99 protein-coding genes, 1 tRNA gene and 2 pseudogenes are annotated in these 115,343 nt (G+C 26.8%); 6 read left to right on the top strand and 96 right to left on the bottom strand.

What is annotated here, in order from left to right; all coding sequences use genetic code 11:
- Positions 1-270: 270 nt before the first annotated feature.
- The 12 genes and pseudogenes from ACYUCG_RS10160 to ACYUCG_RS10105 form a co-directional block, all read right to left on the bottom strand.
- Positions 271-1,542: a PTS ascorbate transporter subunit IIC gene (locus ACYUCG_RS10160; protein WP_460268554.1), complete on the bottom strand. Its 1,272-nt coding sequence runs from the start codon at positions 1,540-1,542 to the stop codon at positions 271-273.
- Between the two features lie 170 nt (positions 1,543-1,712).
- A complete protein-coding gene (locus ACYUCG_RS10155; RefSeq protein ID WP_110003176.1) occupies positions 1,713-1,985 on the bottom strand; it encodes a PTS sugar transporter subunit IIB in 273 nt (90 codons plus the stop codon).
- Positions 1,986-2,158: 173 nt separating this feature from the next.
- A complete protein-coding gene (locus ACYUCG_RS10150; protein WP_110003175.1) occupies positions 2,159-2,602 on the bottom strand; it encodes a PTS sugar transporter subunit IIA in 444 nt (147 codons plus the stop codon).
- 376 nt (positions 2,603-2,978) lie between these two features.
- On the bottom strand, positions 2,979-3,785 hold the full coding sequence (locus tag ACYUCG_RS10145; protein WP_240297664.1) for an SGNH/GDSL hydrolase family protein: 807 nt from the start codon (positions 3,783-3,785) through the stop codon (positions 2,979-2,981).
- A gap of 152 nt (positions 3,786-3,937) precedes the next feature.
- A complete protein-coding gene (locus tag ACYUCG_RS10140) occupies positions 3,938-5,092 on the bottom strand; it encodes a sensor histidine kinase (RefSeq protein WP_110071923.1) in 1,155 nt (384 codons plus the stop codon).
- Between the two features lie 148 nt (positions 5,093-5,240).
- Positions 5,241-5,957, bottom strand: a complete 717-nt coding sequence (locus ACYUCG_RS10135; RefSeq protein ID WP_057230744.1) for a LytR/AlgR family response regulator transcription factor — start codon at positions 5,955-5,957, stop codon at positions 5,241-5,243.
- 398 nt (positions 5,958-6,355) lie between these two features.
- Positions 6,356-6,573 (bottom strand): annotated as a pseudogene (locus ACYUCG_RS10130) (IS3 family transposase); the annotation flags it as partial.
- Positions 6,574-6,767: 194 nt separating this feature from the next.
- Complete coding sequence (locus ACYUCG_RS10125) at positions 6,768-7,427, bottom strand: Spy0128 family protein (protein ID WP_460268553.1); 660 nt, start codon at positions 7,425-7,427, stop codon at positions 6,768-6,770.
- 22 nt (positions 7,428-7,449) lie between these two features.
- Entirely contained in the window at positions 7,450-8,199 is a 750-nt protein-coding gene (gene srtB, locus ACYUCG_RS10120) for a class B sortase (protein WP_283680577.1), read from the bottom strand.
- Complete coding sequence (locus ACYUCG_RS10115; RefSeq protein WP_164809582.1) at positions 8,200-9,249, bottom strand: DUF7601 domain-containing protein; 1,050 nt, start codon at positions 9,247-9,249, stop codon at positions 8,200-8,202.
- A 26-nt stretch (positions 9,250-9,275) separates the two neighbouring features.
- On the bottom strand, positions 9,276-9,794 hold the full coding sequence (gene lepB, locus ACYUCG_RS10110) for a signal peptidase I (RefSeq protein WP_057230736.1): 519 nt from the start codon (positions 9,792-9,794) through the stop codon (positions 9,276-9,278).
- On the bottom strand, positions 9,791-11,881 hold the full coding sequence (locus ACYUCG_RS10105; protein ID WP_057230734.1) for a Cna B-type domain-containing protein: 2,091 nt from the start codon (positions 11,879-11,881) through the stop codon (positions 9,791-9,793). Before ACYUCG_RS10105 ends, lepB (ACYUCG_RS10110) begins: the two co-directional genes overlap by 4 nt.
- 682 nt (positions 11,882-12,563) lie before the next feature.
- Here ACYUCG_RS10105 and srtB (ACYUCG_RS10100) point away from each other — a divergent pair.
- Complete coding sequence (gene srtB, locus ACYUCG_RS10100) at positions 12,564-13,313, top strand: class B sortase (protein ID WP_057230731.1); 750 nt, start codon at positions 12,564-12,566, stop codon at positions 13,311-13,313.
- A 186-nt stretch (positions 13,314-13,499) separates the two neighbouring features.
- Here srtB (ACYUCG_RS10100) and ACYUCG_RS10095 read toward each other — a convergent pair whose 3' ends face one another.
- The 30 genes from ACYUCG_RS10095 to ACYUCG_RS09950 all read right to left on the bottom strand — a co-directional run bounded on the left by ACYUCG_RS10095 (position 13,500) and on the right by ACYUCG_RS09950 (position 53,879).
- Positions 13,500-15,302, bottom strand: coding sequence for a glycerophosphoryl diester phosphodiesterase membrane domain-containing protein (locus ACYUCG_RS10095; protein ID WP_460268552.1), 1,803 nt, complete (start codon positions 15,300-15,302; stop codon positions 13,500-13,502).
- Between the two features lie 365 nt (positions 15,303-15,667).
- The gene (locus ACYUCG_RS10090) at positions 15,668-17,869 is read right to left on the bottom strand and encodes an alpha-galactosidase (RefSeq protein ID WP_460268551.1); all 2,202 of its coding nucleotides are present in this window, start codon (positions 17,867-17,869) and stop codon (positions 15,668-15,670) included.
- Positions 17,870-18,297: 428 nt separating this feature from the next.
- A complete protein-coding gene (locus ACYUCG_RS10085; protein ID WP_460268550.1) occupies positions 18,298-23,070 on the bottom strand; it encodes a cell wall-binding protein in 4,773 nt (1,590 codons plus the stop codon).
- Between the two features lie 362 nt (positions 23,071-23,432).
- Positions 23,433-23,508, bottom strand: a tRNA-Met gene (locus ACYUCG_RS10080).
- Between the two features lie 396 nt (positions 23,509-23,904).
- Positions 23,905-24,597, bottom strand: coding sequence for a VanZ family protein (locus tag ACYUCG_RS10075; protein WP_460268549.1), 693 nt, complete (start codon positions 24,595-24,597; stop codon positions 23,905-23,907).
- A gap of 328 nt (positions 24,598-24,925) precedes the next feature.
- A complete protein-coding gene (galU, locus tag ACYUCG_RS10070; protein WP_460268548.1) occupies positions 24,926-25,870 on the bottom strand; it encodes a UTP--glucose-1-phosphate uridylyltransferase GalU in 945 nt (314 codons plus the stop codon).
- A 281-nt stretch (positions 25,871-26,151) separates the two neighbouring features.
- A complete protein-coding gene (gene galE / locus ACYUCG_RS10065) occupies positions 26,152-27,168 on the bottom strand; it encodes a UDP-glucose 4-epimerase GalE (protein WP_460268546.1) in 1,017 nt (338 codons plus the stop codon).
- Between the two features lie 77 nt (positions 27,169-27,245).
- Positions 27,246-29,474 (bottom strand): hypothetical protein, encoded by a 2,229-nt coding sequence (locus ACYUCG_RS10060; RefSeq protein WP_460268545.1) that lies wholly within the window; start codon positions 29,472-29,474, stop codon positions 27,246-27,248.
- Positions 29,475-29,898: 424 nt separating this feature from the next.
- Positions 29,899-30,546: a sigma-70 family RNA polymerase sigma factor gene (locus tag ACYUCG_RS10055; RefSeq protein ID WP_460268544.1), complete on the bottom strand. Its 648-nt coding sequence runs from the start codon at positions 30,544-30,546 to the stop codon at positions 29,899-29,901.
- Between the two features lie 366 nt (positions 30,547-30,912).
- Positions 30,913-31,833, bottom strand: a complete 921-nt coding sequence (galU, locus tag ACYUCG_RS10050) for a UTP--glucose-1-phosphate uridylyltransferase GalU (RefSeq protein WP_208343171.1) — start codon at positions 31,831-31,833, stop codon at positions 30,913-30,915.
- Between the two features lie 271 nt (positions 31,834-32,104).
- Positions 32,105-32,632: an acyltransferase gene (locus ACYUCG_RS10045; protein ID WP_207667498.1), complete on the bottom strand. Its 528-nt coding sequence runs from the start codon at positions 32,630-32,632 to the stop codon at positions 32,105-32,107.
- Between the two features lie 9 nt (positions 32,633-32,641).
- Positions 32,642-34,051 carry a lipopolysaccharide biosynthesis protein gene (locus ACYUCG_RS10040; protein WP_460268543.1) on the bottom strand — a complete coding sequence of 470 codons (1,410 nt, stop codon included), beginning with the start codon at positions 34,049-34,051 and terminating at the stop codon, positions 32,642-32,644.
- Complete coding sequence (locus ACYUCG_RS10035; protein WP_460268542.1) at positions 34,032-35,231, bottom strand: glycosyltransferase; 1,200 nt, start codon at positions 35,229-35,231, stop codon at positions 34,032-34,034. Before ACYUCG_RS10035 ends, ACYUCG_RS10040 begins: the two co-directional genes overlap by 20 nt.
- Positions 35,206-36,438, bottom strand: a complete 1,233-nt coding sequence (locus ACYUCG_RS10030; RefSeq protein WP_460268541.1) for a hypothetical protein — start codon at positions 36,436-36,438, stop codon at positions 35,206-35,208. Before ACYUCG_RS10030 ends, ACYUCG_RS10035 begins: the two co-directional genes overlap by 26 nt.
- 6 nt (positions 36,439-36,444) lie before the next feature.
- Positions 36,445-37,554, bottom strand: a complete 1,110-nt coding sequence (locus ACYUCG_RS10025) for a glycosyltransferase (protein WP_460268540.1) — start codon at positions 37,552-37,554, stop codon at positions 36,445-36,447.
- A 21-nt stretch (positions 37,555-37,575) separates the two neighbouring features.
- Positions 37,576-38,028, bottom strand: a complete 453-nt coding sequence (locus ACYUCG_RS10020; protein ID WP_124229315.1) for a serine O-acetyltransferase — start codon at positions 38,026-38,028, stop codon at positions 37,576-37,578.
- Positions 38,029-39,105, bottom strand: coding sequence for a glycosyltransferase (locus ACYUCG_RS10015; RefSeq protein WP_460268537.1), 1,077 nt, complete (start codon positions 39,103-39,105; stop codon positions 38,029-38,031). It lies immediately after the preceding gene.
- 14 nt (positions 39,106-39,119) lie between these two features.
- A complete protein-coding gene (locus ACYUCG_RS10010) occupies positions 39,120-39,959 on the bottom strand; it encodes an ATP-grasp fold amidoligase family protein (RefSeq protein ID WP_460268585.1) in 840 nt (279 codons plus the stop codon).
- A gap of 31 nt (positions 39,960-39,990) precedes the next feature.
- A complete protein-coding gene (gene pssE / locus ACYUCG_RS10005) occupies positions 39,991-40,470 on the bottom strand; it encodes a PssE/Cps14G family polysaccharide biosynthesis glycosyltransferase (protein WP_124229318.1) in 480 nt (159 codons plus the stop codon).
- Positions 40,467-40,925 (bottom strand): PssD/Cps14F family polysaccharide biosynthesis glycosyltransferase, encoded by a 459-nt coding sequence (gene pssD / locus ACYUCG_RS10000; protein WP_460268536.1) that lies wholly within the window; start codon positions 40,923-40,925, stop codon positions 40,467-40,469. Before pssD ends, pssE begins: the two co-directional genes overlap by 4 nt.
- A gap of 17 nt (positions 40,926-40,942) precedes the next feature.
- A complete protein-coding gene (locus tag ACYUCG_RS09995; RefSeq protein WP_460268535.1) occupies positions 40,943-42,289 on the bottom strand; it encodes a UDP-glucose dehydrogenase family protein in 1,347 nt (448 codons plus the stop codon).
- Positions 42,290-42,309: 20 nt separating this feature from the next.
- Entirely contained in the window at positions 42,310-42,978 is a 669-nt protein-coding gene (locus ACYUCG_RS09990; RefSeq protein ID WP_460268534.1) for a sugar transferase, read from the bottom strand.
- A gap of 198 nt (positions 42,979-43,176) precedes the next feature.
- A complete protein-coding gene (locus ACYUCG_RS09985; protein WP_460268533.1) occupies positions 43,177-43,830 on the bottom strand; it encodes a CpsD/CapB family tyrosine-protein kinase in 654 nt (217 codons plus the stop codon).
- Between the two features lie 13 nt (positions 43,831-43,843).
- On the bottom strand, positions 43,844-44,542 hold the full coding sequence (locus tag ACYUCG_RS09980) for a YveK family protein (RefSeq protein WP_460268532.1): 699 nt from the start codon (positions 44,540-44,542) through the stop codon (positions 43,844-43,846).
- A gap of 881 nt (positions 44,543-45,423) precedes the next feature.
- Entirely contained in the window at positions 45,424-46,461 is a 1,038-nt protein-coding gene (locus ACYUCG_RS09975) for an FUSC family protein (protein ID WP_460268531.1), read from the bottom strand.
- 938 nt (positions 46,462-47,399) lie between these two features.
- On the bottom strand, positions 47,400-49,631 hold the full coding sequence (locus ACYUCG_RS09970) for a sensor histidine kinase (protein WP_460268530.1): 2,232 nt from the start codon (positions 49,629-49,631) through the stop codon (positions 47,400-47,402).
- Entirely contained in the window at positions 49,606-50,310 is a 705-nt protein-coding gene (locus tag ACYUCG_RS09965) for a response regulator transcription factor (protein ID WP_460268529.1), read from the bottom strand. Before ACYUCG_RS09965 ends, ACYUCG_RS09970 begins: the two co-directional genes overlap by 26 nt.
- 229 nt (positions 50,311-50,539) lie before the next feature.
- Positions 50,540-51,172: a hypothetical protein gene (locus ACYUCG_RS09960; RefSeq protein WP_460268528.1), complete on the bottom strand. Its 633-nt coding sequence runs from the start codon at positions 51,170-51,172 to the stop codon at positions 50,540-50,542.
- Between the two features lie 72 nt (positions 51,173-51,244).
- Complete coding sequence (locus ACYUCG_RS09955) at positions 51,245-51,754, bottom strand: DedA family protein (protein ID WP_460268527.1); 510 nt, start codon at positions 51,752-51,754, stop codon at positions 51,245-51,247.
- Between the two features lie 304 nt (positions 51,755-52,058).
- Positions 52,059-53,879 (bottom strand): FUSC family protein, encoded by a 1,821-nt coding sequence (locus tag ACYUCG_RS09950; protein ID WP_460268526.1) that lies wholly within the window; start codon positions 53,877-53,879, stop codon positions 52,059-52,061.
- 112 nt (positions 53,880-53,991) lie between these two features.
- Here ACYUCG_RS09950 and ACYUCG_RS09945 point away from each other — a divergent pair, with 112 nt between their 5' ends.
- Positions 53,992-54,777, top strand: coding sequence for a MerR family transcriptional regulator (locus ACYUCG_RS09945; RefSeq protein WP_240297608.1), 786 nt, complete (start codon positions 53,992-53,994; stop codon positions 54,775-54,777).
- Between the two features lie 295 nt (positions 54,778-55,072).
- Here ACYUCG_RS09945 and ACYUCG_RS09940 read toward each other — a convergent pair whose 3' ends face one another.
- The 4 genes from ACYUCG_RS09940 to yiaY form a co-directional block, all read right to left on the bottom strand.
- Positions 55,073-57,130 carry an SH3 domain-containing protein gene (locus tag ACYUCG_RS09940; RefSeq protein WP_460268525.1) on the bottom strand — a complete coding sequence of 686 codons (2,058 nt, stop codon included), beginning with the start codon at positions 57,128-57,130 and terminating at the stop codon, positions 55,073-55,075.
- A 328-nt stretch (positions 57,131-57,458) separates the two neighbouring features.
- Positions 57,459-57,851, bottom strand: a complete 393-nt coding sequence (gene gloA2 / locus ACYUCG_RS09935) for an SMU1112c/YaeR family gloxylase I-like metalloprotein (protein WP_060794335.1) — start codon at positions 57,849-57,851, stop codon at positions 57,459-57,461.
- A 110-nt stretch (positions 57,852-57,961) separates the two neighbouring features.
- Positions 57,962-58,285 carry a CGGC domain-containing protein gene (locus ACYUCG_RS09930; RefSeq protein ID WP_460268524.1) on the bottom strand — a complete coding sequence of 108 codons (324 nt, stop codon included), beginning with the start codon at positions 58,283-58,285 and terminating at the stop codon, positions 57,962-57,964.
- 187 nt (positions 58,286-58,472) lie between these two features.
- Complete coding sequence (gene yiaY, locus ACYUCG_RS09925) at positions 58,473-59,621, bottom strand: L-threonine dehydrogenase (protein ID WP_460268523.1); 1,149 nt, start codon at positions 59,619-59,621, stop codon at positions 58,473-58,475.
- 188 nt (positions 59,622-59,809) lie between these two features.
- Here yiaY and ACYUCG_RS09920 point away from each other — a divergent pair, with 188 nt between their 5' ends.
- The gene (locus tag ACYUCG_RS09920) at positions 59,810-60,667 is read left to right on the top strand and encodes an AraC family transcriptional regulator (RefSeq protein ID WP_096071681.1); all 858 of its coding nucleotides are present in this window, start codon (positions 59,810-59,812) and stop codon (positions 60,665-60,667) included.
- 139 nt (positions 60,668-60,806) lie between these two features.
- On the opposite strand, the gene gloA is transcribed toward ACYUCG_RS09920, so the two are convergent.
- The 11 genes from gloA to ACYUCG_RS09865 form a co-directional block, all read right to left on the bottom strand.
- The gene (gene gloA / locus ACYUCG_RS09915; protein ID WP_124231123.1) at positions 60,807-61,187 is read right to left on the bottom strand and encodes a lactoylglutathione lyase; all 381 of its coding nucleotides are present in this window, start codon (positions 61,185-61,187) and stop codon (positions 60,807-60,809) included.
- Between the two features lie 115 nt (positions 61,188-61,302).
- Positions 61,303-61,971 carry an ABC-2 transporter permease gene (locus ACYUCG_RS09910; protein WP_060794339.1) on the bottom strand — a complete coding sequence of 223 codons (669 nt, stop codon included), beginning with the start codon at positions 61,969-61,971 and terminating at the stop codon, positions 61,303-61,305.
- 1 nt (position 61,972) lies between these two features.
- Entirely contained in the window at positions 61,973-62,599 is a 627-nt protein-coding gene (locus ACYUCG_RS09905; protein ID WP_060794340.1) for an ABC-2 transporter permease, read from the bottom strand.
- 1 nt (position 62,600) lies between these two features.
- Complete coding sequence (locus ACYUCG_RS09900) at positions 62,601-63,464, bottom strand: ABC transporter ATP-binding protein (protein ID WP_096071683.1); 864 nt, start codon at positions 63,462-63,464, stop codon at positions 62,601-62,603.
- 33 nt (positions 63,465-63,497) lie between these two features.
- The gene (locus ACYUCG_RS09895) at positions 63,498-63,869 is read right to left on the bottom strand and encodes a GntR family transcriptional regulator (protein WP_460268522.1); all 372 of its coding nucleotides are present in this window, start codon (positions 63,867-63,869) and stop codon (positions 63,498-63,500) included.
- Positions 63,870-64,140: 271 nt separating this feature from the next.
- On the bottom strand, positions 64,141-64,314 hold the full coding sequence (locus ACYUCG_RS09890) for a (2Fe-2S)-binding protein (RefSeq protein WP_003449944.1): 174 nt from the start codon (positions 64,312-64,314) through the stop codon (positions 64,141-64,143).
- A gap of 188 nt (positions 64,315-64,502) precedes the next feature.
- Entirely contained in the window at positions 64,503-65,192 is a 690-nt protein-coding gene (locus ACYUCG_RS09885) for an NAD(P)/FAD-dependent oxidoreductase (protein WP_460268521.1), read from the bottom strand.
- Between the two features lie 289 nt (positions 65,193-65,481).
- Positions 65,482-66,162 carry an ABC transporter ATP-binding protein gene (locus ACYUCG_RS09880; RefSeq protein ID WP_150541601.1) on the bottom strand — a complete coding sequence of 227 codons (681 nt, stop codon included), beginning with the start codon at positions 66,160-66,162 and terminating at the stop codon, positions 65,482-65,484.
- A 2-nt stretch (positions 66,163-66,164) separates the two neighbouring features.
- Complete coding sequence (locus ACYUCG_RS09875; RefSeq protein ID WP_460268520.1) at positions 66,165-67,757, bottom strand: ABC transporter permease; 1,593 nt, start codon at positions 67,755-67,757, stop codon at positions 66,165-66,167.
- Complete coding sequence (locus ACYUCG_RS09870) at positions 67,757-68,809, bottom strand: Fe(3+) ABC transporter substrate-binding protein (RefSeq protein ID WP_460268519.1); 1,053 nt, start codon at positions 68,807-68,809, stop codon at positions 67,757-67,759. The genes ACYUCG_RS09875 and ACYUCG_RS09870 overlap by 1 nt, the downstream gene beginning before the upstream one ends.
- Positions 68,810-69,103: 294 nt before the next feature.
- The gene (locus tag ACYUCG_RS09865) at positions 69,104-70,441 is read right to left on the bottom strand and encodes a hemolysin family protein (protein ID WP_003455347.1); all 1,338 of its coding nucleotides are present in this window, start codon (positions 70,439-70,441) and stop codon (positions 69,104-69,106) included.
- A gap of 545 nt (positions 70,442-70,986) precedes the next feature.
- Here ACYUCG_RS09865 and ACYUCG_RS09860 point away from each other — a divergent pair.
- Positions 70,987-71,403 (top strand): YtxH domain-containing protein, encoded by a 417-nt coding sequence (locus ACYUCG_RS09860; protein WP_003449994.1) that lies wholly within the window; start codon positions 70,987-70,989, stop codon positions 71,401-71,403.
- A 71-nt stretch (positions 71,404-71,474) separates the two neighbouring features.
- Entirely contained in the window at positions 71,475-71,744 is a 270-nt protein-coding gene (locus ACYUCG_RS09855; protein ID WP_003455310.1) for a hypothetical protein, read from the top strand.
- A 57-nt stretch (positions 71,745-71,801) separates the two neighbouring features.
- Here ACYUCG_RS09855 and ACYUCG_RS09850 read toward each other — a convergent pair whose 3' ends face one another.
- From ACYUCG_RS09850 to ACYUCG_RS09835, 4 genes are all read right to left on the bottom strand, one after another.
- Positions 71,802-72,290 (bottom strand): GNAT family N-acetyltransferase, encoded by a 489-nt coding sequence (locus tag ACYUCG_RS09850; protein WP_110070964.1) that lies wholly within the window; start codon positions 72,288-72,290, stop codon positions 71,802-71,804.
- A gap of 357 nt (positions 72,291-72,647) precedes the next feature.
- Positions 72,648-73,943 (bottom strand): WG repeat-containing protein, encoded by a 1,296-nt coding sequence (locus ACYUCG_RS09845; protein WP_460268518.1) that lies wholly within the window; start codon positions 73,941-73,943, stop codon positions 72,648-72,650.
- An 84-nt stretch (positions 73,944-74,027) separates the two neighbouring features.
- On the bottom strand, positions 74,028-74,867 hold the full coding sequence (locus ACYUCG_RS09840) for an alpha/beta fold hydrolase (protein ID WP_110070962.1): 840 nt from the start codon (positions 74,865-74,867) through the stop codon (positions 74,028-74,030).
- Positions 74,868-75,148: 281 nt separating this feature from the next.
- Positions 75,149-75,991 (bottom strand): metallophosphoesterase, encoded by an 843-nt coding sequence (locus ACYUCG_RS09835; RefSeq protein WP_283684120.1) that lies wholly within the window; start codon positions 75,989-75,991, stop codon positions 75,149-75,151.
- Between the two features lie 205 nt (positions 75,992-76,196).
- Here ACYUCG_RS09835 and lepB (ACYUCG_RS09830) point away from each other — a divergent pair, with 205 nt between their 5' ends.
- Entirely contained in the window at positions 76,197-76,739 is a 543-nt protein-coding gene (gene lepB, locus ACYUCG_RS09830; protein WP_240297597.1) for a signal peptidase I, read from the top strand.
- Between the two features lie 87 nt (positions 76,740-76,826).
- Here the strand turns inward: lepB (ACYUCG_RS09830) and ACYUCG_RS09825 are convergent, their stop codons facing one another.
- From ACYUCG_RS09825 to ACYUCG_RS09655, 35 genes and pseudogenes are all read right to left on the bottom strand, one after another.
- On the bottom strand, positions 76,827-77,354 hold the full coding sequence (locus tag ACYUCG_RS09825; RefSeq protein WP_460268516.1) for a hypothetical protein: 528 nt from the start codon (positions 77,352-77,354) through the stop codon (positions 76,827-76,829).
- 269 nt (positions 77,355-77,623) lie between these two features.
- The gene (locus ACYUCG_RS09820) at positions 77,624-77,779 is read right to left on the bottom strand and encodes a hypothetical protein (RefSeq protein WP_164472972.1); all 156 of its coding nucleotides are present in this window, start codon (positions 77,777-77,779) and stop codon (positions 77,624-77,626) included.
- 226 nt (positions 77,780-78,005) lie between these two features.
- Complete coding sequence (locus ACYUCG_RS09815; RefSeq protein WP_283680542.1) at positions 78,006-78,584, bottom strand: hypothetical protein; 579 nt, start codon at positions 78,582-78,584, stop codon at positions 78,006-78,008.
- Positions 78,585-79,057: 473 nt separating this feature from the next.
- The gene (locus tag ACYUCG_RS09810; RefSeq protein WP_060794353.1) at positions 79,058-80,341 is read right to left on the bottom strand and encodes a glycoside hydrolase family 125 protein; all 1,284 of its coding nucleotides are present in this window, start codon (positions 80,339-80,341) and stop codon (positions 79,058-79,060) included.
- Positions 80,342-81,333: 992 nt separating this feature from the next.
- Positions 81,334-81,993: a tRNA (guanosine(46)-N7)-methyltransferase TrmB gene (gene trmB / locus ACYUCG_RS09805; RefSeq protein WP_003450220.1), complete on the bottom strand. Its 660-nt coding sequence runs from the start codon at positions 81,991-81,993 to the stop codon at positions 81,334-81,336.
- Between the two features lie 114 nt (positions 81,994-82,107).
- Positions 82,108-84,720: a 3'-5' exonuclease gene (locus tag ACYUCG_RS09800; protein ID WP_460268515.1), complete on the bottom strand. Its 2,613-nt coding sequence runs from the start codon at positions 84,718-84,720 to the stop codon at positions 82,108-82,110.
- A 499-nt stretch (positions 84,721-85,219) separates the two neighbouring features.
- Entirely contained in the window at positions 85,220-86,506 is a 1,287-nt protein-coding gene (locus tag ACYUCG_RS09795; protein WP_003455244.1) for an MFS transporter, read from the bottom strand.
- Positions 86,507-86,602: 96 nt separating this feature from the next.
- A complete protein-coding gene (locus ACYUCG_RS09790; protein ID WP_003455508.1) occupies positions 86,603-87,340 on the bottom strand; it encodes a glycerophosphodiester phosphodiesterase in 738 nt (245 codons plus the stop codon).
- 655 nt (positions 87,341-87,995) lie between these two features.
- On the bottom strand, positions 87,996-88,787 hold the full coding sequence (locus tag ACYUCG_RS09785) for an endonuclease/exonuclease/phosphatase family protein (protein WP_265878202.1): 792 nt from the start codon (positions 88,785-88,787) through the stop codon (positions 87,996-87,998).
- A gap of 10 nt (positions 88,788-88,797) precedes the next feature.
- Positions 88,798-90,453: a PTS transporter subunit IIBC gene (locus ACYUCG_RS09780; RefSeq protein WP_003480115.1), complete on the bottom strand. Its 1,656-nt coding sequence runs from the start codon at positions 90,451-90,453 to the stop codon at positions 88,798-88,800.
- Between the two features lie 259 nt (positions 90,454-90,712).
- Entirely contained in the window at positions 90,713-92,377 is a 1,665-nt protein-coding gene (locus ACYUCG_RS09775) for a glycoside hydrolase family 13 protein (protein ID WP_265878201.1), read from the bottom strand.
- Positions 92,378-92,812: 435 nt separating this feature from the next.
- Positions 92,813-93,805 carry a LacI family DNA-binding transcriptional regulator gene (locus ACYUCG_RS09770; protein WP_003450264.1) on the bottom strand — a complete coding sequence of 331 codons (993 nt, stop codon included), beginning with the start codon at positions 93,803-93,805 and terminating at the stop codon, positions 92,813-92,815.
- A gap of 163 nt (positions 93,806-93,968) precedes the next feature.
- On the bottom strand, positions 93,969-95,840 hold the full coding sequence (gene htpG, locus ACYUCG_RS09765) for a molecular chaperone HtpG (RefSeq protein WP_164787452.1): 1,872 nt from the start codon (positions 95,838-95,840) through the stop codon (positions 93,969-93,971).
- Between the two features lie 330 nt (positions 95,841-96,170).
- Positions 96,171-96,560: a zinc ribbon domain-containing protein gene (locus tag ACYUCG_RS09760; protein WP_003480112.1), complete on the bottom strand. Its 390-nt coding sequence runs from the start codon at positions 96,558-96,560 to the stop codon at positions 96,171-96,173.
- 24 nt (positions 96,561-96,584) lie between these two features.
- On the bottom strand, positions 96,585-97,223 hold the full coding sequence (locus ACYUCG_RS09755) for a putative ABC transporter permease (RefSeq protein WP_198605773.1): 639 nt from the start codon (positions 97,221-97,223) through the stop codon (positions 96,585-96,587).
- A 143-nt stretch (positions 97,224-97,366) separates the two neighbouring features.
- Positions 97,367-97,939 carry a beta-class carbonic anhydrase gene (locus tag ACYUCG_RS09750; protein WP_011009793.1) on the bottom strand — a complete coding sequence of 191 codons (573 nt, stop codon included), beginning with the start codon at positions 97,937-97,939 and terminating at the stop codon, positions 97,367-97,369.
- Between the two features lie 215 nt (positions 97,940-98,154).
- Entirely contained in the window at positions 98,155-98,532 is a 378-nt protein-coding gene (locus tag ACYUCG_RS09745) for a gamma-glutamylcyclotransferase family protein (protein WP_011590182.1), read from the bottom strand.
- Positions 98,533-98,772: 240 nt separating this feature from the next.
- The gene (locus ACYUCG_RS09740; protein ID WP_460268514.1) at positions 98,773-99,663 is read right to left on the bottom strand and encodes an NAD(P)/FAD-dependent oxidoreductase; all 891 of its coding nucleotides are present in this window, start codon (positions 99,661-99,663) and stop codon (positions 98,773-98,775) included.
- 4 nt (positions 99,664-99,667) lie between these two features.
- On the bottom strand, positions 99,668-101,089 hold the full coding sequence (locus tag ACYUCG_RS09735; protein WP_460268513.1) for an FAD-dependent oxidoreductase: 1,422 nt from the start codon (positions 101,087-101,089) through the stop codon (positions 99,668-99,670).
- 147 nt (positions 101,090-101,236) lie between these two features.
- Positions 101,237-102,061: a Cof-type HAD-IIB family hydrolase gene (locus tag ACYUCG_RS09730; RefSeq protein ID WP_060669565.1), complete on the bottom strand. Its 825-nt coding sequence runs from the start codon at positions 102,059-102,061 to the stop codon at positions 101,237-101,239.
- A gap of 179 nt (positions 102,062-102,240) precedes the next feature.
- A complete protein-coding gene (locus ACYUCG_RS09725; protein WP_057258102.1) occupies positions 102,241-102,594 on the bottom strand; it encodes a YjgN family protein in 354 nt (117 codons plus the stop codon).
- 311 nt (positions 102,595-102,905) lie between these two features.
- Positions 102,906-104,252, bottom strand: a complete 1,347-nt coding sequence (locus tag ACYUCG_RS09720; RefSeq protein ID WP_164787369.1) for an FAD-dependent oxidoreductase — start codon at positions 104,250-104,252, stop codon at positions 102,906-102,908.
- A 294-nt stretch (positions 104,253-104,546) separates the two neighbouring features.
- Positions 104,547-105,560, bottom strand: a complete 1,014-nt coding sequence (locus tag ACYUCG_RS09715; RefSeq protein WP_003455628.1) for a LacI family DNA-binding transcriptional regulator — start codon at positions 105,558-105,560, stop codon at positions 104,547-104,549.
- 33 nt (positions 105,561-105,593) lie between these two features.
- Positions 105,594-107,612 (bottom strand): heparinase II/III family protein, encoded by a 2,019-nt coding sequence (locus ACYUCG_RS09710; protein WP_460268511.1) that lies wholly within the window; start codon positions 107,610-107,612, stop codon positions 105,594-105,596.
- A 139-nt stretch (positions 107,613-107,751) separates the two neighbouring features.
- The gene (yajC, locus tag ACYUCG_RS09705; protein ID WP_003455254.1) at positions 107,752-108,030 is read right to left on the bottom strand and encodes a preprotein translocase subunit YajC; all 279 of its coding nucleotides are present in this window, start codon (positions 108,028-108,030) and stop codon (positions 107,752-107,754) included.
- A 2-nt stretch (positions 108,031-108,032) separates the two neighbouring features.
- Positions 108,033-108,446, bottom strand: coding sequence for a PTS sugar transporter subunit IIA (locus tag ACYUCG_RS09700; RefSeq protein WP_003455482.1), 414 nt, complete (start codon positions 108,444-108,446; stop codon positions 108,033-108,035).
- 69 nt (positions 108,447-108,515) lie between these two features.
- The gene (locus tag ACYUCG_RS09695; RefSeq protein ID WP_011590178.1) at positions 108,516-109,325 is read right to left on the bottom strand and encodes a PTS system mannose/fructose/sorbose family transporter subunit IID; all 810 of its coding nucleotides are present in this window, start codon (positions 109,323-109,325) and stop codon (positions 108,516-108,518) included.
- Complete coding sequence (locus ACYUCG_RS09690) at positions 109,315-110,106, bottom strand: PTS mannose/fructose/sorbose/N-acetylgalactosamine transporter subunit IIC (protein WP_003455334.1); 792 nt, start codon at positions 110,104-110,106, stop codon at positions 109,315-109,317. The genes ACYUCG_RS09695 and ACYUCG_RS09690 overlap by 11 nt, the downstream gene beginning before the upstream one ends.
- 47 nt (positions 110,107-110,153) lie before the next feature.
- Entirely contained in the window at positions 110,154-110,642 is a 489-nt protein-coding gene (locus ACYUCG_RS09685; protein ID WP_003455664.1) for a PTS sugar transporter subunit IIB, read from the bottom strand.
- 16 nt (positions 110,643-110,658) lie between these two features.
- Positions 110,659-111,747 (bottom strand): annotated as a pseudogene (locus tag ACYUCG_RS09680) (glycoside hydrolase family 88 protein); the annotation flags it as partial.
- Complete coding sequence (kduI, locus tag ACYUCG_RS09675; RefSeq protein WP_460268510.1) at positions 111,744-112,550, bottom strand: 5-dehydro-4-deoxy-D-glucuronate isomerase; 807 nt, start codon at positions 112,548-112,550, stop codon at positions 111,744-111,746. The pseudogene ACYUCG_RS09680 and the gene kduI, both read right to left, overlap by 4 nt.
- Positions 112,551-112,714: 164 nt before the next feature.
- A complete protein-coding gene (locus ACYUCG_RS09670; RefSeq protein WP_003455275.1) occupies positions 112,715-113,734 on the bottom strand; it encodes a sugar kinase in 1,020 nt (339 codons plus the stop codon).
- A 3-nt stretch (positions 113,735-113,737) separates the two neighbouring features.
- Entirely contained in the window at positions 113,738-114,379 is a 642-nt protein-coding gene (locus ACYUCG_RS09665) for a bifunctional 2-keto-4-hydroxyglutarate aldolase/2-keto-3-deoxy-6-phosphogluconate aldolase (RefSeq protein WP_011590177.1), read from the bottom strand.
- The gene (gene kduD, locus ACYUCG_RS09660; RefSeq protein WP_003455308.1) at positions 114,376-115,152 is read right to left on the bottom strand and encodes a 2-dehydro-3-deoxy-D-gluconate 5-dehydrogenase KduD; all 777 of its coding nucleotides are present in this window, start codon (positions 115,150-115,152) and stop codon (positions 114,376-114,378) included. The genes ACYUCG_RS09665 and kduD overlap by 4 nt, the downstream gene beginning before the upstream one ends.
- Before the next feature lie 15 nt (positions 115,153-115,167).
- The coding region (locus ACYUCG_RS09655; RefSeq protein ID WP_460268584.1) for a 5-deoxy-glucuronate isomerase at positions 115,168-115,343 on the bottom strand (176 nt) is incomplete at its 5' end.

Here is a 115,343-nt window from a genome sequence, read left to right as displayed (position 1 = left end):
TAAAGCTTCGAAACTTAAGTGAAAGACCAAATTTTTAATTTGGAATCTTGAACTTATGCAATTGAACTTTGTGAGATTGTATTCCTAAGAAATTAACAGTTTCAGCTTCTTAACGTAATATCTTCTCCGTAATAATTTAAATTCTAAAGCTCATCTAGATATTCTCTTCATACTGTTTGTAAGTTTTATCAAAAATTATTTTTATAAAGACCTCTTTATTTGTTACCTATAATAAATATTATATATTAATCTCTAAATTAAACTCTTTTATTATATGCTAAAAAGCTTTCCTACTAAGTCACTTATTATTACCCATATTGAGAATTCATTTCCTCCATATGTCTGAATGAAGTTTCCTACAGTTCCACTTACTAAATTTAAGGAAATAGCCGCTAATACCATTAGGATTATTCCTCCTAAAGCACTTGTAATTATAGCTGCTGGCCATCCACCTCTTGCATTAGCAAAGATAGCTCCTGGGGCAACATCAAAATAACATGCAACTACTAGTGGTATAAGAGCAAAGGTTAATACCCCTGATGCTCCTAATAAGAATAAAGTACCTATACTTGTTATAAGTGCTATTATGAATCCAATTAATAAAGCATTTGGTCCATATGGGAATATCATAGGAATATCTAAAGCTGGAATTGAACCCTTAGCTAATTTATCTGCTATACCTTTAAATGATGGTATTATTTCTCCTAAGATCATTCTTACCCCTGTTAAAAGTATTATCATACCTGCTGCAAAAGTTATTCCTTGAATTAAAGAATAAGTAATAAGTGGCTCACTTCCATATATAGCTAATCTACTTTCTTTTCCTATAAATAAACCAACTATTATATAAACTATAAACATAACTATTGCTGCTGTTATATTTGTATCTCTAAAGAAGCTTAAAGACTTTGGAAGATTTAAACTCTCTATATTTTTATCTTTTTGTCCAACAAGCTTTCCTATATAAGAACCTAATAAACAATATATTGAAGCAGTGTGTCCAATAGTAAAACTATCATTTCCAGTTACATACTTAACATGTTTTCTTAGTATATATGGGAATATTGTTATAACTAAAATATACATAATTAATGTGAATATGAATAACTTTAATCCACTTATATTATTTTCAATACCAACTGCTAAGAAAAGCATTGGATACCAAAATAATATATTTCCTGTTAAATATATAGTTTTAAATCTTGTATATCTAGCAATGATTATATTGATTACAAATCCACAAAGAAGTATTAATCCAACATAGCTTCCATACTGTCCTAAAAATACATTAAAATCTCCTAAAGTACTGTTGCTTTGAGTGTTAAATAATCCTGAAAAGGCATTAGCTAAAGGAGTAATTGAAGAAACTACTATATCTACTCCCTTAAGTAGAATTACCATTCCTATTATTCCTTTAAATATGCCTTTTAAAATAGCATCTATTGGTTTTCTTTGAAGTATTAAACCAATTGCTACTACAAGCCCCATAAATAAAGCTGGATTTCTAAAAAAACTTACACAAAAATCTAATATTTCTTTCATTTTTAATAATTCCTTTTTTATTTTATCTAATTTAATTTTTCCTTGATTCTACATAAATTTAAAGTTATCATAGCATACATAAATTTATTATAGACTTAATGCTTAGTAATTTCCCTGTAAAATGATAAATCAAAAATAAAATTGATTTAAAATATATTATTATATTTTGCTTAATCTCCTATAGCTTTTAAAATTTTTTCCTTTACTTCTTCTTTATCCATAAAGTTTGATATATAAACAAGTTTTCCACTTACTTGCCCTTCTATCTCTTTTCCAATTTCTTTTGATGTTAAAATTAAGTCCGCAGAATTTCCACATGCTGAAGTCATATCAATAGCTTCAACATCACCATTTATTCCTTCCTCTTCAAGAATTGAATCAACTGTCATTTTTAAAAGCAAACTTGTTCCAACTCCAAATCCACATACAGTCATAATCTTCATTTATCTCCCCTCCTCTCCATAATATATAAATAGATTCAATCTCAAGAATTTTTTTAATAGTTATCCCTTTAGAAGTCAATTCATCCCTTAAAATTTATCTACAAATAAATATTACTTATAAAATATCCTAATTTAAAATATCTTATAAGTTACTTTTTGAAAAGTTTAATAAATTACATAAAAAGCTCCATTATCTCTTCTTTATTTTGAGCATTTTTAATTTTATTAACAGAATCCTCATTTATTAAGACCCTTGCTAAATCTTGTAGAGCATCTAAATGACCTGTGTTTTCCTTTGCTCCAATAACAAAAATTATTTCTATTGGATCATTATCCTCATGACCAAATTCAACTGGATTTTCTAAAGTAAGCATGCTAATACAATCCTTAAACACATAATCACCTGGTCTAGAATGAGCAATAACTACCCCTGGCATAATTGCCATATATGGTCCTAAGTCATTGATTTTCTCTAAAATATCTTTTACATATTCCTCTGTTATACTTTCATCTTTTAAAAGAGGTTCAGCAGCCAATCTAACTGCTTCTTCTTTGTTAAAAGCCGTAGCCTTGAGAATTATATTATTCTCATTTAATAAATCCCTAATAAAATTCACCAACTTTCCTTACGTTAATTTAACATCATACAAACAAAAGCCCCTAATTACTTTATAAATATGTTAAATTTACCTAAGTATATTATCATTCCAAAGCATTTAAAGTCAATTTTAAAGGATATTTAAGTAAAATAATCCTTTTAAATACAAAATAAAAAGGTAAATATTTAACCACCTTAAATTTAATATCTCTATAAAAATTAAATTTTACTTAAATAAAAAAATATCACATTTATATAGTAACTATTCTTTATTAACTAGAATAATTAGTATACTATAAATGTGATATTTACCACTTACTTATTTAAAAAATATTTTACTTTCTTAAGTTGTCATATAAACTTAATCTTTTATAAAATATAAAAGATTAATTATATTAATTTAAAGCTGCTATATTAGCTTCTATTAAAGATTTTGTATTAGAAAAATATAAGCTATATCCTAAGTTATTTGGATATATTCCACCCTTAGTTGTTAATTTAGCATAAGGGGCTGGATCCTTTGTAAATACTGTAGCCATATCTAGAACCTTTAGATCATTAGCTTTTCCAATGTCTTCAATTATAGTTGTATATTCATTTTTCTTTCTAAGAGAATTCTCTATTATAGGAACTATAGAAATATCCTTATTTCTTTCCTTTAAATTCTTAACTATTTTTTCATAGTCTTCTTTGAATTCATTAGGTTTAAGTGCTTTTTGATCATTTTCACCAAATATTATGTAAGCTAAATCAAAGCTATCTTTATTTTTCTCTAATTCCTCTAAACCTACTTTAACTGTAGCTTTATCTTGGGATAAATTAGTTATATTAGCCTTTGATTTATATGTTTCTTCTAGCCACTTAGAAAGACTACTTGTCCAATTACCACTTTCATCTGTTTTTCCTTCACTAAGTCCTACTCCATTACCTAAAACTAATATATTAACTTCTTTACCATCTTTTATTTTTTCATAAGGACTTGATGTTGAAGCTTGCTTTTCATTATTTTCAGACTTATTACTTGAATCTGCACTGTAAATTTCCATATTTTTAGCTAAAGTTTTCTTATCTCTTATAGTTCCTACTCCTATAACTACTGCTAAAGCTATTATTAAAATTATTATTGAAATATCTAGAACCTTAGATTTACTTCTGTTAGAAGAATTTCTTTTAGGATTTTTAACTCTTTTTCCATTCTTCATATTTTTCCTCCATATTTTTATTTGTGAGATAAATTGTTATATACTATATATTTTATCTAAAAATTGGACATTTTTACAGTACATTTTGTAAATTAATTAAGTAAACATATAATTTTTATAAATATATTCTTATTAAACATATATTCAGTTTATTATTCCCTACATTTCATATATAGATTTACCTCAAATAAATTACTGAAATCTCTAAACTTAATATCTCCCTGATTTTTATATACTGCTTGTTTAACATTTTCTAATCCTATTCCATGATTCTTAATATCAATCTTACTACTTAAAAACTTTCCATTCCGTTTCTTAATCTTATTTTCCTTAGAGTTAATTATTTTAATATGTAATTGATTTAAACAAATTCTAGCACTTACCTGAATAAATTTCTTTACTGACCTCATATTGTCACATGCTTCAATGGCATTATCTATTAAATTTCCAAATACTGTACAAATATCTATAGGATCTATATTTAGTTCGTAGTTCACTACTAAATCAAAACTTATATTTATATTTTTTTCTTTACATATTCTAGATTTTTCCAAGCATATAGCATTTATTATTTTATCAGAACAAATATTACTATTTTTACCATCAGGAATTCTATCACTTAATTTATTTATGTAGTCACCCATGCTTTTATAATCTTCATTTTCCAAAAAGTATTTTATTACATTCATATGATTGTTTATATCATGTAATACTTTTTTACTATCATCATAGTTACCAATTACTTTTTCATAATAATACTTTTGATAATCTAATTGATTTTCTAGTAACTTTAACTTCGATTCCAATTTTTTGTCCTTATATTTTCTATATACACATGAATATACTACTCCCAAATATATTGTGATATTTATTGAAATTATACAGGCCTTATATATATAAATACCACTTAATTTTATACTATCAAATACTTTAATCGATAATATAACTGCTATTGCTAAAATAACAGTAAATATAGTGTAATTTTTTATAGTAATCACCTTATTAGAGAATGCAATTCTAAGTAAATACTTTATGTACAAAATTGATCCTATTAGCATAACACAAATTAATGCCATAAATAGGTTAAATAATTTACAGTCTAAAATTCTTAGTATATTTAAGTCAAAAAGCATTATTGAATATACTAAAAAAATTATGTATCTAGCTAAATATACAGCCAATAAATATACTGATGTTATTGTCAAACTTACAAACATTTCATTGATTACAGCAATATGTATAATAGAAAATATTATTATTGCCTCAGCCATGCAATAAAAAATACTAATCTTAAAATTTAAATTCATAAATAAAACTAGTATGCTTATGAAACCTATACTTAGAATTCTCTTTTTTAAGGTTAACTTTTTCCTTAACTTAAAAAAAAACATAATTCCTAATGAAACTATATATATATTATATAAAAAGCTAGTAAAATAGTTGAATTGCATATTGCTAAATACCATTAACCATTTCTAGTAAATATTTTTTCAAATACTTTTTATAACATCTTCCAATAGGAATACTAATTCCATGTTTAAGAATAATTTTATTTTTTAATATAGCTTCAACTTGAGACATATTTACCAAATAACTTCTATGGCACCTTAAAAAATTTTTATCTTCTAACTCTTCTTCTAAAACTTTTATTTTCATACTAAAATCTATATTTTTATTTTCTAGATTAGCTGTGATAGTCTTATTGTTAACTTCAAAGAATAAAACTGAAGATAAATCTATAAAACTTATTTTTCCATTTATATTAATTGTATATGTTGATGGACTAGCATAATTTAAACTCTTAATCGCTCTCAAAAATTCTTTTTCTAATTTATTAGAATCAACTGGTTTAATAAGATAATTTAAAGCTCCAACATCATAGCCATCAAATACATATTCATTACTTCCAGTTATAATTATTGCTTGAAATGATGAATCTATTTTTCTCATTCTCCTAATCAACTCAATTCCATTCATTTCATCCATAATTATGTCACATAAAATTATACTATATTTTTTAATATTTCTATTGTAGATATTAATTAATTCACTTGCAGAATTAAATTCATCAATACTTATTTCCATATTATTTTTAGCACATATTTTTGAAATCATCTTTTTTACTATAGCACATTGAAATTTCTCATCGTCACATATAGCTATATTCAACATATTTTCCCTCCTAATAATGTTAACAAGCCACGTAAATTATAATAATTAACTCAATCTTTCAATAATTCATATTAAACATATCATGTCAAATATATATCCATCAATATTTTTTCTATTTTTGTAATTATTTGAAAACTTTCTGTTAAATATAATAAACTTCTAAACTAATTTTTTCTACTTTCCAAGCGTAAACTACACATTTTCAAGCGTAAACTGCAACAAAAAAAACTTTCTACTTAAAATAATAAAATATTTTTAATAGAAAGTTTTTAAACTTAACTTATTTTAACTTTTCTAAAGTAGTTATCCTTTTCATCAATATAATGAAAATATTTTTCTTTTTTTAATAACACTATCTATTACGTTTTAAGGTTTATTAGTCTAAAAGTGAATTATCCTCTTTTACTAATTAAATGAATAAATTGCATAAATAAAATTTTTATATCAAAACCATATTCTTAAAATATTTGTCTTAATAACTTACCATTTTCATCTTCTACTATAAATAATATTTTAAATTCATCATTATATGTAATTTCTTTATTACTTACTTTTTTACATATTCATTTTAAGATAATATTGCTATTTCTTCATTTGCAAATAAATTTTTACTCATTTTAACATCTATTAATAATCTCTTATTTAATTGTATATAAAAGTACCCTACAAAATAGACTTTTTTAAATTATCTATTCTATAGAGTACATTTTATAATTTGTATGAACTTTATTATATAATAATTAATTCAAAGATATTTTAATGTGATATTATCGTTAACACAATAATTCAAATTTCTTAGCTATTAACATATTATTCTTTTTTTCTCTTTTTATATTCTTTCCATTTCAATACCACAAGTAATCCAAGTGAAATTATAAGTATTACAATATAAAATCCAATGTTTGTGGTATCGCCTGTTTTAGGAACATTTATTCCATTTGGCTTATATGGTGTTTTAGAAATCTCATTAATTTTATTTTTTTGTTTGTAAATGTTATAAAAACATATTTCTTCACATTTTTCATTATTTTCATTTTTCACAATAATTTGTGGTATTAAATGATTATTTTCTGCATTTTTTACATATACAGTTATCTTATACCTATTTTTATCATATATGTAATTATCTTTAGATTGCGTTATCTGTTGAATTTGATAGATATACACACCACCATGTGTATAAGCTAATGGAATAGTAAACTGCTTATCATTTCCATCTATATTAAAGATAAAACTTCCATTTTTACTTTCTTCTGGCATAGGGGCATTTTCACTTATTGCCTTTAGCTCGTATTTTCCAATCATGTCTATTGCTTTTGAATCTTTCGTATATACATTAAATTCCTGTCTAACTATCAAAGGAATATTTGCTGTATTTTCAGTAGCATATACTCTAGTGTTTGGAAGCAATATAAAGCTCAATGCTACGATAGCCATAAGGATTTTGTTTCTTATTTTCTTTGTTTCCATATGATTATCATTCCCCTCCTCATTAACTCATGTTTTCCGTCTTATCAGTAATTCTACCTATTAATATATGCCTTCCGTTCGTTGAATTTGATGAACATGTTGAAAGTGCAACAAAATGATCTTCAGGTTGAAATGGTAGATTTCTGAAATGTTCTGCTTTTCTTTTAACATATTCCAGATACATCTTATAATCATCAATCCCATAAAGTCCTGTGTTATACAAGACAGAATCATAAGCATCCGCATATAAGAAGGCAAAGAATTCTATTTTATGCCATTTATCCTCATAGTATAACTCTCCATATTTATGTTTTTCAAAGAATTCTTTATTTTCAAAGTCTTTCAGTTCTCCAAACATGGCTTTCTTTTCCATATTATGACCATAAATGATGTTGTTAATATCAGAAAAGTTTTTTTGATTACGGGAGTCTAAGAAAAGACTTCCAGATAAAGAAAATTCACCTTTTGCATCAGTATTGACATATTTAGAGTTATTAGATGCTTGTACTAAAGGATAATTCACATGTGTTCCGTTTACAATAAGCCATCCGAATACTTCTGGATTGATTTTTTGTAACGCCTCAAAAGACATCTTATCTTCTGAGGCTGGTCTATAACTCTCATATAAGGAAGCATCTGCATGATGATATATCTGTTTAGAATCCCACACAGCATATACCCCATAGAACAGAACTGGAAGAAAACATAATATAATCAATATGTTCACAATATTATCTGCAATACAAATGACTTTCTTCCAAATATTTATCATTTATCTTATAGTTTTACGTCTTTTTATAATAGCTAAAGCACCAAATCCAAGGACAGCAAAACTAATCATTAGAATAAATGGACTATTGTTGATAATAATACCTGTGATAGGTGTATCATTATGTGTATTTACAAAAGTAACCTTATTCGTTTTTTCCCCAACTAAATTAGTTCCATTTGTTGAAGATGATAAATCATCTGTTTCGTTTCCTTTTATTCCATTAACAGTTGTTACATCATTTTCAATTACTGTAACGCTTGGAGTATATCCATCACTAGGTATACCTTTTTCTTTTACAACATATCTTGTTCCTGCTGGAAGATTATTAAATACCAACTGTTCTTTATCGTGTAACTTAAATGTTTGTTCTACTCCTGCTTCACAGGTTACTGTTTCATTTCCAATCTTGCCAGTAAATATTTTATCATCTGAAGTTGCAGATTTCGTAAATATAATTGTAAAATCGAAATCTTTTGTTTTATCCGCTAATTCTCCTGTTGTATTCTTTTCTATAATAAGAGAAGCATCTTTTTTATATGTATTTGTAAATATGATTGGTTTCTTTTCGTTATTGTTTTCTGATGTAATAGTTTTTACATATGGTTTATCTTTACCATTTGCAACATATACACGGACTTTATATTCATTTGTATCATATGTTATTCCTGTACCATGTTCGTTTGTTTCCTTAACTGTATATTCATATAATCCAGCATGAGGAAATTCCCCGAAAGAAATTGCAGTATTTTTTGAAATAGTATATTTTCCATCCGTTACATTCCCTGCATTTTCACCATCAGTATAAGAGATATCTGTTATTGTTGCAGTTGGTGCATCTGGAGTTGATGAAGTTGCAGTAAACTTAAAAGTAACCTGCGGAGTAGCAATCCCTTCTGAAAATTCAAAATTCTTTTTAATTGTTGCCGTTGCAGGATGTCCTTCTGTACCCTCCCCAATTGTTGGTACTCCTTGTGCAAATACAGATGTGCTCATGCTCATCAACATTGCTCCACTTAATAATAATGCACTTAATTTTTTCTTGTTTATCATATTTTCGTCTCCTTTTTTATAGTATTTTATAAACCTCTCCTACGGATTAAGGTTATTATAAGTCCCTTGATTTCTTTTTCTTTCACTATTCCATAGATTCGGCTATCCTTTGCATTGGTTCTGTTATCAGCTAATACGAAATATTCTCCTTCTCCAAGAGTTATAGGAAACTGTATGCCTTCCTTATATGGCAGCGTTTCTGTGTATATATTATTCTCCTGTTGGAGATACCCATTAATTTTCAATCCTTTATCAGTTATATCAACAGTATCTCCAGCTTTAGCAATGATTCTTCTTATTTGCTTTTCTCCATCTTTTTCAACTACCACCGTATCTGATGGCTTGTAATCCTTTTGCAAACGATAGTAGATAGCTAAGTCTCCGTCCTTATATGCAGGCGACATCATATTGTTATTACATCTAAAAATCCCAAATATAAACAAAAATGTAATTGCTAATAGTGTTAAGAAAATAAGAATTTTCAGACCAAGGAACAGCAAATCATCTTTTATTGAAATTTTTTTAGTTATTTCACTTTTTCTCATCTTTTCAGTCCTTTATTCAATTGTAAAAGAACTACAATCATGACCATAAGTATTCCTATAGAAAAAATCACCATTCCAACCATTGTACCTTGCTCTGTTGTGGTTGATATACCAGTTGTTGGAACAAACTCTTTGTTGTTAACTACCTGTACTTTTGTATCCTGTTTCAATTCACCTGTTGTGACTTCGTTATTTCCATTATAGGTAGTTAAATAGCCATTTTCATTAGCTTCTTTTTCCATAACTTTATATGTAACCCCATATGGTAAATCCTTGATTGTAATCTCTTGTCCATGTGATAAAGTTATAGTTGCTTTTCCTTCTATAAAAGTAATCTCACCATCAGAAGGCTTTATGCTTTCTTTTTTGTACCTGTCATCTACACTACCAATGTAATTAAATTTACCATTGATAGGCTTTCCATCTGCTTGCTTTAATGTAAGCTCAAAGTTAAATACCTTCGTCTTGTCACCCAATTCTCCTATAACTTCTTTACCAATAGTCAAATCAGGAAGTTCTGTATTGGTTACAATAAAACCATTCTTAGCATCGCCTGTGATATTGCTTTCATATCCAGAAATAGTTGTCTCTGACACAGAATAATTGATTTTCTGTTTTGTTTCTGAATTATATTCAGGTTTATTTTCAAATGTGTGTTTCCAATTGTTATCTGCATTTAAAATCACTTTGTCTACTTCAATACCATCTGCAAAAAGCTTGATTTCTGCTCGTTCACTAGTTTGTCCTACCCAGACCTTTTCAACCGGAATTGAAATTGTCTTTAATTCATTTTCAACAGCCCACAATTTGCCTTCTGTGTCCTGATCTGATATTGTGAATTCCAATTTTGGTGCAATAAGAGGATTAAAAGCAATCCATTCTGGAGCTGAAATCTCTTTTACTTCATATTTTCCTACAGGAAGACCTTTTACATTTGCAATACCTTTATCATCAGTTGTTAGTAATAATTCTTTTTTACCATCTTTGATAACTGTATTATCAACTCTTCTCATCTTAAACTGAACATCTTTAATTGGAATACTTTTATCTTTTAATGTTTTTATGATTTTTAATTCGCCTTTTACAGTTCCATTAACTCCAGCATCTGCATTAATATTTTGTACGCTATGGTTAAAGGATTCTCCATTTACAGCTGGCTTATTATACTCTTTAAACCATGCTTTTGTATTATTAACGAATTCTTTTTGTTTCGGATTTGTAATCTTAGTTTTATAAAAAATATTAATAAACTTTTGTGTGGAATCCTCTTGTGAAATGTTTACTGTTATTTTATTTTCTGATACCGATATATTTGAATTTGGATATTTATTATGGAATTCCCTTATCGCTTCTTTTCCTTTAAACTTTTCTACATAACCATCATACCAAGTTACTACTATTTCAAAAGAATCAGGTTCTAATGTTTGTCCGCCTTGGATTTCATCTTGAATATAAACGTTTTTTTCAGAATATACCTTGCTTGGATTCACCAGTAACCACCAATTGACATGATTTGTATCATTGGTATACATACTACCTGTTTTATAATAGAATACACTAGTTGTACCTGATTCTGGTTTGGTTATATTTACATCTGCCCGCTTTGAACCAGATATAATATATGCTATTCCTGTGTGTTCATGATTACCTGAGGTAATGTTTCTTCCTTGCAAAGTAAATGTTGCCCATCCACCAACATCATCTAATTTATCTATTTTATCATTAAATGTAAGTGTTGCACCTGTTTTCTCTATTACTGCTTGACCAACATTTTGGTCTTTTATATAAAGTGGAATTGTTTTTTCATATCCTTCAAAAAATACTTCCCCTGAATTTGTCCATTTGACAGTTATAGTATCTCCACTTTGTATATTTCTTTGATGATTTTCTTTAAATTCCAAACGAACCTGAACGTTTCCACCATCATTTATACTATTTGGAGTAGCCACTAGGCTTGTAACTACCTCATTACTGATATCTCTTCCTCTTTGAATAGAAGAAGCAGAAACAGAAAAATTTGATGATATGCATGTAAAAAGTACAATAACCATAAATAGCATGCTAAAAATTTTTTTATTTATTTTCATAACTCCTCCTTTATATATATTTTCTTCTTTATTTTGACAAACACACCTCCTTTTTAATAAATATAGCTATAAAACAAACTTTCCTTTTAGTACTTTGACATAAAAGTTATAATTATGATTTTAATGTTTTTTTCTATAAACTTTTCATCCCATGGAATATTTGAAAGAAATCTAATTATACTAGTTCGATGACTTGCCTTAGTAAGTTATGCTACGTTTGAAACTTTACCTTTAAACCCTTTTGATATCATAGCATTCATTATATCTTCTAAATGCTTTATTTGTGGCTAGTTAAATAAAAATCGAATTTTTAATTTATGTATTGATGATTCATTTGCTATAATTGTATTCTGAAACATTTATGTTTAACCTTTTGCTTTCATTGTTATGTAAGAACTCAATTACAACAAGGATTTATCATAAATGTTTGTTATCTTATTCAGTTATAAAATTATTCAAGTATTTTTACACTATTATAGTTTTAACTTCTTATTCTCAAAGTATTTATATCATCATAGATTCACTGGCTCAATAAATCTGGCGTGAATTACACCTTTCTTTACGTAAACGTAAATAACAAGATGTAAAAATCTATTATTGTATTAACTAATAAATTGGTGTAATATTGAAATTATCGTAGTTTTATTGGAAAAATTTAATTCGTTATTTAGAGGTGAGTATTATGAAAAGTTCAATAAGAATTAAAAAAATACTAAGTTTAATTCTGTTAATTATAATTTTCTTTTGTGTAATGAAAATATATCAAAAACGTTTAGGATATTATACTGATTCAAAAGATTATGATAGCTTAAGAATTCTTTCTCCTCTATCTGATTCTTCTATTAACAAAGATCCAGAGGAAAACAAGAAAGATATAGAAAATGAAAAAAATTTAAAAAATATAAATCCAGACTATAAATTTTGGATAAATGTTGAAGGAACTAATATAGATTTTCCAGTGGTTCAAGGAAAAGATAATGACTTCTACTTACATCATAACTTTAACAAAGAAAAAAGCTTCTCAGGTTCAATCTTTGTTGACTCAGAAAACAATTTAAATGAGGATTCTAATATAGTTGTTTATGGTCATAACATGAGAAATGATACTATGTTTGCTCAAATTAAACATTTTAAAAATGAAAATTTCTTCAATGCAAATAAATATATAACTCTTTATAGAGATGGAAAAAAATCAACATTCGAAATTTTTTCAGTTTACCAAGAAAATGCTAAGGACTTAGAATCTCAAATAAAAATCAAATTTTCAAATAAAGAAGAGTATGAAAAATATTTAAAAGAACAAGAATCAAAATCACTATTTAAAAGAGAAGGTATAGATTTACAGGATAACGATAGAATCTTAACTCTAATAACCTGTGGATATGATTTTGTTAACGCCAGAATAGTAGTGGTGGCAAAAGAAATTGATTAAAAAACTTAAAAAATATAAAAAAAACAAGCAAAAAGCATCCAATTAAAGTTTGGATGCTTTTTACTTATTGAATAAAATTATGTTAATAATACTTTCATAACAATTTGAAATTTCAAGTTTATTTTATAAATATTTATTACACAATAATTTATTCATATATCTTATCTATTTTCTTATTTAAACTAATCAGAAAAGCTCATCTGCAATTAATTTTATAAAGTTATTTTCTTTCCAATGTATAGTATCTAATACTAAGTATGGATTATCTGTAATTATACTGTCTACATTTAAATCTATTAATCGTTCCATTTCACTCTCATTATTTACACTCCATACGAAAATTTGTTTCCCCATATCATGTACATTATCAACTGTAGTTTCATTTACAAATGTTGATTCTATAGAGTATATATCAACAAAATCCCAATCATAAAAATCACCATAAGCAAAAGCTGTTATATAACAAGTAATCATATTTGAATCTATCTTTTTTGCTTCTTTTAATATATTTTTGTCCATGGAACCTATTATACATTGATTACTCATTTTATTTTCTTTTATTAAATCCACTACTTTTTTAACTACATCATCTTTTTCATGACCATGTAACTTTATCTCTATTAGTAATTTTATTTTTCCTTTAGAAAACTTTAAAACTTCCTCAAGAGTAGGCATTTTCTCGCCTTTATAATTTTCGTCAAAATGACTACCTGCATCATATTTTTTAATTTCATCATAATTAGCATCCCATACATTTTTATTAACTCCTGTAACTCTTTTTAAATTAGAATCATGAGTTATTACTAGTTGACCATCCTTAGTTTCCTGCACATCAAGCTCAGCATATTCTGCTTTACTATCAGCTGCAATTTTAAAAGCTGCTAAGGTATTTTCTGGTGCTAACAAAGATGCTCCCCTATGAGCTGTAGCTGTAGTATTATAAAACATTTCTAGATTAAAAATACTTTGACTATTATTAGAAAAAGCAAATGCTTCTATATCAATAACTAATACTATAATTACTAATTTTAAAAACTTTTTTAATACTTCCCCCTTTTTAACTTTTCTCTTATTCTGAACTTTATTTTTGCATATATCAATACCTTTATATTCATAATAAAGAGTTAAAAAGAAGCCTATACTTATTAAAAATAAAAATATTCCTCCAATAAAAGCAGAATAATAGTCAAACATAATACTTCTACTTATAAATAATTCTTTCAAGCCATTCATATCAGTAACATATTTGGTCCATACTGCAATTAAAAAAATTCCAATAATATTAATTAAAAATCCAACTAAATACATAATAGTAAATAAACTTATGGAATAAAGAATTATTTTAATTAATTTTCCCTTTGTAAACTTCAAACTCTCTTTTACTGCCCTATTAAAACTTTTAGTATTTAATGTTATTTCATAAATACTAAAAATCCATCTACTAACCAATATATATAATAGTAAGAATATAATTGTATAAATTATATTTAAAATAGTATTTGAGTATATGTAGTCTAAAATATATTCTGGTACTTTTATACTTCCTACTAACCCAGAAGTTAAATTAAAATTAGTAAGTGGTATTATTAGCAATACAAATATAAATAACAATATATTTTTAGGATTTAATATTACTAAACTTCTTTTGAAAGCAGCAAAAATCAACTTAGACACCTTAATTTTATGGCCTTTCCTAGCCTCATCAATACATATGATTACAGCAGTTATTTCAAAGAACATATAAAATCCTAAAATTATAATTGATATTAACATTAATATTATTGATGATGGATTAGTTAATATCTTAATTAGATTTTCCGTAACAAGATACACATATCCTGATCTTTTTATTGATAAATTTATGAATAATTGAATAATTGGCCAAATTAATATCAAAGCCAATCCCTTATGGAATAATTCAAAAACAAATAAAGTGCTTAAATTATACTTCATTAACCATATAAAGTTTCTAAATATTTTTTTATTCATAGTCATCCTCATTTGCAACTTATTTAATATACTTCTCCCTTAATAATTTATTTCAAAAAATTTTTATAAAACAAACTATCCTAATAAAATATATTGTTAATTATAACTTAAAAAAGTTCATAATTAAACTCCTATATATTATAAAAACATATAAAAAAAGTTAATTATGAACTATTATTCTATACTGTATTTTAAGTGGTTTTCCATATACTTCAAGTTATATATAACCATATCTATACTCTAATTAAAGATAGAAAAAATTTTTTATTTAAATATATAAATTAAAAGCTAAACTTAAAGTAATAATTCTAACTTTAAGTTAATTATAGATATATAACTGAGCTCATTTCCACTAAAACCCATCATTATAAAACTTTTTTCTTTAGCCTCCAAAGTTTTGAAACATAATCTCCCTGAAGTTCTGGAATATTTAAACCTATATACATAAGCTCATCTCCACTAAGTATTATGTCCTCTCCTATTATTTCATATTCTGAATCCTTATCTAAGGCTGTAAGTTTTAAATTGCTAAAGCTTTCATTTACTAAGGCTAACTGTCTAACATAGCTTACAACAACCTCATTCTTATCTTCTGAAATCATCATCCATGCTACTTCATTACTATTAAATGGACTCTTTAATCTATATAAGGCTCCAAATTGCACAGTTTCTCTAATTTCCTTATATAAATTTATTTGTTCCTTTAATTCTTCCTTTTCTTTCTCACTTAACTTAGTTATATCAAGCTCATATCCAAAGTTTCCAGCCATGGCAGAAACTCCCCTAGTTTCAAGTGGAGTTATTCTATTAGCTTGATGATTAGGAACTGCTGAGACATGGCATCCCATAGAAATAGAAGGATACACCATAGAGGTTCCAAACTGTATTTTTAATCTTTCTATGGCATCTGTATCATCACTTGTCCAAGTTTGAGGCATATAATAAAGGATTCCTGGATCAAATCTTCCACCACCACCTGAGCAGCTTTCAAATAATACATTAGGGAATCTACTTGTTATTTCCTCCATAACCCTATATAACCCTAAAATATATCTATGCGCAGTTTCTCTTTGTCTCTCTGAAGTCAATCCTAAAGAACCCACCTCTGTCATATTTCTATTCATATCCCACTTAACATAAGATATATTTGCACTTTCAAGAATTTTGCTAACAGATTCTATTATATAGTCACATACTTCTTTCCTTGATAAGTCTAATATTAACTGACTTCTTGCTTGTGATCTAGTTCTTCCTGGAATATGAATACACCAATTTGGATGCTTTTCATAAAGCTTACTAATAGGTGAAATCATCTCAGGCTCAAACCATAATCCAAACTCTAAACCCATATTGTTTATGTCCTTAGCTAGTTTACTAAGTCCACCCTTTAATTTATCCTCATTAACAAACCAATCTCCTAAGGAACTTTTATCATCATTTCTATTTCCAAACCATCCATCATCAAGAACAAAAAGTTCCATTCCTAGCTTTGAAGCTTCCTTCGCTATTTCCTTTATTTTAACCTCATTAAAGTCAAAATATGTGGCTTCCCAGTTATTTATAAGTATAGGCCTTACCTTATCTCTATAATTTCCTCTACACAATCTCTTTCTATAAAGATTATGATAAATTTGAGACATTCCATTTAGTCCCCTTGAGGAATAAACTAAAACAACCTCAGGTGCTTGAAACTCTTCCTTTGACTCAAGTAACCATTTAAAATCAAAAGGATTTATTCCTATTTGAGCTCTTGCATTTCTATACATATCAACTTCCACATTAGCCAAGAAGTTTCCACTATAAATTAAGCTAAAGCCATAAACTTCTCCATATTCCTCATTTGTATCCTTACTACATAGAGCCATAAATGGATTTTGAGCATGGCTACTTGCCCCTCTTCTACTTTCAATAGCTTGACTTCCACTTCTTAAAGGATTTCTAAGAATATGTCTCTCTCTTCCCCAAGATCCTGAAAGCTGAATAAAATCAAATTCATCAGTTGTAAAGTCTACATTGGCACTTAAAACTTTCTCTATATTTATCCTTTCATCACTATTATTCACTATCTTTAAACTTCTTGTAATAGCATCAAAGTTTTCAAAAACATTATATGTTAAGATAACCTCTAAGCCTTTTAAAGAATCAACTAAAGTTATTTCTAGGGAAGTAGCCTCTTCCTCATTTTCAACATACACAGATGGTAAACCTGAAAGTCTTTGCTTTCCTTCATAAATTCTATGTGACTTATATCTTAAATCAGTAACTGATGTACCATCTTCATATTGAAACTCTAAATTTGGACTTCTTAAATCAGTAGCTCCAAAGGTTGGACACTCCTGAGGTATTAATTCTAACTGAAATCCACTTATATTATCAGTATTAGCAGCAAAACTTCCAAAACATCTTCTCCTAAAAAAATACTCTAAATTATCAGCTTTTAACTTTCTTCCCCAATACAAATGACTTAAATGTCCTGTCTCCATAACCTTCAAAACATAACTTGTATTCTTTGTCCTTAGATGAAAAGTTTTAAAATTCTCATTATAATTTATACTCATAATTCTCATAAAGTTATTTATTAACTCTTTCCCCCTATATTAATACTAATATTTTGTGCAGACTTTTCTAAATTGATTTTAACTTCTAAAGAAAATTTAACCTTTAAAGAAAACCTTAACAAAAACTACTAAAGGCTATAAATAAAAGCATCAATTAACCTTAAACTAAATTCATTATAAAAAATTAAATCAAAAATCTAAATAGTCTACATACAAATTATCCTTTAATAGCATTATATAGGTAATTTTATCAAATTTAAATATATAACTTTTAATATTTTAGATAACATTTAAAATATTAAAAAGGAGTTATATTTAAAGTTAATAAACTTACTTTAAATATAACTCCTCATTCTACTAAGTAAATACTTAGTAGTATAAAACCCATGTTTTACAGAATTTCTTTTATTTAAATATTATTTAAAACAGCCCTATAATTAATTTTTTAAAGTACCATTAGAATTAAATTCATAAAGCTTACCATCAATATATCTCTTTTCTGTAACCATGAAGCCTGTACCTTCATCAAAGTAATACCATTGTCCACCTAATTTCTTCCATCCAGAAGCTAATATTCCATTTGATTCAACATAAGCCCATTGTAAATCTGGTGAGTATTCTAAATTCTTAAATGACTTCCATCCTTCTGAATCATCCCAAGATCCATCTTCATTAAAGAAATGTTGAATATATGGTTTATTAGTCTTATAATCCCATTCCTTAACAGCACCCGTAGCCATAACTTTGCTTTCTTTGTAAAAATAATACCATTTATTATTTATCTCTTTCCATCCTTCAGCCAAGCTTCCATCATTATTTATATAAGCCCAACATGTTTTATTACCTTCACCTTGCCATGAATGCCATCCTGGATTAGTAACCCATGCTCCACTATTATCAAAACAATAATATCTTTTATCACCATTTGAATAAGCAACTGCAATTGAGCCTTTTGCCATTTTTCCATTTTCATAGAAATAATACCATGTTCCATTTATCTTTTGCCAATCAGTTGATAATTCATTATTTGAGTTTATATAATACCAGTCATTATTATATTTTCCAATATGATTAACCCAACCTTTTTTATATTGTAAAGCTCCACTATTATCAAAATAATATAATTTTGTGTCATAAGTGCTTTCATCAAACATATATTTAGGACCAGTTGACATTACTCCACCTTCATCAAAATAATACCAAATTCCATTGATTTTTTGCCATCCTTTTTGAATAATACCATTATTATCTGTATAGTAATATTCTCCATCTTTATTCTGACTCCAACCTTTTGCTATCAATCCAGATTCATTAAAGTAATATTGGGTTCCCTCTATTTGAGTATTTCCTGTGCTCATAACTCCATTCTTAAAATAATATTTGTTTCCATCTATTTCTTTAAATCCCTCTGCCAATTCACCATTATCACCAATATAACACCAAATATAATGAGAATTATATCTATCTTTGCACTTATGCCATCCTTTTGAAGTATTTAATTCTCCACTATCATCAAATAAATAATTTGCTTCCTTATTTCCATTAAACCCCAATATAGAAATTACCCCTGTTTCCATTAACGCCTCATGAGGTTCAAAATAATAATATTTATTATTTATTTTTGCTAATCCTTTTTTACATACTCCAGTATTATCTATATAACACCATTTATCTCCATCATATAAAGTAACCTTATGCCACCCTTCGCTAGTTACTAAAGCTCCACTTTCATTAAATAAATATGTTGGTAAATCTACTTTATAACAACCATCTTCAACTTCATTTTCAAAAATAGTACTAATTCCTTTACACATTATTCCATTAGGTGCAAACCAATATTTATTTCCATTTATTGTTTGCCAACCTGTTTTAGCTAAACCATCTTCCCCAAAATAATACCAACATGGCTCTCCATCTACAGGTTTAAGTTCATACCATCCTGAATATCTTCTATATGCACCATTTTTGTCAAAGAAGTAAATCTTATCTTTTGCACTATCTTTATCAAATATTCTAGTTGGAGCTGTAACCATTTTTGCATCACTATCAAAATAGTACCAAGTTCCATTGATTTTATTCCATCCTAATGCTGCCTTTCCACCGTTCTCAACATAGTACCAATCACTAAATTCTCCATTTATATGGTTAATCCACCCAGTTCTATTAGTTAATCTTCCATCTTCTTCAAAATAATATACATTAATACCTAAACACATATCATCTTGGACTTTTGTAGGACCAATAGCCATTCCATAATTAGGATTTAAATAATACCAATCACTTCCTGATTTTTTCCATTCATTAGCTAAAGATCCATCTTCATTTAAATAATACCATTTTTCATTTATTTTTTTCCATCCTTCTTTTTTAAATAACTCTCCATTATTATCAAAATAATAGAACTTAGGGTTTCCTGTAACACCTTCAACATTAACTATTCCAGTAGCCATTTTTCCATCACAATAAAAATAATAATCTTTACCATTAATTGTTTGGCAACCTGTTTTTAAAACTCCATTTTCATCTATATAACACCAAACTTTTTTATAATTATTATATTCATCATATTTACTAAACCAGCCTTTTCCTTTTAACAATACTCCATCAGAAGTAAAACAGTATATTTTTTCCTCGTGATTAAAGTAATCATAAATAGTTTTTTTGCCAGTTGCCATAGCCCCTGTTGTTTCATTAAAATAGTATGTCTTTCCACCTAGTGTTTGCCATTTAGTTTTTAAGGAACTATCATCATTAAAATAGAACCAATTATCATTTAATTTTGTCCATCCTTTTCTATTTATTAATTCTCCATCTTCTCCAAAATAATATAAATCTACTTTTTCTGGTCTATTACCTTGTATTAAAGTTGGTCCTATACTCATGTTAGAACTAAAATAATATGTCTTTCCATTAATAGTCTTCCAACCATTTACTAAACTATTATTATTATTGAAATAATACCACTTACCATCTATCTGTTTCCAACCACTTCCTGTTACTAAACTTCCATCTTCATTAAATAAGTAAACTTCATAATTATCATTAATATTTACGCAACTTAATCCTTTTGCCATACCATTATACTTATCAAGGTAATATTTTTTCCCATTTATTGTTTGCCAGCCATATAATAAACTATTATCGCTATTCAGATAATACCATCTTTCATTTGCCTCTTTCCAGCCAGCACCTTTTACTAAAACCCCATCTTTATCAAATAAATATATCTTATTTTCGCTACCATTATTTATTTCTTTTACCATAGTAGCCATTCCACTGTTTGAATCAAAATAATATGTTTTACCATCTATTGTTTTCCATCCACATTCTAAGCTACCATCATTATTAAGATAATACCATCTTCCATCTACTTCTTTCCATCCAGCACTTTTTACTAAAACTCCATTATTATCAAATAAATATCTCTCGTTTTTGTTACCATCATTTATTTCTCTTATCCCGATTACCATTCCATTATCTTCATCGAAATAATATGTCTTACCATCTATTGTTTGCCATCCGCTTTGAACTTCACCTTTATTGTTTACGTATATCTTTCTTTCTCCACCCCAAGTTAAATTATAAGTGTGAATACCTGGTTCAGTTATAAGGACTCCATCTTCATTAAAAAAGTACACTTTATATTTTTCATGATTAGAATCATATATTCTTGTGCTTCCTTTTGCTCTACCACTATACCTATCAAAATAATATGTTTTACCATCTATTACTTTCCAGCCGATTTCTAAACTATTATCACTATTAAAGTAATACCAAATTTTATCTATCTCTTTTAATCCATTTCCTTTTCTTAAAACTCCATATTCATCAAATACATATGTTTTCTTTTCATCACCATTATTTATTTCTCTTATCCCGATTACCATTCCATTATCTTCATCGAAATAATATGTCTTACCATCTATTGTTTGCCAACCACTTTGGACTTCACCTCTATTATTTACGTATATTTTTCTTTCTCCACCCCAATCTTCATGATAAGTGTGAATACCTGGTTCAGTTATAAGAGCTCCGTCTTCATTAAAAAGGTACACTTTGTATTTTTCATGATTAGAATCATATATTCTTGTGCTTCCTTTTGCTCTACCACTATACGTATCAAAATAATATGTTTTACCATCTATTACTTTCCAGCCAGTTTCTAAGCTATTATCCTTATTAAAGTAATACCATTTTCCATCTATTTCTTTTAATCCATTTCCTTTTGTTAAAACACCATCTTCATCAAACAAATATGTTTCTTTTTTATCACCATTAAATATATCGCAAATATTAATTGCCATACCATTATATTGATGAAAATAATATGTCTTACCATCTATTGTTTTCCAACCGCTTTCAACTTCACCCTTATTATTTACATATACCTTTCTTTTTTCACCCCAATATTCAGTATAAGTGTGAATTCCTGGCTTATTTACAAGAGTTCCATCCTCATTGAAAAAATATGTTTTATACTTTCCATTCTTAGTATCATATACTTCTTTCTTTCCAGTTGATACCTTTCCATTTTCAAAATAATATGTTTTACCACCTATTGTTTGCCATCCATCCTTTTTATTTTCATCAGTTACACTATTATTTTGACTTTCTGTACCTGTTGTTACTGCTTGTCCATCTTCATTAATATTTATGTAATCACTTTTTAAAGCTTCATTTTTATCTAACTTTTCTTCAGCTTTCTTATTTCCTACTTCTATTTTTTCTTCGATTTTCTTGCTTTCTTTATCTTTTTGGGAAGTTTCATTGTCTTTAGTTTTTATTTCATCACTTTTTACTTCTACGTTCTTATCTTTATTTATTTTATCTTCATTATTTTGATCAGCTTTATTTTCTACTTCTTTTACAGTATCCTTTTTATTATTATGAACTTTTTCTGCATTTTCGTCTTTGACTTCTTTGGAATCTTTATCTTTAATATCTTTGTCATTTTTAATTTCTTTTACATCTTTTTCGCCATCAGTTTTTACTTCTTTATTCTTAACATTTTTATCTTCTTGCGCATTTACATTAGGACTTTCATCTTTTAATTGTTTTCCATTACCTTTAATATTATCTACATTAGCAGTAGCTGTAACCCTTACTTCTTCAGCATAAACTTTCTTTCCATTGCTTATTACAAAGCTAGATATAGTAGTTATACTTGCTATAGCTACGGCAATAGCCACTTTTTCTCTTACTTTTTTCATAAAACACCTCTATTAATCCACTTAATTTAACTAATATATTAAAAATTCCCAAATGTTATTTTAACATTTTATTTAAATATTGTAAATAAAGTTAATTATATAGATATTTTCCGTTAATATTATTAAAAGTAATATTATTACATATAAATTTAATAAGAAATATATTATGATATTCATTTAAAGTAGAGATATAAAAAATTCTCTATAAAAAATCTTCTAATTTATAATCAAACAAAGTCATAATTACCTGTAAAACTGGTGGCTTGCAATAATTTTATAAGAATTTATTGACCACCCCCATAGCAGGTAGTTTTATTTATTCTAAATAAAAAAAGTTCTACTTAAAAAAGTAGAACTTTTTGTGGTTGCGGGAGCAGGACTTGAACCTACGACCTTCGGGTTATGAGCCCGACGAGCTACCAGCTGCTCCATCCCGCGTCATTAAATTGTCTCTCTGACTTGTATTAAGTATATTCCTAATTACCTAATAAGTCAAATGTTATTTTAAGAAAATATTTTTTAATTCTATATTAAATACTCTTAGGCTACTTATATACTCAATAAAAAATTTACTTTTTATTTCTATATATATCTTAATATCTTTCTAACTTCAGTTACATTACAAGAAATGCAGTTATTTCTTATTTCTATATATTTCTCAATATCCTTTAAAAACAAACAGTATTTAACTATATAACATTTAAAATCTTATGAAAGTTATAAACTTATTTTTCTTCATTATTATCTAAATTCAGTTATATACGTTTTTAAACTTATAACACCATTTTAGAATAACCACCTATGTTTAAATTATTACTAAATCTGCATTTATTTTTATAACTTAAATATCTTTCTTGGTATTATATTTAATTTAGCAATTTTAATATAAATATAATATCCCCAAACTCCACTTAAAGTATTACATATAAGATCATTTACTTCAAAAAACCTTTTTGTATTAGGAAAAACTAAAGATAATATAACCTGGGAACTCTCTATGAATAAAGACATAAAAAAACAGAATTTTAATACTGTACTTAATGAAGGTATATATGAATCTTCTTTTAACTTATTTTTATTCTGCAATTCAAAGCTTTCTAAAATTTTATTGATTTTATCTATAATTCCTTTTCCTAAAGTTAATTTTTCTTCATCTATACTGTAAAAATAGCAAAGAAAAAATGCCATTGGACTTAACATAATTGAATTTCCTATTAGCTGATAAATAACATCTCGCAATCCTCCTTCATGGTATATTTGCTTTATACTCCACAGAGGACTAAGCCAAATTTCTGGCGGATTATAAATAAGATTATTTCCCCAAGCTATGGTAAGTGGAAAATACACCTTAGAAGCAACTCCAATTAAGTAAATACAAAATAAATCAAAAATAAACTCTTCATTAGAATATATTTTTTTATATGTGTATTCTTCTTTAATTATTCCTTTAATTTTAATTGTTCCTCTAAATAAACAAAAGAGTAGAATTCCTAATGTTAAAAATTTATTTTGAGAAATAATAATCATGAATTCTCCTTTTAATTCTAAATTTTAATTAATATATTATTTAAGTGAATATTTATCTCTAACTGTAATATTCATACTGGAAATATTTCTATTGTTTATTAAGATAATCCTATATATTTATAGATCAAAACCCCATAAAAATAGAATAAATAACTTTACATTACTTCATTAATTATAACCTCTTTCATCTTATTTTAATCAGATTAATTACAAAAATAAGCTGTATCAAAACCCTTTAAAACTCTTACAAACCTAATTATAAAATCAAAGAAATTAATTAGTTGTTTATAAGTTTTTTCATGAGTTATTTTGATACAGCTTTCTAAAATTAAGCTTCTGTTACAAGCTCTTCTTCTTTATCCTTTTTTTCTTTACCATTTGCTTCAGTAAAGATATTTTCTGTAGCAGATAATTCTTTTAAGTAATCAATAAATCCATCTCTAAGATCTGCTCTTCTTAAAGCATACTCAACAGTAGCTTCTAAGAATCCTAATTTATCTCCCACATCGTATCTTCTTCCTTCAAAGTCATAAGCATACATTGCTTCTTCGCTCATAAGCTCTAAAAGGGCATCTGTTAATTGGATTTCTCCACCTTTACCAGGTTTTGTGTTTTCTAATATATCAAATATTCTTGGGGTTACTATATATCTTCCTAATATAGCAACATTTGAAGGCGCTTCTTCTGGTGATGGTTTCTCAACTAAACCTTTTACTTTATAAACTCTACCTTCAATGTGTTTTCCATTAACTATTCCGTATTTAGAAACATTTTCTTCTGGAACAGTTTGAACACCTAATACACTAGTTCTATATTCATTATAACAATCAATTAATTGCTTTAAGCATGGCTTCTCATCATTGTAAACTACATCATCACCAAGTAATATTGCAAAAGGCTCATCCCCTACAAAAGTCTTAGCACAGTAGATAGCATGTCCAAGTCCTCTTGGTTCTTTTTGTCTTATATAATGGATATCAACCATATCTGATATATCTCTAACTAAATCTAAAAGTTCAGTTTTTCCTGACTTTTCAAGTTCCATTTCAAGTTCCACATTACGGTCAAAGTGATCCTCAATTGATTTTTTACTTCTTCCTGTAATAACAAGTATTTCCTCTATACCTGAAGCTATAGCTTCCTCAATTATGTATTGAATAGTTGGTTTATCAACTATTGGAAGCATCTCCTTAGGCTGTGCTTTTGTTGCAGGTAAAAATCTAGTACCAAGACCTGCTGCTGGTATTATAGCTTTTCTTATTTTATTGTTCATCCTCTTATCCCCTTGTAAATCAAAATTTTAATATTAAGTTCTAAGTTAAAGTGCCCTTGATTTTGAAATAGACCTATAAGACCATCTTAATAAGCAATTAGTGTTACATTATATACGTAAGAATAATAGCGTTAAGAAGCTTTTATTGTTTGAACATAGCGAGTTTAAAAGCTTTAGCTATTATTCTAAAGTAGATAATAGAAACTCTTTGCGAAATTAAGTTAGGTCTGAAAGGCTATTTCAAAATCAAAACTAACTAAAAATAAAGCTTAATATGAAGTTTATTTAAAGTTTTTCATTCCAACGCATTGCCATTTCCAGAAGTCTTTGCACATGTCCTCTAAGTTTTTCTCAGCCTTCCATCCAAGTTCTTTTTCTGCCTTTGATGGATCTGCAAAACTTATGGCAATATCTCCTGCTCTTCTGTCTACTATTTTATAAGGTATTTCCTTGCCTGATGCCTTTGAAAAAGCTTTTATTATATCTAATACAGAATATCCTTGTCCAGTTCCTAAATTGTATGTGCTAATCCCAGAACCATCCTTTAACTTTTTCATAGCTGCTACATGTCCTCTTGCTAAGTCTACAACATGTATATAATCTCTTACACCAGTTCCATCTGGAGTGTTATAATCATCTCCAAATACTCTTACATAGTCTAATTCACCATCAGCCACCTTTGAAACATAAGGCATAAGATTATTTGGTATTCCATTAGGTAATTCTCCAATTAATCCACTTTCATGAGCTCCAACTGGATTAAAGTATCTAAGAAGTACAATATCCCATGAATTATCTGATATATATAAATCTCTTAAAATATCCTCTATCATAGCCTTACATCTACCATATGGATTTGTTGCAAACCCTGCTTGAAGACCTTCATGTACAGGTACTATTTCACTTTCTCCATATACAGTAGCTGAAGAACTAAATATAAATTTCTTAACATTATGATTTCTCATACTTGTTAAAAGATTTAAAGTTCCAATAATATTGTTATTATAATATTCTAAAGGTTTTTCTACTGATTCTCCTACTGCCTTAAGAGAAGCAAAGTGTATAACAGCATCTATTTTTTCATTTTTAAAAACCTTATCTATATCTTCAAAATTTACTAAATCGCCTTCATAAAACTTTATACTTTTTCCTGTTATTCTTTCAACTATATCTTTAACTTCTTTTCTACTATTTATTAAGTTATCAATAACAACCACAGAATTATTATCATCCCTTAATAATTCTACTATTGTATGGCTTCCTATATAGCCAATTCCACCAGTTAATAATATATTCATTAACACTTCTCCCTCACCAAAAAATTACAGCTTAAATTATAGCATAAATTTATTTAAAAATTCAAATTATATACTATTTATATAGAAAACTCTCCCTTTATTGCTTTAAATATACTATTATTTTTTAATACCTCTTTTATTATTTTTAATACTCTATCTTCTCTAAAGATATCATCACTTACTACAAATGTCTCTTCTATTATCTCTTCTATTAAATTTCTTCCCTCTATAATATCATCTTTTAAAAGCTCTGCTGCTTCCTTCCATTTCAATAAGTTATCTTCTCTTATTAAAATCTTAACTTCTTCTATTATTTCCTCACTTATACCTTCCATAATATATTCTATGGATTTTTCAAATTCTAAAATATTTATATCCTTTCTTATTTTATATGGGCTTAATAAAAAGGTCTTTATACTATTTTTTATTGAAGCTTCTAATAATTTCTCTGGACATAGGCTTTTATACTCTCTCCCTCCAAAGTTATAAGCCATTCTTAAAGAAAATTCTTTAAGATTTTTATCATAGCTTCCTCTTACTCTTCTTATAAATTCTCTCTTAACTTTCCTGTTAATTCCTAAAGATAAGATTGCTAATCTTCCATATTTATAAGATGGCTTATATTCATTTATTAGAAAACTTTTTTCTTTTATTTTATTTATTAAAACTTCTTCACTTTGATTTATTATTTTTTCTATTATATCCTTATTACTTACTATCTTTTCCTCTTCATCATAGGGAAATATTACTCTCTCCATTATTAAATTCAAATAATATTCTTCCCTTCCCCCAATTATTATTGAAGCCTCTTCCTCTCCTAATTCCTCCAATAAATTTTGAAAGTTATCTTTCAAAAAAGAGTTAAAAATATTAGGCATATTATATGCCTCTTTTCCATTTAATACATTCATAAAATTACTTTCATTATTATCAAATTCAGAAGAAAAATAATCCTTATAAATAGATTTTTCATAAATATATATATTAGTTTTATTTAAATATCCATTTATAATTAAGTATTTTAAAACCTCTAAATTTCTTTCAAAAGCCTCTTCTTCAATATTAAAAAGCCATATTATCTCATCACTACTGGCTAAGTTTTTCCTAGTCTCATAACTTAATAATTGATTTCTAAACTCATTAATACTTCCACTATAATCGGCTAAAATAAAATCATTCTCTTTATTATGTAAAATTTCTTCTCCCCTAAAAATTCCTTCCAATCTTATATCACTAAATATTAAATTGCTGCTATTAGGATTATCCTTCTCATTAAAAAGACTCTCTAATATATAAAAAAACTTTGATTTTAATTCCTCTTGAGATTTTTCTTTATAATTCTCCTTATAACCTATATGAAAATAAATATAAGCCAGCTCTCCAATATTATCTAAGTCCTTATTATTAATCAAATTCCCCTTAACTAAAAACTCATTATTATTAAAAACATAACTTTTTCCGCTTTTTCTTTCCCTAAACTCAAGCTTATATTGAAAAATATTATCTAAACTATTTATCCTAAATAAAAACTCTTCCAAAATCCCCTTAAGCTCTATTTTTTTATTAATAATACATTGTGAATATGGAGTTCCAACAAATTTAAACTTATTAGAATCCTCTTTAAAAAACACTTCAAAATTTGGAGTTCCTATATTATTAAAAAACTTATTTACCAATTTATCTTCTCTTGCTTCATTAGTATTTTTATATCCTTCACTAAACTTTCCACTTGATCCAATAAGATTAGAAATTAATTTCTTTCTATATTCATAATCCCCACCTAATAACTGAATTTTCTTTTTAAATTCAAAGTTAAATCTAGACCTAATCTCCTCTCTTATAAAAATTTCAAAGGATTTATTACTATTCTCCCTCAATTCAAATTCTTCTAGTTTAAGAAGTTTAGAAAACTCTTTTAATTCCTCTTCTAATTTCTTATTAATATTATTATGAGAAATTTCAATAAATTTTTCTAAAATACTTTTTCTAAAATCATAATAAAACTCTTCCATAAAATGAGTATTATCAAAAACAATTTTCATAGATTTCTCACTATACTTTTCTAAGCTTTTTAAAAAGCCGTAATAATTTTCATAACAATCACTATTATTTATAATGCTCTTAATTTCATTAAGAAACTTGTTAGCTGCTTCATAATCCTTTCCTACATCAGAGCCTAAACTTTTAGTTATAATTCTTCCATTTCCCTTATAATCCTTTAAAATAGGGTGCTTAAAGTTTACTGTAAGAACCCCCTTATTCTTTGGCTCTAGTAATGAAACTCCCTTTTCTCTTAACTTATTCATAAATTCACCTTCCCTAATCCAAATAAAAATAGCTAATATCTTAATCCTTAACTAGAATATAAACAAAAATTAATACTAAAATATAAACTAATTTATATTTAAATTATAATGAATTTATATGCGCATATTATGCTCACAGCTTAATATTAATAATAAATTTAAAGCTTATAGCTTTAATCTCAACTAGTTTAAAGCAACATAAATTGTAGATTAAACTATAAAAAACTATTAATATAAATTATTTCTTTACTCTATTTATAAAAATACTACTTAAAAATCACTGCTTATTTAAAAGAAAAAAATAAAAATAGACAATTCTCTTCTAAAAAAGATATTGCCTATTTTAATAATTCATAAAAATCTTATCCATATTAAGTTTCTCCTATAATTTTTTCCTTTGATCTTTATATATAGTTAAATCATATTATTCAAAGTTTTTCATTTCTTCCCTAAGTTTTTTTAGTATTCTTTCCTTTCTCCATCTTGCTTTTGAATAAGTGGTAATATGCTTATGCTCTTGGCAATATTTCTGAAAGTTTCCTCTATCTCTGTATACATAAAGTATAAATTCCCTATCGCTTTTTGAAATATTAGCTAAAGCTTTTACGAAAGCTCTCATTTTTTCCCTCTCAACATATTCATCCTCTATGGAGATCTCATCCTTAATTGTCTCACCAATAGTAATACCTTCCCCTATAGGACTATCTAAACTTGAAAAATCCAGTCTATTCTCCTTCTTCTTACACATAGTTCCAAGTTTATTCTTAACATTTGTACTAATAAAAAATATAAACTCAGAACCATGATCTCCATCAAATTTACTTATGGATTCAATAATAACACTTCTAGCTATTTGCTTTAAATCATCAACATCATAACCATTAATAAAAAACCTAGTAGAGTATTTATGAATTAATCCTTCATAAATAGAAACAATCTCAGCCATAGCACACTTATCACCCTTTTTACCCCTAATAATTAACTCATTTAAAGCTTCCTTATTTCCCTTTTCCCCCAAAAGTCTAAGTTCCCTAGCAGTCTTATTAATAAATCTTTGCTTCTTTTCTGCCATACCTAATTATCCCCCTTAAAATGCAGAATTTTTAAATAGCTATTAATATACCTAGTTATGTTTTTAATTTTAAATTAAATAGTTTTTATTTTTCATAATATATAAAGTTATGTTATTTATTGTAAATTCATCTTATCATTTAAACATTTACATTTCAACAGAATAACAAATGATTTTCTATTTTTTAACAATAAATACATATTAAAACCTCTTCACTATTTAAATATGCTTTAGTAGGAGAAAAAGCTGTAATATTATGTTAAGTTTCTTTAAATATATCTATAATATTCCAAATTCTACTCTTATTAAATAAAAAATCCAATAGAGAATTAATTTAAATTCTCTACTGGATTCTATTAGTGGAAATTATACAGTAATAATCTCTTTTTCAACTTCTTTTCTAAATAAAGATTCTTTTTCTGATAAATTATTTAGATATTCAATAAATCCATCTCTAAGCTCTGGTCTTCTTAAAGCATATTCAACAGTAGCTTCTAAGAATCCAAGTTTATCTCCAACATCATATCTTCTTCCCTCAAAATCATAAGCATACATTGCTTCTTGTCCCATAAGTTCTAGAAGAGCATCTGTTAATTGAATTTCTCCACCTTTTCCAGGCTTAGTATTTTCTAATATATCAAATATTCTTGGAGTTACTATGTATCTTCCTAATATAGCAACATTTGAAGGTGCTTCTTCAACAGATGGTTTTTCAACCAATCCTTTAACCTTATAAACCTTTCCTTCAATATATTTTCCATCTACTATTCCATACTTAGAAACATGACTTTCTGGAACAGTTTGAACTCCTAATACACTAGTTTTATACTCATTATAACAATCAATTAACTGTTTTAAACATGGTTTTTCCTCATTATAAACTACATCATCCCCAAGTAGTATAGCAAAAGGTTCATCCCCTACAAAAGTCTTTGCACAATGTATAGCATGTCCAAGTCCTCTTGGTTCCTTTTGTCTTATATAATGAATGTCTACCATATCTGATATATCCCTAACCAAATCTAAAAGTTCATTCTTACCTGATTTCTCAAGTTCCATTTCAAGCTCAACAGACTTATCAAAGTGATCCTCAATACACTTTTTACTTCTTCCTGTAATAATAAGAATCTCTTCAATGCCTGAAGCTATAGCTTCCTCAATTATGTATTGAATAGTTGGCTTATCAACTATTGGAAGCATCTCCTTAGGTTGTGCCTTTGTTGCAGGTAAAAATCTAGTACCAAGACCTGCTGCTGGTATTATAGCTTTTCTTATTTTCTTATTCACTTTTTATATCCCCTTTTAGTTAACGATTTTTATCTATACTATTATATGTAAACTTTTATTAGTTTATATATAATAAATTCTTAGTAAATATCATATGCAGTTCAACAGTAATTATAAATTTTTATGTACTCATTTTATATAATCTTTTTGAATTTAGATATAAACTTAAATTATTTATACTATCTCTTTATTTGTACTAATTATAAAGAAAAATCCTAAATTATATTGTAATATATATTTTTAAAAAGTAGATTTTATATAATCTATCTATTTATCTTGAATAGAAGTTTTTCTTATTTTTTAATATATATTTTCTTTTATCATTAAAACTCATTCCTAATGTATTCATTGCTATTTCTTCTATCTTTTGAGAATATTTTTCCACACTACAAATTACTTTAGCTGGATTTCCAGCTATTACTACATTGCCTTCTGAAAAACTTTTTGTTACTACACTTCCTGCTCCAACTACAGTGTTATTACCTAACTTTACTCCTGGCAAAAGTATTGAGCTAGCTCCTATGAAACAATTATCTCCAATTATAATTTGTCCAAATATATCAGTTTTATCTTTAATTATCTTAGATATAGAATTATCATGAGTAATAAATTTAACATCAGTTGATATAGTAACTGAATTTCCAACTTCCAATAAGTAAGGCTCTGCACTCATTATGGGAGAAAATGCTCTTACATTTTCTCCTATTTTAGCTCCTTTTTTTCTAAAATTTTCTATATCCAAATTCATAGTATCTTTTTTTAAAAGTTTATATAAAAATTTTCTTAATTTATATCTCAAAAAATCACCTCACTCTTTTATTCTTTCATATAAGTATATGTTAATTACATTTTTTATTAATTTTAAATTAATAAATATAACTAAAATAATAGCACATATATTTACTACTAAAATATATTTGCTTCTAATAATTATATTTAATAAAGAAACTAGAAATAATAAAATAGTATATATATAAAACTTTGTTAATTTAAAATTATACCATAATTTCCTAGAAATTAATGTTCTAGTCCAAAAAAATACTATATATGATAAAGCAGTAGCTATTGCAGCACCTATAGCTCCATATTTAGGAATAAGTAATATATTCAATATCAAATTTATTATCAAAGCTATTGTTGATATTACCGTATTATAATAAGTTTTTTTCGAAAAAGGAATCCCTAAAGTTGTAGTTTCACTCATAGTATACATTATTGGGAAAAATAACAAAAAAGGGGCAATATATTTAGCTTCCAAATAATTTTTAGATAATACTAGTACTATAATATTTTTAAATAACAAAATAATTAGAAATATTATAGTCATGATAAATGCTATACTTTCACTTACAATAGAAAAATAGGCGTTAGATTTTTTTTCATTATACCATCTATAGGCTATAGGAACCCAAAAAGTAGTAAAACTAGTTTGTATTATATTTAAAATAGATACAAATTTATTTGCTGCAGAATATAATCCCAATTGACTAAAATCACAAAAATGTCTTAAAAATATAGTATCTAATGAATTAAGTAATAATCCTATTATAGCTGCTGGAACTAATGGTACACCAAACTTAGCTAATTCCTTTATTTTTTCTTTTTCAATAAAATTCTTTTTTATTTTTATTTTTTTTATATACATACTAATTAAAACTAAATCACCAATCATTTGTCCAAATATAATTGAATACACTACACTTAAAAAATCTCTTCTTACGAAAATTAACAAAATAAAGGTTAAGATAAATACAGCAATCTTAATAAATATGTTAAAAATAGAATATTGTATAGCTTTCTCTTCCATTCTCATTTGTAGCAATAGAAATCTCTCTATTACCATTAACGGAATTGTTAACATCATAAAATATACAGGTATCTTATATATATCACATCCAAATAGAAATTCAGAAATATCCGAAGAGAAAAATGGAATAAATGATATTAATAGTACAACTAATACCATTGGTAATATTATGCTATTGAATAATAGTTTAATTTTATTTTTTTCTGAGTTATAGTATCTTACAAATGCTTGATCCATTCCTAAAAATACAGTCATAGTTAATATTGATTGTATAGTATTAAACATACTAACTTTTCCATATTCAGCAGGTGATATTAAATTAGTTGTTAATGGAATTGTTATAAATCCAATAAAGGCACCAACTACCGGTCCAACCGAAAATTGAATTAATTTATTTATAAACTTCTTCATTCTCTTTAACCTCATTAAAATTTATTATTTCTTCCCATTCTTTAATAATTTTATCCACCTCAAATTCCCTAGCTCTTATAACTGCATTTTCCGAGTATTTCTTCCTTTTATTATTATCATCCATCAAGTTTCGTAAAGCATCAGAATATTTGTCTATGTCAAAGCACTCAACAAGTTCTCCACATTTTTGTGTTCCTATAATTTCACTTGGTCCTGTTGTCTTAAAAGAAACTACTGGTAATCCTGCTTCAAGAGCTTCTGTAACAACTAACCCAAAACCTTCACCTCTTGAAGACATTGCATATATTGATGAATTTATCATGTATTCTTTTATATTACTATTAAATGGAATAAAATTAATTAAATCATTTATATGTAATTTTAATGCTAACTCTCTTAATTCTTTTTCCATTTCTCCATTTCCTATAATATTTATTTTCCAACCATCTTTATTTTCTATTTTAGCGAATGCCTTTAAAAGTAAATCCATTCCTTTTCTATATTCAATTCTTCCTGCACATAATATAACTTTTTTATTTTGAGTTGATTTCTTTTCACATTTAAAACTTAAAGGATTATATATAGTTATAGATTTTACCCCCAAATTTTCTTCAAATAATCTTTTGTCATGCTTCGTTAAAACTATATTTCGTTCTACATTTTTTAATAACTTTGTAAATAAAATATCTTCATTCCAATAATACTTATTTTTACTTTCCAAATAAACTTCATAAGAATTATGTTGCCATGAAAATACTCTTGCAGAGGTATCCTTTTTTATTACTCCCATTAGTAGTGCATAATATCCTTCACAGCCTATTACTAAATCATATCCTTTATCATCAATTAAATTTATTATATTTTTACGTTGATATTTAGGATAATATATTCTAGTTAAAAACTTAAATAAATATTTATTATTAAATATACCTGTTTTTCTGTTTAATAGTCTAAAAGCTCTTAATATTATCTCTTTTGAATATGAACATTTATTTATATTATTAAATACTATATTTATTTCATTAGATAATCCATATTTGCTTCTATTTTCCATTGTTTTTGTATTAGTGCAAATAATGTCAACAGAATAATTTTTACACAAATTATTTGCAATAGTTGTAACAACTCTTTGTACCCCCCCATCACTAAATACACTATGAGTTAGAAAAGCTATCTTCATCCTTACTTGTATCCTTTCTATATAATAAAACCTTAGACATATTTATAATTATAAATATAAACAAACAAAAAATTAACATATAATCACCATTTAAAGCTAATCCGTTATATGTATTTACGTCAATAAATAATATTAGGTAAGAAATTAAAAGAAAAACATGTCTCCTTTTTATTAGTGTAATAATTGGATATAATAATATAGGAATATATTCCATTAATGTAATAAAAATACCATGCTCTAAAGCTAATTTTCTAAACGGATATTCAAATGCTGCTGATGCCCAGCTCATATAGTTATTATATATAAACGTAAAATTATTTCCGTATCCTGTAAAAATTTTAATTGGAAACCAATCATACTCTTGTAATCTTATCCACATACTTTCTCTTCCAGTAGTTAAGCCACCTTCTAGAAATCTATTTATTGTATTATTGAATATTCCGCTTTTAATTATAATAAAAAATAATAATATACACAAAATTATTCTTTTTAAACCAAATTTTTTATAATTCAAAAATAGTAATGATAAAATAATTAAAATTAATCCTGTCTTACTTGCAGTTAAAGATATACCGACTAATGAAATTAATGCAACTAAATTATTATTTAAAATAGTTTTATAATATCTAGAATATATATTATTTAAAACATAGAACATTAATATTATTTCAGTATTAAAAAGAGGATGTCCCATAAAAGAATACATTCTATAAACTTCATTACTATTTCTCATACTTAAAAGTTCGTGTATTCTTGGACTCATAATTTTTGATAAATATATCATTATATTTATATTAAATAAATATTCAATAATCCCTATTAATACTATAGATATAGTGATTATATTTAAAATAATTAATAAATTATAAAATATTCTTTTAAACTCATTCTCATTTACATTAATAAAAACTATTATCAATGGTATTATAAAACTTATAGATACTAATATTATATCGGTCAAACTTTTTTCATAAAAAAAAGAACTAAATAAATAATATGTTTGTATGAGAAAAATCATGACTATATATTCAATTTTTATTCTTTTAGTGTATCTACTAATTATTATTAAAATTATTATTATAGCCATGTAATTTATTAACCCAACTCTTCCTAAAAATCCTACTCTTAATTCAGAAGGAAAACAAAATATAGATAAAATTAATAAAATCATTAAATTATCTAACTTATAAATTTTTTTTTTATTCATTTCAATTTAATTCTCTCCTTTATTTTGTAATTCTTCAACCACCTTTTTCATCTGAGTTTCCCAAGATAAATTATTTTTAGCATATTCTCTTATTTCTTCTTTATTCATTTTCTCAATATTTTTATATTTTTCAATTAAAATATTCATATTTATATTAGTTTCATTTTCATCAAAAGAAAAAACAAATGGTAATTTCATATCTATTAATCTATCATTATATGCTAATAATACTGGAATTCCTCTTGCTAAAAATTCTTTTGATTTTATTGGATCATGTCCACCTCCAGCTCTGAATAAAGCTAATGATGAAACACCTATATCCATATTCGAAAAAATTTCATCTAATTCTTTTCCATTTTTAGCACCTAAAAATTTCACACAATTCTCAACATTTAAATTTCTAGATAAATTTATTAAATTTTCTTTTTCATTCCCTTCACCAACAATGTAAAAGTTTATTTTATAACCACTTTTATAGTTACGTTTATAATAATCACTTATTCCTTTTATAACTCTATCATATCCATGCCATTTAGCAATATTAGCTATACCAATCAGATTTAAAGTATCCCCATTTTTTTCTACTTTATTAGACATATTAAAATTTTCTATATCTATACCATTATTAATTTTTATAGTTTTTATACCATAAATAAAATTGTATTTATTATTTGTTACAGCTAATCTAAAGACATACTTTTTTAACTTTTTCGTTATTATATTATCTAAAAATCCAAATATATCTTCTTTTAATTCCCCAGTAAATTCATTAGAATATGGATATGTAGGTATCTCTATTATTATTTTTATATCTTTTTTACTTAACATTTTTATTAATCTATAAAGATTTATATTTCCTTTTGAATATCTTATATAAGCAAAATCATAATTTAAATCAATTTTTTTTAAAAATCTATAATAATATTCATAGGAAAAAAATTTTATTACTTTTTTAATTCTATTATTATTAAAATACATTTCTCTATCTTTTAATCTTAGATAATCCATATTTATACCAAGATTTCTTAAAGCTTTTATTTCTCCATTTATTTTTTTACCTACACCAATATCCAAACTATAATTTTCATCTATTTTTGCTATGTAAATTCCTTTCATAAATATCTCCTATTTAAAATATTAATATAATATACTTCCCGCTTTAACTTTAGTTTTAGATTTTATGACAACAGGCCCAAATATACAAGAATTAGTATATATTATAACATCATCTTCAATGATTGGTTGCTTAACTAAATTCCCATTTATATTTTTTTCTTTTCCTGATCCTCCAATAGTAACTCCTTGATATATACTTACATTATCTCCTATTTTTGTTTCACATCCTATTACTACACCAATTCCATGTATCAATCTAAAGTTCTTTCCTATCTGAGCTCTATAATCTATATCTACTGAAAAAATAACTCTATTTATAAACCAAATTATTTTTGCTAAAGGAGTTAATTTTAATTTATAAAATTTATTACTTATTCTATATAATAGTACTGAATAATAACAAGGATTACTTAGTACTGCAAATATTGAATTGCTTTCTGTTTTATTTTTAAAATTTCTGAAATCATCAAACATCTATTTTACCTCATATAAAAATTTATGTTTTTTTATATAATTATCAGAATTAAATTTTTCTTTATAAACACTATATGCTTTTTCACCAAGTTCTGATAATTTTTTTCTATTATTAAATAAAAAAATTATCTTTTCTTTAAATGCATTTATATCCTTTTTCTTTAACAAATATCCATTTAAGTCATCTATAATTTCTTCATTTGTACCACCTATATCTGTTCCTATCACTGGAATTTTTTGAGAAAAAGCTTCGATTGGGGTTAATGGCAATCCCTCAATATAGGAGCAAAGTATAAATAAATCTAATAATCTAAGATGTTTAATAACATTTTTTTTACTACCCAACATAAATACTTTATTTTGTAAATTTTTATCTATTATATACTCTTTCATTTGCTGAAATTCTGGTCCATCTCCAATAAAAACAAATTTAATATTATTATTTTTAGCTGTTGTAAGTTCTGCAATATCAACAAAATCATATATGCCTTTATAATCAATTACCCTACTTACTTGTCCAACTATAAAGTAGCCTTGTTCTTTTAATTCAACGAGCTTTGTATCAACATCTTCATCAACATTGTTTTCGCATTCTATAGTATTATATATAGTTGTTATTTTATTTTCATCTAATTTTGATTTTTTTATTAATATATTTTTTGCTTCATTACTAACTGTAATTATATTTGTATTTTTTAATGCAATATTAGTTAATTTATATTTATCCTTGATACATAAGTGCTGTGTATGTACTATTTTTATATTTAATCCTTTTGAAGCTAATTTTGAAATTAAAGTAGTCATTCTATGGTGACTATGTATTATATCAATTTTATTTTTTCTTAAAATTTGTCTTACCTGAAAAATTATTTTAATTAAATTAATTATTGATTTATCATCTACATCACCAATTTTTATATTTTTTATACCTAATTTTTCAAATTCACTTCTCATTATTCCATCATTACTTGCAACAAATATTCTATTACCTTCTTTTTTAAATTCTTTTGCTAATTTTAGAATACATTTAGTATCTCCACCTAAATGAATAGAATTACTTATATATAAAATATTCATATTTTCTCCTTACTTTAATGATAATTTTTTAAATCAATAAGCTCTCCAAATTTCAAATCTTTTTCTAATGGATAAAACGGATCAGTACCATTAGCTGGTGTAAAAGTTAATTCCCCAAAATATATTTTCCCTTCTACTAAATATAAATCTACTCTTACATATGTAAAGTCTTCAGATAACCTTTCAGCAATATCTATCATATCATTAAGTTGTTTTGGCTTTTCCATTTTAGGTCCTTTTTGAACTTTACAAACCACTCCATAATCATTCCAATTTATATCATAATAATTTTCTTTATGTTGAACATACCTATCTCTATGTATTTCTATCATTTCAGCCTTTCCGCTAAAGCAATGTATTTTATAATCTGTAAGCGAACCTGTTTCATCCTCTAAATATTCTTCACAAATAATTCTTGATTTAACATTTTTGTATTGTTTTTCTTTTGTGTACTTATAAAATTTCTCTTTTTGCCATCTACATAATATTTTTTTAACTGAGTCTATATTAAGCTTTGACTTATCCTTGCAAATAATATTTCCGCCTGTACCATTTGTCATTTTTATAACAAATTTTTCTGGTAACTTTTCAAAACTAATATCTTTTACACTTTCATATACTCCAAATAATTTTGGAAAATAACCTTTACCCAACTTATTTTCTACATAACTTCTAACTTCATACTTATCAACATATTTTCCTTTCTCTTCAAGATTCCCATTTAATTTAATCCATTGAATTTTTTCACCATAATACCTTGGATTTTTTAAATTTAATTTCTTTTTATAACTTCTAGAATAATCTATATTTAATACTAATTTTGTTGGTAATAACATCCCAAACTTTCTTAACATCTTCTTCACAATTAATTCTCCCAATCTAAAATTATATTTTGCTAATAAAATTATCAATATTATCAACTATAACTTGTGTATTAGATTTATATTCTTTAAAATTTATTTTATCTAAAGATTTTATAGCTTCATTTAAATCTTCAATTTCATTTACTCCTAATATAAAATTCATATTTGCGAATTCATTAACTATTTCATATTGGTGATTATCAACATGTTCATTAAATTTCATATTCCTTGGAATAGCTATAACTTTTTTATTTTTTTTTACAGCGCCAATTATCGCTCCTGTACCACCATGAGTTATAACCTTATCACATATTTTCATAATATTTGAAAATTCATCTCTATTTAAAAAGTTCTTATATTTATAATTTTTAGGAATGTAAGTACTGTATCCAATTTGTGCAAAAACTTCTTCCTTAATAATTTCCTTATCAATTAAAATATCTATCTCTTTTAAAAGTCTATTAAATTGAAACTTTTGAGATCCCAAAGTAACAAATATCAATATATCCCCCCCTTATTTATAGCATTAGGATAAAACCCCCTTAAACTTTCCCACTGTATATAAAATTGATCTGCAAATTTATATATTAACTTTCCAGTTAATGTCGGAGATGTTATCTTTGCAAATGATTCTATAAATATTATTTTTTTTCTAAAAACTTTACATATAATACACATAGGAATAACAGATAATGCACCTGTTGATATTACTATATCTGGTTTTTCTCTCAAAAATATTTTTAATGATTTAAAAACATTTAAAATCATTAATGGTATAGATTTCATTTCATGCCTATTCACTTGATTCAAATAATATAATTTTTCATCAATATTTACTGAATAATTTGTTTTCTCCGTAACTATAAAACACTTATGTTTTTTCATAAGTGGCTTTAACATCATGAGTTGCTCAAAATGTCCTCCACTTGATGCTATGAAACATATATTTTTATTCATTATAAACTCCTATACAATTATATTAATGTAGTAGCTGCCTCTACTATTGCTTTTTCAATATTCTTAATAGGCATTCTTCCTACTGAATAATATTCAATATTTTTATTTTCTACATCATCAATCTCATAACAATTTCTACCATCAAATATTATAGGAGTTTTCATTAATGATTCATAACTATTAAGTTCTAATTCCTTTATTTCTTTCCACTCTGTAAATAAAAATGCCATATCAGCGTCTTTTAATGCTTCATATGGGTCATTTACATAATCAATTTCCGTTGGATAAAGTTTTTTAAAGTTTTCCATTCCAACTGGATCATAGGCTACTATTTCTGCTCCTTCATCTAGAAGTCTTCTTATATTAACTATTGATGGAGCTTCTCTTAAATCATCTGTTCCTGGTTTAAATGTTAATCCAAGTACTGCGACTTTCTTTCCTTTGAAGTTACCAAATCTTTTTTTAGCTTCTCTAAACATCTTTAATTTTTGATTTTGATTTACTTCTATAGTTGCTTTTATTGTTTTTATTTCATATCCATTGTCATTAGCTAGCCAATGTAATGCTTTTGTATCCTTAGGGAAACATGATCCACCATATCCTATACCTGCTCTTAAAAATTTATCTCCTATTCTTGAGTCATAACTCATCCCCTTGGCTACATCCTCTATATCTGCTCCAACTATTTCACAAAAATTTGCTATTTCATTCATAAATGAAATCTTTAATGCTAGAAAATCATTTGATGCATATTTTATCATCTCCGCACTTCTTCTATTTGTGGCAACTATTGGTTGATTGAATCTTTCATATACTTCTCTTAAAGTATTTTCCGCTCTTTCTGATTCAACTCCAATTACTATTCTACTAGCTTTTAAAGTATCAACTACTGCTGTTCCTTGAGCTAAAAATTCTGGATTTGAAGCAACTTCTATATGAATTCCATCTTTAACATTTTCTTTTAAATAAGCTTCTACCTTATCGTTTGTTCCTATTGGAACTGTTGATTTAACCACAACTAAACAATCATTTTCTAAATTTTCAGCTATTTGTTTACATACAGTAAAAACATAATCTAAATTCGCTGAACCATCAGCTCTCTCTGGAGTTCCAACCCCAATAAAAACTATATCTGCATTTTTATAAGCATTTTTATAGTCTGTTGTAAAATCTAATCTACCATCTTTATAATTTCTTTCTAAAAGTTCATCTAATCCAGGTTCATATATAGGTGATATTCCTTTTTTCATTATTGCTACCTTTTTCTCATCTACATCAACACAAGTAACATTGTGTCCAACCTCTGAAAGACAAGCACCTGTTACTAATCCAACATATCCTGTTCCTGCTACTACTATCTTCATATCTATTCATCCCCTCTTTATTAACTTGCACTCTCATCTCCAAAAAGCACAAAAAATGTTTTAAAAATTAACTTTATATCTAATAAAAGATTTCTATCTTGAACATACTTCACATCAAGTTTCATCCAATCTTCAAAATCTATATTATTTCTCCCCATAACTTGCCAATAACATGTTAATCCTGGTTTTACTTCTAATCTCTCTAACATCCATGGCTCAAATTTAGCTACTTCTTTAGGAAGACTTGGTCTAGGACCAACTAAGCTCATTTCACCCTTAAGAATATTTATAAGCTGAGGCAACTCGTCTATACTAGTTTTTCTTATAAACTTTCCAACCTTAGTTATTCTAGGATCATGTTTCATTTTAAACATTGGTCCTGACATTTCATTTTGCTCCATAAGCTTAACTTTAAGCTCTTCTGCATTACTAACCATGGATCTAAACTTGTACATATTAAATTCTTTACCATATTGGCCCACTCTTTTTTGTGAAAATAAAATACTTCCTTTACTATCTTCAACTTTTATAGCTATTGCTACAATTAAAAATACTGGACTTAATATGATTAATCCAAAGCTTGATCCAAAGATGTCTATTACTCTCTTAAAAAATAAGTATATTCTATTTCCTTGATCTGCTTTTATATATTCTTCTCCTTTTTGAACCTTCTCCACAGATTCATACATCAAGCTTTCCTCCTAACCAATAATTTTAATCTTAATCTCTATATAACTTACCTACTAAATTCCGTACTTAATATTAGTAAAATAACAATTAACTTAAACACTATAAATATTAAATATTATTACTTTTTTTCAGTTTTTTTACATAACAATTGACAACTTACACTCCTTATTTGGAGTGTTAAGTTGTTTTATTTAGTGTTAATCTTTCTTATAATAATGATAGTATTTTCCCCTTTGAGTTTCCTCACCATTAAATACTGTTCCTATTATATTAGCCTTAACTGCTCTTAATCCCTTTACAGCCTCTACTACAGCATCTTTCTTTGTATATCCATACTTTACAACTAATATTGTTCCATCAACCTTTGTTGAAAGTATTTTTGAATCTGTTACTGCATTAACTGGAGGAGTATCTAATATTATGTAATCATACTTTTCCTCTAATTGAGTTAAAAGATGCTCCATTGCCCTTGAAGCTAACATTTCTGCTGGATTAGGAGGAATTGTTCCTGAAGGTAATACATGAAGTCCTGATTCATGCTTATAAGCCACCTTAGAAAATTCAGCCTTTCCAATTAAAAATTCTGATAGCCCAATAGAATTACTTATTCCAAAGTTTTTGTGTACAACTGGTTTCCTTAAATCACAATCTATAATAATAACCCTTTTTCCATCTTGCGCAAAGGAAAGAGCTAAGTTAGCACTTGTTGTTGACTTTCCTTCTCCCGGCTCAGAACTGGTTATAACAATTGACTTAACAGGATTATCAAAGGAAGAGTATTGTATATTTGTTCTTAAGGTTCTATAGCTTTCAGCTGCCACTGACTGTGAATTACTTTCTAATATTAACATCTACTTTCCTCCTTTACTTTCCCACATTATCGTAGTCTGGAATTGTACCTATTATAGGTAACTCTAAAGTTTTTTCCAGGTCTTCTCTTGATTTAAATGTATTATCTAAGTATTCAAGTAAAAGTACTACGCCTACCCCTACCATAAGTCCTAAAACGAAAGCTATAAGTATATTAAGCTTCTTATTTGGGCTTACTGGATGTTCTGGAAGTTGCGCTTTTTGTATAACTTGAACATTTCCATTTGGAATAAGTTCCTTAGATTCTGAAATAAATTCATTTGTTATAGCTTCTGTTACTTTTAAGACATCCTTAGGATTTCCTCCCTTGAAGCTTAAATCTAATATTTGAGTATCAGCACTTGGAGTAACATTAAGATTATTTAAAATCTCCTTTATTTCCTTTTGATTATAATCTAAATTAGCACTTTTAACTGCCTTAGTAACTAAATCCGAAGTCTTTACAAGTTCTGCATAAGTCTTCATAAGTTTTTGATACATCATAACATCATTATTATTATAAGATGCATTTTCTTGAGTAGTCTCTTGCTTACCAATGAAAAGCTTAGTTTTTGCTTCATATTGTGGTTTTATAACAAAAAAACTTAATATTGCTGAAATTAAAGTAGCTGCTATGGTTATTAACGCTATTAGTTTCCATCTTTTCTTTAAAGCATAAACAATTTCTTGTAAGCTTATAGTATTTTCTTCCATGAATCCTCCTATTACTCTATTTAGTTTTTAATATTTTTAACAAATTAATCTCACTTAACTATAATATACCAAAATACTTCTTTCATAAAGCCCCATATAGTTTCTATATTTTACTTTTTAATATTTTAAATAATTATTTTTCAATTACATTACACTTGTATTTTAATTTAATTAAAATAATTTTCAAATAAATGTTTAAATTTGTATATGAATTATTTGTAAATTAATTATTTTAAAAAATATAGATTATTTTTTTCTATAAATACCAAATTATTAAAAATAAAAAGTTTTCATTTCTAAATAACATCAATTATTTTTTCAAATTGAACTTTTACCAAATAATACATTTGACTTTTTTCAACAAAGTCTTTTAATTGTTAATTTTTTGTTAATTCCAATCCGATAATGAATAAATTTAAATAGTTTATTATCATTTTTAAATTCGATCTCTTAATTTAATTATATGCCTAGATTTTTTTTACACCTATATTTTCACTACTTAAATCCTTGGTTCATTCTTATATTTATTATTAAAAAACCTAATAATAAAAGGCTTGTACAAAATCATCACTATAAAACTTATAAACCTCTTCCTTAAATCAAATAATATAAAACTTTCTATATTATTTTGCAATATAAAAATAATATATTATCTTACTTTAAGAATCTATAAATTTTATTAATGAGTCACTTTGATACAAGCCTCTTAATAATTTAATATATATTTTTCATTGTTATTGATATTTAGCTTAAGCATACTTAATAGGATTTTCTTAAAAGCTAATTTTATATACTTTGCAATAAAATCTACTTTTCTAAAATTAAACTTTATATACTTTAATGAGCTCTATAAAGTCATAATTACAACACAGTAAATTTATCTAAAATCCATCACTTACTTTGTCCATACTTTTTATTGTGTCTTCTAATTCTTCATTACTTTCATCTAATTTTAATCTTCCATAGATAACTTTATTTACTATTAAAGCTATACCTATTCCTACCACTATAAAAGCTATTCTCATAGGTACTGAAACTCCTGGTTGGAATAAAATCATTGCAGCCCCTAAAGAACTCATGGTTATGAATATCATCTTTATCTTATATTCCTTGATAAATGTGTAAATATAACTTAGGATAAGTAAAACTATACTACTAAACTGTTGTGGTACAAGATAAACAAATATTAATACAAATATTGCTGATCCTATTAAAGTACCAAAGAATCTTTCCTTAACCCTAGTCTTAGTGTCATCAAAATGTGGCTGAGTTATTGACATTGCAGTAATGCTTATCCACATTGATTTTTGAAAACCAAGTATACTTCCAAGTAACATAGCTATGGATACAGCAAGTGCCATTCTTAGTGAAAAGTTAAATTGAAGGGTATCTTTATTCATAGTTTTTATCATTTCACTTATATTCATATGATCAGAATCATCTTTTTTTCTATGACTAAAATAATAAACTAAAGCTATTAATCCTCCTCCAACAAATAAAGCTATAAGCCTTGTTGGCAATTGGCTCCATGTAATAGGAGTTCCCTCTATAAATACGTAACAAAGTATAAAAGGTAAATATGCCTTTGTTTCCATAGTATTAGTAACTAAATATGAAACTATAAATATGCTTATAAAATTTATTACAAATCCTAAAAATGGATTTATTGAAGCTATTTGACTTGAAACTCCCATAAGAACAAAGGATAACACTGTAGTTATAATAGCTTCATTTAACTTTAAACTTAAATGAACATCTACAAACATAAGCATTGCAGTTATGGCACATACCCCTATAAGACTATTGGAGCTTCCAAAGACAGCTCCATATAAAGTAACAAACAGAACTATTCCAATTATCAATATTAAATTACTTATAAGAATCTTAGGTTTTAAATTCTTTTTTATACTTTCTATCATTCTCTTTATTCCTCTTTTCCCTCTAGTCATTTCTTCTGTCGAGCATTATACCACATTTATAAATTTTAGTGAAATCAATTTTTCATGTAAAAAAATAGAGTTCAAAGCATTTTTTTATTACTTTGAACCCTTATTCATTACTTTATTAATATCTCTAGTATTTTTAAGAAACTTCTTTAAAACTTACCCCAAACTATTAGCTATATCAAAATAGATTATTCTAGAGTATTAAAAGCAACTCATAACTTAGATAAAAATTCAAATTTTAATTAATGAAAATAATACTAAAAATATTTTTAGTTTTATTTTTTCGCCCATTTATGTTTAAAATTTGACCAGTTTTGTATCTAATATTTAACTTTTTTTATTTAATTTTTATAATTTACTTGTATATATAATGAAATTTGGGAGGGAATAAAAGAAGAACTACGAAAAACATATTTATATTTATTTTATTTATAGCAATAGATTATTTTCTTTCTATTGGATTATTTATATCTTTAAACTTTATATTTTTTAAAATTAATAGTATTAAATTCAATGAAGATTATAAAAAATATAATTTTTACTTTTATTTTTTATCAAAGCTTATTCCTGCTTTTTTAATTTCTATATTTATTATTAAAAGTGATGAATTTAAACTTATTGGATTAATTTATTTAATATTTTCAGTTATTTATAAAATTATAGATTTTATAAAATTTTTGAATTATTTTGATAAAAAAGATTTCAAATAGAATCAATTTGAAGTATAACAAAATGGGTAACAAAATGAAATTAAAAAGTCATTTTGTTACCCCTAAAATTTTATATTTTACAAGGAACTTTACATAAGGCTTTGGAGTAAAGAAAACTGGAGACAATGAAAATTTAAAATTAATCAAAGTCCCCTTTAAAAATCTCATATGAAATTAAGTAAATATGTGTAAATCTTTAAATTACTTTTTCTTAAAGTTTATTATGGCTTTGAATAAATCACCATCTACTTCTATATGGAATTTTCCACCTTGAAGCTCAACAAAGCTCTTAACTATTGCAAGACCTAATCCTGAACCTTCTGTATTACGGGATTTATCCCCTCTTACAAATCTATCTGAAATTTCGTTAATATTAAAGGTTATTTCATCTGCTGAAATGTTTTTTATGATGACATCAACATTTTCTCTTCCATTCTTAATGTCTATATATACTCTTGAATTAGGAAGAGCATATTTAACCACATTAATTATTAAATTTTCAAATACCCTGTAAGTTCTTTGTCCATCTAGTGGTAAGATTACTTTCTCCTCTGGCAATGAAAGTCTCATATCTAAACCTGCTTCATTTATTTTATCATCTAATTCTAAAACTACTTGCTTCATAAGATATGAAATGTCCACATCCATTATATTCAAATTAATATTTCCAGTAGTAGCTTTACTTACTTCAAATAAATCTTCTATTAAATGTTTTAACCTTTGTGATTTTCTCTCTAAAGTTTCTAAGTAAGCTTTCCTTTTTTCTTCGTCTTCTTCTCCTTTTAATAGATCAACATAAGCAATTATTGATGTTAATGGAGTTTTTAAATCATGCGAAACATTTGATATAAGCTCTGTTTTCATTCTTTGACTCTTAACTTCTTCATCAACTGCTGCCTTGAATCCCTTTTGAATATTATTTAATTCATCTCTCATTGGATTAAAGAATCCACAATCCTCATCATCCTTAGAGTCTAAATTTCCATTTGATATTTCCTTGGTCTTTTCTAAAATTTTGTTATAGTCCTTTTTCCACTTATCTATATATTTTCTACCAAAGTAGAATAAAATTGCTGAATATATGACTACTCCAAATATTCCAAAGAACCAAACTGAACAAAGGATTGAAACAATCACAAAGTTTATTCCTAAAATTATTAAAAGAACCTTATCACTCTTTTTATTTAAATCTATTCCTTTAACATAGTTTACTAACTTTCTTAATACAGCAAATATAACCTCTTTAAATTTGTAAACTAAAACATTCTTCTTTATATAATTTTTAATTCCAATATTAAATATATATTTTACATAAATTACTTCATAGAATACAAATCCATATATGACCATCCAATAAAGTACATTAATTATATTAGTAACTATATCTAAATTCGGTAAGCTGGTCATTTTAAGAGCTTCACTTAATCCGCCCTGAAGGGTTGGAATTATTATAAGTCTTCCACTTTCAACTATGAACGCTAACATAATTGAAGCTATTATAAAGTTAATCTCCAAAGGAATTTTTGAAAACTTATTAAATCCTAAAATCTCTTTTGTATATTTAAATGGAATAAGTAAGGCAAGTAAAAAAGTAACTATCATTCCAATCATTATGAAAGGAGCGCTAGCACTCCCAAGTGCCATAACCTTATGATTTATTTCGTTGTAATATAAGTTATCTTGATATTCTAAAGTTTTTGGTACTGCATACACATAGGTCATATTTTCTATAGGTTTTGCTTCATATTCATTATTATAGGAAAAATAATAGGAATTCATATCTAATAATCGCTGACTTACCCTATGGCTATCCTCCCCATAAATTTTTTCTAAAGAAACCTTTCCTCTATTGTTATACTTAAGTACCATGTAAAATCTATAATAATTTTCTAAATCACCATTTTCATTATATGAACCCTTTGCTAGTGATTCAAGTAACCAATTCTGATCTCCTTTGGTTTCATATACTGTATTCCCCTCTTCATCCATAGCATATACTCTTAAGTTTCCTAAAGAATGTACTTTGTTTATAAGTTCTTTAACATGGGAATTTAACTCTCTCTTATCTTCATTTAAGTTATATTCTTTCCCCTCTTCACTATTAGATATATTTTCACTTTTTAAAGTGAATAAATCCCCTATAGGATTTAGTTCTTTGTCATTTTCCTCAGCTTTTTTCTCTAAATAATCATAGTAAATTCCATAGTTTGTATCAATTATTTTTTCTCTAAAATTATAATTATCAAGTAAACTATAACTTGTAATATAGTTTGGAGCATTTTTCTTTATTATAGGATATGATAATAATAAACATACAGATATAATTCCTATTAATATTAAGGTTATTATTGTAAAAACCCACTTTGTTTTATTAGTTCTATTTTCTTTATTAACTTGTAAGTTCTCCTTATTGCTTTTCGATTTTATAGCCAACTCCCCACACCACCTTTAAATATTTTGGATTTTTTGGATCTATCTCTATTTTTTCTCTTATATTTCTTACATGGACCATTACAGTGTCTGTGTTTACTGCATTTTCATTCCATACTCTTTCATATATTTCCTCTGCCGAAAAAACTCTTCCTGGACTTTTAATAAGTAATTGAAGTATCTTAAATTCTATAGGAGTTACTTTTATTATCTCTCCATCTAATATTACTTCTTTCCTATCACTATTAACTTCTAATCCACCTATGGTATAAGAATTTGTTTTCTTCTCATCCTTCTTTACCATGTTTAAGTATTTAGAATATCTTCTTAATTGAGAATTAACCCTTGCAAGAAGCTCTAATGGATTAAATGGCTTTGTCACATAATCATCAGCTCCAATATTAAGTCCTAAAATTTTATCCATATCCTCTGATTTTGCTGATAACATTATTATAGGAAAGTCATAACTTTCTCTAATTTTCATTACCATTGTTGCCCCATCCATTTTAGGCATCATTATGTCAACAACAGCTAGATGAATCTCTTCTTTTTCAACTATTTCTAACCCTTCTAAACCATTACTTCCTTTAAATACATTGTACCCTTGATTTTTTAGATATATTTCAATAGCATCTGCTATTTCCTTTTCGTCTTCAACAACTAAAATATTATATTTTTCCATCTCTTTATTACTCCCTTTTTTATTACTATATTTTTATTAGATGCATATAAATATCTAGCTTAACTTTATCTCTGTGCTTTTTAAATTTTAATCTTAATTTAATTAGTATTGATTTTAACACTTTGATAAGCACTACATAATTTCATAAATTTAAACTAGAATTTTTCTTTAACATTATAATTTATCCAATAATTTCAATATAATAATATCATAGAAAGCTTTTTCACTGTTAGAAACATAGCCTTTCCTTAACTATTTCCTTATATTCTTTAAAGTTTGTTAATACATCATTATCTATATTTCCAAAAACATCTGCTGAAAACTGTATTTTTGTAAAAGGAAGGGGTATGCCATAGTTATCTCCTCTCTTTTTTAAATTTAACTTCTTTGAATGTTCAACCTTTATTCCAACAAAAGGTTTATTTGAATCTTTTGCTAAGGAAAAAGCTATTTTCTTTGGCTCATGTAATGGGCCTATGGGACCATCTAAAGCTAAAACAACTAAGGAATCCTCCTTGCTCTTTTCCCTTAATTTCTTAAGAAACTCTTTCTTCTCAATATCATCTGGCATTTTAAGAGCATTAGCTCCATAAGAATTAAGAATATATTCTATATACTCACCTCTAGAATCATCCGCAATCACTACATTTACATCTAAGTCTTGATTTTTTTTAACTTTATAATATCTATTTAATTTTTTTAGTAGAAGATTCATAGAATAACTATTTTCCTGCCAAAACCCTAAAATACAATTATCCATAATCTCATCATCTATCTCATAAAAATTTTCAAAACTTACTGTACTTGTCTTTAGTACAAAGTTTAAATATCCATTGTAAACGCGCTTAACTACCGCCTTCAATTTAGTACTCCCCCCTAAACTTTATCTTTATATATTTTCAATTTTATTTTTCAAAAAAACACCTCCTTATTTCTATCCTAAAAATTTTAATAATTCCTCTCCTAAGAAATACCCTGATGATATTAAAACTGTATTCCATATAAAAATTCCTAAAGTTGCATAAGCACTATACTTAAAAAAATTTAATTTTAAAACTCCTGCTGGTATTGATATTACTGTCCTAGCCATTGGAATTAGTTTGCTTATTAAAATTCCTGTATAACCCATTTCTCTTAAATAATCAATTTTACTATTTACAAAGCTTTCGTGACTTGGAAATTTATTTAGATATTTTTTAAGAATTAACTCCCCTCCAAATCTTCCTATACAATAAAGTATCCAACTTCCTATTAGTCCTGCTATTACAGATACCAAAAGTGCTGTTATAAGACTCATTTCACTTTTAGAAACTAACACTCCTACTGCTGGCATTATTATTCCTGCAGGAAGCCCTGGTAAATTCATATATTCTAAAAGAATAATCACAAATAAAAATAAAAGCCCATACTCTGCAAAATAGTTTGTTATAGTTCCAAAATCCATACCCCTTACCTTCCAATTTTTAAAATTTATTTAATCTACATTTTTATTAATTTTGATTTTAGCTTTCCCTTTAACTTAACTTAATTTCTAAGGGAACTTCTATTATCTAAATTGTTAATTGCTTTCTTCTCATTTGCTACACTCTTATAATAAACTTTAAAAATAAAGAAACTCCTCAGATAAATCTAAAGATTTTCTAAAGAGTTTCTTAATATTTTTTTGATTTTAATTAGTAATCTTAATAGGACTTAATTTTTAACTTCTAAAATTTGGGGTAATATCATTTTTATATACTTTTTTATTCTTAATAAATTTCCTTTAGTTCTTCCTCTATTTTATGAAAAATTACATTTAATAACTTTTTATCTACATTAATATGTTTTGACGTAATTCCCCAATTTGAGTAATTTATAAATAATATAAGACATCTTATCTTATTCAAAATTATACTCTGTTTATATACTAAATCTTTAAGTTCTAAATTTTCAGCGATTAATTTATTTTCCATTAACTTAGATTCAATAAGGTTACAATCTAATAGAAGTTTAACTGTATTCTCATTATATTCATCTTCATATAATATGCTCTTTAACTCACAAAGAAGTTTATTTGTTAATTCTAAATATCTTTCCTTTAAATCATATATAGAATTTTTTATGCTCTGTGGGAAAATAAGTTTATTAATTCCTAAAGCTATTACTATCCCTATTATTACAAATAAAAATCTATAAAAAGCTAAATATCCAACTGTACTTCTAGATAACCCCAAACTTAATGTCATAAGTGCTGTACATACAACCTTTTTATCATAATCCTTTTGAAAAAAGTAAAAGAACATTAATATTAATAGAAGTAATTCTAAAGGAATTATATGTGGGAAAAATGTAAATATAGAAATATAAATTATCACTCCTATTATTGTACCTTTAAATCTTTTTATTGCTTTTGTTAAGGTTTCTTCTTCATAGGGTTGTATAACCACATAAACGCTGGTAACAATCCATCTTCCCTGAGGTATTTTAAACAAATCTACTATAAACATTATTACAGATACTGCTATGGCTAGTTTTAATGAATAGGCTACCCTTAAATGTTTCACTTTTAAAGAACTATTTCCTATTAGTAGTTCCTTAAGATTAAATTTTACTTTAATTCTCTTCCTTGATTTCTTCCTATTATATTCATATAAATTATTTATATTTTTCTCTAAAAGTCTTATAAGTTCAGTACATTCCTCTAAAAAAGCATATTCTTTCTCAGTCCAATTATTTATGGTAAAGCCCTTACTTAAATCATCCTTTTGCTCATCAATATACTCCACTTTTCTTTCTAAAAATAAAGTTATATTTTCCAAATCATGATTTAATCTGTTTAAATAATCTATTACTGATTTAGATTTATTGTTAACTTTACCAACTTTATTGATTATTGAATTTATTCTTTCTAATATAAGTACAATATTAAAATAAATATCATCTTTATGATTTCCTATAAACTTATTATTGTTTCTTCCTTCAATCAAAACTAATAGTTTTCTTAATTCACTATCTATATAGATATTTTCCTTTTCTTTATAGCTTTCATTTATTATATGGCAGATTTCCATCTGTATATTTTTTATAGATCTTATGATTATATTATTTGAATTCTTTTTAAAATTTCTTCTATTAAATAATATGTGAATTCCAATAATAATGAAAACACCTACCCCCATAGCCACTAACCTTCTTGGCAACTCATCCAAACTAATAGGATATTCCCACATATACACATATAACAATAGGAAGATATAAGAAATAACATTTTTAAACTCTGTTGTATATATAAATGATACTGTAAAAAGTATTAAAAAGTTTATTATTAATCCCACAAATGGATTTATGGCAGATATATATGCACTTATGGCTAAAAATAAGTTTAATATTAGAAATATCATAGACTTATAAATTGGATATGAAGTTAAATCTAATCTTAGAAAAGCATATGATGCCATTGCTATTATTAATCCTATAATAGTGTTTTCCACTCCAAATATTGTTTTGTATAATCCCATTAATACTACAGATAAAACTGCAAATATTAAAGGTAGTTTAAATCTTTTTATATTCATTTGTTTAATTGTCATTGTAATTTTCACTCTTCTTATCTTTAATTAATAAAATTTATAATACTAAGTATTATAAAGTCTAGTATAATACTAGAGTAAAGACTTTTTTAGAAAGTGAGCGATTATTTTAATGGATAAATATTTTTCAATTGGTGAAGTTTCAAAAATTACTGGTTTGTCCATAGATAGACTAAGAAACTATGACAAAATAGGATTATTAAAGCCTTCTTATATTGATCCTAAAAGTGGATATAGATATTATTCAGAAAATAAATTTAGAAAATTAAGGATTATAAAATATCTTCGAAAAATTGGTACTCCCTTAAAAGAAATTGATTTAATACTAAATAAAAATATAGATTCTCAGGAATTTGCGAAGTTTCTTGAACTTAAAATAAGGGATATTGAAAAAGAAATTGAAAGTTTAAATATGATAAAAGAAGATATAAGTGAAATTAAGAATACCTTTGAATGTAACTTTAAACTAAGCAACATAAATTATATTCATAAAAAGTATATTGATGAAAGATATGTAGTAAAAAAAAGACTAAATAAAAATATAAATTTTGTTGTTTCCCATAGAGAGCAAGTATTTTCAAAGTTTAAATCAGAAATAAATAGTTTAGAACCTCCTCGTTCTCTAGAAAAAGGACTCTATTTACATACCTTAGAAGACCTAGAAAATAATAATACAGAGGTTTATATGCTTCTAAAAGATTATGAAAATATACATAATTTCATTATACCTAGTGGTAACTATTTATGTCTTTCATATAAAGAAAATGAACGTGATAAAGCTATTTTCAAATTAAAATCTTATATTGAAGAACATTATATTAAAGTTAAAGGACCAATTTTAAATTTAGTCTTAACAACACTTCCAAAGGAAGAATTTCAATTTCAAATTTTAATTTAAAATAGAATTTAAAATGTAGAAGATATAATAAGCTCTTAAAATGCTTTATTTTCATACAAACTTTTATATAAAAGTTTTAAAAACTTCTATATAAAGATTTGCAAACTTCTCTAAAATTTAATACCTAAAAATAGGGAGTTTTGTTTTTATACAAAACTCCCTTAATTAAACTTATTAAATTATATAAACACTTACTAAATTAATATGTAATTTACATACTACTAGATTAAACCTAAATAAAATTTTACAAAAAGTTTTTAAATACATTAACTAAACCTTCTATATAAATTTAGTCTTAATTATTTCTTTTAACTAAATCTACTATAGCTCTATCTACATCATCTCTTGTATCTTCAACTAATTTTTTAGTTAATTTTTCCGGTTTGCTAACTACTCTGTGAGCTTTTTCTATTGCAATATTTAATCTTTTTATTGAATCTCTTGTGTACACAGTAAATTTATCAGCTAATCTTTCTCCATAAGCTATATCCATTAATAAAAATCTATATTCTTCACTTTTTAAAATTTCTTCTATTTCTTCTTCTCTAGATTTCTTCTCCGGAGCTACCTCTGACTTAACTTCTTCTTTAGTTTTAACTGAATCATCTTCCTTAATCTCTTTATCTTCCTGTGCTTTTACTTCTGGAACTATTACTTCCACATTATCTGTCTGTTCTTTAGCTTCTTTTTTAGACTCTACTTTCTCTTCTGAAGCTGTCTCAGATTTAACTTCTTGTTTTTCTTCAACTTTAACCTCTGGTTTAGCTACTGATTTTTCTTCAACTTTAGATTCTGGTGCAGTTTTTGCTTCTTCAGCCTTAACTTCTTGATTTTTCTCAGGATTAGTCTCGTTCTTTACTTTCACATTAGTTTTTGGCTTAACTGGTTTCTTAACATCACTTAATTTAACTAAATCTATTATAGCTTTATCTAAATCATATCTTGTGTCTTCAACTAACTTCATAGTTAAATTTTGTGAATCTTTAAATACCTTCTTCGCTTTTTCTAATTCAGTTCTTAAAACTTTTAATGATTCTTTTGTGTATATATCATTTCTATCAACTAATCTTTCACCATAAGATATACTCATTCTTAAATATATATATTCTTCACTTTGTAAAACATCTTCTGCTTTAGCTTCTAGTTTAATCTCTGGTTTAGTTTCTGATTTTTCTTCGACTTTATCATCTAGTTTAATTTCTGATTTTTCTTCAGCCTTTAAGTCTTCGCTTTCTTCAGGTTTAAATTCTTTTTTTTCTTCTATTTTAGTTTCTGTAATTATTTCTGAAACTTCTTTATCATTAACTTCTGAATTCATTTCTAAATTTGTTTCAGGTTTTTCTTCTGAAATTTTTTTCTGAATTGTCTCTAAGTTTTCTTTAGACACTATCTCTGTTTCTTCAGACTTTATTCCCGTATTCATTTCCGGTCTTACTTGGAAGTTATCTTCTGACTTTCTTTCAGTATTTACTGGTTGTATTGTTTCAGAACTTATTACAGAGTTTGTCTCAGCCTTTACCTCTTTATTTATTTCAGTTTTAACTTTATTTTTCATCTCTGCATTAGCTTCTGATTTCACTTCAGCATTATTCTCAAGTTTTTCCTCTTTATTTATTACTGGTTTTACTTCCTCATTTATTTTAACTTTAGCTTCTTCACTTGATTTTTGTGCTACTTTAGCCTTAGCCCCTGAAACAGGCTCTTTTTTAGCTTCATTTTTTGTTTCTTTTTTAACTGAAGATTTTTTCTCCTTCTTATCTTCAGATTTAACTTCTGATTTTTTATTTGATACAATATTTGAATTCTTGTCTTTTATAGTTCCCTCATTTAAGAACATGCCATAAACATATCCTTTTTGTCCGTTCACTTCAATCTTATACCAAGAACCTTGTTTTCCAATTATGTTAACCTTAGTATTATTAATTAATCTGTTTATTATTTCAGACCCTATTCTAGGCTCTTTTCTTAAATTTAATACTGTTGAAACATTAGTAACATGACCTTCCATGTTTTTTTCAATTAGCTTATCATTAATAGCAGATTCTACTAAAGTAAATTCGTCTGCATTTAAATATCCTCTTAATCCATTTTGAGTAATTACTTCTACTGTTGATTCATTGGTATTTAGTATTTGTAACATAGTAAACGGATTAGCATAGCCTAAAATTTCTCCATTAACTTTTTTTACTGAAACCTTATTATTGGCCACACCTTTTTGAGTTGATGCATTTATGTTTTGATTATATCCTTTAACTTCCTTAAGCTCATCAGCTTTTGCTGATGTTCCATATGATATTGAACTTGTTACTATAACTGCTGATAGTATAAAAATACTTAATTTCTTTCTTTTCATTTTTAACATTATCTCCTTAAATTTTTTTCATAATTAGTTCATTAAATATTTTTATAATTAGTTCATTTATATTTTTGTGCTTTAAAGAGGTCATAAAATTCATTCTATATAATAGACTTTATAATAGACTTTGTATAAATCTTATAACTATTAAACTTTCCTTGATGCGAAGAAAATTTACGTCTAAAATGAATGAATTGCTCTGGTAGCTTAGATTATCTCATAATCGAAAATGATTTTCAAACATTTTTTTATAAAAAAATAAGAATTTATTAATATAAATCATACTTTTTAAATAAAATTAACAAAAAAATCACATGTAACCATTTTAGTTACATGCGATTTCATATAATTCAATAGGTAAATCATCTGGATCACTAAAAAAAGTAAATTTACGTCCTGTGAATTCATCTATTCTTATTTCTTCCACTTCAATACCTTTTTTATTAAGTTCTTCAACCTGCTTCTCAATATTTTCAACTTCAAAGGCAAGATGTCTAAGTCCACAAGCTTCTGGATAGCTTGGTCTTTTAGGAGAATTTTTAAATGAAAATAATTCTATTTGTGAATCTCCTATTTCTAAATCAAGCTTATAAGAATCTCTTTCTTCTCTATAAACTTCTCTTATAATTTTTAAACCCAATAAGTTTACATAAAAATCCTTTGATTTATTATAATCTGAAGCAATAATTGCTACATGATGTATCTTCTTTAAATTCATTTATTCCCCTCCTAAATTCTATGAATAATTAAGCTATTTTTTCATAATACCCTAACAAATTCTTCTCCAAACTAAAATTTAAAATAAAACTCATTTAACTTAAAATCAAATTAATGAGTTCCATGAACTATCTTAAAGCCCTCTTTTTCTAAAACTCTCTCATGCTTTTTATAATCATCACATTCTACTTTTATGCAATTAGATATATGTATTGTTTCTACACCATTCTTTTTTAATTGTTTTACTTTATGTATCCAATTTTCTCCTTCAACAATTGTATCTTTGCAACCAGCGCAATAAAAGAAACTAGCTAAATCCTCTTTATTTTCTCCATAAATACTAAAAGCCGCTGTTGAATTATTATATGCCTTAAAACATCCTGATGCAGCACATTTCCCAATCATTTTTCTACATGCCATTACTGCTATACTCATCAAATCATTCCTTCCATCTATTTATACAAAAGAAATTATATCATAAATTATACATAAAGACTTAAAAAAGCAACAAAACCTAAGCCTTGTTGCCCATATATTATGAAATTTAAAGTGGTCAATTAATTATATTTATTTAAAATTAAATATATCTAGTTTCTTGAAACTCTTTTTTATTATCTGGTAACTACATTGCTTTCTTGAATATAGCTATTACTTCTTCTAAGTTTCCTTTTCTTGGATTTGTTAATGAACAAGCATCATTTAAAGCATTAGTAGCTAAAGTTTCAAAATCACTTTCTTTTACTCCTAATACTCCAAGCCCCTCTGGAATTCCTACAGTTTGTGATAATGATTTTATCATATCTATGCAAAGATCTGCTCCTTGCTCATCAGTTAATCCTTCTATGTTTCCACCCATTATTTTAGCAATTTTAGCTAATCTTGAAGCACTTGTAGCTTTGTTATATTCTTGAACATGAGGTAATAATATTGCATTACATACTCCATGAGGTAAGTTGTAGAATCCACCTAATTGGTGAGCCATAGCATGAACATATCCTAAGCTAGCATTGTTAAATGCCATTCCTGCTAAATATTCAGCATAAGCCATCATATCTCTAGCTTCCACATTTTCTCCATTTTCAACAGCATTCACTAAATAATTGCTTATAAGTTCTATAGCTTTCTCTGCACAAGCATCTGTTATTGGTGTAGCAGCAGTTGAAACATAAGCCTCTACAGCATGTGTTAAGGCATCCATACCAGTAGCCGCTGTTAATGATTTTGGCATAGCAAGCATTAACATAGGGTCATTAACCGCTATTATTGGTGTTAAATGCTTGTCTACTAAAGCCATTTTTATATGTCTTTCTTCATCAGTTATAATAGCGAATAAAGTCATCTCACTACCAGTACCAGCAGTTGTATTTATACCTACCATTGGTAATTGAGGTTTCTTAGATTTATCTACACCCTCATAGTCTTTTATTTCTCCACCATTAGTAGCTAATAATGCTATTCCTTTAGCACAGTCATGAGCTGAGCCTCCACCTAATGAAATAACAAAATCACATTCTTTTTCTTTTAATAATTCTAAACCATCATTAACATTTTTAACTGTTGGATTTGGTTTAGTTTCATCATATATTGCATATTCTATATCTTTATTATCTAAAACATCTGTTACTTTTTTAACTATTCCTATTTGTCCTAAAACTTTATCTGTTACTATTAAAGCTTTTTTAAATCCTAATTCTGCAACTTGCTCTCCAGCGTCTTTTAAGCAATCTGCTCCCATTAAACTTATAGATGGCATAAAAAATTTATAACTCATATATTTCTCCTCCAAGTCTTTCTCTCAAGTATATTCTCAATATTTGCTTTCACTTTATAATTTAATTTTAATTTATCGTTAAAAATTTAACTAATCCATTTTTTAAAAAAATATCTCATTTTTAAATCGACAGAAATTGACAATACTATAATAAGCTTTTATATTATTTATTATGAGGTGAGAATTTTATGGATAGATTTGATAGACAACTTGAATTGGCAGATGGTATAGAAACTGAATATTTAAGAATTCTATATTACACCTTTGATAAAAATTATAAAGATACATACAAATCTTATGAATATAAAAGATTATGTACTATAGTTGATGGAGAAAAGAATGTAAGAATTAATAATGGTGATAATATCACATATGATTCATCTAAATATATGCTTCTTCCACCAAACTCAAGTGTGGAAATGAAAATTGAGAAGCCTACTAAAGCCTTAGTTTTAGAATTAAATGAAGATTTAATAAGTACAGTTTCAGAAAAACTATCTTATGAATTAGATGTAGATTTAAATAAATCTATATTAGAAAAACCATTTTTTAATGAAAATAATGAATTAATAGAATTGACAACTAAAAGAATTGTAGAGACTGCTACTAAAGATACAAATAATAAAGAATTTTTACTTGATTTATATGCACAGGAAATAACTTATAGCCTATTAAATACTAAAGGGGCTAAAGATATTATTGCTAGTGATTTTAATAATCCAATAAATCGTTCTATTCAGATAATGAAAGGAAATCTTAAAAATAATATAACAGTTTCAGAAATTGCTTATACCCTAAATATGTCTCTTCCAAGCTTTTCTTCAAAATTTAAAAAAGCTATGGGAATGACTCCTAATGACTACCTTACAAACTTAAAACTTAATGAGGCTGCAAGGCTACTTAAGTTTTCATCAGTTACAGAGATTGCTTATGATTTAGGATATGAAAATATTTCTCACTTTATAAAATTATTTAAAAAGAAGTTTGGGTTAACCCCTAAGCAATATTCCTTAAAGTATTCTGGTGAAGTCATACAAATTCAATAAAAAATAAAGGGCTATATAAAAATATATATAAACAAAACTCACAAATCTATTCTTAGAATTACTACATATTCTCTTCATACTACTTGTAAGCTTTGTCAAAATTATTTTTATACAAGCCCTTATTTTGAGATAATTATACCTAAAGTTTAATTACCTCTACCTTGTATCCATCTGGATCTGTTACAAAATAATATGTTGCAGCTCCATCTGAAAGACCTTTCATAGGTGTAACCTCATATCCTAAAGATATATGTCTTTCTCTTTCAGCTTCTATATCTTCTACTCCAACAGCTATATGACTAAACCCATTTCCTAAATCATATGGCTTTTCTTGATCATAGTTATAAGTTAATTCTACTTCATATCCCTCTTCTTTATCTGAAAGATAAACTAAAGAAAATTTATATTCTGGATAATCCCTTCTTCTTGTTTCAACAAGTCCTAGAGCTTCCTTATAAAACTTTAAAGATTTATCTAAATCTTTTACCCTTATGCATGTGTGTAACATTTTGCTTGCCATTTCATAACCTCCATATTTCAAATATTACTTTTTGTCTTTTATTATATATTATCATATGTATATTTACATATCTCTATATAATTTCAAATAACACTATATTCTTATAAAACAAGTATTACAATTCTTTTCTTATAAATTTATTTAAGGAAAACTTGTAAAAAACAATTAATATAAATATTGATATTACTGCTAATATAAGTACCACAAGAGGTAATGAATTTAAAATATTTGAAACATCATAATTTATATTTTTAAGTAATTTTTCTACTAAAGCAATACCTATTATTAATATAAATAATGGTACGCTTTTTAAATAAGATACTACACTGCTCTCTGGGTATATAATTGCCATACTAAATGTTATTGATGCATATATATAGAAAATTATAAATGTTAAAAGTAAATTAAATGGATTTACAATGATTTTTTCTCCTAACATAAAACTTACACCAATACCTGCTAATATATTTGGTAAAGAAAATATTAAAAAAATTAATATAGGTAATATAAAAGAGGTGCCTACTACACTTCTTGCATCAATTGGCAGTGATCTTAATAATTTATTTGTCATTGCTCCTTTATTAGTATTTTTTGCAATTATAAAATTAACACTAATCATTGAAGCTAACAAGGTAAAATAAATGAAAACACTATTTATTAAAAAATCATATCTATCTTTCGGTAAGTCTATAAAAAAAGGAGAATATCCAAAAGTCATTGTAAGTATATAAAATATAAATATTACTCTTATATTTTTTAAGTCTTTAATAATTAAATTTTTCATATTAACTCACCTCACTTTTTTTATAAATATTTAGAGACACTATTAATGATATTATTAGAGCCAGTATTCCAAATGCTAAACCATAAACTCCATTAGTAATATTAAATAATGTTTGTAAATTTTCATTTTCAAGAGAATTAAATAATATTGAACTAATCATCATTATTAAAATAGTAAATATTATATTAACCACTCTATAAAATTTATGACTTATAATCATATATACTGGTAAAGTTAGTGATACATAAAATAGTTGAACTATTATATTTGGAAGAATTACTCTTAATGTTAATGTAAAATCACTTCCTGAAATTACTCCTAAAATAGTACAGAATAAATATAAAAATAAATTAACTACTATAATATAAATTAATGTTGATAGATATTTACTATAAATATAATTTGATTTTTTAGTTGGTAAAGAATTTAAGTAAATATTAAATTTACTTTTTCTTTCAACTTCAATTGGTATTACCATAAGATAAAACACAATAAAAGTTCCCATAGTATATAAATAATTCATTCCTTGAGTTAAAGCAAAAGTAATGCCTAAAAAAAGAAGCACAATAATTGAACTCTTGATATATTTCTTTTGTATAAAAAAATCCAACTTAATTAATTCTTTCATACTACTTCACATCCTTTTTAGAATAATAAACAACTATATCATCTAAAGTAGCTTTTTCAAAAATAATCTTATCACCGAAAAGTTCTTTTAATTTTCTCATATTGTTAGTTAATCCTTCAAAGTTATATCTTGTTTTTCTTAACCCTATTAATTCTTTTTCTAAATCCTTATTTAAAATATCTAAAGGCCCTTTAACTAAAAAGTATTCTTCTAATAACAAGTCTTTTTCCAAGGAAAATTCAACTTTTCCTTTGTTTAAAAAGGTTATATAATCAGCTAATTTTTCAAGATCTGTTGTTATATGAGTTGAATAAAGTATTGATACTTCTTCCTCACCTATTATTTCAAATAAAATGTCTAAAAGTTCACTTCTAAAAACAGGATCTAAGCCTGATGTTGGCTCATCCAATATTAATAGTTCTGCCTTATGAGATAAAGCTAAGGCTAAAGAAAATCTCATTTTTTGTCCCTTTGATAATTGTTTTAGCTTTTTATTTTCATTTAACTCAAATTTTTCAAGATAATATTTAAATTTTTCTTCATCCCATTTTGAATAAAATTTAGATATTATTTTTTTATTTTCTTTTATTGTAAAATCTTCAAAAGCACAACAATCATCATAAACAAATCCAATTCTATCTTTTATTGATATTTCATTTTTCTTTATGTCTTCACCAAAAATATATATTTCTCCACTATCTAAATTTATTAAATTCATTATGGCTTTTATTGTTGTAGTCTTTCCTGCTCCATTTGGCCCTATTACTCCCATTACAAAACCTTTAGGAATATTAAAGCTTACATCCTTCAAAGAAAATCCCTTATAATTTTTACTTATATTTTTTATTTCAAGTACATTTTCCATATAAACCTTCCTCCTTAAATCTATCCCTTATCTTTATAATTCCTTTAAAGTTTTAAGCATTCCAACTAGATCTTCAAAGTTTATTCCTATGCTATTTGCAATATCAATTGCTTCTCCTAATTTTTCTTCTATTTCTCTAAGCTTTTCTTCCATTAAAAGTTCTTTATTTTGCTCTGCTACATAAGATCCCTTACCAGGTAAAGTGTATATAAATCCATCTCTTTCAAGTTCTTCATAAGCTCTTTTAGTTGTGATTACACTTACTCTAAGCTCAGAAGCTAAGCTTCTTATTGACGGCAATGCTGAATTTTCCTTTAAATCTCCAGATAAGATCTCATTCTTTATAGCCTTAGCTATTTGTTCATATATGGGTACCCCTGAAGTGTTTGAAACTACTATATTCAAAAACTCACCTCTTTCCGTGTATATACTGTATATATTCTATATATACAGTATATACACCATTTCCATATGGTGTCAATATATTTTCGGTATTTAATTTTTTATTTTTCAAAGTATCTTTACTAAAAAAACTTATAAAATAAAAGCTATGTATTAAAAAGCTTCTTTTTAATACATAGCTAAAATTAATTTAAATATTTTTATTATTAAAATATATTGTCTTAAAATACAAAAAAGAGGTGCACATAAATGTGCACCTCTTAGGTTTATATAATTATTTATTTTCTTCTATTAATTCTTCGATTTTACATTTGCATCTAGCACCACAACAAGCACCAGTTCCTGCTCCTGTTTTTTCTCCTACTTCTTCAAAAGAAAGAGCTCCGTTCTTTACTGCCTCAACTATTTTTTCTTCTGAAACACCTTTACATAAACAAACATTTGACATAATAAAATTCTCCTCTCGTTTTACCTCAATATTATATATTACTATTTCTAAATTAATCATTACTATTAATTAATAATCTTTATTGTTTAAATAGATAATAACAGATAAAAACTCTTCTTGCACATGCTAAATTCTTTTATTTTTCACTTTTAAAAGCTATTATATCAAATTAAATCTATATTTCTTTATTATGCTAATGTTTTCTCTTTAAACTTTTCAATTCCTATTCTATCAATAAAATCTCCTAACTTTTCTCCAGCCTCAGCTTCCCCTTTATAAACCTCAAAGATTTTATCAACTATTCTTAAAGCTTCCTTTTCATCTACATCCTTTATAAGTATGTCTGCCATTCTTGGATTATGACCTGCTGACCCTCCTGCCGTTACTAAAAATCCTGTCTTATCAGCTATAACTCCAACATCCTTTGAATAAACACTTCCACAGGCATTTCTACAGCCTGCTACTCCGATTTTAGTTCTACATGGCATATCCATATGCTTATATTTATTTAATAATTTCATCCCTGTTCCTATAGTATTAAACTTTGATCTTTTACAAAAACCAGCTGGACACATTTCCACATTTTTTACTGAGTTTTGTTTTTTTACAGCAGGCTCCATTCCTAGTTCATCCCATATTTTAGGCAAATCTTCTCCCTTAAGATTTGTTATTAAAAGCCTTTGACCTGATGTAATTTTAATTACCCCATTATACTTTTTAGTTACCTTTGCAATCTTTTCTAATTGCTCTGGAGTAATAAATCCTCCTGGAATATGAGGAGTTATTCCAAAAGTTCTTTTTCCCCCTCTAACCTTTTGTAAGTTTCCATAATGAGTTCCACTAACCATCTTAGGTATTCCAATTCCTATACCATCCATTCTTAAAAATTCCTCCTATATATTAAATGTAAAAATTTCAATTTATAAATTACTCTTAGTATACACTAAAAAATATTTTTCAGAAGTAACTTCGGTTACTAAAATAATATCAATTTAAAACTAAAGTTTCCCAAAATAGATTTAACGATATTAGATTGTTCTTTACTAACTTAATATTAATTTAAAAATAAAAGGTATGAATAAAAATAAATTTTAATAAAACCTATTTTTAATTCACACCTTTTATTTTTCACCAATATCTTCATATATACTATTTTAATTTATAAAACTAACACCTTAACTCATTAATGAAGGCTGCTTTTATTATTTTTCCTTCTTTTAACTCTATAAATTTATTTGCTAAAGCCTTTGCATCACTTCTATCATGAGTTACAAATATAGATGTAATTCCAGCCTTTATAAGAATCTCTTTTATTTCCCCTCTTATTTTTTCTTGAAGATCTGCATCTAAATTTGAAAAAGGTTCATCTAATAAAAGTACTGATGGCTTTGGTGCTATAGCTCTCGCAATGGCTACCCTTTGCTGCTGTCCTCCACTTAATTCATAAGGATATTTATCTTTATGTTCCACTAAATTAACAAGTTTAAGCATATCCATAGCTATTTTTTCTTTTTCTTCCTTATTTTTGCCCTTTAGTCCAAACTGAATGTTTTTTTTCACAGTCATATGAGGAAATAAAGCATAGTCTTGAAAGACCATTCCAACTCCTCTTTTTTCAGGCTCAACAAAATTATTATCTGAAAAAACTATTTTCCCACCAATTTTAATTTCTCCTTTATATGACTCTTCTAAACCAGCAATTATTCTAAGTATTGTACTTTTTCCGCTTCCACTTTCACCTAGAATAGATAATATCTCTCCCTTTTCTAAGCTCATATTAAAATTATCTATAATATCATTCTTAGACTTAGGATATTTAAAATATAATTCTTTTATTTCAATAAACATTACTAATCCTCCTTGTCAGCAACTTTATATAAGAAATATATAGCCACAAAACTAACAAAAACTATTATTAGAGATGGTATTGCTGACTCAGGTATCATCTCATCATTGGCATACTCAAATACCTTTGTTGATAAAGTATAAAAGTTAAATGGTCTTAAAGTTAAAACTAAAGGTAATTCCTTTATAATATCAACAAAAGTTAAAGCAAAAGCTCCTAAAATAGCAGGTTTTAACATATGTATATCCACTTTAAAGAATGTTTTAGTAACCCCATATCCTAAAGTTCTTGAAGCTTCAGTAAATTTATTACCTATCTTTTCAAAGCCACCCTCTATATTTTGATATCCTATTGCTAAAAATCTTATTACATAAGCAAATACCAACATTATTATACTTGTGCTTAAGGCTAATCCTTTTATTTTGTTATCAATATCTACAAAAAATAATATCATAGTTATGGCAACTACAGCCCCAGGAATCGAATATCCTATTAAAGTTACTTTTGCATATATTTTTGATAATAAGCTACTTCTAGTTCTTACATAGTTTGCTACTATTAAAGCCATTATAACTATAAGTAAACTACATCCAGAGGCAAGTATTACTGAATTAAATATCATACTTAAAAATTGACTATAATAGATATTTTTATAGCTAGCAATTGCCCAAGCTATCATTTGAAGTACTGGTATAAAAAATCCTAGTGAGAATATTATTAAAACATATACTGTAACTATAGCTTTACTAAAGCCTTTAAGATTTTTTCTCTTTATTGGTCTAACCTTTGTATTAGTAAAACTATATTTTTTTCTTCCTCTTAAGGCCTTTTCTGACGAAATAATTATAAATACTACTACCATAAGTATTCCTGCTAATCTTATGGCTGAATCCACATCCCCTAAGGATATCCAACTTTTAAATATAGCTGTACTAAATGTTTGTACACCTAAATATGATACAACCCCATAATCACTTAAAACTTCTAAGGCTATTAAGGTTGATCCTGCTACTATAGCTCCCCTACTTACAGGTATGATAACTCTAAAGAATATTCCTATTGCACTACTTCCTAAAAGTCTTGCACTTTCTATTAATCCTGCCGATTGTTTTTCTAAAAATGTCATTGTAACCATATAAACATATGGGAATAAAAACAATGTAAATATAAAAATAGCTCCCTCAATAGACATAATATCAAAGTATTTTTGATTTAATTCTACCCCTAAAATATTTCTAAAAAATCTCTGTATAACTCCAGTGTAACTAACCATTCCTGAATATGTATATGCCCCTATATATGGTGGTATAGCTAATGGAAGTATTAAAGCCCATCTAAAAAATTTCCTAAATGGAAAATCATAGGCAGATATAAGCCAAGCTAAAGTTACCCCTATTATTATGCTTAATAAAACAGTAAAAAAGACTACTATTATAGATGTAACTATATAATCCTTTAATAAATATTCTTTTATGTGATACCAAGTTTTATTTGGTTTTTGAAATAAATGAATAATTATATCTATATTAGGAAGTACAATCATCAAACTGATGATTGTACTTAAAAGTGCCCATCCATTAAATTTAATTTTTTTCATTATTTCCATCCTACTTGATCAAAAATTAATGTAGCCTCTTGTTTTGATTCTCCTAAAGTTTCATAGTTTAAATTTTGAACTGTAAAGTCTCCCCATGATTTTTGTAATTCACTCTTACCAACTTTAGTATTTAAAGCAAACTCTCCATTTTCATCAACATATGCTTTTTGTGCTTTTTCTTCAGTTAAATATTCTAATAATGCTACTGCATTTTTTTCATTTTTAGCATTCTTTGTAACTGCTCCAAAACTTAAATTTAAATGAGTATTTTCTGGGAATAAAACTCCTATTTCCTTACCAACTTTAGCTTCTTCCGCATCTGATGAAGATATCATCTTTGCAATATAGTATGAGTTCATTATTCCAACATCACCTATTCCAGCCATAATAGCTTTAGCCTGATCTCTATCATTTCCTTCTGGTGTTCTAGCAAAATTATTAACAATACCTTGAGCCCATTCTTTTGCCTTATCAGCTCCATCTAATTGAATGAAAGATGAAAGTAAAGCATTATTATATGATGAACTTGAACTTCTTGTTAATACTTTTCCTTTAAATTCATCCTTAGTTAAATCATTATATGTTTTTATTGTTTCTGGATTTACCTTTTCCTTATTATAAACAATGATTCTTGCTCTTGAAGTTAATCCAACCCAGTTTTTCCCTCTATATTCTGAAGGTATGTTTTTATTTATTTTCTCTGATGATATATCCTTTATTAAATCTTTCTCATTAAGTTGAGCTATATTTTCTGCTCCAACAGTTAAAAATACATCAGCAGATGTATTATCTCCTTCTCTTGCCATTCTCTCAATTAGCTCATCACTTTTTCCATCAACTAAATTTACTTTTATCCCTGTATCAGATTCAAAGTCTTTAAATAATTGCTTATCTATATCATAATGTCTTGATGAATAAACATTGACAACTTTCTCTCCTGATTCAGTTTCTTCTGCCTTAGCTTCCTGATTTTTTTGTCCACACCCAGCTAAAACTCCCATAGATATTAAAGCAGTTAATGTTAAGGCTAATAGTTTTTTTCTTTTTAACATTTTCTTTTCCCCCTTAAATTTACGAATAATTAAGCTATTTTTTATAACAACTAAAAAAATTCATTTTATCTTTATGTATATTTAATAATTTTAAAAACCTTTAAAATAATGATATCGATTATCATTTTTAATGTCAAGAATTTTTAGTATTATTAAATAATTATTTTCAATTAATATGTATTATCATCTTTTATCAATTTATATTATGAAACTTACTCAATTAATAACTTTTCTAAATTTAATAAACTTAAAGGGCAATGAACTTATTAGCTCATTGCCCTATTATTTATAAATTTAATTGTTTAATATAACATCTGAATTGAAACTAGTTGAATTATTTAAATAAATTTTTAATTTTTCAATTCTCTTCTTGTTCGTTTTACAAACTTGGAAAGAAAGATTGTCATATTCAACCATTTGATTTTCACTTTGCGGAATATTTCCTATTAAGTTAACAACAAAACCACCAATAGTCTCTATATTTTGACTTTCAAGATTTAGGTTTAAATAATCATTTAACTTGTCTAATGTTAATAAACCATCAACTACATAGGTATTATTATCTATTTTATCTATATAGTTCTCTGAATCGTCATACTCATCTAATATATCACCCATAACTTCTTCAATTAAGTCTTCTATAGTAACAATTCCAGAAAAACCACCATATTCATCTATTATTACAGCCATATGTTGCTTACTATCTTGAAGCTCTTTAAATAAATCATCTATAGCTTTATTTTCAAGAACAAAGTAAGCTGGACGTATTAATTGATCTAATTTAATGTTATCTACTCCAACCTTTACAACAGCTTCAAAGAAGTCTTTTAAATAAAGTATTCCTACTATATTATCTCTAGTTTCATTATAAACAGGAACTCTTGAAAATTGCTCACTTATAAGTTTCTTAGCAATTGTTTCATTTGGAGTTGTTGATTTTATAGCAAAGACTTCTCCCCTAGGAGTCATAACTTCTTTAACAACTTTATGATCAAATTCAAATATATTATCTAACATATCTTTTTCAGTTTTATCAATTACACCACTCTCTTGTCCAATACTTATCATAGATTTTATTTCATCCTTAGATACAGTTTCTTTATCTTCAGATTTATTTAAACCTAATATTTTTATAAATAAGTTTGTTGAAGCTGAAAGAATTTTTACAAATGGTGTTGATATTTTAGAAATAACATTGATTGGTCTTATAGCCATTAAAGCAATTTCTTCTGGCTTTTGTAATGCAATTCTCTTTGGAAGTAATTCTCCAAAAACTAAAGTTATATAAGACAAAAGCACAGTTATAAGTATAACTGATATCTCATTACCATAAGGAATATTTAGCTTGTACATGAATTGCGCTAGAGTTTCTGAAATGCTAGTAGCTGCTGATGCACTGGCAAAAAATCCTGCAAATGTTATTCCTATTTGAATAGTAGATAAAAAGTTGCCAGGTGATTTTAAAACCTTTTTTAATAAAAGGGCTTTTTTGTTTCCTTTCTCTGCAAGCATCTTTATCTTAGACTTATTTACAGATACCATTGCCATCTCTGCAGCTGCAAAGAACGCATTAATTAAGATAAGAACTAATATTAGAATAATTTTTGGTAAAATACTGGGACTCGGGTCCATTCTTTAACTCCTCCTCTAAAAAAATGAATTTTCTTCTTTATCTTATAGATTAATTTGAAATAAAATGTCGTATAAGATAACCAATTTTAGACCATAATACCACACTGGTACCTTTTATTCAATTATATAATATGCACAATTTAGCCTAAATTATACTAAATAAATAATTTAAGTCACTTATATTATTTATTACATATATTTGAAAAATAATACTATAATATTTAACTTTTATCAGCTTTTCTACATATGATAAAGAAAGCAAATATAAGCTTTAATATTAAGTAAGGTGATTTATTGTGAAAGAAAATTTGAATCTTTTTAAATTTCTTTTTGGAACAACAATTCTTTTATGTGGTTTAAGCAAAGATATAATCTTAAATTCCATAAGATATACAAAAACAACTTTAAAAGCTAAACTTCGCAAAAGTAAATAAAATAGATTCCGGTAAGATAAATATATTAACTAATAATAATTATTGATTTTTTTGTACTATATAGTATAATTTAATTAAACAAGATGAATAATTTATTGGGAGGTACGGATTATGAGTTTAGCAAAATTAATAGATGAAAAAAGAAAAGCTAAAGCTAGAGCTGAAAGAAATAAAAAAGCTAAAGTTGCTGTAACTGGAGCTGCCGTTGGTACATTAGCTGGAGTATTAGGTGGTTTACTATTTGCTCCTAAGTCTGGAAAAGAAACAAGAAATGATATAAAAGAGGGTTCAAAAAAGGCTGCTCAAAAATTAAATGATAAAAGTGTTGAATTAAAAGAAAATTTAAATACACAAGTTGCAAAAGGAAAAGAAAATATTTCTGATGCAAAAAGTAAAATAAAAGAATATCTTAATAGTAAAAAATGCAAAAACATTGAAGAGGCTGTAGAAGAAAACTTAAATGTTCCTGTTGAGGTTGCAGATGAAGCTACTTCTTTAGAAACTGAAGAAGTTAAAGAATCTAACTAATAATTATGTATATAGATTTAAATTTTATTTACCTATTATTAGCTCTATTAGGTTGTGTGGCTATTGTTTATTTGATACTGACATTAAACAAAGTTTTAAAGTTAGTATCAAATATAAATAGTCTTTTAGATCAAAATAAGGACAACCTTACTAAGACTATTAACGATTTACCTACAATAGCTAATAATGTGAATGATGCTTGTCAAAACATTAAGGATATATCTGATGTTGCAACTGAAACTACAGCTGACTTAATTGTTGCTAAAGAGAATATAGAATCTAATGTTGAAACAGTTAAAGAAATTGCTAAGATAATTAATCAAGTTTTCTTTAAAAAATAAAAAAACTCATTCCAATCTAAATCTTTTAAGATTTTTTTGGAATGAGTTTTTTAATTATTATAATCTTTCAAATCCTAAATTTTCAAAAAGTACTATAGATTTATCATTATAAGCTTCTAAATTAATTCTAGTAGCCCCTTCTACATCATCAACCATTTTATATGCTTTTGATATAAGAAGTTTACCTAAACCCTTCTCTTGATATTTAGGAAGAAGTGCTAAATATTTAATTTCTTGAACTCCCTCTTCCTCTGAAAGGCTTGGAACAATCATTATAGTTCCAATTCTTTCTCCATTCTCATTTTCAAGAAATACGCAACGATTTTTAAAATTTCCTTTTAAGGTATTCTCCTCTTTAAAAATCATTCTAATTGCTAATTGATAATCCTTAAAAACACCTGCTGAATATTGAATATATGCCCAGTTGTTCTCATCACCAATTCTAAATTCAGTAAATCTATATCCATTAGGCAGGGAAGTACTATAAATTTTTTCTAGTTTATTCTTTGCTACTGAAGACTTTTTACTGTTTTCTTGATTCTCCATTTCCAATCCTCCCTATAAAGCCTTATATAAGGTTTTATTAAATTCTTATTACTCTTATAATTTTACCCAATAATTTCATTATATTAGTTACAACAATATTATTTTATCTTACTACTTATACTCAATTATAAAATTCTTTTTGTAAGATTTCCAGTAACTTATTCTTCATTAACCTCCATTAATGGTTATATTAGATATATATATCCAATATAACCAACAATAATATATTAGATAAAAAATAAGTCATATCAAAATCTTTAAATAAAAGTTTTGATATGACTTTCTATTTCAAACTCTTTGTTAAATTAAATTAGATTTTAATGTATCTAAAGATTAACTTAAAACCTAGCTTAATATTTAATATAATGTTTTTCCTGTTGAATCAATATAGGAGTATGTTCCGTCTTTATCTACTAAAATAACATCCTTTGATATAACTCTTATATCATTATACTCCTCTTCTAAAATTACACTTCCGTCCTCTTTAAGCAACCCTTTTTTTCCCTCTTTATTAACAGAAACTATTAATCCAATTGGATAAACTTCTAAAGCTGAGTAGTCTTTCTTTTCAAGATTTTCAATTTCTTCCCCCTTAGTGTTTATAACAGACATATATTTTGATTCTCCATCTAATATATCAACTACTGCTAAGCCACTATCGCTAAATCCATTTATAGATACCTTATTCTCAAAGTTTATCTCAGTTTCTACTTCTTTCCCATCTTTATCAATTATTATATGCTTATCATCTTTTCTAGCAAAAGCAACACCATTATTCATTGCTGTTACTCCATCAAAGTCTGGCATTATTGCCCAAGCTCCCTCTTTATCTAAAAATCCTATTCCAGACTCATCTAATCTTGCTGGAGCTACACCCTCATTCATAGATCCAACATAGAAATATTCAATTGGCACTATAATTTCTCCCTTTTCATTAAGTGCTCCGCAAAGATTACCCTTTGATACAGGAATGAATCCCTCATTTATTTCCCCTATTGATGTATATTCACAAGGAATTATTTCATTTCCATCAGCATTTAAAAGACCATACATTTTATCCTTTTTAACTAATATATATCCCTCTCCAATATCCTTTATGATTTCATCATATCTTCCTGGTTCTACAATAATTTCACCATTAGTATTTATTATCCCAGTACTTTTTAAAGTCTTTCCAGATTGAGCTAGACTTTCAACCGCTTCTGTAGTATTCTTATTAGTTAAGATTTCATTGGCTAACTTTTCATATTTTATAAGATTATTATTTAAAGGTGATAATATACCATCTTCTTTTTCTACCAATGTTTTACCTTTTTGATTTATTATTTTATAGGTATTCCCATCTTTAACTCCAGCCATTCCATAGGAAAATTCACTACCCTTATCAAATTTAAAACCTATAGACTTATTTCCCCTTTTATCTATATAGCCAACTTTACCTTCATATCCTTTTTCCATAAATATCTCTCCATCTTCAGTAATTCCAAACATACCTGGTTTAGAATTACTTAAAGATTTCGATGACTTATCTTCGGTTATAATATAAAGTTCATTATCTAAATTCTCTTTTCTGCTACTTTCACAACATCCTGTTAATGATGAGGTGCATAAAATTGTAGCCATAGCCACGAAGCAAATATTTTTTAGTCTCATAACTAAAATTCCCCCTTTAAATATCTACTTATTTTAATTAACTCCTGTCATCTAATTCCCATTTAAAATATTACAGAAAGTATTTTATGTAAAGTTATATTTATAAACATATTTTCTTTTTTCTTTTGCCCCTAACATATATCCATGATTATTTATTAAAAAGTTTAATGTAAGATGATTGAAATTCTCAGAAGAATCAATATTGCATATATGCCCACAATTTTTTAGTATGACAACATCTCCTTCTGGTACAAATTTTTTAATAGTTGGAAGAAAAACATGGTCTTGATCTCCCATAATAAAAATCTTCTTAACACTGTTCTTTACGTACTTATAATTTTCTAGATGCTCTCTCATAAGCTCAACCCATCTAAAACATTCATTTTTATCTAACTTTTCAGCAGCCTTTAAAAATATATTTCTTGAAAGCTTGTGATTTTTACATGGCATTGACATATAAGCTACAATTTTATAGAAAATCTCCCTTGGAATAATATTCTTTGTAAATAGAGCTAAATTCAAGAAAAATTTAGACTTTAAGTTCATCCCTACAATTCCTCCCCCTAATACCATAGAAGAAACTCTATTAGGGAAATATTTTTCAAATTGCATTCCAACTATAGTACCAAGAGATATACCTAATACGTTTACTTTTTCTATATTTAACTTATCTATTATCTCTACAATATCCTGAGAAATATATTTAAAAGATATTTCTCCTTTAGTTTTTTTCATATTCTTCAAAGTGTAATTTTGTGAATTTCCATGGCCATGAAGGTCTACTAAAAGCAAGTTATAATTTTCTGACAGTACGTCTATTTGCTTTTTAAATATATTCAAATTCCCACCTATTCCATGAAGCATCAGAATCCATTCTTTATCTTTATGGAGATATTTATTGTTTACTACTTTATAATATAGCATATATATTGCACTCCTTAATATTCTGATTTAAAAACTTTCACATTCATCTTATGAGTTAATAGCTTACTCTCTTTAGCAGAAAAATTTTAAGTCATATATCTTTAGGGGTATCAGAATAAATTTTATTTATTATTTTGATACATTCCCTTTTAAAGCTATTTTAAATTACGTCTAATTATGTTTCTTAAATTCTATCACCTTTTTCCCTGTATACCTCACAAGTCTATGGATATTTGAATAAAATTTTACACAGCATTAACATTGTTTAAATCTAATCAATATTACCTTATAGTGATTAATGTTATTTCCGGCCTATTCATAATTCTAATTTTAAAAAAATCATTTCCAAGTCCTCTACTTAAAATCATAGATGAATCTTTTTCTATAAAAATTCCTTTTTTTCTTTCCATTAAATTATTAAATATATATCTATTTATGGCTCTAGTATATCCTGAAAAAGTAATGTCACTTCCCCACTTTACATATGCCTCAAAATTTATTACATCATTTGCTAGTACAATATTAAATTCACTTCTATTTGGTTTCCCTAATTTCTTTACTATATCTTCTTTTGAAAATATATTCCCTTTTTCACCTCTTTCTTTAAGAGAAATAGACTTTATTTTATCATCTATGTAAATTCCATAAATATTTAATTTATCTTCCTTTTTTATAAGTGAAACCTTACTATTATTTAAAAGTATCACCCCTATATCCATTAACCCCTTTAAATAATCCCTATATTTTTCATATTTTTTCCCACTTAAGCCTTTGCATTTTTCTACAGAATAATAAATTGGATAAAAGCTCCTTAAGCTTTTACAAAGTTCTAAAAAAACAAAATCCTTATCTAAGGTGGAAGTTAACATATTTCCAGTTGTAACAATAATATCTGGCTTTAAAGAATTTATTTTTTCTATAAGCCTATAATTTTCACATCCAAATGTTTTTCCATATAAATTATTTAAATGTAAAATTTTAAACCCTCTAAAAGCTTTAGGAGTTTTTCTAGTAAATAATTCATATTCATGTATATATATGCTGTTATTTTCATAAACTAAATAAGTAGTAGCAGCAACCCCTAAAATCGAAGTTATTTTTGCCAAATCTGAAATCTCATTCATATCAATACTAATCCTTTAACTTTTTGCTCTTATATTTTATATATGAATATAAAAATCTAATTAAAACCCCAATTCAATTACTTTTATTGCTTTTATTTCCAAATATTGTATTTTATGATATTATTATATTAAGATAGGAGGTGCCCTTGTTGCAATTTTATTTGAATTTAATACAATATAATATTTAAAGCAACATAATATATTTATGAATTCATTATCTGAAAGAAATATATCTACCCTAAATAAGAAATCATACTTAAAAATAAAAGATTTAATAATTTTTTCTGTAATAGTTTTTTTAGGATCTTACTTTATAAATAATTGCCTAATTTTCAAAGCATATATCCCTACTGGATCTATGAAACCAGCAATAATGGAAGAAGATGAAGTAATTGTAAGCAAACTTTTCACTAGTATAAACAGAGGTGATATATTTGTATTTAGTCATGAGTCTTCTGAAGAATTGCTTATAAAAAGAGTAATTGGTCTCCCAGGAGAAAAAGTTGAAATAAAAGATGGGATTTTATATGTAAATGATGTTTTGATTAATGAGCCCTATGTAAAGAATAATGAATCAATGGATAAAACCTTTTATGTACCAGAAGGGCACTACCTATTTTTGGGTGATAATAGAGCAAGATCAGAGGATGCAAGGAAATGGGAAAATCCCTATGTTCCTAAAAAAGATTTAGATGGGAAAGCACTTTTTACTATATATCCAAGAGAAAGGATTGGCTTTTTAAAATAAAGCTCTATTTTAAGCTATTGTTGATTTTCAATTATTACTCTCAATTAAAAATCAACAATAACTTAAAACACATCTAAAATTTTCAACCTACTTTTCATTTATAAAAACAATAGTCATATAAATTGCATATATACTTAAAACTAGCATTAAAGCAGTAAAAACCGACATTAACATTTTCATCCCATATATATAAGATGAATTTTTTTCTAGGTTTTCATTTACCCCTTCTTCTATCTCTTCAATACATTGATTTACTTCTTTCTTTTCATTTTCATTAAGTTTTACTCCATTTTTTTCATTATTTCTTGATAGCACATATTTTTCAACTTCAGGCAAAACTTCTTCTATATTATACCCCTTAGTATTCGCTAAAACATCTAAAGTCATCATTTCTTCTGGAGTTAAAGAATTATATTTATAATAAATTTTAGGAACTCCAGTTAATTTCTTTTCCTTGGTATAGTCTCTATATAACTTGCCTCTTTTAACAACTTTAGAATTTATATCCCAACTTGAATTTATATAATAAAGATCATAAACTCTAAAAGTTATAGGTACCAATATTAACAGTAATAAAAATATTTTTGCTAATACGCCAAATTTTTTATTTACCATAATAACGCCTCCAAAAAAAATTTCATATATAACAAAAAGTCCTATAAGCTAAGGGATACTTATAGGACAAATGCATATATATATGAAATATAGGGAAATTAGGTTTATGCTTTAACCTGTTAATATTATATTAACATACTGTTACTTACTTTTCAAGTATTTTTTCAAAAATTAAACATTTTTTGATTCAAATTCCTATAAATAAACAAAACTTTTTAATTTGAGCTTTATTTACTATATTTCATACTTAAATTCAGTTTTTCTAATTATTAGTTTATATGAGGACTTTGGAATCCTTCTCTCTTTACTGAATGTTTTTTTGCTGTTCTATTATGATTTTTTCCTTCTTCACTAGTGATTGGAGTTTGAAAGTTACATTTCTCCATTCTTGCTACCTTATTATCTGGTTGACTATCCTTTGTCATAAGTATTCCTCCTTAGTTAGTTAAATTTAATTTTATTTTTCTCATAAAACTTAAATATTATTATGGTAAATAATGAAATAACACTAATATAAATCTTCTCTTTTAAATTATAAAATTAAATTTTTTATGCATAATAAGTTTTTTATCTTTAAATTATTAGTATAATATATTCATAAAAATCTACAAAATCATTAATATTTAAGTAGAATATATTTTCAAATAAATTTTATTTTAAACTATATTTATCTTTATAAAATATATCTGAAGAATCCTTATATACTCCAATTATTAATACTTCATCAAATCTTTTTAATTCCATTGCCTCCTGAGCTTCCATATCTAAATTTTCTCCTTCTTCACATAAGTAAGCTATAGCATAAGCTTCTCTATCATTAAAGTTAACAGTGTCTATTATAACTGGGAATTTAACTATGTCCTCTCCTATTAACATATCTACTGATCTAAAGGCATCAGAGATATCCTTAGCACTTTCACCTCTATCTCTAGCCATATTTATAAACCAATTTTCATATTCCTCTATGGTCTTCTTTGGAACTTCAAAATCTTTTAAGGTTTTATCATTATAAAAATAAGTTTTTAAATCCTCTTTCTTTATTTTCGTATTACTATTTCTAAACTGTTTATGCTTATCTTTAGATTGTATTGTTATGTCTCTTTTCTCATTTTCTTCGACTTCAATTTCATTATCAATAAAATTTATAGCAATCTCATTTCCTTGTGATCCACAAGCTATTAAATTACATACTAAGATTATATTTATTAAAATTAGGCTTACCTTTTTCATAAATTCACCTCAGTATATTTTTACCTTTTTACCCAAACTCTATTCAAATAAAAAAACGCAAAACAAAAGCTATAAAAATAATAAAAAGCTGTATAAAAACAAATATAAAACTTATAAATAAATTCCGAGAATTACTGAATTTCGCTAAGAATTTATAGCAATTACTCCGAAGATTTTACTAAAGCGAAAAACTCTCTTCGGTCAAACAGTTTCGCTTCTTAACGTAAAATCTTCTACGTAATAGCTTAAATTCTAAAGCTTATTCAGATATTCTCTTCATACTATTTATAAGTTTTAATGTAAGTTATTTTTTATACAGCTTATTGAAATTCAAATTTATAAATATATATTTAACTTAATTAGAGGATTATTAAGAGTAATAACATTTTATATTTTAAACAACAATGGAGATTAGTATTGAAGAGTATAACCCTTTAAAATAATCACTAATTAAGTTAAAACAAGCAAATTTATTATTTTTTATTTATAACTTTCTCATATATAAAGTGTGAGAATAATGAGTTTGACCATGCAAACCAATCTCTTGTAAATTTAGCTGGATCATCTACATGGAAACCTTCATGCATATATCCAGTACCTGCATCAGTTTCTTTTAATAGCTTGATTAATTCCTCTATTTCCTCTTGATTATTTGTTGTTAACCCTTGCATTGATAAAGCTATGTGCCAAATATACTGGTCTGGAGTATGTGGACTTCCAATTCCTTTAGCAGCTTTTCCTTCAAAGAAGAATCTATTGTTTTCACTTAATATAAACTTTCTAGTATTTTGGTAAACTTCATCTTCAATTCCTTTGTACTCTAAATAAGGTATTGATAAAAGGCTTGGTACATTAGCATCATCCATGAAGTTATAGTTACCCATACCATCAGTTTCATATGCATAAACTTCTCCAAATCCTTCTTTATAAACTTTTCCATGCTTTTCTATAGCATTATCTATTTCTTCTCTTAAACTATCAGCTTTTTCTTTAAGCTCTTCATCCTTATAAATTTTCTCTGCAATTTCTGAAATATATCTTAAGGCAACTACAGCGAACATATTTGCTGGAATTAAGTATCCATATTCACAAGCGTCATCACTTGGTCTAAATCCTGACCATGTCATTCCTGTGTAAGTAACTGGAGTTCCTAATCCTTCATGGCTTAAAGTGTCAGTTACTGAACAATTTAATCTTTGGAAGCTATAATCTGATTTTTCTCTATGATATTGCTCCACTCTCCAAAGATCTATTATCATATTGAAAGCTTTTTTAATATCATCATTAAAGAAAGTTTCATCGCCAGATTCTTTCCAATACTTATGTATTAATCTAACTGGATAACATAGTGAATCTATTTCATACTTTCTTTCCCAAACCCAAGGACTATCCTTAGTTATATCATTGTCCCATTTTTGTCCATTAGGCTCTTTATTAAAGGCATTTGCATATGGATCTATGAATATACATTTTACTTGTCTATTTATTAATCCAGTAAAAATAGCCTTTAATTCTGGATATTCATTAACAAATGGTAAGTAATGCTCTACTTGAGAAGTGGAATCTCTAAGCCACATTGCAGGAATATCACCAGTAATTACAAAAGCATCTCCCTCTGAAACCTCTACAGTTGTATCCATTGTATTTATAAAGCAATTATAAAATAATTCTTGTAACTTCTTGTCCTCTATTTTAGCTGATAAATCTTTACCAATTTTTCTTACAATCTCTTTTAATTCATTAGTTGATAAACTCATTTTCCTTTACCCCCAAGTTCAAATATTTATTATTTAGCTATTTTCTAAATGAAAACTACATTTTAATTTAATGTGCTCCTTAAGTAATAATTAAAACAAAAGTAATTTTTCAAAAAAATAATCACTAATTAAAAACTAAATTTATTTAAATTCTATGCTTTACTATTTAACTAAAAGTTGACTTAATTTTATAGAATATCCAATCAACTTCAGATACATTGTATACCATTTCATCATTGTAATAAATATACTTTTTTAAAGTTCTTTATGTTTCTAAAATTTATCACTTAAATCTAGAAACTAGACAAGTTCAGAATAAACAACTCATAAATAAAACTATATTACAATTTTTAAACAAAAACACTAAAACAAGTAAAGTAAAATGATTTTCTGTATTATAATAGAATTAAAACTTTATTATATTATTAAGTACATATAAATTGGAGAAATACTATGAAACTAAAATATAAATACAATATAAAAAAGAATTTAATATATGTTATCTTTCACTAGTTTGTTTTTGTCTCATTTTAATTATTATTAGATGGATTAATAGTTCTAATAGTGATATTGTATTCATTAATAACACTATTACTTCACATATATCAAACTTTTCCTTAAGTATTCTTTTTTACTTGTTTTATGGTTATATTATTATCTTATTTGATGTTAAATTTCGATATGTAATTGCATTAGGTATAAGTTTAATTTTAGGGAATTTTATATATGAATTATTTTTAAGTGTTATAAACACGAAAGATATTATTGATGCTATATACGGGTTAGCAGGATGCTTATTATCATTTATATACTTAGTGTTAATGAAGAAATATGGATTGATTTTAAATGAATAAAAAGATAAATAATATACTAATCTATACTTTAATTTAAGAACAATTTTAATAAATAACAAAATAAAAGGACCAATAAATCATTGGTCCTTTTTTAAATATCTTATTTTCAATATTTGTACACTTAAACTATCAAGTAAATTATAACTTTTTAGCTATTAGGAACTTTATTTTTATTCCTTGTTTTGAGAACATTTCTTCATGCTCTGTTACTACATTGTATTCATATCCACTATTATGTAGATCACGAGTTATGTAAGTTATCTCAAAATTACACTCTTTAAAATACTCTAAAGATTCTTCAAAAAGCTCATCATCATCAGTTTTAAAATGGATTTCCCCACCATCAACTAAGAAATCTCTATATTTTGTTAACTGTCTTGTGTGAGTTAATCTTCTCTTCTTGTGTCTATCTTTAGGCCATGGATTACAGAAGTTTATATAAATTCTTTCTATCTTGTCATTGCTATCTAATATAGTATCTATTAAAGCAATCTCTTGAGGCATTAATTTAACATTATCTAAGGCTTTATTTTTCTCCTCATATGCTTTTTCTATATTTCTTTTAGCTAAAACAAGAACTTCATCTTTTATATCTATTGCTATATAGTTTATGTTTGGATGGTCAGAACCATGTACAGCCATAAATGTTCCTTTTCCACATCCTAATTCTAAATATATTGGGTTTTCTGTATTTTTAAAAGTATTTTTCCAATTACCTTTATTCTCTTTTGGATTAGCTACAAAGAAGTCACATGCTTCTAATTCTGGTCTAGCCCAAGGCTTTCTTCTCATTCTCATCTTAAAATCCACTCCATCCTTTAGTTTCAGAATTATTATACAGATTTATATGAAGTATATCAACCTTAGGCTTTTCCTAACCTATAAAAATTATATATCTAATTAAAATATTTCTTATATAATTTGAAAGAACTCCTTTGGAATATAATTTATAAACTGACTTATTTCATTTCTATGTCCATATTTTCCTTGAGAATTATAAGTTATTACTAATCTTTTCTTTGCACGAGTTATTGCCACATAAAATACCCTTTTTTCTTCTGATAGATTTCCTTCTTTAATAGACATGTAAGAAGGAAATGTATTATTTTGAATACCTGCTAAAAATACAGTATCAAACTCTAAGCCCTTTGCTTGATGTACAGTTATTATTGGTATTCTAGGCTTTTTAGTTCTATTTATTATTAAAGATTCTAACTCTCCATTAGAAAGACCTGTTATTCTTATAATATCTAACAAGGCATCTCTATTCCCTTTACTCTTATCATCTAAATCTCTAAATAAAGCATATAAATCTCTTAATCTATTTAATTTTTCTTTATTTTCATCTCCAGCATACATGCTCTTAATATTAAAACCATTCATTACACAGGCAACTAATTCGTAAGGTCTTTTGCTTTCTGCTATTTGAAAAAGCTCATTTAATTTCTTACTAATAGCCGTAAATGCTTTTAAATGTTTTGACATTAAAGCCATTCTCTCCATTGAAGTTTCCTTTATCTTTTCATTTATTGCTCTAACTAGAAGCTCACCAGTAGCAATAATATCATCCATAGCATCATGGCTTGGCTTATGTTTAGTATCATAAACCTTACTTAGATTTTCTAACTTATAATTTATATTTCCAGGATAAAATCTTCTATATATATCTAAAGTATCATAAAAAGTTTTAAACTTAGGCTTTCCTAGATTACTTCTTTCAAGCTCACTACACAGGATATTTATATCATATTGAACATTGTGCCCTACTATTATAGAATCCTTAGAATACTCCACAAATTCCTTTAAAACTTTTTCTTTCTCCTCTCCAATTCTTTGAAGCATTTCATCTGAAAAACCATGAACATAATAGGAATCCTTAACTGGTTTCTTATTCTTTAGAAACTTTTCAAACTTATCTACTACTTCTCCCTTTTTATTTAATTTTATGGCTGCTATTTGAATTATCTCATCCTCTGTAACATCAACCCCTGTACTTTCCACATCAAAAACTATTATATTTTCTTTTTCAAACTCATTTATTAGTATAGAAAATTTTTCTCCATATTCTAATACAAGAGGATCTATATAATCTGCTAATCTTATGCCAACCTCTTTGTACTTATAAGATTCTATAGCCTCTAAGGTTCTCATACCAATTCCTGTTGGAAGTCTATTAACTATTCTCTTTAAACTTAGAGAATCATATCTATTAGCTATTAATTTTAAAAAGGCTAATATATCTTTAACTTCTTGTCTCCTAAAAAACTTAAATTGATCTACAAGTATAAACTCAAAATCTGCCCCCTCATATCCACCTATTTGATAAAGATCTTCACTAAGTCCTATATTGTAGTTATTATCCCTTGTAAGAACACATACTCTTTTTAAATCTTCACCCTTTTCACATAGCTTGTTTACATAATCAAAGATAAACCTAGCCTCTTCTCTTAATCCTCTAGTTTCCTTTAATAATATTTTCTCACCATCTTCTTTTGATTCTGCTAAAATACCATCTTTATACATAGTAGAAACTTTACTAGAAAAAGCATTGTTCAAAAATTCTAAGGAAGCTTTATTTAAATTTTTGGTGGCTCTATAATTCTTAGAAAAAACAATTTCTACAGGATTATATTTCTCTTTAAACTTATTAAAAATCATTTCTGGATCAGACCCACGCCAACTATATATGGTTTGAAAGAAATCTCCACATATAAGAACATTATTTCCCTCAAAAAGCTTCTCAATTATTGAATACTCTATAATGCTTGTATCCTGAACCTCATCTATATTTATATACTTAAATTTATTTTTAAGAGCCCTAACAACTTTTTCATCCTTAAATAATTCCTTAGTAAGTATTATCAAATCATTAAAGTCTAAAGCATGGTCCTCTCTAAGCTTAGAATCATATAGTGTTACTAATTCATGGCCATGAAACTTAATATAGTTTTTAAGGTTTAAATTTAAGTTTCCTTTATTAGTACAAACTTGATTTATTTTTTCTTCTCTAAATTTAAAAATTTCATCAATTACAGTTTTATATTCATCTAAAACTCTATCCTCTAAGGTTTCTATTCTTGCTCTCTCAACCTTTATAAAATCAATAACCTTTTGAATTTGCATATTAGTAGCCATTAAATTGCTTGTAGCATAGTAATAACTTAATTTACTTATAACTTCTCTACAATCATCTTCATCAAATATTGTGAAATCTGAAAAAATATCTGTATTTCTCTTTGCATAAGTTCTAACTACATCAAAACAAAAGCTATGAAAAGTTCTTATAGTTATCTCCTTAGCCTCTCCCCCAACTATTTTCATTACCCTATCACTCATCTCTTTACATGCCTTATTAGTAAAAGTGATACATAAAATTTCTGAAGGCTTTGAATTTCCATTTTTTATTATGGAAGTGACTCTCTCTGCTAAGGTATTAGTTTTTCCTGTTCCAGCAGAGGCAAGCAAAATAATATTATTTTTTTGTTCATTTACAACCTTTTGTTGCTCTTCATTTAAATTAATCATAATAGCCTTCCTTTCCATATAAAATTAGCTAAAAATTTTATTTATATATTATTAATTTTAAAATAAAAATCTTTATAAATAAAATTATATTCTTACATATAAAAAGGTTAGTTTATATTTATTATAGGCATAATTATGTATTTATTAAAATCTATGAACAATTGTTATATTTGATATATTTTTAAAAATGTAATAATCCCAAAAATTTCACAACAAATTTTATAAAATGTAAAACCATAATAAAATAAAAAAAGGCGTGTATCAAAATAATTTTTTATAAAACTTACAAACATTATGAAGAGAATATCTAGATGAGCTTTAGAATTTAAATTATTACGTAGAAAATATCACGTTAAAAAGCTGAGACTGTTCGAAGCGTAGCAAGTTTCGAAGCTTTAGTGATATTTTCGAAGTAATGATTATAAATTCTTAGCGAAATCTAGTAATTCTCGGAATATGTTTGTAAGTTTTATTATATTTTGATACAACCCCTTTTTTATTATGAATTAAGCTTTGCTACTTCAAGCTCCTTTTCTCCTACACTTTCTTTTTTCTTAGAATAAACTAATTTATAAAGGACAATTCCACAAATTAATCCTATTACGCAAAGTGCTATCATTGATAAGAATATAAGATTATATCCCTTTATTCCTGGATGTGAATCAAGAAGTCCTCCATAGTAAGAGTTTATAAACATATCTGGTACATATCCTATAAATGAAACTATACCAGCTGCAATACCTGTATATTCTCTTGGAACTCTAACTTCATCAAGTGGTGCAAAGAACACACCCTTCATTCCAAGTAAAATTATTGATAAGATTAACATATTAATAAGCACAGGTATTATAAATGCACTTTTTCCTGGCATAAATACATATACTAAAGTGAATATTATTGATAAAGTAAGTCCTATTATCATAAATTTAATAGTTGAATGCATTTTATCTGCAATAATCCCTGATATAGGTGGAGCAAGCATCATAATTACATAACTTCTTATTATTCCTATAAATGCTCCTAAGGCTACTGACATACCAAATATTTCAGTTACATAAGGTGTTAAGAATGCAAGTCCTGAAAATGCTGCATAAGTTGTAAATACTAAAGCTGCTACTAACCAAACTTCTGGCATTTTTACAACCTTCTTTATACCATGCACAATATCTCCTCTTGTTTGTTTATTTATTTCCTTTTCTTCTTTAGAATCATCTAATAAGAAATAAGCTATAATTCCAATAACTATAAGTGCTACTGAGTAAAATATTATTATTGATCTAATTCCTAATAAACCTTCTCCAAGTTTTGCAAGCATTCCTAAGGCTATAAATGAAACAACTGTAGAAGCTGCTCCTCTACCCCCTTCTAAAATACCAAATAACTTACCTTGCTCTGAACTATCTCCAAGCATTCTGACAGCCTTAACCATAGTTGGCCAAAATGTAAATACTGTTGTTATTGCCCAAGCTCCATTTATGATTAAACATACGGTATATGATGGTATTGTTGCATACCAAAATCCTAAAAGCCCTGTGGCTATAAGAGAAAATGGAACTAGTATCTTATAAGAAAATTTATCTGCTATAACTCCACCAGGTATATATAGTAAAAAGTTAACTATTCCATACATACTTGTTAAAAAACCCATTTGAAAATTTGTTAAATGAAAGGCTTGTTGCATTGGTATATAAAAAACCTCTCTTAAATAAGGTAATCTATAAATAATTCCTCCACCAGCACACAAAACTAAAAGAGTAATCCATTTTTTAGTGTTATTGTTTTTCATCCCTTTCTACCCCCTCTTTTGTTATTTCATCTACCATAGTTAAAATTCTATTTCTTAAAAATATATAAAAAATAAATGAGTAAATACTTATTATATTTATTTGTTTTTACTTTCTAAAACTTCTTTTAAAACATTAGGATAATTGGTAATTATCATATCAACATTTAAATCTATCATTTTTTCCATATCTTTTTTCTCATTTACTGTGTACACATTTACTTGTTGAAAATCTTCATGGGCATCCCTAACTATTTCTTCTGTTATACTATTAAATTCAGGGTGAAGTGCTGAAGCACCAACTACCTTACAATAATTATGTGGTTCAAAAATACAATCCCAATAAAGTATTCCTGTTTTTATATTTTTATTAAGTCTTATACATTTTCTTATTGAATAATGATCAAAGGATGATATTATAACTCTATCCTCAAATCCATAATTCTCTATTTCTTTATATACCTTTTCTTCTAAACCTTCATAATGTATGATGCTATTTTTAAGCTCTATATTTATAAGTTTGTCATTATCCTTCATAAAATCAAAAAACTCTTTTAGTGTAGGTATTTTTTCTCCTTTAAATTCATCAGAAAATTTTATTCCAGCATCTAAGTTACATAATTGTTCATAAGTAAAGTCCTTTACATACCCACTTCCATTAGTTGTTCTATCAACTTCTTCATCATGAATTACAACTGGAACTCCATCCCTTGTAAGATGAACATCCATTTCTATACCATCACAGTCTGCTTCTATTGCTTTCCTAAAAGCTATCATAGTATTTTCTGGATATAATCCACTTAATCCTCTGTGTGCTACGTTTAATATTTTTTTCATAGTTATTCCTCCTATACTTTTTCGATTATTACTGGAATTATATTTGAAGTTTATAGTTCCCTAAAAATAAATAAAGCTCAACCTAAATAATTTTAAGTTGAACTTTCTCTCAACATCTCTTAGTCTAACTTAATTTTGTCTTAAATGTTTAGTTACAATTTCATTATAACAGTTATGAAAACATTTACTAAAAATTCAAATTTATTCATATGTTAAAAAAAGGTACTATTTTCTTAAAATTTTACCTCTGAAATTATGTATGATTTTTAAATAATAAAAAATCTTTGTATTTTTTATTAAAATTTGTATTTTTAATACAATTTTCTAAAGAAAACTCATTGTTATAAGGACATAAAATAAATTTTATGAATTAGAAATATTATTTTATCTTTCTTTAATTTCTAAAGTATTCTAGTAATTTTTTTCTTTCCCCTAAAAATTATTCTAAAAAAATAAAAAGTTCCTCTTAAAAACAAAAATAGTACAAGTAACTTTTATTACTTGTACTATCTTTCTTAAAACTATTTTCTAATACAATATTATATAGTTAAAACAGAATTAACAGAAATAATTTAATTTATATTTTCCAACAAAATATTATATTATTATACTAAAATCCAAATTTTACTTTCCACAATTAAAATTTTAAATCACTTTACATAGTTTCTATTTCTAATCCAAAATGATCTGATACAACTTCTTTATTTTTTCCATTAAATATAACCCTACTATCATAAACTTTTGTGTTCCTATTAGTAAAAATTATATCTATTCTTAATTCTCCAGTGTTATCTTCCCATCCAGCTATATTTTTATTAACTGTAACACCAGAATCCTTATTTTCCGCTAAATTATAAGTATCAATTAACCCATTACTCTTAAGAAAATCATATCCTTCATTCTTTAAAAAGGCATTATTATTGAAATCCCCCATAAAGAAGGCTCTATTTTTGCTTTCCTTAGCATGTGCAAGTAAGTTTTCAACCTGAAATGTGAAGCTTTCCTCTTTATCATGCCACCATCCCATGTGACAAGAATAAAAATCTATATTTTCATTTTTAATATCTATTGTTGCTTTTACTATTTTTCTTGATCTCCAAAAAGTTTTAGAGTGACTTTTTGATATATAAAAGCTTTCACTATTTACTATTTTATGCTTAGTTAATATGCACAAACCTTCCTCATATATATCGTATCCAATATGAGAGTAATCCCAAACTAGGTGGTATTCTTCTCCACCTAGTTTCTTTATTTCTTCAATTAATACTAATCCATAATTATCTTCTTTTAAATTTCCTTCTTTAACACTAGCCTTAATACTTTGGCTAGCCTCTTGAAGAGCTATAACATCATATTTCTCTTCAACTATTGTTTTTGCTAAGTATTTTATTTTGTATAATTGTTCTTCCTCTAGCCAAGAATGACAGTTTAAAGTAAGTAATTTCATTTTTAATCTCCTAAATACCTAAGATATCTTGAATATCTGATTTTAACACATCTGCTTTAGGACCATATATAGCTTGAACCCCTTTATCTTTAACTATAAGACCTAAGGCTTTATTATCTTTCCAAGCTTTTTCATCTCCAACTTTTTCAATGTCTTTAACAGTAACACGAAGACGAGTCATACAGGCATCTACATCTACTATGTTTTCTTTTCCACCTAGTAATTCAATAGCTTTAACGGCTAATTCATCCATTGAAGCATTGCTATTTGATGAAGCTTTATTTGCATTTTCATCTTCATTATCAATATAGTTACCCATACGTCCTGGTGTAGCTATTTTGAACTTCTTAATTAAGAAGCTAAATACAAAGTAATTTAAGAAGAAGAATACTACTGCAACTATTATAAAGTTTATTAAATCCTTAGTTAAGCCCGCATTTATCATAAGTGGTGAACGAGTTATAAGCTCTATGAATCCAAAAGCATGAACCCTTAAGTTTATTATATCAGCTATGGCAAATCCTAAACCTGCAATTACTGCATAAACTACATATAATATTGGTGAAATAAACATAAACATAAATTCAATTGGTTCAGTTACACCAGTTAAGAATACTGCTATGGCTGCTGAGAAAAATACTGATTTATATTTTTTCTTCTTATCTGGATCAACATTTTTATACATAGCTAATGCTACACCTATTAATGAAGCACTTGAAAGTATTACTTGTCCAGCTTTGAAACGAGCAGGTACCACTGACCCTATAAGTTGATTGTATGAGGTTATATCTCCTGCTTGCTTAAAGTTATTTAAATCAGTTATCCAAGCAAGCCATAATGGATCTTGTCCTGCAACTACTTGCCCTGCTGTTGGACCTGTAAGTATATGATAAACTCCACCAAGCTCTGTATAGTTTACTGGAACTGTAAGCATATGGTGTAATCCAAATGGTAATAATAAACGCTCTAATGTACCATATAAGAACGGTGCTATTATTGGAGCCGTATCCTTAGATGTAGCTATCCATTGACCAAAAGTATTTAATCCGTATTGTACAAATGGCCATACAAAAGAAAGTATTATTGCTGAAATTGTTGAGCCTATTATAACCATGAAAGGTACAAAACGTTTACCATTGAAGAATGCTAATGCATTAGGTAATTTATTATAATTATAGTACTTATTATATAAAGCTGCTCCTAAGAAACCTGAAATAATACCAACAAATACACCCATATTAAGTGCTGGAGCACCTAACACTGAAACAAAGTAATCTTTAACTAAAAGTGTTTGCCCTGTAAAGGATTGAACTGTAGCAGTTGAATCTCCAGCTAACATAGCATTGCTTACGCTAAATATTACACCAGTGATTCTATTAATAAGAACAAATGCTATGGTACCTGCAAAAGCTCCCCCAGCACGTTCTTTAGCCCAAGATCCTCCTATTGCAACGGCAAATAGTAAGTTTAGGTTACCAATTATTGCCCAACCTATATCCTCCATAACTCTCGCTATAGTTTTTATGAAATCTACATCAATGTAAATTCCCATCACTTTACCTATTGAAATCATAAGTCCGGCAGCAGGCATTACAGCAACAACTACTAATAATGCCTTACCAAACTTTTGCCAGAAATCAAAAGACCCTAATTTAAACTTCTTCATTCTCAAAATCCCTCCATTTATTATTCTTATAACATTCATTCCAAGGTTATTGGTTATATAAACTCCAAATATTAAATTTTTTCTTTATATAGATCTAGCTAAAATACAAAACTAAAAATCAATCTTAAGTTTATTTTAATCTTTTTATATTTATTTTTATTTAATATAAAAACCTCTAAAAAAAACTTAGATTAAATTCATTTCTAAAGTTTTAATTTAAATTTTTAGAATTATTATAAATAAAAATATAATAATCTCTTTAAGAAAGCTTATATACTCTGCATTCATAAGGTTTTAATGTAAACTCTGTTAAGTTTTTATGTTCACAAACCTCATAATTGTTAAGAATTAAATCCTTAGAATTAAGTTTTTCTTTCTCATACATGTACTTGGCATTTTCTCCAGTTAAATTAGCCATTATCAAGAACTTTTCATTATTTAAAGTTCTTGTATAAGCAAAGATATTTTCATCCTCTTCAAGGATTAAATCATATACACCATAGATTAAAGCTTCATTAGACTTTTTAAGTTTTATAAGCTTTTTATAGAAGTTTAAAACTGAATTTTCATCCCTTTCTTCAACTTCTACATTTATTGTTTTATAATTTTCATTAACTCCTATCCAAGGTTTTCCACAAGTAAACCCTGCATTCTTACTTGAGTTCCATTGCATAGGTGTTCTTGAATTATCTCTTGAAGTTACCCAAGCTTCTTTTAATGCTATTTCCTCTGAAACACCACTTTCAATTCTTTCATTGTAAGTATTTATAGTTTTAACATCATCATACTCAGATATGCTATGATATTTAACATTTGTCATACCAAGTTCTTGCCCTTGATATATGAAAGGGGTTCCCTTTTGTAAGAAATAAATTGCTCCAAAAGCTTTTGCACATTCAGTTAAATATTCCTTGTCATTTCCCCAAGTTGAAACAACTCTAGGTATATCATGATTTTCAATAAAAAGTGCATTCCATCCTTTACCTTCTAAAGAATTTTGCCAATTTGTTAAAACATCTTTGTATGCTTTCACATCAAATCCTTGTCCCTCTTCATAATTCCAAAGATTAAGATGCTCAAATTGGAATATCATATTAAATGTTCCCTCATCTTCAGCTACCCAGTGATCAGCTTCATTGGCACTAACTCCATTTGCTTCTCCAACGGTAACTATATCGTACTTTGAAAAAGTTTCTTCTTTTAGTTCCTTAAGATGAGAATTTATTCCCTCTACATTCATATGTTTTTCAAAGGATGAAACATATTTAAGTCCCTCTGGATTATCCATATCCTTAAGACCCTCTTCTTTTTTTATGTGACTTATAGCATCAACTCTAAATCCATCAATTCCTTTATCAAGCCACCAGTTTATCATCTTATATAGTTCATTTCTTACCTCTTTATTCTCCCAGTTTAAATCTGGTTGCTCTTTAGCAAATAAATGCAGGTAATACTCTTCACTATTCTCACAGAATTCCCAAGCTGAACCTTTAAATATACTTTCCCAGTTATTTGGTTCCTCATCCCCTTTACCTTCTCTCCAAATATACCAATCTCTTTTAGGATTATCCCTAGAAGATCTTGATTCTATAAACCATGGATGTTCATGACTAGTATGATTTATTACTAAATCTATAATAAGTTTCATCCCTCTATTATGAACCTCATTAAGCAATTCATTAAAATCATCCATAGTTCCAAATTCATCTAAAATATCTTTATAATCACTAATGTCATAACCATTATCATGATTTGGTGATTTATACATTGGACATAGCCAGATTAAATCAATACCTAAATCTTTTAAATAATCTAATTTAGATATTATACCTTGAATATCACCTATACCATCACCATTAGAATCCATAAAGCTCTTAGGATAAATCTGGTAAGCAATTAATTCTTTCCACCACTTTTTATTCATATTTTCTCCTTATGTTTACGTATATTGATTGAATTTTAGATTTGAACTATGTGCAAACGTTTGCCCACAATTCAAAAAAATTTGTTTTTTAGAATCACCTAAAAAACAGATTTTAAAATAAGGCTAAAATCCAAAGCTCACTAAGCTCCTTTGAATTAAGTCTCTATTTTTCCTATTGGCTATCAATTCTAAGATTCCAGCTTATTCAAGCTGTCATCAAGAATTGCTAAGCACTAGATAAATTCGGCTAAAATTCAAAGTTCGCTAGGCTCCTTTGAATTAAGTCTCATTTTATATTTTTATAATATCAGATTATTAAATCCTTTACAAAATTGATTTAAGAGAAAATTTATATTATTTTCTCTATTTATCTTTTATTTTCTCTTCTATACTCAAATTTTTGTGCAAACGTTTGCCCAAATTCCATGAGGAATTCTATCCTCTATCAATTAATTCAGTATCTACTATACAATATTTTTTTCTACCTACTAAATTTCCATTTAAATAATCTATAAGCAGCTTAGTTGCCTCATACCCTAATTCTCTTGCATTAATATCTATAGATGAAATTGGTGGATTTTGATATTTAGTCATAGGTGTATTATTAAAACCTACTATTTTTACTCCTTCAATTCCCTCTTCATTTAAAAATTTATTTGCTCCTAAAGCAAGTAAATCATCTGTTGTAACAACTATCTTAGGAGTTCTTTTTGATATTATCTCCCTCATAGCCAAATACCCACATTCTTCTGAAAAATCTATCCCCTCAATAACCATAGTTTTATCATAATTTAAATTATTTGCCTTAAAAGCATCTTTAAATCCACTTAATCTATCTTTAGAAACATTCCAACTTTTCTTTCCCCCAATAAAAGCTATATCACTTTGTCCATCTTTTATAAATTTATCAACTAATTTAAACATTGCTTGAAAATTATCATTATCAACCCATAAAACATCCTCTTCATCTGGTCTTCCAATAACTACAAAAGGGAAATTTATGTCTTTTAAATATTTTATAGTCTTGTCCTCTTCTCTAACAGATAATAAACATAATCCTTCTAATAGATTATTACTTGAAAATTCCTTTATAGTCTTTAGTTCGTCCTCATCATTTTTACTAAAAGCATACATGATATAGTATCCATTTTCCTCTGCTGACATACTCATGCCTCTCATAGCTTCTACGAAAAAAGGATTTTTAAATGAATCATCTGCCTCATTAGGTAAAACTACCCCTAATATTTTTGTTTTATTGTTAACAAGACTTCTAGCTATTGCGTTGGGTTTATAATTTAATTTTTTTATAGCCTTATTTACTTTTATTTTAGTTTCTTCACTAATTTTGGGGCTATCAGATAAAACTCTTGAAACAGTTGAAGGGGCTACATTGGCTTCTCTAGCCACATCTTTAATTGTAACTTTCACAAAATCACTCCTTCACACTTTAAAATATACCATAAAATCCTTCTGCAATCTACAAAGTGATTTAATTGTATAAAAGTACATATTTCATAGAGTATTTATCAAAAAATAATTGAGGTACATCAAAAAGTTAATATTAAACCTTTCGATGTACCTCAAGTTAAAATTATTTCATCAGTTTACATATATCATTTGTGAAGTCTACAGGATCTTCAATGCTTAATCCTTCAACAAGTAAAGCTTGGTTATAAAGTAATTTTGTATATAGGTTAAATTTATCCTTATCATTTTCAAGGGCATCCTTTAATGAGTTAAATACTTCATGATTTGTATTAACTTCTAATACTTTTTGTGCTTTAACTCCTTGATTATTAGGCATAGCACTTAATATTTTTTCCATTTCTATTGAAACTTCACCTTCTGAAGATAAACATACTGGATAATTTTTTAGTCTACTTGAAGCTTTTACTGCACTTATTTTTTCTCCTAAAGCTTCCTTCATAGCTTCAAATATACCCTTGTTTTCTTCATTTTCCTTTTTGTTTTCTTCTTCTGATTCTATTCCTAAATCACCACTAGATACTGATTTAAATTCTTTTTCTTTGTAGTTCATAAGCATTTTTATTGCAAATTCATCTACATCCTCTGTGAAATAAAGAATTTCATAACCTTTGTCTAATACCATTTCAGTTTGTGGCATTTTCTCTATTCTTTCATTTGATTCACCAACAGCATAATAAATATATTTTTGGTCTTCAGCCATTCTTTCAACATATTCAGCTAGGCTTACCATTTTCTTTTCTTTAGATGAATAGAACATTAATAAATCTTTTAATTCATCTTTATTCATACCAAAATCATCATAAACTCCGTATTTTAACTGTCTACCAAAGGATTTATAGAATTTTTCATAACTTTCTCTATCATTTTTTATCATAGACTCTAATTCATTTTTGATTTTAGTTTTTATATTTTTAGCAATACGGCTTAATTGTCTATCATGTTGAAGCATTTCTCTTGAAATATTAAGTGATAAATCTTGAGAATCTACTATACCTTTTACAAATCCAAAGTAATCTGGTAAAAGCTCTGAGCATTTTTCCATTATTAAAACACCATTTGAATATAATTCTAATCCTTTTTCATATTCCTTAGTGTAATAATCATATGGTATATTTTCTGGAATATAAAGAATTGAATTATAGCTTATCATACCATCAACACTTATGTGCATGTGTCTTAAAGGCTTATCAAATCCAAATCTTTTTTCCACATAAAAATTATTGTAGTCATCATCAGTAAGTTCATTTTTATTTCTTCTCCATAAAGGAACCATGCTATTTACTGTTTCTTCTTCTACATATTCTTCATGCTCATTTTCTGTTCCCTCTTTAACTCTTGATTTAGTAACATCAAGTTTAATTGGGTATCTTATAAAATCTGAATATTTCTTAATTAATGATTTTAATTTATATTCTTCTAAGAATTCATCATAATTTTCATCCTCATCGTTTGCTTTTAGGTGTAAAATTATATCAGTTCCAAAAGAATCTTTCTCAGCTTCTGAAATTGTGTATCCATCCACTCCATCTGATTCCCATTTATATGCTTTATCTGCTCCAAAAGCTTTTGTTATTACTGTTATCTTATCTGCAACTAAGAATCCTGAATAGAATCCAACTCCAAATTGTCCTATAATATCAAAGCCATCTTTGATTTCATTTTCTTTTTTAAACTGTAAAGAACCACTCTTAGCTATAACCCCTAGATTCTCATCAAGTTCCTTTTCTGTCATACCAATACCTTTATCTGATATTGTAAGAGTTCTTTCTTCTTTATTTGGTTTTATTTTTATATAATAATCATCTTTATTGAAATTTAATGAACTATCTCCCAAAGTCTTATAATAAACCTTATCTATTGCATCACTAGCATTTGAAATTAATTCTCTTAAAAATATTTCCCTGTTTGTATAAATAGAGTTAATTACAATGTCTAATAGTCTTTTTGATTCTGCTTTAAATTCTCTTTTTTCCATTTTGAATTATTCCCTCCCAAAACAAAAAACTTCTTTGTTAGCACTCTAACATACTGAGTGCTAATCTCTATTTTTATATATAACACTTTTTGAAATTAATGTCAATATTTAATCCAAAATGAGATTTTAACCTTTTTAATATTATTTTTAATAGCAAAATAGGTGTATAAAATTAACTTTATTTTCACTACAAAGATTATAAAAATAATACTTCTTCAGGTTTTATAGTTAATTTAATACACCCATAAAATTCAAACCAAACTCATATATTTAATTTTCAAATAAAAAGTCTTAAATATTTAAATATGTACTTATCAAATTGATATGCACTTAAATTTCACTTCCACAATAAGGGCAATAATTATAATCTCCCTCTACAGTTTTTCCACAATTAGGACAAACCTTTTTCACTGCTCTTTTTCCATAAACTTGCCCCTCTTGAATAAGAGTCATATCTTCTAGATTAACTTCATTAATTTCTCCATTTTCTATGGCTTTTCCCTTTTCCTTTGAAATTTCATATATTGAGTTACATCTTTTACACATAACATAATACTTTTCATTCCATCTAAAAATAGGAATAAAGAATATATGAAAATACTCATAACTCTTTATTAAAGCTCCCATAGTTCTTGTTGAACAAGTTTTGCAATATATATTTTCTAATTGTTTTACTTCTTTTTGTTTATTTTCAATTCCAAATATACCAATAAAAAACATGCCATTCTCCTATAAATTTTATTATTACTTAAATATCATATTAGGATATATTTTTTTCAAAAATTCATCTGTATATTTCTTATCAAGAAATCTATCTAATGCATTTTTAGCTTTTATCCCCTTCATCCTTGCTACTTCTCTCCTTACAGCTAAAGATGATATTATGATATCTGGTATTAAAAGTACTAAAAATATTACTGTGATTATTTTTACTGTTTGAAAAGAAAATAGTCCCATAAACCTATCGAATAATGGATAAATATCCTTTAAGAAAAATACTCCAAGAATTCCCCAAAAGATAGAATATTCAACACTTGTTCTTCCATGTATGCTTAGAGCTTTACTATTATACTCCCAAGAAACACTACCAAACACCTTTTCTTGAACCCAAGAGCATAAATATTCAAAGGCTCCTCCAATAATTGCACTTATAAAAAATATTATTATTCCATTATAATCAATAAATCTATAAAGTAATAATGTAAGAGCAACTCCTCCTATGCCATATACAGGACTAATTGGTCCATAAATTAATCCTTTTCTACTTTCAAAGTGTCCATTTCTTACATAACACCAAATCATTTCTACACAATATCCTAAAATAGATCCAATGGTAAATATCCATATTATTTTATAAATATTTATGGTATTACTTATCTCCATACTATCTCCCCCTATATTAATTTATATAATAATATAACTTCCATAAAAAACTTATCTATAAGTGAATATTAAGTATTTTGATTAACCGTCCAAAAAAACACTTGCTTTAAATAAATTAAAGTAAGTGTTTTTTAACTTTTATTTTATTCGTATCCATTTACTATAACCTTAAGTTCTCCTGTGTGTGGATCAATTACAAGTCCATGCACATTTACATCACTAGGCATTAAGGGATGATTTTTTAATGATGTTACACTTTCTTTTACAGATTCCTCTACACATCCAAATCCATGAAGCCATTTTTCCACATCTATTCCACAATGTTTGATAGTTAAGATTGTCTCCTCTGATATCCCCCTATCTTCCATTTTGCTTATCATATCTTTAGAATTTAAATTACTCATACCACAGCCATGATGTCCTACAACTAAAACATCTTCTGCATTAAATTCATAAATAGCAACAAGTATACTTCTAACAATACTTCCAAAGGGATGCATTATTGTAGCCCCAGCATTTTTTATTATCTTTGCATCTCCATTTTTTATATTCATAGCTTTTGGCAATAACTCAGTAAGCCTAGTATCCATACAAGATAAAATTACTAATTTTTTCTCTGGCTTTTTAGTTGCTTTATATTTCTCATATTCCTTATTTTCCACAAAACTCTTGTTAAATTCTAAAATCTCTTCTAGTCTTCTCACATTCTTTTCCATACTAAATACCTCTAAATAATATTTATTATTCTTTTAAATTAATTATTTATACTACTATACCACAAAGATTTAATTATATCCTAAAAAACTTTTTATATAAAAAAATTGATTTAAAGTCTTTACTCTAAACCCACTTAAAAATTCTCTCTTTATCACTTCTTATCTTCATTTAATTATACAAGTTGATATATTAACTTATCTATTATTGTTTAATATTAATAAATAATACCCCAGTCCTCATATCCCTTATTTATTATATCTAGATATCTTTTATCTGGAGTTTTATCTCCTTTTTCATTCATAACATAAGCAAAAGCTTCATATGAAATTCCATTTATATCTTGTACAATAAGATCAATCTTCTCATATAAATCTGGATATTCTTCATACTTATCTAAATTCTTTAAATCATTTAGAGAAATTTCATAAATTGCACCATAAACCTTTTCACCTTCACAAGGTATTATATCTGCATATTTATTATAAACTAATTTATAATTATTAAGATGTACACTTATCATAGGAATAGCTTCTGGACATCTTTTTTTCATTTGATCTAAACATAAATTACTTCCATAAGCAAAATAGACCATATACCCTCCACCTTTTCTTAAATATCACTACATATTATTCCATAATAACTATAATACGTTAATTAATTTTAACATAATATAGCAAATTAACTCTACCAAAATTTAAATTTCAGTAAAGTTAATTTCTTTGTTTTATAAAAATCTATGTAATATTGCCAAATACTACTTCTTGATAGATTTAATATATGATCTATATTCCTATTTTAATATCTTTTAACACATAAAATAGGAATATAATTTTTAACTTATAGTTTTAATAAGCTTTTTACACTCATCTTCAATTTCTTCTATTGATTTGTGAATGTAGATTGCATTTCCACAAGCATATATATTTTTGCTTGAAGTTTCTAAATTTTCATCTACAGCTGGACCAGTTGTACTTGGATTTAATTTAAGTCCACTTCTTAAGGCAACTAATCCATCTGAAATCATTGGATAAGCAAAAATTACTGTATCACATTTTATATTTTTCTTTTCATCACCATTTTTTATAGTTACAGAGCTTACTCTTCCTTCTCCATGTATAGAAATAATCTCATATCCAGAGTATAAATTTTCACTTAAATCAAAAACTTCATTTTTATTTTTATCTGTTATGATTCCAGAAACCTTAATATTATGCTTTTTTAAATCCTCTTGAATCATATAAAGAGTGCTATCTCCTACTATGAAGATATTTTTTCCTGGAACCATATTTTTAATTCCAAAAATCTTTTTAGCCATTCCTACAGTTAAAACTCCTGCTGTACGATCTCCTGGAATTTGAACTGCATTTCTACTTTTTTCTTTTCCACCATTAGCAATTATTATGTTTTTACCTTTTATTTTCTCCACACCACATTCACTACTTGTACAAAGTATTTCATTTGAATCTTCTATTTTTAAAACCATAGTGTTTAATTTAATATCAATATTAAGCTCATTAAATTCTTTTAATAAACTTTCCTTATATTCTATACCTGTTAAATGACCCTTTTCGCTTATATTGTAATCAGCTGAATTTAAAGCTCCACCTAAAATTGGATCTTTCTCCACTAGAAGAATATTTTTTATTCCATCTTTTTTACCATTAATAGCTGAAAGAAGGCCTGATGCTCCTCCCCCAATTATAATTAAATCATATTCTCTCATAGTCTTAATCCTCCTTAAAACCAATTACTGGTGAACCTTCACTATTTTTATTTATGTCACTTATGTCTATTCCTAATTCTCTACTTAGTATTTTGCTTATAGGAAGTGTACATCCAATCCCTTGACATCCTCCCATTGAAGCTCTAGTTCTTCTCTTAATTGCATCAACTGTAAGAGCTTTTATAGGTCTATGAATAGCTTCTACTATTTCTCCTTCAGTGACAAACTCACACTTACAAACCATATGTCCATATGCAGGCTTTTCCTTTATTAATTTATTTTTTTCTTCTAAAGAAAGTTCTGCAAATCTAACTATCTTCTCTCTAGTTTTTTTGAAGTTTTTCTTTTCAACTAAATCTAATCTTTCTTTAATCATATTAACCACATATACTCCTATTGCTGGAGCTGCAGTTAATCCTGGTGAATCTATTCCTATAACATTAATAAAGTTTTTAGCATCCTCTACTTCTTCTATTATGAAATCTCCCTCTTTAGTCTTAGGTCTTATTCCTGAGAATGTATTTAAAATTCTAGCTACTGGTAATTCTTCAAGGGATTTTTTGCTCTTATCTAAAATTTCATCTATACCCTCTCTAGAGGTTTCTAATGTTTTTCCTTCTACTGCATTAGGACCTACTAAAAGATTTCCTTCTGCCGTTGGAGTTACTAAAACTCCCTTACTTAATTTATTTGGAACTTGAAATAAAGTTTTATTAATCATAGCTCCTGCTACTTTATCAAATAAACAATATTCCCCTTTTACAGGATTTATTTCTCTCTTAGTCATGCTTACAAGATTATTTAAGAAAGCTCCTTCTAATCCTGATGCATTTATTATAAGTTTTCCATTTACTACTTCTTTATTATTTAAAGTTACTTTATATCCTTCAGATATTTTTTCTATACTAGTGACCTTTGAGTTTAATTTAAATTCAACTCCATTTTCTGCAGCATTTTCTGCTAAAGCTATTGTCATTTCATATGGACTAACTATTCCAGAGGTTTTTACATTTAAAACTCCAACTATTTTTTTATTTAAATTAGGTTCAATGTTTAAAGCTTCTTCTCTAGTTAATATTTCAAGGCCTTCAACTCCAAGCTTTTCTCCATTTTCTTTTAAACTTTCTAAAGTCTTCATCTCTTCATCTGAAAAAGCTAAAATAAATGCACCATTTCTTTTAAAAGGAAATTGTAAATCTCTTGATAAATCATCAAAGATTTTATTTCCTTCTATGTTTAATTTAGCTTTTAAAGTACCTATTTTTTCATTATAGCCTGCGTGTACTATACCACTGTTTCCCTTTGATATTCCCTCTGATACATCACTATTTTTTTCAACCACTAAGACATCTAAGTTATATTTTGATAATTCTCTAGCTATAGAGCATCCAACTACTCCAGCCCCTATTACTATAATATCTCTCATACCGTATCTCCTTTTAAAACAAATTTTACTTTAATAAAAGATTATATTTTCCAAGTTAACAACACTTTTACTAATAACTTTATATACCTAAAACTCTCCCTAGCTTTAAACGGAATTTAATAAAATATATTAAGCTTGTCTACAATTTTAAAGTACAAATTTTCTTATAGCCTCTGCAACGCCTCCATGCTTATTGTCTGATGTTACATAGTTTGCAAACTCTTTCACTGAATCTATAGCATTTCCCATGGCAACACCAGTTCCAGCCCAAGTTATCATTGATAAATCATTTTCGCTATCACCTATACACATTACTTCCTCTTGAGAAACACCTAAATATTTTGCAAGCATTTGAACAGCTTCTCCCTTTGAACTTCCCTTTTTCATTATTTCAAAGTTATCATCCCAAGAAGAAACAACTTCTAAATCAGTTGTACAAGCTATTAATTCTTCTTTTGCTTCTTTTAATTTATCTTTAAATTCTTTTTCTACACAAACACCCTTTAATATTTCTCCCTTATACTTTTTGAATGCTTCATCTAAATCCTTAACAACCTCTAATCTCACTTGTTTATCTTTAGGTAAAGTTTTATTTAAAACCTTATAAACATGATTTTCTGGTAATTCTACTGTTGAAACAATTCCCCAGTTTGTAGTTACATATGTAAATAAATTATTTTTCTTAGTTATTATATTAAAATCCTCTAAATCACTTTGTTTAAGAGGATTATTATATATTTCTTCGTCATTTACTCCTCCAATATAAGCTCCATTACTAGCTATAATTGGAGTTTTTAAACCTATTGTGTCTGAGTACATTCTTGCACAATCATAAATTCTTCCTGTGGTTATGGCTACTATTGCTCCCTTTTTTACAGCTTCTTTTATTGCCTTTTTATCTTCTTCTGCAACATTTTGCTGATCCATAAGTAAAGTACCATCCATATCGATGCATATTAATTTTATACTCATACTAAACACTTCTTTCTTTTGTATATTATTTCTTTCTGCATTTTTATTATAAATCCACGCCATAAATAAGTTAAATACTTGTTTTTTATAATTATAATAATATTTTACTTATATATTTAATAATAAAAATAAATTGATTATATAAAAAAATATAGAAATTATTTAAAACTTCTATACTTTTATTTTATTTCAACATCTTCAAAAATTGTGTTTGCAGTTGTCCATTGTTGAAACTTAATCTTTACTACTAGCCCATATAGACCAAAAGTTATTACAATGAGTATCCACCAAAATAGCCAATGGCCTATTAACTCCTTAGGGTCACCTATAAATTTTAATCTTTTCCCACAAATAACTGTATGTTTACAAGTAGCTTCATACTTCATACAAATAATCCATGGGTATGCCAATCCTAAAGTGAATATTCCTAATAATAAACATTTCAAATGATGAACAATTGAATTTTTAAATGTATTATCAAAATATGAGTCATATTTTTCTTTATTTAAAATAATTGATGATTTATATGTCATCTTAATTCTCCTTTCTTTTATTAATATTCTTTCTTACCTAAACTTACAGATTTTCTAAATATATTATAATTTATTTAGAAAACTTATCAATAAAATCTAATTATTAATATTTTTAAAATATATTTAAATATAAATCATATGAAAAATATATAATTAAATATTAATCAATGTCTTAAAATTAATGCATATATGTAAAAAGCATAGAAAACTTTTTAAGTTCTCTATGCTTATTTATTTACCTAATATTATTTTATTTCTGTACAGCTTGGAGTACCCTCTCTACCGATACCATTTTCTTTATTTATCTAATATTATTTTACTCCCTGCTCAAAAGCAAAGAATTTATCTTCATCATATTTCTTTCTAATCTCTCTTAGCTTGTCCTTGTTTTCTCCATAATATTCTTCTTCATAATCCTTAAGGTCTTTAAAAGGAAAGTTTATAAATGATCCAGTAGTTATGCTTTCTATGTATTTAAAATTATTTTTAATCCATTTTATATTTTCTTCTGCAAAGATATCATCTTCCCAAACAGATTGTATTCCCATAATAAATCTTGCATCTCTATAGTAAAAAGCTGATGAATTTTTATGAATATCTTTTACTGCGCCACCAAGTCCATAAAAGGATATGGCAGTATAATATGCTCCCTCTGCTCTATTTGAAACTATATCTATAAGTTTCTCTATTTCACAGTTATCATAATCTCTAAATACAAATCTTCCTGTTGATTTGTATTTTTCATAAGGAGGATGACTATATTCAATCTTTCTATTAGCTTCTAAAACTCTCATATAACTTAAATTAAAATTAACCCTTGTTGGTAACTTAAATGGAAGTAATATTTCATTAGCTTCTTCTTTATGTCCATAAAATAATCCTGTAATCTTAACTCCAATTCCCTTATCCTTTGAATTGTAGATAGCTGTTTTTAAGTTCATTCTCCTATCTAAGTTCTTGAACTTTTTTTGTAATGTTCTTATTACATAAACAAGTTCTTCTTTTTCCGCATTAGGGTAATCTATATCTATTAAAGTTGCCATTTCTATTTTTTGAGGAATTTTAAAGGTCATTGAAATAACTACTCCAAAATTTCCACCTCCACCCCCTTTGGCAGCCCAGAATAAATCAGAATTATCATATTCATTAGCTATAACAATTTTCCCTTTGCTATTTATAAACTTTACTTCTAGAAGATTGTCGCATCCAAGCCCAAGTAATCTACTTGAATATCCCCAACCTCCACCAAGAGCAAAGCCTACAACACCAACTGTAGGGCATCCCCCTCCTGGAAATGGATATCCTAAAACACCTAAGGCTTCATATATTTCTTCATTTTTAACGCCACCTTCTATAGTAACTTTCATATTTTCTTCATCAATGATTATATTATTCATTTTACTTAAATCTATTACTAATACATCATTTCCTATGGAGTATCCTTCATAGTTATGACGTCCAACTCTTATTCTAAATGGAATATTATTTTCTTTAGCCCATTCTAAAGCATTTTTTACATCATCAATATTATTACAAAAAACTATCCCTAAAGGATATTTTTTTATAGCTCTATTCCAAGATTCTATACTTTTTTCATACTCTATATTTTCTCTAGTTACTAAATCACCAGTAAATTTAGAAAAATCAACCTTTTCCATACTCTCACCTTCTATAATAAATACTCTATTTAATGATGATATCATAAGTTCTTTATTTATAAAATAAAAAAAATAAGTGAAAGATTATAACTTTAGTTAATTTAACTAAATTAATCCTTCACAACTTAATTTATATAAGAGAGATTTCATTTAAATATATTTGTTATCTATAACCATGTAATTAAACTTCTTATGTTTTTCTAAGAACTCTTATAGTTAACCTAAAAAATTCTTTCCTTTATCATCATATGTTTATTATTACAAGTTAATCATTCCCACAAATTATAAAATTAATTATAAATCAGTTGATTCTTCCCAGTTTATATTACAATCAAATACCTCTGATTTATAAAAATCATCATTTTCCTCAATCATTTCAATAAGCATTTTAGCAGCATATTTTCCCTCTTCATAAGTTGGTTGATCTATTGTAGTTACAGATGGACTTGCATACATTGTCCAATCCCATTTATCGAATCCAATTATTCCAACATGATTTGGAACATCAAATCCTTCCATTTTTACAGCCTTAAAAACCTTTTGAAGTATTTTACCATTTATAGCAAATATAACAGTTTTCTTATTATTGCTTATATTTATTTTAAGCATCTCAGCAATTTCATCAACCTCTGTATTTTCATTTATAATTTCAATAAAACTTTTGCAATTTATCTTATTTACAGCATCTTCAAAACCAGTTTTTCTTTCCATTCTTGCTGCTAATTTATCTGGAGCTTCTGTTACTAAAATAAACTCTTCATATCCCTTTTCAGCTAACTTTAAAACTGCTTCATAGACTATTTCGTAGTTATTGGTTTTCACCCATTTTCCAGTGTACCTTGAAGAAACACTATCTAATACTACGATTTTCTTACCCTTATTTTTTATTGCTGGATATAACTTGTCAAAATTTTTAGTAGGTTGAACTATAAAGCCATCAACCCCCATATCTAGCATCTTTTTAAAATACTCTTCTTCATTGTAATAATCTAAATTAGTGCTACCTACTAATATTTGATAACCCTTTCTTCTAGTAATCTCCCCAATTCCTTTAACTATATTACTACTAAAAGGATTTGTTATATCTGCAACTACAACACCTATTAAATTTGATTTTTTTAATTTTAAACTTCTTGCCATTATGTTTGGACTATAATTTGTTTCTTCAATAACCTGTTCTATTCTTCTTTTTGTATCCGGGGACATTTTATCAAATTTACCATTTAAATAAAATGATACCGTAGTTTTTGAAGTTTTAGCTTTTTTAGCAATATCATTTATGGTTAACTTAGCGCCTTCATTTACCACAATTTACCTCCTTATAAAAAATAGTTATTTATCTTATGCTTTCAAACGAATTATTTCTCTCTTGTCTTTAACTCTATGCACAACAATAACCTTACCATATAAAGCCAAATCGTCATACATATATACCTTAGCCCCTTTAAATGTTTCTTTATTAAATATTATAACAGTATAACTCTCATTTTCGTTTATTACAAATTCTTTAGTTATTGCCATACTTGAATCAATTTTTTCTTTTGAATTATATTGTACAATACTAGGATCATTCATTTCTATACTTTTTAAATTCTGCCCTAAAATTATATCATAGTTCACAAGGTTATTTTCAAAAGCAGTTTTTGTTACTATCTTTTTGCTATTATTTATACTATTATAGTTTTTCGAAATTAAAGAATTTGCTATATATTTCTTATCTACATTATTATTATAAATTTCAATTTCACTTTCTTTATTTATACATCTAAAATAACCATCTTCTTCAATTACTTTAACCCTATCATCTAAATTATAATAATTTTTGCATATATGCTTTCCACTACATCTTATATCATTAACTATTACCCATATATCTGGAGATATAATTAGTAGCTTTCTAATAACTGTATATGGAGTTCCATCACTTAAAGTAGCTAAATAAGCCATTTCAGCATAAGATATATTATTCTTTTCACAAAAATAATTTTTCATAACATCTGGATACTTATCATATTTCCATGAATTCTTAGGAATAGCAAAAGGCGATTCATCAATTACAGATACATTGTGTGCCTTATAAGATTTCAAATATTCTCTTAAAACATCATTTTCAACATAAGTGTATCTACCTGAATCTATTAAAAATGGTTCTCCACCATAATGGATTGAAAAATGACATAAATCTGAATGTCCATGTCCACTTCCAAGGGTACCATTTTGTAAATAAGTAAAACTTGCTTCATTATCCCATCCACTTCTTATATAAATATTGCCAGAGTCTATAAATGACTTATTAAGTTTTGTAATTTCCTCTGAATCCATATTTGTATATTTTAAAAATCCATCTCTTCCAAATAACAACATACTGCTTAAATCCATATTTTCATATGCTCTGAATTTTAAATTAGAATCATTAAATAATATAGATGCCCTAAGAAGAACATCTCTAATATCACTTCTGTCACTGTCCCCTTGAGCAACTTGAATTGAATTTGAATCTCCACAGTAAACTAAATATTTAGCCATAGAATGTATTTTTTCTAAGAACTCCTCATCTAAATCAACATTAAAATACTTAACATAGTGTATAGTTGCCATAGAACAATTTAGTACTTCAATATGATACATTACAGACTGCTCCCAATGTGAACCATCTTCTAAAACTTGAAGATTTATTTCCCTGTATAGTTCCTCAAGTGCCCACTTATATAATTCCTCATCCTCAATAAATTCTTTTAACCATAGTGAGCAAGTAATTATTGCTGTTGTCTGTAATACTCCCCAATTGCTAAGAACATATTTATCAATATAAGATTTTTTCAAATACTCTAATTGTTCTTTTATACTAGAAATTATTTTTAATATTTCTTCATCTTCTAATTTATTTTCATGAATCAAGTGTAAAAGAGACTTCATCCAACTAAAACATCTTATTCCAGTATCTATTGTTCTTATTGTTGGTCCTCCACACTCCTTTATTTCATTCTTTTCAATCCAATTAAATATTAATTCCTTTAACTTATCTAAATATTTTTCATCATTACTAAAATAATAGGCTGCAATTAATTTTTCAAAGTATTCATGTCTATTAAGCATAAATACCCATTCCTCATCTCCATTAGGAGTAAAGTTCCAATCTAAATCTCTATTTAAATATGGAATTTTACATTGTTCCATATCCCATTCATCATCAAATATAAAAGAATTATTAAGAATTAAATTAGAACCTATTAACTTTTTATCTACTTCATTCTTACAATTATGATTTATATAATACCTTACAAACTCAGCATCATATACTTGCATATACTCATTAACCTTTGCTTTTAATCCCTCTATTTTATTAGAATAATTACTCATAATATCTCCACCTTATAAATAAAATAAAGACCACTTATATTAAGTAGTCTTCTTTTCAAATTAATATTTTATTATCCATGAAATTCGGCATTTATGCCACTTACTCTAATAAGTATTATTTTTATTAAATATTCTGCTTTTAATTTAAAACGCCCATAATACTTTCTTTATCGATTTCTATTATAACGCCCTTTGAAATTTCTAATTTAACTATATTATTGTTTATTCCTTTAATTATCCCATATATGCCTGATATAATAATAACCTTGTCTCCTGGTTTTAATTTTGATAAATAAATGTCTCTAGCCTTTTCTTGCTCTTTCATTCTTTTTTTGTGTATCATTGGTGAAACAAAAGATATTATAATAGTATATGTAGCCAGTACTAATATTATTAACCAAAGCACTCTATCATTCATAGTTAACCAACTAAGTCCTTTCTACAAATAACTGATGACATTTCAGGTAATTTATTTAAAGCTTCTTCAATAACTCCTCTATGATTTTCATTGTTTTCTAATACTAATGTATTCATAACAACTTCTAAAATACAAGCTACTGAAACTCCACCAACAACATATTGATTTTCTGATTTTTCATTTAATAATATTTCTCTTGATGTTATTTGGAAAGGTGCTCCCCCTGTTATATCTGCAAAAACAATTAGATCATTATTATCTTCTATGTAGTTTTTAACTTTAACAGTAAACTCATCATGAGTTAATTCTCCATTTAAATTTATTGCATCAATATTTTCTTCTACTCCAGTTAGTAATTTTATTACTGATTTTATCCCAGTTGAATATTCTCCATGTCCTACTACTAATATTTTCATCTCTTAATACTCCTAATCTTAATTTATTTTAGAGAGTAGTATTTTAAAATACTACCCTCTACACATTTACTAAGCTAAAATTTTTAAAACTGATCCTAAAATACCTACTACTATTGTTAAGATAACTAAATGGTAAGTTGTCCATTTACGTTTCTTTATAAGGTAGAATATAAGTATTGTATATAATGCTGGTAAAAGAGCTGGTGCTATTTTATCTAACATTTCTTGTATTGATACAACTTTTTCAGCTCCATCTGGCATTTGAGCTGTGTATTTATAAGCAATTTGTATTTTTGTGAAAGAAACTGCTAATCCTGATATAACAGTAACACCGATCATACTAGCTACAGCAGAGATTTGAGCCATTTTTTCACTTAAAACATCTATAATACTAGTTCCTAATTTATAACCATATATACCTGTTAATAATTTAATTGTTAATAATATAGCGTTCATAGCTACAAAGAATAATATTGGTCCAGCTATTAAACCATCTTGAGCTAAACTAGCTGCTATTGTTGAGAATAATGGTGCTAAACAGAATTGTGAAAGTGAATCACCTATTCCTGCTAGAGGTCCCATTAATGCAAGTTTTATTGTTCTAGCCTCTTCAGATGATCTTCCTGAGTCAAGCATTACTAAATGTAAACTTGTGATGAAAGGAAGAAAGTGAGGGTTAGAGTTAAAGAATTCTACGTTTTCACCTAATGCTTTCTTAAAGCCTTCTTCATTATTTCTATAAATTTTCTTTAAAGCAGGATATAGTATATTTGCATATCCTAATCCTTGATAGTTACCATAGTTAAATCCATTCTGTAAAAAGAATGCTCTAAGAGATGTTTTTATATAATCACTTTTGGTTAATACTCTAGATTCCACCTTCAAATACAACCTCCTCATCATTACTATCGCTTGAATTGTTAGAATTATTTCCTCTGAAATGTTCTATTAAAGCGAATATTGCTCCTACAAAAGCTACTCCCATTACTGGTAAGTTTAAGTATCCTATACATACATATCCTAATAATACAAATGGTATAAGTTCTGTTTTTGCCATTATTGATAATATCATTGCAAATCCTATTGCTGGTAACATTTTACCCGCTACTGATAATCCACCTATTAACCAAGCTGGTATCATTTCTACTGCTGCTTGTAATCCAGTTGTACTAAATGCTCCTGCAAATCCAATAATAAATCCTACTATAGCGAATACCCAAATAGTTGCATTAGCACCTATTTTAAATTTAATCCAGTTTCCTTCTTCAATACCCTTATTTGCAAATTGAGTTAAACCTGTTGCAAATGTATAAGTTGCTGTAATTAAGAATTGGAAAGCTACTGCGAATGGAAATGATAAAGCAAGTGCAGTTGCTGGATCCATTCCTTGACCTTTCATAGTAATTGCCATTAATGTACCTATAATTCCTGGTCCCATTGGGTTTGGTGGCACTGTTCCACCAGCTCCTACTCCAAAGCCCATGAAAGCTATTTCTGAAACCGCCCCCATAGCTAATGCAGTTGGAATATCACCTAAAATTATTCCAACTCCAAAAGCTAGGATAATACAACGGTTTGTATAAAGTCCAAGTAACATACCTGCTAAACAAAAGGCTGTCCATAACCCTATTAAAATACATTGAATTAATGTAATTTCCATATAATATTACCTCCGCTTTTTCTAATAACCCTTATTAAATTTATTTACTATAGATATTTAGTTATATCTACTTGCATTGCTCCATCGTCACCTCTAGGTGTTGTTTTTGTATTAAACTTAACATTATACTTTTCTGATAATTCTCTTAATGCATCTTTATCTTCTTTTCCTAAGAAAATTGAACGAGTAACTTGCTCTTTACCTTCAGCATTGTGTATATTTCCTATGTTTATTTCTTTAACTGGTACTCCACCTGCAATTAGTTTTAATGCATCCTCTGGAGTTTTACAAACTAAGAAGATTTTTTGTTGTGGTGATGCTTTGTGTATTAACTCACAAGTTTTTTGTATTGAGAAAAATCTCATAGCTATTGATTTTGGTACAACAGTTTTCATTAATGTTTGTTGTATTTTATCTTCACTAGCAATATCGTTTGCAACTATTACAGTATTAACTCCTAATGAATTTAACCACATTTGTCCTTGTCCATGAATTAATCTTTCATCAATTCTCATCATTTCAATATTTACGCCCATTTTTCAACACTCCTTTTTACCAATAAAGGTTCCAATCTTTATAAAATCTTATTAAGGCTTCTAAGAAGAAATAATCTCCCCATATGTTTCCTTCATCTACACCTTTTCCTGAATGCCATGAATATACTCCATGTAATAAAACCGGTTTTCCAGGTTCTATTTCAGGATTCATATAATTTTCCATTAATGATCTTAAAATATTATGCATTGCATATTTATATACTTCTTTATTTTCGTCAACTTCTGGTAAATATTTATTCATTTCATGCATACCACAAACAGCTATTGCTGCTGCTGAAGAATCCTTTGAATGATCATCACCATCATTGAAAATCAAATCCCAATAACAAACGTTATCCTTAGGTAATCTATTTAAGAAATAATTAGTCATCCCCTCATAAAGATTAAAACAACTTTCATTTCTTGTATATCTATAATTTAATGGAATACCATAAACTCCCCAAGCTTGTCCTCTAGCCCAAGCTGAATCATCACTATATCCTTGTCTAGTAACTCCTCTTAAAGGTTTTCCAGTTTCATTATCCATATAGAATGTATGGAATGCAGATGCATCATCTCTTATAACATTATTACAAGATGTAACAAAATGTTTATTTGCTATGTTTCTATACTTTGCATCTCCTGTTTCATCACTAGCCCAGTATAATAATGGTATATTTAATAAACAATCTATTATAAATCTGTAGTGATCTTTGCTACCTAGCTCTCCCCAAGCTTGAATAAACTCACCTTTTTCTTGGTATCTAGAAATAAGTTTATTTGCAGCTTTTATTGAAGCTTCTCTTGCATCCTCAGAGCCTGTTAATTTATAACCACTTACTGTAGCTAATGAATATAAGAATCCTAAATCATGATGATCTAATTCTATATCTTTTTCCACTCTGTTTTTAAAAGATGCAACATTTTTATCTGCTAACTCTCTATATTTTTCATCTCCTGTGTACTCATAAGCAAGCCATAATAAGCCTGTCCAGAATCCATCAGTCCACTCTATATTTTCTATAATTCCATACTGATTATTTTTTGTTGCTGATGATGGAAATTTTTCTTTGAAATATTCCATATTAGCATCTATTTGTTTTAATCCATATCATCAAAAGTTTTATTTTCTCCACACATACCCCATATAAATGTGTAATTGCTTGTACCTACTCCAGAATGTATTGACCAACTTGGTGATATTACACACTCTTCATTCTTAACAACTAAATGTCTTGTTTCTGTAGGTTCTCCCATTARGTGGAATACTCTTGTGTCTTCGTCCATATCGAAGTAGAAGTAAACTTCCATTCTTCTTTCATGTGTATGGCAAGGCATTGTGTTCCAAGCATTTCCTGGTTCTAACATTGTTARTCCCATTAATAATTGACAACTTTCACATACATTTGGATGTACATATTGATATATTGTTCTCTTGTTTAATGTTTTGTTGTCTCCTAATCTAACTGGATTAGCCTTTTCTATATCAATCTTAACGGTTTCATATTCCTTATGAGCTGGTACTGAGTTAACATATAACTTTGCTGGTTCTTCTGGATTTACTGATTTAAAGCTTACTTCTTTATTTCCTTTTCCAACATACAAACCATCTTTTTCTTTTAATTCATACTCAGTTCCATCAATAGTTACGATAGCTTTTCCGCCTATATTAATTATTCCTAGCTCTCTTCTTTCTAAGAAATAATCAACACCCATCTCTTTACCAGCTTCTAATTTAAGCTCTTTATAAACCGGTTTTATTCCTCCGAAAATTATTCTATCTACATGACTATATACAAGTTCTATTTGATCATCTTTAAATATGTCTTCAACTAAGTAATTTTCTCTTAATTCCTCAGTATCATATCTTTTTGAGTCCCTTGGATTATTAGCATATCTAGTTCTCATAATTTCCTCCCACCTTTTATTAAAACGTTTTACATAAACTGTTTTACTAACTTATATTTTTATTATATTATCCTAAAATATTATTGTCAACGTTTTCTTTTTCTTTTTATAGTTTTTTTACAACATTTATACTTCAATAATATTTAATTACATTTATAGAAAATTTATCTATTTACACTACCTAAATTCTTATTATTAATTAGATCTAAAACCTCTTCCTTTGAAGAAATACTTACATCTCCAAGCTGAGTTTGTTTTAATACTGCAGCAGCTGTTCCAAACTCTATAACATGGGATAAGTCCTCCCCTTTATTTTCAATTAGAGTTCTTATAACCCCTGCGGCAAAAGCATCTCCTCCACCAATTCTTGAAATCATACTAAAATCATATTTTGAGGATTTATATACTCTTTCCCCATCATAAAACACGCCTTGTAAAGTATGATAATTATATGGTGTTCCAGACCTTAAGGTAGTTACTATATTTTTAACTTTTAAATCTTCAATTGTATATCTAAATCTTTCAATAAAATCCTCATCTGAAAGTTCTGTAGTTGATGCATCTAAAACCTTAAAAGGCTCATCCTCTCTATTTAACCAACCAAAGCATAAATAGGCATCTTGGACTACAGGCTTCATTATTCTAACAAACTCCTCATAACTTTCAAACAATTTTGATCTATAGTTTAAATCAACACTTATCTTTATACCTCTTTTTTTAGCCTCATTAACTAATTTAAGGGCAACTTCACTTACTTCTTCAGATAAACCAAAAGTTATTCCAGATATATGTAATAACTCAACATCTTTAAATAAGCTTTCAACATCTATATCTTCATATTGTAACTCAGTAATTGAAGAATGTTTCCTATCATAAACAACCTTAGCTTTTCTAGCAGAACATCCTTCCTCATAATAGTATAGTCCAAGCCTATCCCCTTTTGAAATTATGAAATCACAATCAACATATTGTGATTTCAAAAAAGATTTCGCAAAGTTTCCAATTTCATTATCAGGTAAAGCTGTTAATACTCTAGTTTCAATTCCTAAATTACTTAATCCTACTGCCACATTTACTTCGGCTCCACCAAAACACACATTAAAGCTATTTGCTTGTCCTATTTTATTGTTGTTTGGAGGAGTTAGCCTCATTAACATTTCTCCCAATACTAAAACTTTCTTCATTCTCTAACCTCGTTGCATACGTAATTTTTTAACACGCTCTATATATTTTCTAGTTTCTGCCTCTATTTTTGCAGGATCTTTTAGTTTTATAATAGCACTTCCAATACTAACTATATCGCAACTATTATTAAACCATTCATCCATATTTTCAAAGCTAACTCCACCAGATGCCATTACTGCAATACCTTTTATAGGAGCCTTTAAATCTTTTACTATAGTTGGCTTGAAAGCTGATCCTGGGAATAATTTTATTACGTCTGATCCACATTCTCTAGCTTCCTTAATTTCTCTTGGTGTAAAACATCCTGGAATATAAGGAATTCCATATCTATTACATAGTGTAGCTGTTTCTTTATCAAAGCTTGGACTAACAATAAATTCTGCACCTGCAAGTATTGCAATTCTAGCTGTTTCAGCATCTAAAACAGTACCTGCTCCAATAACTACTTCTTCATTCTTATCTTTAATAAGCTCTTCAATCACCTTATCTGCATTTGGAATAGTAAATGTAACCTCTATAATATTACATCCTCCCTTTATTGCAGCCTTTGCAGTTTCTATACCTTCATCTTTTGTATTGGTTCTAAGAACCAATACAAAAGCTTCATTTATTAAATTTGTTAATGTTTTTATTTTCTTTATCATCTCACTAACCACCCACCGTCTATAGCTAATATGTGTCCATTTAAGTAATCAGATGCTTTACTTGATAAGAATACAACTGTTCCCATTAAATCTGAAACTTCTCCCCATCTACCTGCTGGTATTCTTGAAAGAATTTCTTGGTTTCTAGCTTTATCTGCTCTAATTGGTGCAGTGTTAGCAGTTTTTATATATCCAGGTGCAATAGCATTTACTTGTATATTTAAATCTGCTAATTCATTAGCAAATGCCTTTGTTATTCCTGCAACTCCATGTTTACTTGCAGTGTATGGAGGAACAAATTTTCCACCTTGGAATGATAACATAGATGCTATGTTTATAATCTTACCATATCCTTGCTTAGCCATTACTTTAGCAACTGCTTGTGATAAATAGTAAACTGAATTTAAGTTTATATCCATTACAGCTTGCCAATCTTCATCTTTGTACTCAAGTAATGGTGCTCTTCTTATTGTTCCTGCATTATTTACTAATATATCTATTTTTCCAAATTCCTCTAAACAAGTTGATACAACCTTATCTCTTGTTTCTTTTTTAGTTAAATCTCCTTGTACAAATACAATTTTTCTTCCTAATGATTCAACAATATTTTTTACCTCTTCAGTATTGTTATCAAAAGTTGTTACTAAAACATCAGCACCTGCTGCTGCAAGAGCTTCTACATAAGCCATTCCTAATCCAGTGTTTCCACCAGTTACTATAGCTACTTTACCATCTAATTTAAAAAAGTCTAAAGAAAATTTCTCCATATTCATCTTAATCCTCTCCTTTTATCTTAAAATATCCATTGAGATATGATCCATATCATCAAAAGTTTTATTTTCTCCACACATACCCCATATAAATGTGTAATTGCTTGTACCTACTCCAGAATGTATTGACCAACTTGGTGATATTACACACTCTTCATTCTTAACAACTAAATGTCTTGTTTCTGTAGGTTCTC

The organism is Clostridium sp. CTA-17 (assembly GCF_054767895.1).
Note: the sequence above shows the minus strand (reverse complement) of the source record. Positions and strands in the feature narration are given on the sequence as shown.

Excerpts from the sequence above, each read along its gene's own strand:
- ACYUCG_RS09780 (WP_003480115.1), bottom strand. The coding sequence starts at position 90,453 with ATGAAGAAGTTTAAATTAGGGTCTTTTGATTTCTGGCAAAAGTTTGGT.
- ACYUCG_RS09745 (WP_011590182.1), bottom strand. The coding sequence starts at position 98,532 with ATGGTCTATTTTGCTTATGGAAGTAATTTATGTTTAGATCAAATGAAA.
- ACYUCG_RS09880 (WP_150541601.1), bottom strand. The coding sequence starts at position 66,162 with ATGTTTATTGAAATAAAAGAATTATATTTTAAATATCCTAAGTCTAAG.
- ACYUCG_RS09720 (WP_164787369.1), bottom strand. The coding sequence starts at position 104,252 with ATGGAAAAGGTTGATTTTTCTAAATTTACTGGTGATTTAGTAACTAGA.
- galE (WP_460268546.1), bottom strand. The coding sequence starts at position 27,168 with ATGAATATATTATTAACTGGTGGAATTGGCTATATAGGAAGCCATACA.
- ACYUCG_RS10030 (WP_460268541.1), bottom strand. The coding sequence starts at position 36,438 with ATGAATAAAAAAAAAATTTATAAGTTAGATAATTTAATGATTTTATTA.
- ACYUCG_RS09840 (WP_110070962.1), bottom strand. The coding sequence starts at position 74,867 with ATGCTATATTATAAAGTAGTAAACAATAAATATCTCCATAAAGATAAA.
- ACYUCG_RS10090 (WP_460268551.1), bottom strand. The coding sequence starts at position 17,869 with ATGAGAATTATGAGTATAAATTATAATGAGAATTTTAAAACTTTTCAT.
- ACYUCG_RS09825 (WP_460268516.1), bottom strand. The coding sequence starts at position 77,354 with ATGGTAAATAAAAAATTTGGCGTATTAGCAAAAATATTTTTATTACTG.
- ACYUCG_RS10155 (WP_110003176.1), bottom strand. The coding sequence starts at position 1,985 with ATGAAGATTATGACTGTATGTGGATTTGGAGTTGGAACAAGTTTGCTT.
- trmB (WP_003450220.1), bottom strand. The coding sequence starts at position 81,993 with ATGAGAATGAGAAGAAAGCCTTGGGCTAGACCAGAATTAGAAGCATGT.
- galU (WP_460268548.1), bottom strand. The coding sequence starts at position 25,870 with ATGAACAATAAAATAAGAAAAGCTATAATACCAGCAGCAGGTCTTGGT.
- ACYUCG_RS10160 (WP_460268554.1), bottom strand. The coding sequence starts at position 1,542 with ATGAAAGAAATATTAGATTTTTGTGTAAGTTTTTTTAGAAATCCAGCT.
- ACYUCG_RS09865 (WP_003455347.1), bottom strand. The coding sequence starts at position 70,441 with ATGGACCCGAGTCCCAGTATTTTACCAAAAATTATTCTAATATTAGTT.
- ACYUCG_RS09700 (WP_003455482.1), bottom strand. The coding sequence starts at position 108,446 with ATGAAAATATTAGTAGTAGGACATGGAGAATATTCAACTGGGATAAAA.
- ACYUCG_RS09900 (WP_096071683.1), bottom strand. The coding sequence starts at position 63,464 with ATGGAAAATGTACTTGAAATAAAAAATATAAGTAAAAATTATAAGGGA.
- htpG (WP_164787452.1), bottom strand. The coding sequence starts at position 95,840 with ATGGAAAAAAGAGAATTTAAAGCAGAATCAAAAAGACTATTAGACATT.
- ACYUCG_RS09875 (WP_460268520.1), bottom strand. The coding sequence starts at position 67,757 with ATGAAAAAAATTAAATTTAATGGATGGGCACTTTTAAGTACAATCATC.
- ACYUCG_RS09795 (WP_003455244.1), bottom strand. The coding sequence starts at position 86,506 with ATGAAAAACAATAACACTAAAAAATGGATTACTCTTTTAGTTTTGTGT.
- ACYUCG_RS10145 (WP_240297664.1), bottom strand. The coding sequence starts at position 3,785 with ATGAAGAATGGAAAAAGAGTTAAAAATCCTAAAAGAAATTCTTCTAAC.
- ACYUCG_RS09790 (WP_003455508.1), bottom strand. The coding sequence starts at position 87,340 with ATGAAAAAAATATTAAACGTAGCACACAGAGGATTAAGTGGATTATAT.
- ACYUCG_RS10075 (WP_460268549.1), bottom strand. The coding sequence starts at position 24,597 with ATGATTATTATTTCTCAAAATAAATTTTTAACATTAGGAATTCTACTC.
- srtB (WP_057230731.1), top strand. The coding sequence starts at position 12,564 with ATGAAAAGTTCAATAAGAATTAAAAAAATACTAAGTTTAATTCTGTTA.
- ACYUCG_RS09785 (WP_265878202.1), bottom strand. The coding sequence starts at position 88,787 with ATGAAATTACTTACTTTAAACTGTCATTCTTGGCTAGAGGAAGAACAA.
- yajC (WP_003455254.1), bottom strand. The coding sequence starts at position 108,030 with ATGAATGATAGAGTGCTTTGGTTAATAATATTAGTACTGGCTACATAT.
- ACYUCG_RS09930 (WP_460268524.1), bottom strand. The coding sequence starts at position 58,285 with ATGAGTATAGCAGTAATGGCATGTAGAAAAATGATTGGGAAATGTGCT.
- ACYUCG_RS09850 (WP_110070964.1), bottom strand. The coding sequence starts at position 72,290 with ATGGAGAATCAAGAAAACAGTAAAAAGTCTTCAGTAGCAAAGAATAAA.
- ACYUCG_RS10105 (WP_057230734.1), bottom strand. The coding sequence starts at position 11,881 with ATGAAAATAAATAAAAAAATTTTTAGCATGCTATTTATGGTTATTGTA.
- srtB (WP_283680577.1), bottom strand. The coding sequence starts at position 8,199 with ATGATAAATATTTGGAAGAAAGTCATTTGTATTGCAGATAATATTGTG.
- ACYUCG_RS09955 (WP_460268527.1), bottom strand. The coding sequence starts at position 51,754 with ATGGATTTTGGAACTATAACAAACTATTTTGCAGAGTATGGGCTTTTA.
- ACYUCG_RS09975 (WP_460268531.1), bottom strand. The coding sequence starts at position 46,461 with ATGATAGAAAGTATAAAAAAGAATTTAAAACCTAAGATTCTTATAAGT.
- ACYUCG_RS09685 (WP_003455664.1), bottom strand. The coding sequence starts at position 110,642 with ATGGGCGTAAATATTGAAATGATGAGAATTGATGAAAGATTAATTCAT.
- ACYUCG_RS09750 (WP_011009793.1), bottom strand. The coding sequence starts at position 97,939 with ATGGAAAAGAATGTGAGAAGACTAGAAGAGATTTTAGAATTTAACAAG.
- ACYUCG_RS10095 (WP_460268552.1), bottom strand. The coding sequence starts at position 15,302 with ATGAATAAAAAAATATTTAGAAACTTTATATGGTTAATGAAGTATAAT.
- ACYUCG_RS09690 (WP_003455334.1), bottom strand. The coding sequence starts at position 110,106 with ATGGAAATTACATTAATTCAATGTATTTTAATAGGGTTATGGACAGCC.
- ACYUCG_RS09860 (WP_003449994.1), top strand. The coding sequence starts at position 70,987 with ATGAGTTTAGCAAAATTAATAGATGAAAAAAGAAAAGCTAAAGCTAGA.
- lepB (WP_240297597.1), top strand. The coding sequence starts at position 76,197 with ATGAATTCATTATCTGAAAGAAATATATCTACCCTAAATAAGAAATCA.
- ACYUCG_RS09845 (WP_460268518.1), bottom strand. The coding sequence starts at position 73,943 with ATGAGACTAAAAAATATTTGCTTCGTGGCTATGGCTACAATTTTATGC.
- gloA2 (WP_060794335.1), bottom strand. The coding sequence starts at position 57,851 with ATGAATTTAAAGAAGATACATCATGTAGCAATTATTGCTTCAGATTAT.
- ACYUCG_RS09940 (WP_460268525.1), bottom strand. The coding sequence starts at position 57,130 with ATGAAAAGAAAGAAATTAAGTATTTTTATACTATCAGCAGTTATAGTA.
- ACYUCG_RS09740 (WP_460268514.1), bottom strand. The coding sequence starts at position 99,663 with ATGAGAGAATATGATTTAATTATAATTGGGGGAGGAGCATCAGGCCTT.
- ACYUCG_RS10140 (WP_110071923.1), bottom strand. The coding sequence starts at position 5,092 with ATGAATTTAAATTTTAAGATTAGTATTTTTTATTGCATGGCTGAGGCA.
- ACYUCG_RS09755 (WP_198605773.1), bottom strand. The coding sequence starts at position 97,223 with ATGGAGATAAGTAATACCATAAATATTTATAAAATAATATGGATATTT.
- pssD (WP_460268536.1), bottom strand. The coding sequence starts at position 40,925 with ATGAATAAAAATATATGTTTCATAGCATCAAGTGGAGGACATTTTGAG.
- ACYUCG_RS10040 (WP_460268543.1), bottom strand. The coding sequence starts at position 34,051 with ATGAAGAAGTTTATAAATAAATTAATTCAATTTTCGGTTGGACCGGTA.
- ACYUCG_RS09710 (WP_460268511.1), bottom strand. The coding sequence starts at position 107,612 with ATGAGTAATTATTCTAATAAAATAGAGGGATTAAAAGCAAAGGTTAAT.
- kduD (WP_003455308.1), bottom strand. The coding sequence starts at position 115,152 with ATGAATATGGAGAAATTTTCTTTAGACTTTTTTAAATTAGATGGTAAA.
- ACYUCG_RS10025 (WP_460268540.1), bottom strand. The coding sequence starts at position 37,554 with ATGAAAGGAATTTACATAGCAAAAATAGATGAAAATTATAGTTTGGAT.
- ACYUCG_RS09965 (WP_460268529.1), bottom strand. The coding sequence starts at position 50,310 with ATGGAAAAATATAATATTTTAGTTGTTGAAGACGAAAAGGAAATAGCA.
- ACYUCG_RS09730 (WP_060669565.1), bottom strand. The coding sequence starts at position 102,061 with ATGAGTATAAAATTAATATGCATCGATATGGATGGTACTTTACTTATG.
- ACYUCG_RS10015 (WP_460268537.1), bottom strand. The coding sequence starts at position 39,105 with ATGAATATTTTATATATAAGTAATTCTATTCATTTAGGTGGAGATACT.
- ACYUCG_RS10060 (WP_460268545.1), bottom strand. The coding sequence starts at position 29,474 with ATGAATAAGTTAAGAGAAAAGGGAGTTTCATTACTAGAGCCAAAGAAT.
- ACYUCG_RS10115 (WP_164809582.1), bottom strand. The coding sequence starts at position 9,249 with ATGATAAACAAGAAAAAATTAAGTGCATTATTATTAAGTGGAGCAATG.
- ACYUCG_RS10035 (WP_460268542.1), bottom strand. The coding sequence starts at position 35,231 with ATGAAGATAGCTTTTCTAACTCATAGTGTATTTAGTGATGGGGGGGTA.
- ACYUCG_RS10010 (WP_460268585.1), bottom strand. The coding sequence starts at position 39,959 with ATGTTAAGAAAGTTTGGGATGTTATTACCAACAAAATTAGTATTAAAT.
- ACYUCG_RS09820 (WP_164472972.1), bottom strand. The coding sequence starts at position 77,779 with ATGACAAAGGATAGTCAACCAGATAATAAGGTAGCAAGAATGGAGAAA.
- lepB (WP_057230736.1), bottom strand. The coding sequence starts at position 9,794 with ATGAGAAAAAGTGAAATAACTAAAAAAATTTCAATAAAAGATGATTTG.
- ACYUCG_RS09910 (WP_060794339.1), bottom strand. The coding sequence starts at position 61,971 with ATGAAAAATTTAATTATTAAAGACTTAAAAAATATAAGAGTAATATTT.
- ACYUCG_RS09735 (WP_460268513.1), bottom strand. The coding sequence starts at position 101,089 with ATGAGAGATATTATAGTAATAGGGGCTGGAGTAGTTGGATGCTCTATA.
- yiaY (WP_460268523.1), bottom strand. The coding sequence starts at position 59,621 with ATGAGTTATAAATTTTTTATGCCATCTATAAGTTTAATGGGAGCAGAT.
- ACYUCG_RS09950 (WP_460268526.1), bottom strand. The coding sequence starts at position 53,879 with ATGACAATTAAACAAATGAATATAAAAAGATTTAAACTACCTTTAATA.
- ACYUCG_RS09980 (WP_460268532.1), bottom strand. The coding sequence starts at position 44,542 with ATGGAAGAAAATACTATAAGCTTACAAGAAATTGTTTATGCTTTAAAG.
- ACYUCG_RS10125 (WP_460268553.1), bottom strand. The coding sequence starts at position 7,427 with ATGGAAACAAAGAAAATAAGAAACAAAATCCTTATGGCTATCGTAGCA.
- ACYUCG_RS09810 (WP_060794353.1), bottom strand. The coding sequence starts at position 80,341 with ATGAGTTTATCAACTAATGAATTAAAAGAGATTGTAAGAAAAATTGGT.
- ACYUCG_RS09990 (WP_460268534.1), bottom strand. The coding sequence starts at position 42,978 with ATGTATGAATCTGTGGAGAAGGTTCAAAAAGGAGAAGAATATATAAAA.
- ACYUCG_RS09725 (WP_057258102.1), bottom strand. The coding sequence starts at position 102,594 with ATGACATATAAATCATCAATTATTTTAAATAAAGAAAAATATGACTCA.
- ACYUCG_RS09800 (WP_460268515.1), bottom strand. The coding sequence starts at position 84,720 with ATGATTAATTTAAATGAAGAGCAACAAAAGGTTGTAAATGAACAAAAA.
- ACYUCG_RS10055 (WP_460268544.1), bottom strand. The coding sequence starts at position 30,546 with ATGGCAGAAAAGAAGCAAAGATTTATTAATAAGACTGCTAGGGAACTT.
- ACYUCG_RS09985 (WP_460268533.1), bottom strand. The coding sequence starts at position 43,830 with ATGTTAATATTAGAAAGTAATTCACAGTCAGTGGCAGCTGAAAGCTAT.
- ACYUCG_RS10085 (WP_460268550.1), bottom strand. The coding sequence starts at position 23,070 with ATGAAAAAAGTAAGAGAAAAAGTGGCTATTGCCGTAGCTATAGCAAGT.
- ACYUCG_RS10020 (WP_124229315.1), bottom strand. The coding sequence starts at position 38,028 with ATGTTTGATGATTTCAGAAATTTTAAAAATAAAACAGAAAGCAATTCA.
- ACYUCG_RS09815 (WP_283680542.1), bottom strand. The coding sequence starts at position 78,584 with ATGAAAAAGGTAAGCCTAATTTTAATAAATATAATCTTAGTATGTAAT.
- ACYUCG_RS09835 (WP_283684120.1), bottom strand. The coding sequence starts at position 75,991 with ATGAATGAGATTTCAGATTTGGCAAAAATAACTTCGATTTTAGGGGTT.
- ACYUCG_RS09775 (WP_265878201.1), bottom strand. The coding sequence starts at position 92,377 with ATGAATAAAAAGTGGTGGAAAGAATTAATTGCTTACCAGATTTATCCT.
- gloA (WP_124231123.1), bottom strand. The coding sequence starts at position 61,187 with ATGGCAAGCAAAATGTTACACACATGCATAAGGGTAAAAGATTTAGAT.
- ACYUCG_RS09760 (WP_003480112.1), bottom strand. The coding sequence starts at position 96,560 with ATGTTTTTTATTGGTATATTTGGAATTGAAAATAAACAAAAAGAAGTA.
- ACYUCG_RS09670 (WP_003455275.1), bottom strand. The coding sequence starts at position 113,734 with ATGAAGAAAGTTTTAGTATTGGGAGAAATGTTAATGAGGCTAACTCCT.
- ACYUCG_RS09920 (WP_096071681.1), top strand. The coding sequence starts at position 59,810 with ATGGATAGATTTGATAGACAACTTGAATTGGCAGATGGTATAGAAACT.
- ACYUCG_RS09870 (WP_460268519.1), bottom strand. The coding sequence starts at position 68,809 with ATGTTAAAAAGAAAAAAACTATTAGCCTTAACATTAACTGCTTTAATA.
- ACYUCG_RS09945 (WP_240297608.1), top strand. The coding sequence starts at position 53,992 with ATGGATAAATATTTTTCAATTGGTGAAGTTTCAAAAATTACTGGTTTG.
- ACYUCG_RS09905 (WP_060794340.1), bottom strand. The coding sequence starts at position 62,599 with ATGAAAGAATTAATTAAGTTGGATTTTTTTATACAAAAGAAATATATC.
- ACYUCG_RS09995 (WP_460268535.1), bottom strand. The coding sequence starts at position 42,289 with ATGAAGATAGTAGTAGCAGGAACAGGATATGTTGGATTAGTAACAGGT.
- ACYUCG_RS10135 (WP_057230744.1), bottom strand. The coding sequence starts at position 5,957 with ATGTTGAATATAGCTATATGTGACGATGAGAAATTTCAATGTGCTATA.
- ACYUCG_RS09665 (WP_011590177.1), bottom strand. The coding sequence starts at position 114,379 with ATGATAAAGAAAATAAAAACATTAACAAATTTAATAAATGAAGCTTTT.
- ACYUCG_RS09885 (WP_460268521.1), bottom strand. The coding sequence starts at position 65,192 with ATGGATGGTATAGGAATTGGAATACCTAAGATGGTTAGTGGAACTCAT.
- ACYUCG_RS09890 (WP_003449944.1), bottom strand. The coding sequence starts at position 64,314 with ATGTCAAATGTTTGTTTATGTAAAGGTGTTTCAGAAGAAAAAATAGTT.